This window comes from Flavobacterium suaedae, assembly GCF_014642915.1.
GTDB classification, from domain to species: domain Bacteria; phylum Bacteroidota; class Bacteroidia; order Flavobacteriales; family Flavobacteriaceae; genus Flavobacterium; species Flavobacterium suaedae.
The window spans coordinates 228,116-343,458 of the sequence record NZ_BMJE01000003.1 but is presented as its reverse complement, the minus strand read 5'-3'; the positions used below and the strand labels follow the sequence as shown (position 1 = coordinate 343,458).

The 115,343-nt window shown below is 35.4% G+C and carries 115 protein-coding genes and 2 tRNA genes (2 of these 117 running past the window's edge); 54 read left to right on the top strand and 63 right to left on the bottom strand.

Annotated elements, in window-relative coordinates; genetic code table 11:
• The 13 genes from IEW45_RS07500 to udk form a co-directional block, all read right to left on the bottom strand.
• Nucleotides 1-43: the start of an HmuY family protein gene (locus IEW45_RS07500; RefSeq protein ID WP_188620612.1), read on the bottom strand. 1,229 nt of this gene lie to the left of the window's left edge; the window shows 43 of its 1,272 coding nt (coding positions 1-43); the start codon lies at nucleotides 41-43; its stop codon lies beyond the left edge, outside the window.
• A 147-nt stretch (nucleotides 44-190) separates the two neighbouring features.
• On the bottom strand, nucleotides 191-1,072 hold the full coding sequence (locus tag IEW45_RS07495; protein ID WP_188620611.1) for an SDR family oxidoreductase: 882 nt from the start codon (nucleotides 1,070-1,072) through the stop codon (nucleotides 191-193).
• Nucleotides 1,073-1,148: 76 nt separating this feature from the next.
• Entirely contained in the window at nucleotides 1,149-1,670 is a 522-nt protein-coding gene (locus IEW45_RS07490) for a DUF421 domain-containing protein (protein WP_188620610.1), read from the bottom strand.
• A gap of 114 nt (nucleotides 1,671-1,784) precedes the next feature.
• Nucleotides 1,785-1,861, bottom strand: a tRNA-Pro gene (locus IEW45_RS07485).
• A gap of 81 nt (nucleotides 1,862-1,942) precedes the next feature.
• Nucleotides 1,943-2,446 (bottom strand): cupin domain-containing protein, encoded by a 504-nt coding sequence (locus IEW45_RS07480; protein WP_188620609.1) that lies wholly within the window; start codon nucleotides 2,444-2,446, stop codon nucleotides 1,943-1,945.
• Nucleotides 2,447-2,478: 32 nt separating this feature from the next.
• Nucleotides 2,479-2,937 carry a GyrI-like domain-containing protein gene (locus IEW45_RS07475; protein WP_188620608.1) on the bottom strand — a complete coding sequence of 153 codons (459 nt, stop codon included), beginning with the start codon at nucleotides 2,935-2,937 and terminating at the stop codon, nucleotides 2,479-2,481.
• Between the two features lie 83 nt (nucleotides 2,938-3,020).
• Nucleotides 3,021-3,131, bottom strand: coding sequence for a 30S ribosomal protein THX (locus tag IEW45_RS07470; protein ID WP_188620607.1), 111 nt, complete (start codon nucleotides 3,129-3,131; stop codon nucleotides 3,021-3,023).
• Nucleotides 3,132-3,206: 75 nt separating this feature from the next.
• A complete protein-coding gene (locus tag IEW45_RS07465) occupies nucleotides 3,207-3,836 on the bottom strand; it encodes a carbonic anhydrase (RefSeq protein ID WP_188620606.1) in 630 nt (209 codons plus the stop codon).
• A 123-nt stretch (nucleotides 3,837-3,959) separates the two neighbouring features.
• The gene (locus IEW45_RS07460) at nucleotides 3,960-4,598 is read right to left on the bottom strand and encodes a M949_RS01915 family surface polysaccharide biosynthesis protein (protein WP_229665919.1); all 639 of its coding nucleotides are present in this window, start codon (nucleotides 4,596-4,598) and stop codon (nucleotides 3,960-3,962) included.
• On the bottom strand, nucleotides 4,588-6,726 hold the full coding sequence (gene scpA / locus IEW45_RS07455; protein WP_188620605.1) for a methylmalonyl-CoA mutase: 2,139 nt from the start codon (nucleotides 6,724-6,726) through the stop codon (nucleotides 4,588-4,590). The genes IEW45_RS07460 and scpA overlap by 11 nt, the downstream gene beginning before the upstream one ends.
• Before the next feature lie 17 nt (nucleotides 6,727-6,743).
• Nucleotides 6,744-8,120 (bottom strand): methylmalonyl-CoA mutase subunit beta, encoded by a 1,377-nt coding sequence (locus tag IEW45_RS07450; RefSeq protein ID WP_188620604.1) that lies wholly within the window; start codon nucleotides 8,118-8,120, stop codon nucleotides 6,744-6,746.
• Nucleotides 8,121-8,130: 10 nt separating this feature from the next.
• Nucleotides 8,131-8,484 carry an FtsB family cell division protein gene (locus IEW45_RS07445; protein WP_188620603.1) on the bottom strand — a complete coding sequence of 118 codons (354 nt, stop codon included), beginning with the start codon at nucleotides 8,482-8,484 and terminating at the stop codon, nucleotides 8,131-8,133.
• 91 nt (nucleotides 8,485-8,575) lie between these two features.
• Entirely contained in the window at nucleotides 8,576-9,184 is a 609-nt protein-coding gene (gene udk / locus IEW45_RS07440) for a uridine kinase (RefSeq protein WP_188620602.1), read from the bottom strand.
• Nucleotides 9,185-9,511: 327 nt separating this feature from the next.
• Between udk and IEW45_RS07435 the strand changes: the two genes are divergently transcribed.
• Nucleotides 9,512-13,852, top strand: coding sequence for an Ig-like domain-containing protein (locus IEW45_RS07435; RefSeq protein ID WP_188620601.1), 4,341 nt, complete (start codon nucleotides 9,512-9,514; stop codon nucleotides 13,850-13,852).
• A gap of 80 nt (nucleotides 13,853-13,932) precedes the next feature.
• On the opposite strand, the gene IEW45_RS07430 is transcribed toward IEW45_RS07435, so the two are convergent.
• Entirely contained in the window at nucleotides 13,933-15,519 is a 1,587-nt protein-coding gene (locus IEW45_RS07430; protein WP_188620600.1) for a peptide chain release factor 3, read from the bottom strand.
• Nucleotides 15,520-15,707: 188 nt separating this feature from the next.
• On the opposite strand from IEW45_RS07430, the gene IEW45_RS07425 reads away from it, so the two are divergent.
• The 8 genes from IEW45_RS07425 (at nucleotide 15,708) to IEW45_RS07390 (ending at nucleotide 27,154) form a co-directional block, all read left to right on the top strand.
• Nucleotides 15,708-16,640 (top strand): PorP/SprF family type IX secretion system membrane protein, encoded by a 933-nt coding sequence (locus IEW45_RS07425; protein WP_188620599.1) that lies wholly within the window; start codon nucleotides 15,708-15,710, stop codon nucleotides 16,638-16,640.
• An 11-nt stretch (nucleotides 16,641-16,651) separates the two neighbouring features.
• Nucleotides 16,652-18,607, top strand: a complete 1,956-nt coding sequence (locus tag IEW45_RS07420) for an OmpA family protein (protein WP_188620598.1) — start codon at nucleotides 16,652-16,654, stop codon at nucleotides 18,605-18,607.
• A 177-nt stretch (nucleotides 18,608-18,784) separates the two neighbouring features.
• On the top strand, nucleotides 18,785-20,761 hold the full coding sequence (locus IEW45_RS07415; protein ID WP_188620597.1) for a peptidylprolyl isomerase: 1,977 nt from the start codon (nucleotides 18,785-18,787) through the stop codon (nucleotides 20,759-20,761).
• A complete protein-coding gene (locus IEW45_RS07410; protein ID WP_188620596.1) occupies nucleotides 20,761-21,618 on the top strand; it encodes a hypothetical protein in 858 nt (285 codons plus the stop codon). Before IEW45_RS07415 ends, IEW45_RS07410 begins: the two co-directional genes overlap by 1 nt.
• Nucleotides 21,602-23,011: a peptidylprolyl isomerase gene (locus IEW45_RS07405; protein ID WP_229665918.1), complete on the top strand. Its 1,410-nt coding sequence runs from the start codon at nucleotides 21,602-21,604 to the stop codon at nucleotides 23,009-23,011. The genes IEW45_RS07410 and IEW45_RS07405 overlap by 17 nt, the downstream gene beginning before the upstream one ends.
• Nucleotides 23,012-23,114: 103 nt before the next feature.
• Entirely contained in the window at nucleotides 23,115-24,068 is a 954-nt protein-coding gene (locus tag IEW45_RS07400) for an AAA family ATPase (protein WP_188620595.1), read from the top strand.
• 142 nt (nucleotides 24,069-24,210) lie between these two features.
• Entirely contained in the window at nucleotides 24,211-24,591 is a 381-nt protein-coding gene (locus IEW45_RS07395; RefSeq protein WP_188620594.1) for a hypothetical protein, read from the top strand.
• Nucleotides 24,592-24,877: 286 nt separating this feature from the next.
• The gene (locus IEW45_RS07390) at nucleotides 24,878-27,154 is read left to right on the top strand and encodes an aconitate hydratase (RefSeq protein WP_188620593.1); all 2,277 of its coding nucleotides are present in this window, start codon (nucleotides 24,878-24,880) and stop codon (nucleotides 27,152-27,154) included.
• Between the two features lie 171 nt (nucleotides 27,155-27,325).
• On the opposite strand, the gene IEW45_RS07385 is transcribed toward IEW45_RS07390, so the two are convergent.
• The 4 genes from IEW45_RS07385 to IEW45_RS07370 form a co-directional block, all read right to left on the bottom strand.
• On the bottom strand, nucleotides 27,326-27,472 hold the full coding sequence (locus IEW45_RS07385) for a hypothetical protein (RefSeq protein ID WP_188620592.1): 147 nt from the start codon (nucleotides 27,470-27,472) through the stop codon (nucleotides 27,326-27,328).
• A gap of 7 nt (nucleotides 27,473-27,479) precedes the next feature.
• Entirely contained in the window at nucleotides 27,480-27,851 is a 372-nt protein-coding gene (locus IEW45_RS07380) for a hypothetical protein (RefSeq protein ID WP_188620591.1), read from the bottom strand.
• A 110-nt stretch (nucleotides 27,852-27,961) separates the two neighbouring features.
• Nucleotides 27,962-28,321, bottom strand: a complete 360-nt coding sequence (locus IEW45_RS07375; RefSeq protein ID WP_229665917.1) for a cyclic-phosphate processing receiver domain-containing protein — start codon at nucleotides 28,319-28,321, stop codon at nucleotides 27,962-27,964.
• Nucleotides 28,322-28,494: 173 nt separating this feature from the next.
• Nucleotides 28,495-29,943 carry a glyceraldehyde-3-phosphate dehydrogenase gene (locus IEW45_RS07370; protein WP_188620590.1) on the bottom strand — a complete coding sequence of 483 codons (1,449 nt, stop codon included), beginning with the start codon at nucleotides 29,941-29,943 and terminating at the stop codon, nucleotides 28,495-28,497.
• Nucleotides 29,944-30,169: 226 nt separating this feature from the next.
• Between IEW45_RS07370 and IEW45_RS07365 the strand changes: the two genes are divergently transcribed.
• Entirely contained in the window at nucleotides 30,170-30,994 is an 825-nt protein-coding gene (locus tag IEW45_RS07365) for a T9SS type A sorting domain-containing protein (protein WP_188620589.1), read from the top strand.
• 124 nt (nucleotides 30,995-31,118) lie between these two features.
• Nucleotides 31,119-33,839 carry a T9SS type A sorting domain-containing protein gene (locus IEW45_RS07360; RefSeq protein WP_188620588.1) on the top strand — a complete coding sequence of 907 codons (2,721 nt, stop codon included), beginning with the start codon at nucleotides 31,119-31,121 and terminating at the stop codon, nucleotides 33,837-33,839.
• A gap of 67 nt (nucleotides 33,840-33,906) precedes the next feature.
• Here the strand turns inward: IEW45_RS07360 and IEW45_RS07355 are convergent, their stop codons facing one another.
• Together IEW45_RS07355 and IEW45_RS07350 are read right to left on the bottom strand one after the other, a co-directional pair.
• Nucleotides 33,907-34,296, bottom strand: coding sequence for a hypothetical protein (locus IEW45_RS07355; protein WP_188620587.1), 390 nt, complete (start codon nucleotides 34,294-34,296; stop codon nucleotides 33,907-33,909).
• Nucleotides 34,297-34,455: 159 nt separating this feature from the next.
• Entirely contained in the window at nucleotides 34,456-35,850 is a 1,395-nt protein-coding gene (locus IEW45_RS07350) for a S1C family serine protease (RefSeq protein ID WP_188620586.1), read from the bottom strand.
• Between the two features lie 121 nt (nucleotides 35,851-35,971).
• Between IEW45_RS07350 and dapF the strand changes: the two genes are divergently transcribed.
• The 4 genes from dapF (at nucleotide 35,972) to IEW45_RS07330 (ending at nucleotide 39,244) form a co-directional block, all read left to right on the top strand.
• Nucleotides 35,972-36,757 (top strand): diaminopimelate epimerase, encoded by a 786-nt coding sequence (dapF, locus tag IEW45_RS07345; RefSeq protein ID WP_188620585.1) that lies wholly within the window; start codon nucleotides 35,972-35,974, stop codon nucleotides 36,755-36,757.
• A complete protein-coding gene (locus IEW45_RS07340) occupies nucleotides 36,751-37,281 on the top strand; it encodes a GNAT family N-acetyltransferase (RefSeq protein ID WP_188620584.1) in 531 nt (176 codons plus the stop codon). Before dapF ends, IEW45_RS07340 begins: the two co-directional genes overlap by 7 nt.
• Nucleotides 37,282-37,294: 13 nt before the next feature.
• A complete protein-coding gene (mltG, locus tag IEW45_RS07335) occupies nucleotides 37,295-38,332 on the top strand; it encodes an endolytic transglycosylase MltG (RefSeq protein ID WP_188620583.1) in 1,038 nt (345 codons plus the stop codon).
• Nucleotides 38,333-38,599: 267 nt separating this feature from the next.
• The gene (locus IEW45_RS07330; protein ID WP_188620582.1) at nucleotides 38,600-39,244 is read left to right on the top strand and encodes a peptidoglycan-binding protein LysM; all 645 of its coding nucleotides are present in this window, start codon (nucleotides 38,600-38,602) and stop codon (nucleotides 39,242-39,244) included.
• 50 nt (nucleotides 39,245-39,294) lie between these two features.
• Here the strand turns inward: IEW45_RS07330 and IEW45_RS07325 are convergent, their stop codons facing one another.
• Nucleotides 39,295-39,696 (bottom strand): hypothetical protein, encoded by a 402-nt coding sequence (locus tag IEW45_RS07325; protein WP_188620581.1) that lies wholly within the window; start codon nucleotides 39,694-39,696, stop codon nucleotides 39,295-39,297.
• A 587-nt stretch (nucleotides 39,697-40,283) separates the two neighbouring features.
• Between IEW45_RS07325 and IEW45_RS07320 the strand changes: the two genes are divergently transcribed.
• Nucleotides 40,284-44,594 (top strand): T9SS type B sorting domain-containing protein, encoded by a 4,311-nt coding sequence (locus IEW45_RS07320; protein WP_188620580.1) that lies wholly within the window; start codon nucleotides 40,284-40,286, stop codon nucleotides 44,592-44,594.
• 59 nt (nucleotides 44,595-44,653) lie between these two features.
• Here IEW45_RS07320 and IEW45_RS07315 read toward each other — a convergent pair whose 3' ends face one another.
• Together IEW45_RS07315 and trxB are read right to left on the bottom strand one after the other, a co-directional pair.
• Nucleotides 44,654-45,994, bottom strand: a complete 1,341-nt coding sequence (locus IEW45_RS07315) for an APC family permease (protein ID WP_188620579.1) — start codon at nucleotides 45,992-45,994, stop codon at nucleotides 44,654-44,656.
• 175 nt (nucleotides 45,995-46,169) lie between these two features.
• Nucleotides 46,170-47,123 carry a thioredoxin-disulfide reductase gene (gene trxB, locus IEW45_RS07310; protein ID WP_188620578.1) on the bottom strand — a complete coding sequence of 318 codons (954 nt, stop codon included), beginning with the start codon at nucleotides 47,121-47,123 and terminating at the stop codon, nucleotides 46,170-46,172.
• Between the two features lie 177 nt (nucleotides 47,124-47,300).
• Between trxB and IEW45_RS07305 the strand changes: the two genes are divergently transcribed.
• Together IEW45_RS07305 and IEW45_RS07300 are read left to right on the top strand one after the other, a co-directional pair.
• A tRNA-Pro gene (locus IEW45_RS07305) sits at nucleotides 47,301-47,375 on the top strand.
• Between the two features lie 91 nt (nucleotides 47,376-47,466).
• Nucleotides 47,467-48,213: a DUF434 domain-containing protein gene (locus IEW45_RS07300; RefSeq protein ID WP_188620577.1), complete on the top strand. Its 747-nt coding sequence runs from the start codon at nucleotides 47,467-47,469 to the stop codon at nucleotides 48,211-48,213.
• 22 nt (nucleotides 48,214-48,235) lie between these two features.
• Here IEW45_RS07300 and IEW45_RS07295 read toward each other — a convergent pair whose 3' ends face one another.
• From IEW45_RS07295 to IEW45_RS07270, 6 genes are all read right to left on the bottom strand, one after another.
• Nucleotides 48,236-49,069, bottom strand: a complete 834-nt coding sequence (locus tag IEW45_RS07295; protein WP_229665916.1) for a GIN domain-containing protein — start codon at nucleotides 49,067-49,069, stop codon at nucleotides 48,236-48,238.
• Between the two features lie 82 nt (nucleotides 49,070-49,151).
• The gene (locus IEW45_RS07290; RefSeq protein ID WP_188620576.1) at nucleotides 49,152-49,883 is read right to left on the bottom strand and encodes a head GIN domain-containing protein; all 732 of its coding nucleotides are present in this window, start codon (nucleotides 49,881-49,883) and stop codon (nucleotides 49,152-49,154) included.
• A 16-nt stretch (nucleotides 49,884-49,899) separates the two neighbouring features.
• The gene (locus IEW45_RS07285; RefSeq protein WP_188620575.1) at nucleotides 49,900-51,618 is read right to left on the bottom strand and encodes a PspC domain-containing protein; all 1,719 of its coding nucleotides are present in this window, start codon (nucleotides 51,616-51,618) and stop codon (nucleotides 49,900-49,902) included.
• Nucleotides 51,618-51,953, bottom strand: coding sequence for a PadR family transcriptional regulator (locus IEW45_RS07280; protein WP_188620574.1), 336 nt, complete (start codon nucleotides 51,951-51,953; stop codon nucleotides 51,618-51,620). The genes IEW45_RS07285 and IEW45_RS07280 overlap by 1 nt, the downstream gene beginning before the upstream one ends.
• Before the next feature lie 69 nt (nucleotides 51,954-52,022).
• Nucleotides 52,023-52,769: a GIN domain-containing protein gene (locus IEW45_RS07275; RefSeq protein WP_188620573.1), complete on the bottom strand. Its 747-nt coding sequence runs from the start codon at nucleotides 52,767-52,769 to the stop codon at nucleotides 52,023-52,025.
• A 63-nt stretch (nucleotides 52,770-52,832) separates the two neighbouring features.
• A complete protein-coding gene (locus IEW45_RS07270; protein ID WP_188620572.1) occupies nucleotides 52,833-53,282 on the bottom strand; it encodes a DUF4870 domain-containing protein in 450 nt (149 codons plus the stop codon).
• 158 nt (nucleotides 53,283-53,440) lie between these two features.
• Between IEW45_RS07270 and IEW45_RS07265 the strand changes: the two genes are divergently transcribed.
• The 10 genes from IEW45_RS07265 to IEW45_RS07220 all read left to right on the top strand — a co-directional run bounded on the left by IEW45_RS07265 (nucleotide 53,441) and on the right by IEW45_RS07220 (nucleotide 62,343).
• Complete coding sequence (locus IEW45_RS07265) at nucleotides 53,441-53,893, top strand: DUF4442 domain-containing protein (protein WP_188620571.1); 453 nt, start codon at nucleotides 53,441-53,443, stop codon at nucleotides 53,891-53,893.
• Nucleotides 53,894-53,983: 90 nt separating this feature from the next.
• A complete protein-coding gene (locus IEW45_RS07260) occupies nucleotides 53,984-54,889 on the top strand; it encodes a TIGR01777 family oxidoreductase (RefSeq protein ID WP_188620570.1) in 906 nt (301 codons plus the stop codon).
• A gap of 223 nt (nucleotides 54,890-55,112) precedes the next feature.
• Nucleotides 55,113-55,697 (top strand): nucleotide exchange factor GrpE, encoded by a 585-nt coding sequence (locus tag IEW45_RS07255; RefSeq protein ID WP_373283172.1) that lies wholly within the window; start codon nucleotides 55,113-55,115, stop codon nucleotides 55,695-55,697.
• A 61-nt stretch (nucleotides 55,698-55,758) separates the two neighbouring features.
• Entirely contained in the window at nucleotides 55,759-56,889 is a 1,131-nt protein-coding gene (dnaJ, locus tag IEW45_RS07250) for a molecular chaperone DnaJ (protein WP_188620568.1), read from the top strand.
• Between the two features lie 179 nt (nucleotides 56,890-57,068).
• Nucleotides 57,069-57,998: an ABC transporter ATP-binding protein gene (locus tag IEW45_RS07245; protein WP_188620567.1), complete on the top strand. Its 930-nt coding sequence runs from the start codon at nucleotides 57,069-57,071 to the stop codon at nucleotides 57,996-57,998.
• 4 nt (nucleotides 57,999-58,002) lie between these two features.
• The gene (locus IEW45_RS07240; protein ID WP_188620566.1) at nucleotides 58,003-59,289 is read left to right on the top strand and encodes an ABC transporter permease; all 1,287 of its coding nucleotides are present in this window, start codon (nucleotides 58,003-58,005) and stop codon (nucleotides 59,287-59,289) included.
• A gap of 110 nt (nucleotides 59,290-59,399) precedes the next feature.
• On the top strand, nucleotides 59,400-60,563 hold the full coding sequence (locus IEW45_RS07235; RefSeq protein ID WP_188620565.1) for a sigma-54-dependent transcriptional regulator: 1,164 nt from the start codon (nucleotides 59,400-59,402) through the stop codon (nucleotides 60,561-60,563).
• 11 nt (nucleotides 60,564-60,574) lie between these two features.
• Nucleotides 60,575-61,204: a DEAD/DEAH box helicase gene (locus IEW45_RS07230; RefSeq protein WP_188620564.1), complete on the top strand. Its 630-nt coding sequence runs from the start codon at nucleotides 60,575-60,577 to the stop codon at nucleotides 61,202-61,204.
• 11 nt (nucleotides 61,205-61,215) lie between these two features.
• Nucleotides 61,216-61,422, top strand: coding sequence for a putative signal transducing protein (locus tag IEW45_RS07225; protein WP_188620563.1), 207 nt, complete (start codon nucleotides 61,216-61,218; stop codon nucleotides 61,420-61,422).
• Between the two features lie 111 nt (nucleotides 61,423-61,533).
• Nucleotides 61,534-62,343: an alpha/beta hydrolase gene (locus IEW45_RS07220; RefSeq protein ID WP_188620562.1), complete on the top strand. Its 810-nt coding sequence runs from the start codon at nucleotides 61,534-61,536 to the stop codon at nucleotides 62,341-62,343.
• 2 nt (nucleotides 62,344-62,345) lie between these two features.
• On the opposite strand, the gene IEW45_RS07215 is transcribed toward IEW45_RS07220, so the two are convergent.
• From IEW45_RS07215 to IEW45_RS07185, 7 genes are all read right to left on the bottom strand, one after another.
• On the bottom strand, nucleotides 62,346-62,537 hold the full coding sequence (locus IEW45_RS07215; RefSeq protein WP_188620561.1) for a hypothetical protein: 192 nt from the start codon (nucleotides 62,535-62,537) through the stop codon (nucleotides 62,346-62,348).
• Nucleotides 62,534-62,725, bottom strand: a complete 192-nt coding sequence (locus IEW45_RS07210) for a hypothetical protein (protein WP_188620560.1) — start codon at nucleotides 62,723-62,725, stop codon at nucleotides 62,534-62,536. The genes IEW45_RS07215 and IEW45_RS07210 overlap by 4 nt, the downstream gene beginning before the upstream one ends.
• A 152-nt stretch (nucleotides 62,726-62,877) precedes the next feature.
• Entirely contained in the window at nucleotides 62,878-63,198 is a 321-nt protein-coding gene (locus IEW45_RS07205) for a hypothetical protein (protein WP_188620559.1), read from the bottom strand.
• 36 nt (nucleotides 63,199-63,234) lie between these two features.
• Nucleotides 63,235-66,111 (bottom strand): YfbK domain-containing protein, encoded by a 2,877-nt coding sequence (locus IEW45_RS07200; RefSeq protein WP_229665915.1) that lies wholly within the window; start codon nucleotides 66,109-66,111, stop codon nucleotides 63,235-63,237.
• Nucleotides 66,101-66,613, bottom strand: coding sequence for an RNA polymerase sigma factor (locus IEW45_RS07195; protein WP_188620766.1), 513 nt, complete (start codon nucleotides 66,611-66,613; stop codon nucleotides 66,101-66,103). Before IEW45_RS07195 ends, IEW45_RS07200 begins: the two co-directional genes overlap by 11 nt.
• 150 nt (nucleotides 66,614-66,763) lie before the next feature.
• Nucleotides 66,764-67,132, bottom strand: coding sequence for a response regulator (locus IEW45_RS07190; RefSeq protein ID WP_188620558.1), 369 nt, complete (start codon nucleotides 67,130-67,132; stop codon nucleotides 66,764-66,766).
• A gap of 112 nt (nucleotides 67,133-67,244) precedes the next feature.
• Nucleotides 67,245-67,775, bottom strand: a complete 531-nt coding sequence (locus IEW45_RS07185; protein ID WP_188620557.1) for a hypothetical protein — start codon at nucleotides 67,773-67,775, stop codon at nucleotides 67,245-67,247.
• Between the two features lie 201 nt (nucleotides 67,776-67,976).
• Here IEW45_RS07185 and IEW45_RS07180 point away from each other — a divergent pair, with 201 nt between their 5' ends.
• On the top strand, nucleotides 67,977-69,350 hold the full coding sequence (locus IEW45_RS07180) for an MATE family efflux transporter (protein ID WP_188620556.1): 1,374 nt from the start codon (nucleotides 67,977-67,979) through the stop codon (nucleotides 69,348-69,350).
• A gap of 24 nt (nucleotides 69,351-69,374) precedes the next feature.
• Nucleotides 69,375-69,605: a DUF8828 family protein gene (locus tag IEW45_RS07175; protein ID WP_188620555.1), complete on the top strand. Its 231-nt coding sequence runs from the start codon at nucleotides 69,375-69,377 to the stop codon at nucleotides 69,603-69,605.
• A gap of 22 nt (nucleotides 69,606-69,627) precedes the next feature.
• Here the strand turns inward: IEW45_RS07175 and meaB are convergent, their stop codons facing one another.
• Nucleotides 69,628-70,725 carry a methylmalonyl Co-A mutase-associated GTPase MeaB gene (gene meaB / locus IEW45_RS07170; protein ID WP_188620554.1) on the bottom strand — a complete coding sequence of 366 codons (1,098 nt, stop codon included), beginning with the start codon at nucleotides 70,723-70,725 and terminating at the stop codon, nucleotides 69,628-69,630.
• 82 nt (nucleotides 70,726-70,807) lie between these two features.
• Entirely contained in the window at nucleotides 70,808-71,215 is a 408-nt protein-coding gene (locus tag IEW45_RS07165; protein WP_188620553.1) for an Rrf2 family transcriptional regulator, read from the bottom strand.
• A gap of 121 nt (nucleotides 71,216-71,336) precedes the next feature.
• Here IEW45_RS07165 and IEW45_RS07160 point away from each other — a divergent pair, with 121 nt between their 5' ends.
• The 4 genes from IEW45_RS07160 to IEW45_RS07145 all read left to right on the top strand — a co-directional run bounded on the left by IEW45_RS07160 (nucleotide 71,337) and on the right by IEW45_RS07145 (nucleotide 74,849).
• The gene (locus IEW45_RS07160) at nucleotides 71,337-72,245 is read left to right on the top strand and encodes an AEC family transporter (protein ID WP_188620552.1); all 909 of its coding nucleotides are present in this window, start codon (nucleotides 71,337-71,339) and stop codon (nucleotides 72,243-72,245) included.
• A 172-nt stretch (nucleotides 72,246-72,417) separates the two neighbouring features.
• Entirely contained in the window at nucleotides 72,418-72,948 is a 531-nt protein-coding gene (locus IEW45_RS07155; protein WP_188620551.1) for a YceI family protein, read from the top strand.
• 1 nt (nucleotide 72,949) lies between these two features.
• Complete coding sequence (locus IEW45_RS07150; RefSeq protein WP_188620550.1) at nucleotides 72,950-73,378, top strand: DoxX family protein; 429 nt, start codon at nucleotides 72,950-72,952, stop codon at nucleotides 73,376-73,378.
• 58 nt (nucleotides 73,379-73,436) lie between these two features.
• The gene (locus IEW45_RS07145; protein WP_188620765.1) at nucleotides 73,437-74,849 is read left to right on the top strand and encodes an FAD-binding oxidoreductase; all 1,413 of its coding nucleotides are present in this window, start codon (nucleotides 73,437-73,439) and stop codon (nucleotides 74,847-74,849) included.
• Here the strand turns inward: IEW45_RS07145 and IEW45_RS07140 are convergent.
• The 7 genes from IEW45_RS07140 to IEW45_RS07110 form a co-directional block, all read right to left on the bottom strand.
• Entirely contained in the window at nucleotides 74,846-76,084 is a 1,239-nt protein-coding gene (locus IEW45_RS07140; RefSeq protein ID WP_188620549.1) for a cation:proton antiporter, read from the bottom strand. The two genes, IEW45_RS07145 and IEW45_RS07140, sit on opposite strands and share 4 nt — an antisense overlap.
• Before the next feature lie 58 nt (nucleotides 76,085-76,142).
• Nucleotides 76,143-76,727, bottom strand: a complete 585-nt coding sequence (locus IEW45_RS07135) for a hypothetical protein (protein WP_188620548.1) — start codon at nucleotides 76,725-76,727, stop codon at nucleotides 76,143-76,145.
• Nucleotides 76,728-76,821: 94 nt separating this feature from the next.
• Nucleotides 76,822-80,184 (bottom strand): preprotein translocase subunit SecA, encoded by a 3,363-nt coding sequence (gene secA / locus IEW45_RS07130; protein ID WP_188620547.1) that lies wholly within the window; start codon nucleotides 80,182-80,184, stop codon nucleotides 76,822-76,824.
• Between the two features lie 100 nt (nucleotides 80,185-80,284).
• Nucleotides 80,285-80,506 carry a DUF2795 domain-containing protein gene (locus IEW45_RS07125; protein ID WP_002986941.1) on the bottom strand — a complete coding sequence of 74 codons (222 nt, stop codon included), beginning with the start codon at nucleotides 80,504-80,506 and terminating at the stop codon, nucleotides 80,285-80,287.
• 143 nt (nucleotides 80,507-80,649) lie between these two features.
• Nucleotides 80,650-81,222, bottom strand: a complete 573-nt coding sequence (locus IEW45_RS07120) for a cob(I)yrinic acid a,c-diamide adenosyltransferase (RefSeq protein ID WP_188620546.1) — start codon at nucleotides 81,220-81,222, stop codon at nucleotides 80,650-80,652.
• A gap of 77 nt (nucleotides 81,223-81,299) precedes the next feature.
• Nucleotides 81,300-82,007 carry an ABC transporter ATP-binding protein gene (locus IEW45_RS07115; protein ID WP_188620545.1) on the bottom strand — a complete coding sequence of 236 codons (708 nt, stop codon included), beginning with the start codon at nucleotides 82,005-82,007 and terminating at the stop codon, nucleotides 81,300-81,302.
• A gap of 159 nt (nucleotides 82,008-82,166) precedes the next feature.
• Nucleotides 82,167-82,439, bottom strand: coding sequence for a hypothetical protein (locus IEW45_RS07110; protein ID WP_188620544.1), 273 nt, complete (start codon nucleotides 82,437-82,439; stop codon nucleotides 82,167-82,169).
• Nucleotides 82,440-82,786: 347 nt separating this feature from the next.
• Here IEW45_RS07110 and IEW45_RS07105 point away from each other — a divergent pair, with 347 nt between their 5' ends.
• Together IEW45_RS07105 and IEW45_RS07100 are read left to right on the top strand one after the other, a co-directional pair.
• Nucleotides 82,787-83,446, top strand: coding sequence for a hypothetical protein (locus IEW45_RS07105; RefSeq protein WP_188620543.1), 660 nt, complete (start codon nucleotides 82,787-82,789; stop codon nucleotides 83,444-83,446).
• A gap of 170 nt (nucleotides 83,447-83,616) precedes the next feature.
• Complete coding sequence (locus IEW45_RS07100; protein WP_188620542.1) at nucleotides 83,617-83,871, top strand: DUF7218 family protein; 255 nt, start codon at nucleotides 83,617-83,619, stop codon at nucleotides 83,869-83,871.
• Between the two features lie 13 nt (nucleotides 83,872-83,884).
• Here IEW45_RS07100 and IEW45_RS14830 read toward each other — a convergent pair whose 3' ends face one another.
• Together IEW45_RS14830 and IEW45_RS07090 are read right to left on the bottom strand one after the other, a co-directional pair.
• On the bottom strand, nucleotides 83,885-84,514 hold the full coding sequence (locus tag IEW45_RS14830; protein WP_229665913.1) for a hypothetical protein: 630 nt from the start codon (nucleotides 84,512-84,514) through the stop codon (nucleotides 83,885-83,887).
• 13 nt (nucleotides 84,515-84,527) lie between these two features.
• On the bottom strand, nucleotides 84,528-86,396 hold the full coding sequence (locus IEW45_RS07090; RefSeq protein ID WP_188620541.1) for an ABC-F family ATP-binding cassette domain-containing protein: 1,869 nt from the start codon (nucleotides 86,394-86,396) through the stop codon (nucleotides 84,528-84,530).
• Nucleotides 86,397-86,579: 183 nt separating this feature from the next.
• On the opposite strand from IEW45_RS07090, the gene IEW45_RS07085 reads away from it, so the two are divergent.
• The 12 genes from IEW45_RS07085 to IEW45_RS07030 all read left to right on the top strand — a co-directional run bounded on the left by IEW45_RS07085 (nucleotide 86,580) and on the right by IEW45_RS07030 (nucleotide 95,844).
• Nucleotides 86,580-87,017, top strand: a complete 438-nt coding sequence (locus IEW45_RS07085; RefSeq protein WP_188620540.1) for an Hsp20/alpha crystallin family protein — start codon at nucleotides 86,580-86,582, stop codon at nucleotides 87,015-87,017.
• Between the two features lie 92 nt (nucleotides 87,018-87,109).
• Nucleotides 87,110-88,264: a glycosyltransferase family 2 protein gene (locus tag IEW45_RS07080; protein WP_188620539.1), complete on the top strand. Its 1,155-nt coding sequence runs from the start codon at nucleotides 87,110-87,112 to the stop codon at nucleotides 88,262-88,264.
• Between the two features lie 107 nt (nucleotides 88,265-88,371).
• Nucleotides 88,372-89,682: a dihydrolipoamide acetyltransferase family protein gene (locus tag IEW45_RS07075; protein WP_188620538.1), complete on the top strand. Its 1,311-nt coding sequence runs from the start codon at nucleotides 88,372-88,374 to the stop codon at nucleotides 89,680-89,682.
• A 149-nt stretch (nucleotides 89,683-89,831) separates the two neighbouring features.
• Nucleotides 89,832-90,608 (top strand): 3'-5' exonuclease, encoded by a 777-nt coding sequence (locus IEW45_RS07070; RefSeq protein ID WP_188620537.1) that lies wholly within the window; start codon nucleotides 89,832-89,834, stop codon nucleotides 90,606-90,608.
• A gap of 15 nt (nucleotides 90,609-90,623) precedes the next feature.
• Nucleotides 90,624-91,235 (top strand): fumarylacetoacetate hydrolase family protein, encoded by a 612-nt coding sequence (locus IEW45_RS07065; RefSeq protein ID WP_188620536.1) that lies wholly within the window; start codon nucleotides 90,624-90,626, stop codon nucleotides 91,233-91,235.
• Nucleotides 91,235-91,579, top strand: a complete 345-nt coding sequence (locus tag IEW45_RS07060) for an Hpt domain-containing protein (RefSeq protein ID WP_188620535.1) — start codon at nucleotides 91,235-91,237, stop codon at nucleotides 91,577-91,579. Before IEW45_RS07065 ends, IEW45_RS07060 begins: the two co-directional genes overlap by 1 nt.
• Before the next feature lie 3 nt (nucleotides 91,580-91,582).
• A complete protein-coding gene (locus IEW45_RS07055) occupies nucleotides 91,583-92,830 on the top strand; it encodes a competence/damage-inducible protein A (RefSeq protein WP_188620534.1) in 1,248 nt (415 codons plus the stop codon).
• A 79-nt stretch (nucleotides 92,831-92,909) separates the two neighbouring features.
• Complete coding sequence (gene rpmB, locus IEW45_RS07050; RefSeq protein WP_188620533.1) at nucleotides 92,910-93,146, top strand: 50S ribosomal protein L28; 237 nt, start codon at nucleotides 92,910-92,912, stop codon at nucleotides 93,144-93,146.
• Nucleotides 93,147-93,176: 30 nt separating this feature from the next.
• Nucleotides 93,177-93,359 (top strand): 50S ribosomal protein L33, encoded by a 183-nt coding sequence (rpmG, locus tag IEW45_RS07045; protein ID WP_188620532.1) that lies wholly within the window; start codon nucleotides 93,177-93,179, stop codon nucleotides 93,357-93,359.
• A gap of 12 nt (nucleotides 93,360-93,371) precedes the next feature.
• Entirely contained in the window at nucleotides 93,372-93,524 is a 153-nt protein-coding gene (locus tag IEW45_RS07040; protein ID WP_188620531.1) for a DUF4295 domain-containing protein, read from the top strand.
• A gap of 96 nt (nucleotides 93,525-93,620) precedes the next feature.
• Nucleotides 93,621-94,574 (top strand): signal recognition particle-docking protein FtsY, encoded by a 954-nt coding sequence (ftsY, locus tag IEW45_RS07035; protein ID WP_188620530.1) that lies wholly within the window; start codon nucleotides 93,621-93,623, stop codon nucleotides 94,572-94,574.
• 34 nt (nucleotides 94,575-94,608) lie between these two features.
• Entirely contained in the window at nucleotides 94,609-95,844 is a 1,236-nt protein-coding gene (locus IEW45_RS07030) for a hypothetical protein (protein ID WP_188620529.1), read from the top strand.
• Between the two features lie 40 nt (nucleotides 95,845-95,884).
• Here IEW45_RS07030 and IEW45_RS07025 read toward each other — a convergent pair whose 3' ends face one another.
• Complete coding sequence (locus IEW45_RS07025; RefSeq protein WP_188620528.1) at nucleotides 95,885-96,961, bottom strand: serine hydrolase domain-containing protein; 1,077 nt, start codon at nucleotides 96,959-96,961, stop codon at nucleotides 95,885-95,887.
• A 173-nt stretch (nucleotides 96,962-97,134) separates the two neighbouring features.
• Nucleotides 97,135-98,205: a serine hydrolase domain-containing protein gene (locus IEW45_RS07020; RefSeq protein WP_188620527.1), complete on the bottom strand. Its 1,071-nt coding sequence runs from the start codon at nucleotides 98,203-98,205 to the stop codon at nucleotides 97,135-97,137.
• A gap of 118 nt (nucleotides 98,206-98,323) precedes the next feature.
• Here IEW45_RS07020 and IEW45_RS07015 point away from each other — a divergent pair, with 118 nt between their 5' ends.
• Nucleotides 98,324-98,740, top strand: a complete 417-nt coding sequence (locus IEW45_RS07015) for a lipocalin family protein (RefSeq protein ID WP_188620526.1) — start codon at nucleotides 98,324-98,326, stop codon at nucleotides 98,738-98,740.
• On the top strand, nucleotides 98,740-99,036 hold the full coding sequence (locus IEW45_RS07010; protein ID WP_188620525.1) for a DciA family protein: 297 nt from the start codon (nucleotides 98,740-98,742) through the stop codon (nucleotides 99,034-99,036). The genes IEW45_RS07015 and IEW45_RS07010 overlap by 1 nt, the downstream gene beginning before the upstream one ends.
• Before the next feature lie 69 nt (nucleotides 99,037-99,105).
• Here the strand turns inward: IEW45_RS07010 and IEW45_RS07005 are convergent, their stop codons facing one another.
• The 6 genes from IEW45_RS07005 to IEW45_RS06980 form a co-directional block, all read right to left on the bottom strand.
• On the bottom strand, nucleotides 99,106-99,525 hold the full coding sequence (locus tag IEW45_RS07005) for a nucleoside-diphosphate kinase (protein WP_188620524.1): 420 nt from the start codon (nucleotides 99,523-99,525) through the stop codon (nucleotides 99,106-99,108).
• A gap of 71 nt (nucleotides 99,526-99,596) precedes the next feature.
• Nucleotides 99,597-101,186, bottom strand: coding sequence for a bacillithiol biosynthesis cysteine-adding enzyme BshC (gene bshC, locus IEW45_RS07000; RefSeq protein WP_188620523.1), 1,590 nt, complete (start codon nucleotides 101,184-101,186; stop codon nucleotides 99,597-99,599).
• 69 nt (nucleotides 101,187-101,255) lie between these two features.
• Nucleotides 101,256-102,104 (bottom strand): alpha/beta fold hydrolase, encoded by an 849-nt coding sequence (locus tag IEW45_RS06995; protein ID WP_188620522.1) that lies wholly within the window; start codon nucleotides 102,102-102,104, stop codon nucleotides 101,256-101,258.
• A 43-nt stretch (nucleotides 102,105-102,147) separates the two neighbouring features.
• Nucleotides 102,148-102,927, bottom strand: a complete 780-nt coding sequence (locus IEW45_RS06990) for a zinc ribbon domain-containing protein (RefSeq protein ID WP_188620521.1) — start codon at nucleotides 102,925-102,927, stop codon at nucleotides 102,148-102,150.
• Between the two features lie 2 nt (nucleotides 102,928-102,929).
• Entirely contained in the window at nucleotides 102,930-104,024 is a 1,095-nt protein-coding gene (locus tag IEW45_RS06985) for a Nif3-like dinuclear metal center hexameric protein (RefSeq protein ID WP_188620520.1), read from the bottom strand.
• A gap of 85 nt (nucleotides 104,025-104,109) precedes the next feature.
• Nucleotides 104,110-104,319 (bottom strand): hypothetical protein, encoded by a 210-nt coding sequence (locus tag IEW45_RS06980; RefSeq protein WP_188620519.1) that lies wholly within the window; start codon nucleotides 104,317-104,319, stop codon nucleotides 104,110-104,112.
• A 136-nt stretch (nucleotides 104,320-104,455) separates the two neighbouring features.
• On the opposite strand from IEW45_RS06980, the gene lpxK reads away from it, so the two are divergent.
• Both lpxK and IEW45_RS06970 read left to right on the top strand, forming a co-directional pair.
• On the top strand, nucleotides 104,456-105,496 hold the full coding sequence (lpxK, locus tag IEW45_RS06975; protein WP_188620518.1) for a tetraacyldisaccharide 4'-kinase: 1,041 nt from the start codon (nucleotides 104,456-104,458) through the stop codon (nucleotides 105,494-105,496).
• Nucleotides 105,453-106,265, top strand: coding sequence for a purine-nucleoside phosphorylase (locus IEW45_RS06970; RefSeq protein ID WP_188620517.1), 813 nt, complete (start codon nucleotides 105,453-105,455; stop codon nucleotides 106,263-106,265). The genes lpxK and IEW45_RS06970 overlap by 44 nt, the downstream gene beginning before the upstream one ends.
• An 8-nt stretch (nucleotides 106,266-106,273) precedes the next feature.
• Here IEW45_RS06970 and gap read toward each other — a convergent pair whose 3' ends face one another.
• The 3 genes from gap to IEW45_RS06955 all read right to left on the bottom strand — a co-directional run bounded on the left by gap (nucleotide 106,274) and on the right by IEW45_RS06955 (nucleotide 109,227).
• On the bottom strand, nucleotides 106,274-107,272 hold the full coding sequence (gap, locus tag IEW45_RS06965) for a type I glyceraldehyde-3-phosphate dehydrogenase (RefSeq protein WP_188620516.1): 999 nt from the start codon (nucleotides 107,270-107,272) through the stop codon (nucleotides 106,274-106,276).
• An 84-nt stretch (nucleotides 107,273-107,356) separates the two neighbouring features.
• A complete protein-coding gene (gene lipA, locus IEW45_RS06960; protein ID WP_188620515.1) occupies nucleotides 107,357-108,247 on the bottom strand; it encodes a lipoyl synthase in 891 nt (296 codons plus the stop codon).
• A 119-nt stretch (nucleotides 108,248-108,366) separates the two neighbouring features.
• Nucleotides 108,367-109,227, bottom strand: a complete 861-nt coding sequence (locus IEW45_RS06955) for an energy transducer TonB (RefSeq protein ID WP_188620514.1) — start codon at nucleotides 109,225-109,227, stop codon at nucleotides 108,367-108,369.
• 145 nt (nucleotides 109,228-109,372) lie between these two features.
• Here IEW45_RS06955 and bla point away from each other — a divergent pair, with 145 nt between their 5' ends.
• Nucleotides 109,373-110,095 carry a BlaB/IND/MUS family subclass B1 metallo-beta-lactamase gene (gene bla, locus IEW45_RS06950; protein WP_188620513.1) on the top strand — a complete coding sequence of 241 codons (723 nt, stop codon included), beginning with the start codon at nucleotides 109,373-109,375 and terminating at the stop codon, nucleotides 110,093-110,095.
• Here bla and IEW45_RS06945 read toward each other — a convergent pair.
• From IEW45_RS06945 to recF, 5 genes are all read right to left on the bottom strand, one after another.
• Complete coding sequence (locus IEW45_RS06945; RefSeq protein ID WP_188620512.1) at nucleotides 110,092-110,667, bottom strand: RNA polymerase sigma factor; 576 nt, start codon at nucleotides 110,665-110,667, stop codon at nucleotides 110,092-110,094. The genes bla and IEW45_RS06945 overlap by 4 nt on opposite strands.
• On the bottom strand, nucleotides 110,643-111,764 hold the full coding sequence (locus IEW45_RS06940; RefSeq protein WP_188620511.1) for a glycosyltransferase: 1,122 nt from the start codon (nucleotides 111,762-111,764) through the stop codon (nucleotides 110,643-110,645). Before IEW45_RS06940 ends, IEW45_RS06945 begins: the two co-directional genes overlap by 25 nt.
• 72 nt (nucleotides 111,765-111,836) lie before the next feature.
• On the bottom strand, nucleotides 111,837-112,850 hold the full coding sequence (gene murB, locus IEW45_RS06935) for a UDP-N-acetylmuramate dehydrogenase (protein ID WP_188620510.1): 1,014 nt from the start codon (nucleotides 112,848-112,850) through the stop codon (nucleotides 111,837-111,839).
• 24 nt (nucleotides 112,851-112,874) lie between these two features.
• Nucleotides 112,875-113,546, bottom strand: coding sequence for a DUF2461 domain-containing protein (locus tag IEW45_RS06930; RefSeq protein WP_188620509.1), 672 nt, complete (start codon nucleotides 113,544-113,546; stop codon nucleotides 112,875-112,877).
• A 74-nt stretch (nucleotides 113,547-113,620) separates the two neighbouring features.
• The gene (gene recF, locus IEW45_RS06925; protein ID WP_188620508.1) at nucleotides 113,621-114,700 is read right to left on the bottom strand and encodes a DNA replication/repair protein RecF; all 1,080 of its coding nucleotides are present in this window, start codon (nucleotides 114,698-114,700) and stop codon (nucleotides 113,621-113,623) included.
• Between the two features lie 143 nt (nucleotides 114,701-114,843).
• Between recF and IEW45_RS06920 the strand changes: the two genes are divergently transcribed.
• Nucleotides 114,844-115,343, top strand: partial view of a tetratricopeptide repeat protein gene (locus IEW45_RS06920; RefSeq protein ID WP_188620507.1) — the 5' portion only. Its footprint extends 277 nt past the window's final position; only the first 500 of its 777 coding nucleotides appear in the window; its start codon is at nucleotides 114,844-114,846; the stop codon falls past the right edge of the window.

The following is a 115,343-nucleotide window of genomic DNA, read 5'->3' as shown; positions in this document are numbered from 1 at the left end:
TACTTACAAAAAGTGATGCTAAAAGAAGTAGTCTTTTCTTCATGACAAATCGTTTATTTAGATTTATTTAAAATAGTTTTTGTTTGGCAAATATACTATTTTATTTATATCAAGTCTAAATAAACTAAAAAAGTTGACAAGAAATTTTCCTGTCAACTTTACTATTTTGATTTACAATTATGTAATTACTTTATTTTCCTTTTTTAGCTTTTATCATTGCTTCCAGCATGTCCCACATTTCTTCAGGTATAGCTTCCAGTAAATTAAACTGTCCTGCACCTTTAAGCCATTCGCCGCCATCTATAGTTATTACTTCACCATTTACGTAAGCAGAAAAATCAGAAACTAAGTAGGCAGCCAGATTCGCCAGCTCCTGATGATCGCCTACACGTTTAAGCGGTACTTTTTTAGCAAGATCAAATTTATCTTTTAAGTCGCCAGGTAATAGCCTGTCCCATGCTCCTTTAGTAGGGAAAGGTCCCGGCGCGATGGCGTTAGTACGTATACCATATTTAGCCCACTCTACAGCAAGGCTTCGTGTCATGGCTAAAACTCCCGCTTTTGCAGTGGCACTTGGTACAACATAAGCAGAACCAGTCCAGGCATAGGTAGTAACTATGTTAAGAATATTTGTATTTTCTTGTTTTGTGTCTATCCAATGTTTACCAAAAGCAAGGGTACAGTTTTTAGAACCCTTTAGTACAATATCTATAATAGTATCAAACGCATTAGCAGAAAGCCTTTCGGTAGGCGATATAAAGTTTCCTGCTGCGTTGTTTAGCAATACATCTGCTCTGCCGTAGTTTTCTAAAACAGCCTTTAGCATGTTTTCTACTTCATCATAATTACGAACATCACACTGTACAGGTAAGCAATTTCCGCCGGTTTCTTCTTCCAGTTCTTTAGCTGTGTCTTTAAGTTTTTCAAGGTTACGGGACGTAATGGCTACTTTTGCCCCCAGCTCCATAAAATATTTTGTCATTGATTTACCCAAGCCGCTACCGCCACCTGTAATTACAATAACTTTATCTGCCAACGCATCATCGCGTAACATTTTCTGTGTATAATTCATTTTAGTCTTTATAATAATTATTCAACAACTTCTGTTTAATTCAAAAATAGGTAAGAACCCTTTCAAATATAGCGAATTAATGGTAATGTCTTACATTTTCAAGCGCATCGGTATGATTACTTTCTATTTTTGGAATTACAGTTATTTCTCCGGCAGTTTCTAATATTATCACATCTATCGTATCTAAACTGCTAATGCCATGCTGTCTTGCTGCAACATAAATTTCTTCAATAGTTACCCTTTCTTTTTTTAAGACTTCATTTAATAGCTCCCCTTTGTATAAAAGCAGCGTAGGACGACTGGTTATTAACTTTTTTACTGACTTGTTTCTTACCGAAAGCCATGTAATGCTATACTGAAGGAAAACGAGAAGGAAGAATACAAGTATGCCATCTATCAACGCTACACTTTTATTGAGTGTAACCGTTGCAAATGCCGAACCCAATGCAATGGTTATAATAAAATCAAAAGCATTCATTTTAGAAAGTGTCCGCTTACCCGATACACGAAGCATTACTATAAGTGTAATGTATGCCATTACAGTAATAATAAGTGTTCGTGCTATGCTCTCCCAGTTATCAAAGAATATCTTATTCATAAGGTAGGTAGTTTAGTTTAAATATTTTTGAAGATAACCAGACGATATGAAAAATGACAGAAGTTTAATATAGTATTATAATTATAAAAGCTCCTGTAATTACAGAAGCTTTTATGGTCGGGAAGACTGGATTCGAACCAGCGACCCCTAGCACCCCATGCTAGTACGCTACCGGACTGCGCTACATCCCGATTTGTTTCTTTAAATAAAGTGCAAATATATTTTTTTGATAAAAAATGGGCAAATAAAAAATCTATAAGTGATGAGTTTTTTTAACTATGGGTCAATTCGGAAATTATTGATGCATGTTGCGGAAAATTGGATGCTAATTCAGATTTGGTTGGCAAAACAAAATCACTAAAATCAAATCCGGGGGAGACAGTGCACCCAACCAGGGAATAATCATTTTCGTTTATAACTTTTGCTGCAAACCAAGAGTTACCCGGTACTACTAATTGTGGTACTTCACCTTTCGAAAAATTACGTCCGATAATATGCTTAGAATATTCTCCAGTTTCTGAAATAATATGCAAGTGAATTGGAGAGCCATCGTAAAAATGCCATATTTCATCTTGTTTTATTTTATGAAACGCAGAAAAAGTATCGGACGTCAGCAGGAAGTAAATACAGGTTGAATAGTTTCTTTTACCATTATATGATTCATGCAGGCTTTCTTTACTTATTGTGCCTTCACTTCTGTATGTTTCTTTAAAATAGCCACCTTCAGGATGTGGCTTTAAACCTAATTCTTGAATTATTTGTTCTTTCTGATTCATTATCCTTTTTCTGATAGTAATGCCAATTATTTTTAGATGCTAATAAAAATATCTACTTCTGCATTTTCCCAATCTCTGCTACGTTCGTCATACACTTCAAAGTCCGCTTTATAAGCTCGCTTAATATCAGCTTCCCATATTTTTCCCCACATTGTACCTATACATTCGGGCATTTTACCTTTTGCTGTAAACATTTTAAAATCTCCGGGTGGTATTACTACGCTTTCCATATCTTCCGGTACAGGAGAGCCGGGTTCAACCCTGCATCCTATAAAATAAGAGTACGGTTTTGTATGGTCGCCTTCATAATCAAAGTAAACAGCATAAACTTTATCTTCTATTCGTTGTGGTATTTTAGTGAAATAACCGCCTTTTTCAAATTTTTCCCATAAACCTCCGCAATCTTTCATTGCCTGATTGTTTTCGTTAGTAGTTTTTTCAGGTAATGCAATACCTGTAAGGTATATTGTTTCTGTGTGTTTCTTTTCCATGATTAAAAATTGTAGTTAGATTATAAAGTTAAAAAAAGGCAGCCATTTTTAAAAGTAGCTGCCTTATAGTGTAATAAAAAAAATTAATTTTCAGAGGAGTTTGAACTGTTTTCATTCGAACGTTTTTGGCGTCTTACTCCATAAGTACCACGCCAAATTTTTCCTCTTTTTGTTTTTTTATCTCCTTTTCCCATAAAAAGTTAGAATTTGTATGTTACTAGTATTTCAAAGTTACAAAAACTAAATGGGAAAGCATGAGAGCTTCATTATTAGTGTTTTATGCGGTATATATTTACTATATCTTCCGTTATTTTTTCAAAATCGATATTCAGATCAATTAATTTACCCGTATGAAGGTCAAAAATCCAACCATGTACCGTTATACCGCGCTCGGCAGCAGCTTTTTGTACCTCGGCAGTTTTAATAACATTTATACATTGTTCCTGTACATTAAGCTCTACTAAACGGTCATAGCGTTTTGTTTCATCTTCAATGGCATCAAGTTCCTCACGGTGTATGCGGTATACATCACGAACGTTACGTAACCATGGGTTTAGTATACCCATATCGGTATGTTGCATAGCAGCTTTAATACCTCCGCAGTTGGTGTGCCCGCATACTACAACATGTTTTACCTTTAAGTGTTGTACGGCATAGTTAATTACTGACATAGTGTTAAGGTCAGTATTAGCAACCATGTTGGCTATATTTCTGTGTACAAAAATATCACCGGGACCTGCACCCATAACTTCTTCGGCAGTTACACGACTGTCTGAACAGCCTATATATAATATTTCAGGAGATTGTCCTGCTGCTAATTCATCAAAATATTTTGGGTCTTTCTCTAGTTGATTTGCAATCCAGTCCTTATTGTTTTCAAATACTTTTTTAATATCCATACCTAATAAAATTTAAATAAAATTAATGAAGATATTTTTAAGTGGCTAAAAATAATTCAACAGGCTCAGAAAAAAATTATGTTTTTTTAAGTTTTGATTAATGGCTAATTACCTGTAATGAGTTTATTCCCAATTCATAATTACATGTTTGTCCCAAAGCCTGTTAGCGTATTCTCTAAAAATTAAAGGAGCATTTTTAAATGCACTGTCAAAATTAAATTCACCTCCATAAGTAGTGTCTGGATTTTCAGACAATATAACTTTCCTTTCTCCGCGCATAGCATATTTTACACCATTTTCATACATTATTACTTTCATAGTTGAGGGAGATATGTCGCCGGTACAGACTAATTGGTACGTGAGCCATACTTCTGCTTTACCATTAATGTTTAAATCAGTTATTGCAAATGAATTTGGGATAAAATTGCATATTAAATCAAGTGGGCACTCTTTCTCAAAATCATACATTCTCCAGTCCAGTACCCATTTCCCAGTCCTTATTAAAGAATATTGATAAGCATAAAGTTCTGCACTTTGATAGTCTTCATCTTTTTTTGAGGGTACTCCGCCCGTTTCTGAGAGGATAACTATATGATCACCATTATCATCAGTATATAATACTGCTTTTTGTAATTTGCCATTATATTCAATAGAAGAGTCAACTTTTTCCTCTTCTAATAAGCTTATCTCTGTTTGGCAAAAAACTAAACAGGGTATCAACAGAAAGATATAGATATAACCCTTCATTGTATTACTCTTCAAATCCACTTATTAATATTTCCAGTATTTTGATAGCGGCATCACTAATTTTAGTGCCCGGGCCAAAAACAGCCACAGCGCCACAATCAAATAGATATTGGTAGTCCTGCGAAGGGATAACACCGCCTACAATAACCATAATATCTTCACGACCGTATTTTTTAAGCTCTTCAATAACCTGAGGTACTAATGTTTTATGTCCTGCAGCCAATGATGATACTCCGAGAATATGAACATCATTTTCAACAGCTTGTTTCGCAGCTTCTGCCGGCGTTTGGAATAGCGGGCCTATATCCACATCAAAACCAACATCAGCATAACCGGTAGCGACTACTTTTGCGCCACGGTCGTGCCCGTCTTGCCCCATTTTGGCAATCATAATTCTTGGGCGGCGTCCTTCCAGTTTCGCAAATTCATCAGCCAGTTGTTTTGCTTTTTCAAAACTTTCGTCGTTTTTTATTTCTTTGCTATACACGCCGCTAAATGATTTTATTTGTGCTTTATATCGTCCGTAAACAGTTTCAAGCGCATCGCTTATTTCTCCCAGTGTAGCCCTTTGGCGTGCAGCATCAACTGCAAGTGCTAACAAGTTACCTTCACCTGTTTTAGCCGATTCGGTAAGTTTATCCAAGCACTCTTTTACTTTAGCTGTATCCCTGCTTGCTTTTATACTTTCCAGCCGTTCTATTTGCTGTTTACGTACTTTTTGGTTGTCTACATCCAGTATATGTAAAGGGTCTTCTTTTTCAAGGCGGTATTTGTTAACCCCAACAATTACATCCTGCCCACTGTCTATACGTGCCTGTTTTCTGGCGGCCGCTTCTTCAATTCGCAGTTTTGGTATTCCTGCCTCAATTGCTTTCGTCATTCCGCCAAGCTCTTCTACTTCTTCAATAAGTTTCCAGGCTTTTTCGGCAATTTCATTAGTCAGGCTTTCTACATAATAACTACCCGCCCAAGGGTCAACCGTTCGTGTTATTTTGGTTTCTTCCTGTAAATATATCTGTGTATTACGTGCTATACGTGCCGAGAAATCAGTTGGTAACGCAATGGCTTCGTCTAAAGCATTAGTGTGTAGTGATTGCGTTCCTCCAAATGCTGCTGCTGCCGCTTCTATACAGGTACGGGCTACATTATTAAACGGGTCTTGCTCGGTTAAGCTCCAGCCACTGGTTTGGCAGTGGGTACGTAACGCTAATGATTTTTGGTTTTGCGGGTTGAACTGTTTCAACAGTTTAGCCCATAACATACGCCCCGCACGCATTTTGGCTATTTCCATAAAATGGTTCATACCAATGGCCCAGAAAAATGACAGGCGGGGAGCGAATTTATCAACATCCATACCTGCTGCAAGCCCTGTGCGGATATATTCCAATCCATCAGACAGGGTATAAGCTAACTCAATATCAGCAGTTGCGCCGGCTTCCTGCATGTGATAACCTGAAATACTAATAGAGTTAAAACGAGGCATGTTTTTACTAGTATATTCAAATATATCAGCAATTATTTTCATTGATGGGGTAGGAGGGTATATGTACGTGTTCCTAACCATAAATTCTTTCAGTATATCGTTTTGTATAGTTCCTGAAAGTTGTTCCGGTTTTACCCCCTGTTCCTCAGCTGCAACAATATAAAATGCCATGATGGGCAGTACTGCGCCATTCATTGTCATGGAAACGGACATTTCTCCCAATGGTATTTGGTCAAAAAGTACCTTCATATCCTCTACACTGTCTATGGCAACCCCTGCTTTACCTACATCACCCACTACACGTTCGTGGTCACTGTCATACCCCCTGTGTGTGGCAAGGTCAAAAGCTACTGAAAGCCCTTTTTGTCCTGCTGCCAGGTTACGGCGGTAAAAGGCGTTGCTTTCCTCGGCAGTAGAAAAACCTGCATACTGCCTTATCGTCCACGGGCGGCGCACATACATGGTGCTGTACGGACCACGAAGGTTTGGTGCGAAGCCTGCTGCAAAGCCTAAGTGTTCAAGGTTTTTAATGTCTTCTTGTGTATATTCTTTTTTAACTTTAATCCCCTCAGCTGTTTTATAAGTGCTTTGTTCTTTGCTTTCAGCTTTGGGGTTTGTTATATCATCAAGTTTAATATGTTGAAGGTCTTTTCTTTTCATAATAGTACGGTGATTTTTTAGCAACAAGTGGTGTCTTCGCCATTAAGCCTTTCTCTTTCCATTTGTTCTGCCAATCGCTTTTCTATAATTGGTTTAATGAGTGTTTTTCGTGGTTCTGTTTTTACAAAAGGGTACAGCTCCAGTTCGCAGCTCATTTTATCATCTGTGTTAGGGTATTTGTTAGTACCTAACAACACTTCTTTTCCTTCGTTGAATAGTTCCTGCTCTTTAGCGGCACTTTCTTCTATTTTGCGCTGTATTGTTCCGTCTTTTAACTGATGTAAAAAACCTCCTGACGCTTCTATATCTTTAAATAAAGTAAGTGCTTTATCGCTAAGCTGCTTAGTAAGTTCTTCTATGTAGTACGAACCGTCGGCAGGGTTATCTACTTTATCAAAATAACTTTCGTGTTTTAAGACTAATAATTGGTTACGGGCTATTCGGTCGCCAAACTCGTTGCTTTTGTGGTATATGGCATCATAAGCCATGTTTATAACTGCATCGGCTCCGCCCAATATAGCACTCATACATTCTGTAGTAGTACGAAGCATGTTTACGTTATAATCATATAATGTTTTGTTTCTTTTTGTTGGGGTAGCTATAATGTGGCATTCAGGGTTGTGCCCGTATTCTTCGGCTATTACTCTGTATAGTTTTCTAATGGCTCTTAGTTTAGCTATTTCAAAAAAGTAGTTAGCACCTACTGCTACCTGCAATGTTATTGGTTTGCTTATGGTAGGTGCAGTATTGAAATATTCGTTAACGTGTGCTAATGTGTAGGCTATTTGCTGTACAATATTTGCTCCGGCATTTTGATATAAACTACTGTTTACACTAAGTATGCTGATGTTAGTACACGATAAGCTTAAAGTACTTACAGCATCTAAGTCTTTTTCCATGTTATGGAACCAATTACCATCATCGGCAAGCTGACCGATAGGGTCCAGCAGGACGTATATAGTAGTATGGTTGTTTTTTGCAAAAGTGTCAATACGTTTTACGAAATCGATTTCAAGGAAACCTAAATTTAGGTAAACAGGTATGTTGTTTGAAACAATACCGTTTAGTAAAATTTCTACGTCAGTATCAGGCTTATCTATAATAAACGTGATGCTTTCTGCACCTCTGTTTAGTGTATCGTTAGCTCTGGTTATAGATTTTTGTACATCTTGTACATATATTTCCTGACATATATTGAAATGTGAAGCTGTTGTTCCTGCGGGCGCGGCAGCCTCATATTCGTCGTAATGATATAACGGTTTTACTTTAATACCTTCCGGACTTTCCCAAATTAGCGTTTCGTTATAATCAGCACCTTTAAGGTCAACTTGTATTTGCTGTTTCCACTGTTTAGATGATACCGGTTCGAAATCGTTAAAAAGATTATCGCTCATGAATATTTTTTTATAATGATTCATTTGATGCTTCTTTGTCAGATGCATCTTCCTCAAACTCTATTATGTATATATCTTCATTTTGGCGCTTCATGTAATATTTTTCGCGCGCATATTTTTCAGTCTGATCAGGGTTTTGTAAATGCCTGATGCTTGTACTGTCTTTTTTTATTTCCTGTATGTAATATGCTTTGTTAGCTTCCAGTTCTTCAATTTCCTTATCCAGAACAGGATGCTCAAAATACAGGGAGTAATTATCTATAAAAACCATCCATATAGCAAAAAAAATGGTAACCAATACATATCTGTTCCCAATGAACTTGAGGAAAGGATATTTTTCGGTTAGTTTATGGAATAGTTTCATAGTATAGCTAATGTAATAATAAACAGTTACAATTTACTGCTTTTTATTAATAAATACATAGTTTAAATAAACTGTAACAGGGTTGGCAATATTAAGAAATACGTTGATTGATAACTGCCCTTACCACATCAATAGCTACAGTATTATACCTGTCATTAGGTATAATAATATCAGCATGTGCTTTAGTAGGCTCTATAAACTGCTCATGCATAGGTTTAAGGGTTGTTTGGTATCGGTTTAAAACCTCTTCCATATCACGTCCTCTTTCTGCAATATCCCTTTTTAATCTTCTTATCAGTCTTTCGTCAGAGTCAGCATGTACATATACTTTTATGTCAAACATTTCTCTAAGTTTGGCATCAGCAAGTATAAGTATACCTTCTACAATCATAACCTTACAAGGGTGGGTTATAACGGTATCTTCTGTTCTGTTGTGTGTAATAAAAGAGTATACAGGCTGCTCTATTACCTTGCCCTGCCTTAAATCTTGTAAATGTTCCGCTAAAAGTTCAAAATCAATAGCTCTCGGGTGGTCGAAGTTTATTTTAGACCTGTCTTCAAAACTAAGATTAGAGTTGTCTTTGTAATACGAGTCCTGCGAAATTATACCTACCTCATTAGCAGGTAACTCGTTCATTATTTGGTGTACAACTGTAGTTTTACCGCTTCCGGTACCACCGGCAATTCCTATAATAAGCATCTGATAAATTAGGTATAAGATTATTTTTTTGCAAAAATAACAATAATGAGCGGTGAATGACTATAAAGCACGATTTTATACCAAAGATTTAATATTACAGCTATAGTTGTATTTATATAACCTATGTTTTAAGATAAAGATTATGAATATGCTATTGTATTAAAAAAATAGAGGCTGTTGATTATATTGAAAATACTCTATAATTCACTAGTTAACAATACCTTAATGTTATCTTTAACTATGTAAAACACTATACTATTACTAACAGCTTAATTTTGTTGGCATTCATTTTTTTATGCCAAATTTAAAAATCTTTAAATCAAAGCTATGGTAAAAAATTTACAAAGTTCACTACAAGGCATTTTAACCCTTGCCTTAATTATGTTAACTGCTATTTCGTATAGCCAAACGGCTCCTGTTGCCAGCGCAGCAACAGATGTAGTGCCTAATGGTTTTACGGCAAACTGGGCACCGGTTACGGGAGCTACAGGATATTATTTAGATATTAGTGAATCAGATACTTTTGGTACTGGTTTAGTTTCTGACAACCTTTTCATATCAGAGTATGGAGAAGGTAGTGGCGGAAGCAAAAAGTACATTGAAATTTATAATGGTACAGGTGCTCCTGTAGATTTAAGTAACTATCAATTATGGAGAGTTTCTAATGGAGGTACTTGGACAGAGGATACACATGAGTTTTCATCTATAATTATACCTGACGGGGGAACTTATGTTGTGGCGAATAATGCTTCAGATAATCCTGTTGCAGATGATTATGATACAGGTTTTATGAGTCATAACGGAGATGACGCTGTAGGCTTAGCATGGAATGGAGGAAATGGTAATACCTTTAACTTAATTGATGCAATAGGTACAGACGGACCGGATCCGGGTTCTGCTTTTGCTGTGGCAGGAGTTAGTGACGCAACTAAAGACCACATTATAATAAGAAAATCTTCTGTTCTTAATCCAACTACTGACTGGGCTGCTTCGGCAGGAACAAATGCAACAGATTCAGAATGGATAGTTTCTTCTTTTACTTATAACAGTACAGCACAAACCACTGATTTAGGTTCGCATACTTTTGATTACGGTTTTACGCCTTCTTTTGTGGAAGGTTATGACAGTTTTGATGTAGGCAATGCTACTTTTTATACAGTAACAGGTCTTGAGGAAGGAACTACATACTACTACCGTGTTAGAGCATATACAGATACTGATGTATCGGATAACTCAAATACTATAACTGTAACTACTGATGTATGTGGTACTGTAGCACAACCTACAGTTAGCCCGCTATCACTTTGCGGAACTCCAACAGTTGCAGACCTTACAGTTGACTCGGGAGAAAATATACAGTGGTATGCTGCCGAAACAGGAGGTGAAGCTCTAGCTACTGATGTAGTAGTTACTACAGGAGTTTACTATGCTTCTCAAACAGTATTTAGTTGCGAGAGTGACAGAGTTGCTGTTCCTGTAATTTTAAGCCCGTTACCTGCGGCACCTGCTGCAACTTCACAGTCTTTTTGCGGAGATACAACAGTAGAAGATTTAGAAGTAACAGGCGCAGCATATTCTCAAATAATTTTTACAGATAATTTTACAGATTTATCTAACTGGAACGTAATTGATGTAGCAGGAGATGATTTTTGGGAAATAAGTAGTACAGGTGACCCTGCCAATGCTCCTTATGCCGGGATAAACGGTTTTCAGGAAGTTAATGAGGACTGGTTGGTTTCTAACCCAATAGCAATTTCTGCCGAAGCAACAGATGCTACAATAAGCTTTATTAACGCTTCAAATTACGATGGTCCTGACTTAGAAGTATTCTATACAAATAACTATACAGGAGATGTTACAACAACAAGTTGGGAAACACTATCTCCTACACTAAGTTCAGGAGGTTGGAACTGGGCTGCATCTGGTGATTTAGATGTTTCCGGTGCAATAGGTTCAAACCTTGTTATCGCTTTTAAATATACTTCAGCTACAGGTATCGGTAATGCTAAAGCATGGCAGATTGATGATGTAGAGGTAACAGTAAATGCACCAAACCTGATATGGTATGATGCTGATGAAAACATACTGGCTGCTACTGATGCTTTAAGTACAGGAACGTACTATGTTTCTCAAATAAACGATAATGGTTGTGAAAGTGAAAAAACAACTGTAGAGGTAACGGTAAACCCAATACCTGATGTGCCAACAGTAACTACATTGTCTTTTTGTGGTGCAACAACGGTAACAGAACTTGATGCAACAGTAGAAGGTACAACATTATGGTATGCAGATGATACTACAACTACAGTACTTGCTTCTGATGCTGATATAACAACAGGAACATATTATGTATCTCAAATTGCTGAAGGTTGCGAAAGTGAAAGAACAGCGGTTGACGTAACAGTAAACCCAATACCTGAAGCACCAACAGCAGATGCAATGGCATTTTGTGGTTCAGCTTTAGTTTCAGATTTAGAGGTGACATCAGGAGAGAACTTAAACTGGTATGATGCAGAAACAAGCGGTGATGCTTTAGCAATGGATGCTGAGGTAATGACAGCAACATACTATGTTTCACAAACTTCAACCGAAGGTTGCGAAAGTGCAAGAACAGCAGTTGAAGTAGCTGTAAACCCAATACCGGGTGCACCAACAGTTACAGAAACTGTACAAACATTTTGTGGTGAAGCTACATTAGCAGATATTGCTACAGATGGCGAAAATGTTACTTGGTATGATGCTCCTGCAGCGGGTAATGCAATGGAGTCTGACATGGCACTTACTGCGGGGACTACAATATATTATGCTTCTCAAACTGTAAATGATTGTGAAAGTACAGAAAGAACTGCTGTAGCAGTAGTACTAAATATAACAGCAGCACCGGAAGTTGAAAACCTTACGTTTTGTGGTTTAACTACAGTAGCTGACTTAACAGTAACATCAGGAACAAACTTAAACTGGTATAATGTAACAACTGAAGGCGAAGCTCTTGCATCAGATGCTGAGGTTACTACAGGAACTTACTACGTTTCACAAACAGTAAATGAGTGTGAGAGTGAAAGAGCAATGGTAGAAGTAGTTGTAAATGATATACCTGATGCTCCAACTGCTGATGCACAATTATTCTGTGGTTTAACTACTGTTTCAGATTTAGTAGTAACATCAGGAGAAAACATACAGTGGTATGCTACTGAAAACGGTGGTACCGTATTATCAGTAAATGAAATAGTTTCTACAGGAACGTACTACGCATCACAAATGGTTAACGATTGTGAGAGCGAAAGAACGGCTGTTTCAATAACAGTGAACCCAATACCAAATGCACCTGGTGCAACACCTTTAGAATTTTGTGGTACAGCTACTGCTGCTGATTTAACGGCTACAGTAGAAGGAGCTGCAATATGGTATGCAGATGAAACTACAGATGTAACACTTCCTGTTGATACTGAATTGGTAACAGGATCATACTACGTATCACAAATAGTAGATGGTTGTGAAAGTGAAAGAACAATGGTTGCGGTTACAGTTTATGATATTCCTGAAGCACCAACAGCAGATGCAATGACATTCTGTGGTTCGGCTGTAGTTTCAGATTTAATGGCAACAGGAGACAATGTACAGTGGTATGCTGCTGAAACAGGAGGTGATGCTTTAGCAATGGATGCAGAGGTTACTACAGGTACTTATTATGTATCGCAAACTGTAAATATATGTGAAAGTGAAAGAACGGCTGTTGCAATAACAGTAAATGCAATACCGGATGCACCAACAGCAGATGTAATGGCATTTTGTGGTTCGGCTGTGGTTTCAAACTTAATGGCAACAGGAGACAATGTACAGTGGTATGCTGCTGAAACAGGAGGTGATGCTCTTGCAATGGATGCTGAAGTTATGACAGGTACTTATTATGCATCACAAACAGTAAATGGGTGTGAAAGTGCAAGAACGGCTGTTGCAATAACAGTAAATGCAATACCTGATGCTCCAACTGCTGATGCAATGGCATTTTGTGGTTCGGCTATGGTTTCAGATTTAATGGCAACAGGAGACAATGTACAGTGGTATGCTGCTGAAACAGGCGGTGATGCTTTAGCAACGGATGCTGAAGTTATGACAGGTACTTATTATGTATCACAAACAGTAAACGGATGTGAGAGTGCAAGAACATCAGTTGATGTAACTGTAACTGTTGTTGCAATGCCTGTAGGTGAAGCTACTCATGAGTTTGAAGTAGGTTCAGGAGAAACTATTGCAGACCTTGATGTTACAGGTAATGATATAGTATGGTATAGCAATGCTGAACTTACTACAATGATAGAAACTACTACAGTATTAGTTGACGGTACTACTTATTATGCAGTAGCCACTGATGGAGTTTGTACAAGTGAAGCACTTGCAGTAACAGCAGAAGAAATACTTGCTAACGGAGGGTTTAAAGCAGTTAAGTTTACTTACCACCCTAACCCTGTTGATAATGTATTGAATGTTGAGTGTAGTAACACTATACAGTCAGTAGCAGTATATAATTTATTAGGTCAGTCAGTTTTAACAACAAATGCTGATGCTAATACTGTAAAAGTTGATATGTCATCGCTTTCAGCAGGAACTTATATAGTGAGAGCTACAAGCGGTAACAAAGTTGAAACGTTTAAAGTTGTGAAAAACTAAAAAGTTTAATCAATATAGAATGTAAAAAGCCCCGACTAATTAGTCGGGGCTTTTTTATTTTACTACTATAAAATGTTGTATTAGAATTCAGAAGTGAAGTGTAACTTCACGCTAGGATATTTTTGCTGAGCCATTTGTATAGAAAATTCAGAGTCAGCTAAAAACACCAGTTGCCCTTGTTTGTCTTTAGCTAAAAACTTCTGTTTAATTCTTTTAAATTCAGCAAATTCTTCATTTTTAGGGTCTTCCGGTTTTATCCAGCACGCTTTATAAGCAGGGAAGTTTTCATAGGAACATTTTGCACCATATTCATGCTCCAATCGGTATTGAATTACCTCATATTGCAGTGCTCCTACCGTACCTATTACTTTACGGTTGTTTAGCTCTAGTGTAAATAACTGTGCAACCCCCTCATCCATTAACTGGTCAATACCTTTTTCCAGTTGCTTTGATTTCATTGGGTCAGCATTGTTAATATACCTAAAGTGTTCAGGTGAGAAGTTAGGTATGCCCTTAAAGCTCATATCTTCCCCTTCGGTAAGGGTGTCACCAATTTTAAAGTTACCGGTATCATGTAAACCTACAATATCTCCGGGATAGGAAATATCCACAATTTCTTTCTTTTCAGCAAAGAAAGCATTTGGACTGGAGAATTTCAGTTTCTTTTTATTTCTTACGTGCAAGTAAGGTTTGTTTCTTTCAAAAACTCCTGATACAATTTTTACGAAAGCAATTCTGTCTCGGTGTTTTGGATCCATATTGGCATGGATTTTAAACACAAAGCCCGAAAATTTATCCTCTTCTGGTTCTACCGTTCTGGTATCAGAATCTTTTGGTCTTGGCGGAGGAGCAATGTCAATAAAACAATCCAGCAGTTCCCTAACACCAAAGTTGTTTAATGCTGAACCGAAGAATACGGGTTGTTGTTTACCCGCAAGATATTGCTCTCTGTCAAACGGAGGATATACCTCACTTATCAATTCCAGTTCCTCACGTAACTTTTCGGCAGGTGCTGCACCTACTATTTCATCAAGTTGAGGGTTGTTTAAATCATCAAAAGCAATAGTTTCCTCAATGTTTTTACGACTGTCACCACTAAAAAGGTTAATGTTTTTCTCCCAAATATTATAAATCCCCTGGAAGTCATACCCCATACCAATAGGATAACTTAATGGGGTAACAGTAAGTCCAAGCTTTTGTTCCACTTCGTCCATAAGATCAAAAGCATCTTTACCCTCACGGTCAAGTTTGTTAATGAAAACCAGCATTGGTATATTTCGCATACGGCAAACTTCTACCAACTTTTCAGTTTGTTCCTCAACCCCTTTTGCAACGTCAATTACAACAATAACGCTGTCTACAGCAGTCAATGTTCTAAAAGTATCCTCGGCAAAATCCTTGTGACCGGGAGTATCAAGTATATTTATTTTTTTATCTCTGTAGTTAAATGCCAGTACAGATGTAGCAACAGATATACCTCTTTGGCGCTCAATTTCCATAAAGTCACTGGTAGCACCTTTTTTAATTTTGTTGCTTTTTACAGCTCCGGCTTCCTGTATAGCTCCACCAAAAAGCAGTAATTTTTCAGTAAGGGTAGTTTTACCCGCATCGGGGTGTGATATTATTCCGAACGTACGTCTTTTTCCAATTTCTTCCGTAAAACCCATTGTGTATATATTCCAGATTACATTTAAAAATCGTGCAAAAATAACTTTTATATCTGGTTTTAAGGTATAAAATAGTGAGTAACTGATTAAAAATCCGTAATCTGAACTATGGAATATTACTGAAAATGTTACTTTTACAAAAGTAGCTTGATTGATGAAGCGGGTGTGAAAAACAATATGGAAGAAAAATGAATATCTTTTTTACTCTTATAAGAAGATACCAATTACTGCTGCTGTTGGTTTTTATAACACAACAGGCAGTAGCACAACAGGAGCCTCAGTATACACAATATATGTATAATACACTTACTGTTAATCCTGCTTATACAGGCTCAACAGGCGGGCTGGATGTGTTATTGCAACACCGTTCGCAATGGGTAGGTGTTGACGGTGCGCCAAGAACGCAGGCTTTTACCGTTCATTCTCCTTGGGGAGATAATGTAGGGGTAGGGCTTAGTGCTGTAAATGACAGAATTGGTCCTGCGGATGAATTATATTTAGACGGAAATTTTTCCTATACACTACGTTTAGGTATGGATAGTAATTTGGCTTTTGGGCTAAAAGGTGGTGCCAGGATATTAAATATTGACTGGTCGCGAGGACGTTATTATGATGAAGGAGACCCTTTGTTAAATAGTAATATTAATAACAAGGCATCGGTAACTATAGGTTCAGGAGTATATTATTATACAGATAGATGGTATGCGGGAGTATCAGTCCCTAATTTTATACGCGATAATTATTATGATGATGTACAGGAAAGTGTGGTTTCGGACAGGCTTCACTATTATATTATAGGGGGGTATGTTTTTGACCTTTCTGAAAATATAAAGTTTAAACCTGCTGTTTTGGGTAAAGTAGTTTCGGGAGCACCCATAACCGTTGATGGCTCAGCAAATTTTCTGTTTTACGAACGATTTACTTTTGGGGCAGCCTACCGTTATGATGACTCCCTTAGCGCATTGGCAGGCTTTCAGATAACCGATAAATTATTTGTGGGCTATTCTTTTGATTATTCAACTACTGAGTTGAATAAATATAACGATGGCTCGCATGAAGTTGTACTGCGTTTTCAACTACTGCCTAAAGCAACACGAATTAAATCGCCCCGTTTCTTTTAAGCAAAATTATTATGAGGAAAGCATTATTTTTTATCAGCCTGTTTTTTTGTGTGACTACGTGTTTCGGGCAGTTTACATTAAAAAAAGCGGAGAGGCTTTTTGATGAAATGGCATATACTGATGCGGTAGTAGCCTATGAAAAATATTTAAAATCAGGACACAAACCCAAAAAGAAAATAAAACTACATATTGCGGATAGTTACTACTACATTAATAACTATGCAAAAGCGCAAAGCTGGTATGAAAGGGTTGGTGTAAGTAAACTAAAAAACACTCAATTTAATAATTACGTACAGGCATTAAAAGCACAGGGAGCGTATGAGAAAGCTAATGAGGTGCTGTTAACCTATTTAAAATCAAAAGGGAATTCTTCAGGTTTGCTAAAACGTTTTGAAGAACAACGCGATTATTTAGATAGTATAAATGCTTTAGAACCCCGATATACTATAAAAAACCTTGATATTAACACCGATAAATCAGACTTTGGTACTGCATTTTATGGTGATGAAATAATTTATTCTTCAGCAAAGAATACGGTATATAGAGAGAAGGAACTATATAAATGGAATAAACAGCCTTTTCTTGATTTGTATGTAGCTGCTCAAAACATAGAAAGTGATACTATTTTAAAGGATGAATCACAGTTTTTACCCAAGCAACAAAACCGCTACCATACTGCGGGGCTGGTTTTTACTGATGATTTACAAACTGTTTATTATAGTACTAATACTGTAAAAGGAAAGTTTCATTTAGAAAATGATGATGCCGGTACAAATAACATCCGTATTATGAGGGCTGATATTGCAGATGAAAAATATGAAGCTGTACAAGTGTTACCTTTTAATGACATTGAATATTCTGTAGGGCATCCTGCTTTAACCCCAGACGGTAAATGGTTGTTATTTATTAGTGATATGCCGGGAGGCTACGGCGCAACGGATATTTACAGGGTAGAGGTGCTTAGTAAAGGGAAGTATGGGAAACCTATAAATTTAGGACCAACTATAAACACCGAAGGAAAAGAAATGTTTCCTTTTATAAGTGATGATAAGCTCTATTTTGCATCTGATGGTTATTTTGGAATGGGAGGACTGGATGTTTATGAGAGTAAATTTACTACCAATTTTGATTTTGAAGCCCCGAAAAACTTAGGCAGTCCTGTAAACAGTAATTTTGATGATTTTGCTTACATAGTTAGTGATGATGGCAGTTATGGCTACTTTTCATCTAACCGAACAGGAGGCAAGGGAGATGACGATATATATTATTTTGCTAAAAAAGATATTGAGAATGAGTTTGAATGTGAGCATATTCTTACCGGTATTGTAACTGATGCAGTCAGCGGTAAACCAATTGAGGGCGTTACTATAAAAGTGGGTGATGGATATGGAGAAGTAGTAGGTACAGGGGATGTTACTACAGATACGGAGGGAAGATATGTATTAGAAGAAGTGCCGTGTAACTTCTATATTATGGCAGGAGCATTTAAAAAAGGGTACAGTACAGATACAGAGGATATAACTACACCCGGTGCGCCATCGGGGGAAGTAAAAATAGATTTCCAATTGGATAAGTACAGCAACCTTGTTGTTAAGGAGGGTAAGGTTGAAAAAATTAAAATAAATCCTATTTACTTTGACTTCGACAAGCATACTATTAATAACAAAGCAAAGTTGGAGTTGGATAAAGTAGTATATGTACTTAAAAAATTCCCTGATATTCGCATAAAAATAGAATCGCATACTGATTCGAGAGGGAGTGATGCTTACAATGAAGTTTTATCGCAAAGAAGAGCTACTTCTACCTACAATTATATAATAAGTAAAGGTATAGCTGCTTCCCGTATAGAAAGCGTAAAAGGCTATGGCGAAAAACGACTGAGAAACCATTGCAGCAACGGTGTGCCCTGTAACAAAGAAGAGCACCTTTATAACAGGCGTTCTGATTTTATAATTGTAAATAAGTAACTTTTTTATAATACAGTTTACTGCCTGTATTTTATTTTAATGTTTTTAGCCTTTAAACTGTTGTTATATATCAACGAATTATTACTTTTGTTCGTTGCAAAAAGTAGGTGTTTTATATACTATTAAATAAAAGCCTGCGTTTATTAACCGTGTTTAAGCGCTATAAATTTTAATACAATGAAATTAAAAAAGGTTCTTTTAACCCTGTCGTTATTTATTTCGGCTTTATCTTTTGCTCAACAAGTTGAAAAAGAAGTATTATTTACAATAGACGATACACCTTATTATACAGATGAATTTGAAAGGGTTTACAAGAAAAACCTAAATCTTGTAAAAGATGATTCTCAAAAAGACCTTAATAATTATTTAGACCTTTTTGTCGGGTATAAGTTAAAAGTGAAAAAAGCTAATGAGCTTGGTTTACAAAACGACAAAAAGTATCAAAACGAGTTGAGAGCATACCGCGCTCAGCTTTCTAAAACATACCTTACAGATACTAAAGTTACCGAGGAACTTTTAGAAGAGGCTTACGAGCGTTCTAAAAAAGAGGTGAAAGCATCGCACATACTTTTTATGGTAGATGAAAATGCTACTCCGGCTGATACGCTTACAGTTTATAACAAAGCAATGGATGTACGCAAAAAAGCACTTGCAGGACAAGACTTCGGTAAACTGGCAAAAGAATATTCAGAAGACCCATCAGCCCAAGATAATATGGGGGATTTAGGTTATTTTTCTGTTTTCAGAATGGTTTACCCTTTTGAAACAGGAGCTTATAACACTCCTAAAGGACAAATATCTATGCCTGTTCGTACTCGTTTTGGTTACCACCTTATAAAGGTAAATGATGTTAGAGATAACAGGGGCGAGGTTACTGCTGCACACATTATGATATTAAAATCTAAAAATGCAAGCAAAGAGGAGCAGGCTAAAGCACAACAGACTATTGAAGAGATATACCAAAAATTACAGCAGGGAGAAGATTTTGAAAGTTTAGCGAAACAATTCTCTGAAGACAAGTCAACTGCTGCGGTAGGTGGTAAATTAACTAAATTCAGCTCAGGAGAGTTAAGCTCTGTTGAGTTTGAAGACCAGATTTTTGCTTTAAATACTCCGGGAGAATACTCAGAACCTTTCCAGACAAAATACGGCTGGCATATTGTTAGACTTATAGAAAAGCACAAGACAAAACCGTATGTTGACTTAAAAGAAGAGTTTGAAAATAAAATTAAGCGTGATGAGCGTTCTAAGCTGATTATAGCTTCTATGAATGAAAAGCTGAGAAAGAAATATCCAATAGATAAAAATGAGGCTGTTTACAAAAAAGTACAAAAGGCTGTAAATAATAATGTTTACGAAAATACTTGGGTGTTACCTGAAAATATGGAAGATTACAATGAAACACTTTTCACTATTAATAATGAAAAGAAAGTTTCAGCAGAGTCATTCCTACAGTATGTTCAGTCGCACCAAAGAAGTCCGCTTTCAGTAAAACCTGTCAGCAAATATACCGATGCTCTTTTAGAGAATTATATAGATGAAAAACTAAATATATACTATAAAGATAACCTTGAAAGAGAATTTCCTGAATTTGGTATAGTAATGGAAGAGTATAGAGATGGTTTGTTACTTTTTGAGCTTATGGAGCGCGAAATATGGGAAAAGGCTAAAAATGACTCTATAGGTCTTGAGCAGTATTATACAAACCATGTTGACAAATACCAGTGGAATGACAGAGTAGAAGCAGATATTTACTCTTCTACTGATAAAAATATTATTAAGCAAACCAGAAAGTTTCTTAAAAAGGGGAAAGATGCAGCTTACATAAAAGAGCAGCTAAACAAAGAAGATAAGATAAACGTAATAGAAAAAGAGGGAACTTTTGAGATAGAGAGTGACCATATACTACCGGAACTTAAAAAATATAAAGAAGGAGTATCAAAAATAGTTAACGACGATAAGTACTACTACGTTGTAAATATTAAAAAAGTACTTCCTTCGGGTGCAAAAACGCTTGAAGAAGCAAGAGGTCGCGTTATTAACGACTATCAGCAATACTTAGAAAGTAACTGGGTAGATGAGTTGAAGAAAGAGTTTACTGTAAAAGTAAACCAGGATGTGTTTAAAAAAGTTAAGAAACAACTACAGCAGTAATGCTAAAAAGAGTTATACTGTTATTTACAGCCCTTAATTTGGCTTCCTGTAATTATTTTAAAGAGGAAGAAAAACCGCATGAAGATGCCGTAGCCAGGGTTAATGACAATTATCTTTATCCTGAAGATTTAAAAGGAATAGTGCCGGAAGGCACATCTAAGCAGGATAGTGCGGCCATTATAAAAAGTTTTATTGACCGATGGGCTTCAAAAAAATTGCTTTATAGTGCAGCAGAGTTAAACCTTAGTGAAGAAAAACAAAACGAGTATAACGAACTAATAAGACAATACAAAACAGACCTTTTTACAAAAGCTTATATTGAAGAACTTGTAAAAAGAAGTGTTGATACAGCAATTACTGAAGAAGAAGTTGCTAAATATTATCAGGACTTTAAAAGCAACTTTAAAACTACAGGTACGTTAGTAAGGCTAAGATATATAAAGCTGGATAGCGACCACCCTAAGTTTAAAAAGATAAAAGACAAATTTGTAAAAGGAGATAAAAAAGATTTAAAATCATTAAACGATATAGCGATACAATTTAAAAGTTATGCGTTTAATGATACTACTTGGGTAGATATGAATCAGGTATACACTAAGTTGCCTTTTATAACGCCTGATAACAGAGATAAATATATAAGCGAAGGAATATCATATCAGTACCCTGATTCTACTGATGTATATTTGGTAAAAGTAAACAGTGTACTCAATAAAAATGAAATATCTCCGTATGAGTACATAAAGCCAACATTGGAACAGCTTATAATAAATAACAGGAAACTGGAGTTAATAAAGAAGTTTGAGAAAGATATAACAGATGATGCGATTAAAAACAATAAATATGAAATTTATAAATAGGTTTGCCTTAGTTGTTGCAATGGTATGCATGGTATTGCCGTTACATGCTCAGGAAATTATAAAAGAAACTCAGGCAGATACTGTTAAACCTGCACGTGTAAATCCTAATAAACGTGTAAAAATTGATGGCGTAATAGCTGTAGTGGGAGATTTTGTAGTACTAGATTCTGATATAGACCTTATGTATCGTGAATTACAAGCACAAAATATCCCGGTAAAAGATGTTAAGCGTTGTGAGCTTTTAGGTAAGCTAATGGAGGATAAACTATATGCACACCAGGCAATACAGGATAGTATTATAGTAGCGGATGCAGAGGTAAACGAAACCATGGATAAGCAGATAGACTACTTTGTAGAGCAGTTAGGATCTGAAGATAAAATGGTGGAGTACTTTAAAAAGAAAGATATTGAAACCTTTAGGGCTGAGCTTTTTGATATGATAAAAAATCAGAAGCTGACAGAGCAAATGCAGAAGAAAATTATTGATGAGGTAGAAATTACTCCTGAAGAAGTAAGAATATTTTTCTCTCAGTTTGAAGGTGAAGATGTCCCTATTTTCGGGGCTGAAATGGAAGTGGCACAAATAGTTATTAAGCCGGAAGTTTCGGAAGAAGCGAAACAGGAAGTAATAAGGAGACTTAAAGAAATAAAGCAAGATGTATTAAACGGTTCAAGTTTTTACAGTAAAGCAGTTTTATATTCTGAAGACCCTGGTTCTCGCTCTAACGGAGGGTATTACAAAATGACAAGAAAGACGCCTTTTGTAAAGGAATTTAAAGATGTAGCTTTCAGTCTTGATGAAGGAGAGATATCAGAGCCTGTTGAAACAGAGTTTGGTTATCACCTTATATATGTTGAAAAAATAAGAGGTCAGGTTATTGAAGTGAGGCATATATTAATGAAGCCTAAAGTAAGTAATGAGGCTTTAATTGCAGCAAAAGAAAAAATTGAAAAAATACGACAAAGAATACTTGCCGGTGAGATAGATTTTGCTGAAGCAGCACGTTCAGAATCTGATGAAAAAGAGACAAGAAACAGTGGAGGTTTGTTAATGAACCCTCGTACACTTGAAACACGTTTTGAGTTAACTAAACTTCCGCCGGAAGTATATAGTGAAGTGTCTGACCTTAAAGAAGGTGAGATAACACAGCCAATACTTAGTGATGATAGAGCTACAGGGCAAAGTTATAAAATATACACTGTAATGAATCGTTATGATGAGCACAAAGCTGATTACGCACTTGATTATACCAAAATTAAAGAACTTGCTTTAAAAGAAAAGCAACGTAAAATTATTGGCGAGTGGAGTAACGAAAAAATTAAAGAGACTTATATTAAAGTTAGTCCTGATTATCAAGGTTGTGATTTTGCTAATGACTGGGTTAAAAACTAATTAGCATTACACAATTAAAATAGTTAGGTAAACAACAAAAATATTTTTAAGTTTGAAGCTAAGGAATTTTCCTTAGCTTTATTGTTTAAACAAATTAACACCTATGTCAGACGTAGCAGCTATTGAGCAATTAGTGCAAAAACAAAAAGACCTGAAAAAAGAAATTGCCAAAATTATTGTAGGGCAGGATGAGGTTATAAACCAAATAGTATTAAGTATATTTTCAGGAGGGCACGCATTGCTGGTAGGTGTACCGGGACTTGCAAAAACCTTAATGGTAAATACAATATCTAAAGCATTAGGGTTAGATTTTAAACGTATACAATTTACACCCGATTTAATGCCGTCAGATATATTAGGGAGTGAAATATTAGATGAAAACAGACAGTTTAAATTTATAAAAGGTCCTGTTTTTTCAAATATCATCCTTGCAGATGAAATAAACCGTACTCCGCCTAAAACACAGGCAGCTTTACTGGAGGCAATGCAGGAAAAAGCAGTTACCACAGCAGGAAAACAATACAAACTGTCACAACCCTACTTTGTTTTAGCAACACAAAACCCAATAGAGCAGGAGGGAACCTACCCATTACCGGAAGCACAGCTAGACAGGTTTATGTTTGCTATTAAGTTAGAGTATCCAACTTTTGAAGAAGAAGTGCAGGTAGTTAAAAGCACAACAAGCGACTCCAGTGCTGTTGTTAATCCACTTTTTGATGCACAACAAATTATAGACTTTCAACACTTAATAAGAAGAATACCAGTTGCTGATAATGTTATTGAATATGCTGTAAAACTGGTAGGTAAAACAAGACCGGGCAGTGCAATGGCAGATGATTATGTAAATACATATCTTGATTGGGGAGCAGGACCAAGAGCCTCTCAAAACCTTATTTTAGCAGCAAAAGCAAATGCAGCTCTTAATGGTAAATATTCACCGGATATAGAAGATGTACAAGCTGTTGCCACAGGAATACTTCGTCACCGTATTATAAAGAACTACAAAGCAGATGCAGAAGGAATAACAGAAGAAATTATAATTAAAAAATTATTTTAATTCGCTTTAAATTAACTATTTTCTTAAGAATTCGGACTTTTGTTTTGTTGAATATGTAATTTTTAATGGATAATATTTCATTATATGAAATATTATCGTGATTTTTACGTTATAAAAACATCAAGCAATTTATGTCTATTCTATGAAACACTTAAGGAATCTACCTGAGCTGTTTTTTGTAGGTGTTTTATCGGTTAAATTATTTAAAAACCTTTTCCAAACAGGAGGAGTTGATTACATAGCCTTATTAATAATTTGGTTATTACTTTTACAGTTTGTGTATAAAAGCAGATGGCTTGGTATAGTATACGGAAATCTGCTTGCCGCATTTAGTATATATAGCATAGGAGCACTATTTTATAGTTATCCTTTTGCAGATATTACAGGCGGAAAAGAAGTTTTATACATGGCTGCAAATCTGCTTTTATACGGGTTAAGCGTTTTTATGTCCGGGAAAATGCTCTATAATTATTATACAGCTGAAGAAAATTGTGCTGAAAACGAATTTACAATTTCGTTTTAAGTAGGAAAAAACTGGAAAAACAAAAAGCGGGTACTAAATATTTAGTACCCGCTTTTTGTAGGAGTAAGACTTATTGTTTCGAAATCTTCAATATAAAGTCAATTTTTTAAGAATATCTAAAAAAAACACTCAAAACCATAAAATGATTATATTATTTTCATCATAATAGAATGTTTATAAATAATAATTCCTGTAAATTAAAGAAAGGCTAAAAATTTTTTAGTTGATTTAAGAATTAGTAATTTTACACCACTTTTTTTACAAACGAAAATTAATATAACTTACTATGGCTTTTGATATTGATATGATCAAAAAAGTGTATGCTAACATGGCCGAGCGTGTAGACAAAGCACGTGAACTTGTTGGTCGTCCGCTTACACTTTCTGAAAAGATTTTATATTCACATCTTTGGGACGGGACGCCTTCACAGGCTTTTACACGTGGTAAAGACTATGTTGATTTTGCTCCCGACAGAGTTGCTTGTCAGGATGCAACAGCACAAATGGCATTATTACAGTTTATGCATGCAGGTAAGCCAAAAGTGGCAGTGCCTACAACAGTACACTGTGATCACCTTATACAGGCCAAAGTAGGAGCAGATAAAGATCTTAAACGTGCTAAAGAGCAGAGTAATGAGGTTTTTGATTTCCTTTCTTCTGTTTCCAATAAATATGGCATCGGTTTCTGGAAACCGGGAGCAGGTATCATCCACCAGGTAGTATTAGAAAACTATGCATTCCCGGGAGGTATGATGATTGGTACTGACTCTCACACTGTAAACGCAGGTGGTCTTGGTATGTTAGCTATTGGTGTTGGTGGTGCTGATGCTGTAGACGTGATGAGCGGTATGGCATGGGAGCTTAAATTCCCTAAACTAATAGGTGTAAAATTAACAGGTAAACTTTCCGGCTGGACAGCTCCTAAAGACGTTATACTAAAAGTAGCAGGTATACTAACCGTAAAAGGTGGTACAGGTGCTATTGTAGAATATTTTGGCGAAGGTGCCGAAGCTATGTCTTGTACCGGTAAAGGTACAATTTGTAACATGGGTGCTGAGGTAGGTGCTACTACTTCAACATTTGGGTATGATGATTCTATGGATCGTTACCTGCGTGCTACAAACAGAGCAGATGTTGCTGATGAAGCAGCTAAAATGGCTGACTACTTAACAGCAGATAAAGAAGTATATGCAAACCCTGAAACATATTTTGATCAGGTAATTGAAATAAACCTTTCTGAACTTGAACCACACTTAAACGGTCCTTTCACTCCGGATTTAGCTACGCCTATATCTAAAATGAGAGAAGAGGCCGAGAAAAATGATTGGCCTTTAAATATACAAGTTGGTCTTATCGGTTCTTGTACTAACTCTTCATACGAAGATATTTCACGTTCAGTATCTATCGCTAAACAAGCAGATGAGAAAAAACTTAAGCCAAAAGCTAAGTTTACTATTACTCCGGGTTCTGAGCAAGTACGTTATACTATAGAGCGAGATGGTTTTATTGATACTTTCGATAAAATTGGTGCTACTGTATTTGCTAACGCATGTGGACCATGTATTGGTATGTGGGACAGAGAAGGTTCAGAAAAACAAGAGCGTAACACTATTGTACACTCATTTAACCGTAACTTCTCTAAGCGTGCCGATGGTAACCCTAACACACTTGCTTTTGTAGGTTCTCCTGAATTAGTTACTGCACTTGCTATTGCGGGTGACTTAGGTTTTAACCCTATGACAGATAAACTTATCAATGAGAATGGAGAAGAGGTAATGCTTGACGAGCCTAGCGGATGGGAACTTCCTGAAAAAGGTTTCGCAGTAGAAGATGCAGGCTACCAAGCTCCGGCAAAAGATGGTTCTGATGTTGAAGTAGTTGTTAAGGAAGATAGTGAGCGTTTACAATTACTAGCTCCTTTCCAACCATGGGATGGCGAAAACATTATGGGGGCAAAACTGCTTATTAAAGCATTTGGTAAATGTACTACCGACCATATTTCTATGGCAGGACCTTGGTTACGTTTCCGTGGTCACCTTGATAATATTTCAAACAACATGCTTATAGGTGGTGTTAACGCTTATAACATGGAAACTAATAAAGTTAAAAATCAGCTTACAGGTGAGTATGGCGAAGTACCTGCTGTAGCACGTGAGTATAAAGCTGCGGGTGTACCGTCAATAGTTGTGGGCGACCATAACTACGGTGAAGGTTCAAGCCGTGAGCACGCTGCAATGGAGCCACGTCACCTTGGGGTACGTGTAGTACTTGTAAAATCGTTTGCTCGTATTCACGAAACTAACCTTAAAAAGCAAGGTATGCTTGCGCTTACATTTGCTAATGAGGCTGATTATGACAAAATACAAGAAAATGATACCTTCAACTTTATTGACCTTGAGGAATTTGCTCCGGACAGACAAATTACTATTGAGGTAATACACGATGATGGTTCTAAAGATACTGTACTTGCTAACCATTCGTATAACGATGGGCAGATAGCATGGTTTAAAGCAGGTTCTGCACTAAACCTTATTGCTGCGGCAAGCAGAAAAGAAAATGCTTAATTAAGTTTTTATAGCATATAATAAAAAACGCCCTGACATTGTCAGGGTTTTTTTTATTTTATAATTCTTTTAGTTATTTAGTTTCTTTAAATATGCTATATAATTATTTACTAATATTCAAACCCGTAATCCTCTAATTGCAAATGAAATTCTTTCATCAAGAATAATAAATCATTCCATTATATAGCTGTAGCCTAACCGCATACCGCTACATTCTTCTCTAGTTAATCCTACCTGGTCACCTTCTTTGAAATCAACTCTTGCCTTAATAGCAGATATTAATTCAAAAGTAAAATGTTTATAATCTATATCTTCCATAATTTTATTAGTAATATTTAACCGTTTTTTCTTCATACGATATATTCTCAGCAATAACATAAAATGGAAGGTTGTCATCGTTTAATATTTTATATATATTATTGCCCTGTATAACTTTATATGACATATTTATTTTTTTGGCTTCTGCATTATCTATTAATTGGATTGCATGGTTTTCAGAGAGGCTAATATTCCATTCTGAGTTTAACAGTATTGTGCTCACATTTATAAATTTTATTTCATAACTGTGGTAGTAGATTAAATCTTTACCTGCTACAATTATCAATTCATTATCCTTAAATGAATATATCTTCATTTCTAAGTATAAATCCCTAGAGAGTTTTTGATTTATTTCCTGGATTATATCGATTTTACTCACTTTTATGTGTATTATCAGTTTTAAACAGATAGTAAATTTACAGATAGAAATCTATTTACTGGTCAGATAACCTAATGACTAAAGTTATATATGTTACTATGTATAATATATTATTTTTGGTTATCTACTTTCTTTAAATGTGCTATATAATTATTTAGCAATGATTCTATCTGAATTTTAGCGATAGGGTTGGCAGAGTGAACCTTAAAATTAAGGTTGCTTAAATCCAAGTTACTCTCATAAACCAGCCATTTAGCGCAGTCATACCCTTCTTTTAATAAATTACCTGCTATATCCTCACCTAAATCATTATCAAAACTTATAAAATCAGGTAGTCCTTTTTTCTTTATCACATTAATAAAATCATCATAATTCCTAACAATCACGAAATCATTATTTGATAGATTAGGATACACCATGTCTACATTTCTAATATCGTCTAAGAAAAGTTTGTATTTTTCTTTCTTCATTTTGTTAAACCTTTTTAGTTAAATCTAACATTTCCTAAAAATAGAATTTATTTGGTTATAAGGGTAGTTTTATATCAGATTGCTTCGTCGTGCCTCCTCGCAATGACTGTAAACAAAAAAAATCCGACCTAGCATGAGGTCGGATTTTTTATAAAACTATATGTTGTTATCTACTAATAGTAGGTATAACGTCTTACTTTAGAGATGTATTTTGCTAAGCGAATAACTTGGTGGCTGTAACCATATTCGTTATCGTACCATACATAAAGTACGATGCTTTTACCATCGCCACTAACAAGTGTAGCATGGCTGTCAAAAATTGATGGCGCTGTAGAACCTACAATGTCTGATGATACTAACTCATTGTTAAGCTCATATTTTATTTGCTCTACCAATTCGCCTTCCAGCGCGTACCCTTTTATAATGTTGTTAACCTCTTCGGCAGTAGTTTCTTTTCCTACTTCAAGGTTAAGTACTACAAGCGAACCGTTTGGTACCGGTACACGTATAGCATTTGAAGTAAGTTTACCTGCTAACGATGGTAATGCTTTGCTTACTGCGCTACCTGCACCTGTTTCGGTAATAACCATGTTTAATGCAGCAGCTCTACCACGACGGTATTTTTTGTGCATGTTATCAACAAGGTTTTGGTCGTTAGTGTAAGCATGTATTGTTTCAAGGTGACCTTTTTCTATACCAAGCGTGTCTTCTATTGCTTTTAGTACCGGTGTAATAGCATTGGTAGTACAAGATGCTGCTGAGTATATTTTAACTTCATCAGGGTTGTACTCATTTTGGTTAACACCGTGTACAATATTTGGTATACCTTTACCGGGAGCGGTAAGTAATACTTTATCTACTCCTTTTGATGTTAGGTGACGGCTTAAAGCCTCTTCATCTTTAAATGCACCTGTATTATCTAAAACTAAAGCATTGTTTATACCATATTCAGTATAATCAATTTCTTCTGGTCCTCCGGCAGTAATCATGTGTACGGTTGTACCGTTAATGATTAGAGCATTATTTTCATGGTCTGCAATTACTGAACCTTCAAAATCACCATGAATAGAGTCGTAACGCAGTAATGATGCTCTTTTTTCTAAAAGTGTTGCATCAACTTTATCTCTTGTTACAACTGCTCTCAGTCGAAGTTGGGTTCCTTTACCTACTTTAGACATTAATATTCTTGCCAATAAACGTCCAATTCTACCAAAACCGTAAAGTACTACATCTTTAGGTTCTATTTCCTTGCTTTCTTTAGAGTCGCTTAGCTTGTCTAAAACAAAAGCGGTAGCATCGTTATACTTATCGTCTTCCAGGTGATATTCATAAGTAAGTTTACCTATGTCTATACGAGAAGGTGGTAAATCAAGCGATTGTATTGCTTTAGCTATCTCTACAGAGTCGAATACATTAATAGGTTTGTTTACAAACTCTACAGCATATTCATGCAGGTTAATAACTTCGCTAACGGTTCTGTCTATAAGTTGATTTCTAAACAGTACAAGTTCTATGGCTTTGTCGTACCATAAATCGCTAACAATTTTAATGAATTCTACTCCTGCCCTCCTTCTGTCGGCCTGGAAAGACAGTTCTTTTTCGTATAACGCATTATTGCTCATGAAGATAAAAGATTAAATAGTGTTGTTATAATGCTGCAAAAGTAATTATTTCAAACGTTTTCGTAAAAATAAATTTAACTTTTTTAGCATTAATAAAGTTTGTTTATAAAATAGGTTAAAAGCTTACTAATAACATTTCAAATTATTGTTAAACAATATTTTATTAATAGTTTTTATGTGCTTTTAGTTGTAACTTTAGTAGAATTAAATACCAAAATATAAAATTATGATATTAACTATACAAAGGTTCTGCTTTACAATTACTGTCTTTATACTAATGTGCAGCACTATAGCACATGCACAAATAGACTATTATGAGGATTTCCCTGTGGAAGGTACAGCGTGGACAAATCTTGACTTTCAAATTACTGATATAGCTGTTTGTAATGGCGGATATGCTTTTAGAGCTAATCCTGTTAATGATTTAGGTACTACAGTGCCTGCTGAAACGGTTTCTGAAAGTATAGGTGTTTCTAACGGGGAGCTATTAACCCTAACGTATGATTATAAACTTTTGGTTTATGACCCAGATTTGCCTTATGTTGCTGTAGATGGTAATGACTGGGGCTACTTTTTTATTCAATATGGAGAAACACGAAACGGCCCCTGGAAAACAGTAGATGTTGTAGAACCTGTAAACCATACCGCTTCTGTAAACTGTGCTACAAGGGTAATAGAATTTATGCCTCCTGTAAACAAACCTGTTTATTTGCGAATTGTAGCAGATGCAGGAACTGATTTACAGTCCAGTTATTATTTATACATAGATAATATAAGTGCTTTGCAGGATACTATTACTATAGATCCTTTATTGGAAAAAGATGAAATGCTGGTCTATCCAACTCCTGTTGATGATTACCTTAATATAAACTTTGATGATGCATTTGTTACAGATGTTACTTTATATGACCCTTACGGGCAGGAAGTGGAAGTGCCTTTTCCTTCAGGTACCTTAACACAATTAGATATGTCCGGTTTAGAAAAAGGGCAATATGTTTTACATATTGTAGCCGACAATGAATTAAAAATTATTAGTGTAATGAAGGAGTGATTGATAGATAAATGTAAATTTCAAATAGTTAATATTTAGTTAAAGTTTAGTTATAATAATTGTTTTTATAGATTTAGTTGTTGTAAAAACTTAAATTTACCCATCTAACCAATTAAAAATAATTATGAAAAAAAATTTACACTCATTATTGTGTTGTTTTGTTATTTTCTTTGCCTTTACTACTAAAGGTATTTCACAAATCAATTATTCTGAAAGTTTTGACGATGCTGACCACGGATGGGGTCTTTACCTTTTTGGAGAAACAGATGTTGCTCCCTGTGAAGGAGACGGGGCTTTACGCACTAACATTTATTATTCTGTCGATTACGCTAATATACTCTCACCTTCTTTAGGTACTTCAGCAGGAGAAACATTGACTTTGTCATTTGACTATAAGGTAGTAGAGTATACCAGCGATACCCCAACAGATCCAACTTTAAATGAAAATAACTGGGGGTATATAGGTATTTATTATGCACCTACAGCTGAAGGACCCTTTACTCAAATAGGGCTGATTGATACTGAAAATCACACTGAATCTTCTTCGTGTGCAACATGGACAGTTGACTTTGCACCTACTGCCGGTGAAGAAATTTACATAGGTATAGAGCCTCAATTAGGTGATCTTTCAGGTGATTTCTTTGTGTATCTTGATGAAGTGTCACTTACAGAAGCACCGGAATGTAACGGAACACCTGATGCTTCGGATACTGTATCTTCAACAGATGTGTCATGTAATACTGAAGAAGTAGTTTTATCTCTTTCCACTCTTTATTTGAATGCAGTTGAATATCAATGGCAAACCTCTTCAAACGGGGTTGATTTTACAGATGTTGCAGAAGGAGGAAACACTAACACTTATTCAGTAATACAAGAAGAAGATACATGGTATCAGGCAATTATTACGTGTACAAACGGTGGAGAATCTGTAACAAGTACACCTATTTTAGTTACAAGTACAGGCATGCCGTGCTATTGTGATATTGAATTTGATAGTGTGGAGCCTATAACATCTGTAAATTTTGCTGGTATAGATAATCAGTCTTCAGCAGAGATTGATGGTTCGCCGGGAGTAGAGAACTTTACTGATTTAACCCCTGCAGAAGTTTTAAGAGGAGGCACCTATACCTTAACACTAGAGGGTAATACAGCAGGAGAGTATGAAACACCATTTATGTTATATATAGATTTTAACCAAAATGGAGTTTTTGATGATGAAGGAGAAGCTTTTGAAGCAGGTTCTGTTGAAAATTCAGATGGTGAAGACGGACAACAGGCTGTAACAGAAATACAAATACCCGTAACAGCTATGGAGGGCGTAACACAAATGAGAATATTAAAACTTTTTGATGAATATTCTACAGACCCATGTTCCAGTGACGATGGTATAGGGTACGGGCAGGCAGAAGATTATTTAATAAATATTACTGCATGTACTACAGAGGCACCAACGGCAGCAGCAGAACAAAACTTCTGTTTAGAAGCATCAATTCAAGAATTAGCTGCAGATAGTGAAGAAGGAGATACTATACAATGGTATGAAACAGAAACAGGAGGAGAACCTATTGAAGGTTCTGCAATGCTAACAGATGATACTGTTTATTATGCTTCAATAACACCTGAAGGAGGTTGTGAAAGTGAAGTTCGTACAGCGGTAACTGTTTATATACATACAGTTGAAACCCCTACAGTACAATTGTTACAGCCAACGTGTGCAGAGCCAACAGGTACAATAGAAATTACAGCACCACTGGGAACAGAATATGAATATAGTATTGATGGAGAAAACTTCCAGGTATCTCCCGTATTTGAAGGAGTTACAGCAGGCACATATCAAGTATATGCATCTGTAGATGGTTGTGAATCTGTAGCAGTAGAAGCAAATATAGATGAAGCTCCTGAAGCTCCTGAAGTAGCAACCGTTACTGTAATACAACCTGCCTGTAACAACCCATATGGTTCTATAGAGGTTACAGCACCAGTGGGAGCAGAATATGAATATAGTATTGATGGGGTTAACTATCAAGAATCGGCTATGTTTGCAGATTTACTTCCGGGTACATACGAAGTTACAGTTAATAATGTTGATGGCTGTACAAGTACAACAAGTGGTATAACTATTAATGAAGTTCCTGTTATAGATGCGCCAACTGCTGATGCTAACCAGGATTTCTGTAATAATGCAATGGTGGAAGACCTTGATGCTGATGGAAGTGGCTTAGTATGGTATGATGCCGAAACTGAAGGTAATATGCTAGCGGAAGAAACAGTACTTGTAGATGGTACAACGTATTATGTTGCTGCTACAGATGGTGATTGTGAAAGTACTAGAGTTGCTGTTACAGTTGCTATAAATATAGTTGCTGCACCAACAGGAGAAACTACACAGGAGTTTGAGCAAGTAATTTCTGTATCGGATATAGAGATAACAGCTACAGGAGAAGTAACATGGTATGCTACTGAAGAAGATGCTGTAAATGGTGAAAATGATTTAGATCCATCTACTGTAATAGATGAAAGTGGTACTTATTATGCTACGCAAACTATTGATGATTGCGAAAGTGAGCCGTTTGCAGTTACTGTTAGTATAGTATTAAATGCTGATGGATTTGATAAAACAAACTTTACATATCACCCTAACCCTGTAAAAGATGTTCTTACTCTTTCTTACCAAAATACTATAGATGCTGTACAGGTATATAGCTTACTTGGACAGAAAGTAATAGAACAATCAGGTAACCAAAATGAAGTGAAACTTGATATGTCGCAACTGGCAGCCGGTAACTATATAGTTAAGGTTGTTTCGGGTGCTACCACTACAACAATAAAAGTTGTTAAGGAATAAGTGTTTGTTTTAACACAATAAAAAGGGAGGCATTTGCCTCCCTTTTTTATTTATAAATATTTTGGTTTTATAAGTTTTGCATTTTTCTCTTCTTCTTTGCTGCTTTCCTCATCTTTTTAAACTTTTTAGAAGATACAAACCCCATTACAGGGTATATTACAGCAGCTAAAAGAAATATATGAGGCATAAATTCTTTTTTCTCTAAATGCAGCATATATGAAGTCACTATTAAAGCAGGGGTTTCTATATACCAGCAAACTGTTCGGGCTTGTTTGGGAGTTATTTTTAAAAAACGCCAAAAAAAGTTAATTACTAAAACGGTTAATGCCAATCCTATTATAATAGAACCAGGAAAGTATAATTTTCTTACTATTTCATCAATTCCCTTTATTAGTAGTAATGTAGCAGTTAGAAAATGCAGAAAAGATTCCAGTTTACGTGCAGCTTTTTTTTTCATTTTTATGAAAAACAGGTTTTTCGCCAAATGTAATAAAACTGTTAGGTGACGTATTTACCCCAATGTTACCATAAAGTTGCGGTTATATAAACCAAATAAAAATACCCTCACGCTTTTTATTAATAGCATGAGGGCATTATAAACAGGCAAAAAACTTTTTTATATATAGAACCTAACCAGTTCTCCTTTTTTAGTAAGCATTTCTACTCGTGATTTTTCGTTAGGGCGCTTGTTAGAAAGTATGTCTGATACTGTTTCAATATCCTTAGCCTTCACATTATCAATACTTAAAATTATTCCACCTTTCAGTTCATCATAATAAGGCATAAAACGTTCATCGGTAATATTTTTAATTCTTACACCATAATCCAGCTTTAAGTTTTTCTTTTCAGCTTTGCTTAAGTTTTCAAGGTCAAGACCACTATAGCTGTATATTTCTCTTTTAGATAGTTTTACAGGAAGAGTAAGTTTTTCACCGTTTCGCTCAATACCTACCTGTACCACATCATTAGGTCGTTTCGTAACTATTGAAGCATTAAGGTCAGCAAAACCATAAATAGGCTTATTGTCTATTTCTGTAATAACATCACCCTGCTTAATTCCGGCTTTTTCAGCACCGCTTCCTTCGGTAACACCGTTTACATAAAAGCCCTGTGTTTTGTTTATGCCTAACTCTTCCGAAACATGGCTGTTAAGTTCACCGCCTTGTACACCCAGTACGCCGCGTTGCACATTACCATACTCCATAATATCCTCTATAATTTTACGAGCTATGTTAGACGGTACAGCAAAAGAATACCCAACATAAGAGCCGGTGTTAGATGATATCATGGTATTAATACCAATAAGCTCCCCGAGAGTGTTAACTAATGCACCCCCGCTGTTACCCGGGTTTACAGCAGCATCAGTTTGGATGAATGATTGTAAACCATCTTTACTAAGGTTTCGGGCTTTTGCCGAAACAATACCTGCTGTTACTGTTGAGGTAAGGTTGTAAGGATTACCAACAGCCAGTACCCATTCGCCAACTTTTAAATCGTCAGAGTTTCCAAAAACAGCATAAGGTAACTTTTCATCAGTATCAACCTTTAGTAGTGCGATGTCCATTTTAGAATCTGTTCCTACCAGTTGTGCCTTATATGATTTATTATTGTTAAGTGTTACTTCCAGCTCCGAAGCATTTTGTATTACGTGGTTGTTAGTTACTATATAACCGTCTTCGGTAATAATAACCCCTGAACCTGTACCAACTTGTGCTTGTTGCTGTCCGCCACGGTAGCCATAAAAATACTCCATTAATGGGTTACGTGGTGCAGTAGAATAGGAAACATTTTTAACGTGTACCACGCTATGCACAGCTTGGTCTGCTGCTGTAGTAAAATCTACATCTTCAGCAGTGGCAAGGGCAACATTTTTTGTGTAACTTTCCTGAGAGGGAGCTACTGATATAACAGAGGGATTGTTTGCATCTTCATCAAATACCAGTTTATAAGCTCCAAGCGTAGTAGCACTACTTAAAACAGCTACCATTAATAAGCCTGAAATTTTTTTCATAATTGTAAAACAGTATTTAGTTAATAGTTTGTATTAAAAATTTAAGTTATTTTCAGTTTAAATAACTATAATGTTTGTTCGAACATTATATTTGTACTTTAGCTTAATATCTCTTTATAATATGCATCATAAATTTTATAAATATCAAGGTACCGGTAACGATTTTGTTATGATAGATAATCGTGATAATACCTTTTCCAAAAATGATACCAAACTAATCAATACGCTTTGCGATCGTAAATTTGGTATAGGTGCCGATGGCTTGATATTACTAGAGAACGATGAGAATGCCGATTTTCGTATGATTTATTTTAATGCCGACGGAAATGAAAGCTCTATGTGCGGAAACGGAGGGAGATGTTTAGTTGCTTTTGCAAAACAGTTGGGTATTATACAAAACAAAGCCCGCTTTATAGCAATTGACGGAGAGCATGAAGCTACGATTGATGAAAACGGAATTGTATCATTACACATGAAGGATGTAGATGAGGTAACAATGAAAGATGATTATACTTTTCTTGATACAGGCTCTCCGCACCATGTTACTACGGTAGAAAATATCGCTGATATTGATGTAAAGGCAGCGGGTGCAGCAATCCGTTATAGCGACTTGTACGGTAAAGCAGGTGCTAACATCAACTTTGTGGAACAGCTTGAAACTGACAAGTTTTCAGTTCGTACTTATGAACGCGGGGTGGAAGATGAAACATTATCATGTGGTACAGGCGTTACGGCTGTTGCAATAGCTATGAAGGTAACAGGTAAAACACAATCAAACACTGTTACGTTAGTAACACAGGGAGGAGAACTTAAAGTATCATTTATTCAGAATAGTGATACTAATTTTACCTCAGTATATCTAACAGGTCCGGCAACATTTGTTTTTAAAGGAGAGATAACATGGTAAACCTACAGGGTGAAAATATATATTTACGCGCTTTAGAGCCGGATGATTTAGCATTTCTATACAAAATAGAAAATGATGAAAATATTTGGGAGGTAAGCAATACTATAACGCCTTACAGTCGGTTTTTAATTAGGCAATATCTTGAAAATGCCCATCAGGATATCTTTGAGGCTAAACAGTTACGTTTAGCTATTTGCAAAAAGGACAGTTTTGAAGCAATAGGGTTAATAGACCTTTTTGACTTTGATCCTGTTAACCAGCGTGCAGGTGTCGGTATAATAATAAGTGATGAAGAAAATCGTTCTCAGGGAATAGGAAAGGAGTCTTTAGGCTTATTGATAGAGTATGCTTTTAAAAGATTACAGTTACATCAGCTATATGCCAACATTAGTACCGATAATCAGCCAAGTATAGTCTTGTTTACCGGTTTCGGTTTTAAATGTATAGGTGTAAAGAAAGATTGGATAAAAAAATATAACGGCTTTGCAGATGAAGCCTTATATCAGATAATAAAACAACAATAGAAATAATACAACGGTGAAACTTAGAAGAATTATAGCATTAATAACACTGGTAGTAGTTATTGGTGGTTCAATATATGGGTACAGTATTTATAAAAGCATTTTTTCTGCAAATACTACTTTTTCTCAAAATAAAGTAGCGGTTTATTTACCTACCAATGCCAGTTACGAGCAAGTTCAGGATAGTATACGTCCTTACATTAAGGATATGGAACGTTTTGACATGGTCGCTAATAAAAAAGCATATAGTGATAATGTAAGAGCAGGAAAGTTTGTTTTAACCAAAGGGATGAATAGTAATGAAATTGTTAATGCATTACGTCAGCCTGTGCCTGTAAGAGTGTCGTTTAATAATCAGGAAACCCTTGCCGATGCTGTAGGCAGAATTGCACAGCAGGTAGAGCCTGATAGTTTAGCTTTACTCCAAGCTTTTACCGATAAAGAGTTTTTGCGTGACCATGAGCTTAATAAAGATAATGTGTTAAGTATTTTAGTACCAAATACCTATGAGTTCTTTTGGGATGTTTCTGCTTATAAGCTAACTGAGCGAATGGCTCGTGAATACAGAAAGTTTTGGAATGAAGACCGAAAAGCAAAAGCAGCAGCTTTAGGGCTAACTCCGCTTGAGGTGATTTCTCTTGCAGCGATTGTGCATAAAGAAACAGTAAAAGCTGATGAGCGCCCACGTGTAGCAGGTGTTTACATTAATCGGTTAAATAAAGGCATGAAGCTGGAGGCAGACCCTACTGTTATTTATGCAGTAAAAAGGCAGACAGGTGATTTTAATCAAGTGATTAAAAGAGTGTATTTTAAACATCTTGAAGTTGATTCGCCATACAATACCTATATGTATGAGGGCATACCTCCCGGACCTATTGCAATGCCTGATATTTCGGCAATTGATGCTGTTTTAAATGCTGAAAAACATAATTATATATTCTTTTGTGCAAGTGTTACCAATATAGGTTACCATGAATTTGCAGTTACCGCTTCACAGCATGCTGCTAACAGAAGGAAGTATATCGCTTGGGTAAACAAGAACAATATAAAATAATTATTTTAAGCCTGTTTTTGTTAAAAAAAAACATAAAATCATAAAGGTTTAAATGTTAAATTTTGTCATTTTTCAAGAATAAGAAAAATCTTGTTACCTGCTTATTTTATTATGCTTTACAGCTATTTTTATCCTTATTATTTAAAGTTTCATTTATGTTAAGTGTAAAATAAAAGCTAACTTGCTGTAAATCAGTTTTATTTTTTTTTCGTACTTTTGCGCCCTGAAAATTTCACATGGGTGACAGACGGTGAGAAATTAAATTTTATGATAAAAAAATGGAAGTATTTTTTAGGCTTAGCTCTAATAACTATTGCTCTTTTAAATTCTGGATTTAAAACAAACAAAACTGGAGACTTTGGCAAGTTAAATGATTTCTATTTACAAGAAGGAGAAGTACTTAATTATGAGCTGCCAAAGATTACAGATGGGAAACCTAAAGTAAGAATTCCTTATACCGGTAAAACTTACGTAGGTTTTAAACAAGCCATAGCGGTAAGAGAATCGCAAGGTTTGTACAAATTAATAAACCCTTTTGGGTATATGGGTAAATACCAATTTGGTAAAAGTGCATTACGCGCAGTAGGTATACATGATAACAATGAGTTCTTAAATAATCCTGAGCTACAGGAAAAGGCGTTTAAAGCGTTACTTTCTATAAATAAGTGGGAGCTTAGGAAAGAGATTAAAAAATACGACGGTAAGGTTGTAGGCGGAATTAAAGTTACCGAATCCGGTATATTGGCTGCAGCGCATTTAGCAGGAGCCGGTTCTGTAAAGAAATTTTTAAGGAGTAACGGTCAAAGCGGTTTTCGTGATGGTTTTGGTACTTCGCTAAAAAGCTACATTAAAAAGTTCGGAGGGTATGACACTTCATGTATTGAGGCAAATCGTTTTCCGAAAATAAGTTAAACTTAGAAAATAAGCTAAACTTATATTAATAATTAAATAAAAAGCTCTGCTTATGCAGAGCTTTTTTGTTCTTTTATAGTGGCTATCTTTTTTTCCGTTTCCGAAAGTCTTGCCTCTTGCTTTTCAATTGCTTTAATATCCTTACCTATAATTAAAGGCGAGCGTCTGAGCTTTTTGTACCTTTTTTCAGAAAGGTAAAGAGAGTGGTGTTTTTGCAATTGTTTTAAAAACTCTCCATAGGTTAAACCTTCTACAAAAACTTCATTTTTAGCGTTATTTCTAAGTATATAAGCGCTAAGAGCATCTTGAAAATGTAGTGACTTAATCCTTGCACGACGATATTTTGCAAGAAATCTAACTTTTTGTTTCTTATATGCGTGACCGTTTAAGTAATAGATTAGAATACCGGTCACTAGTAAAGCTGCAATTATAATTTCCGGTATATAGTTCATCCCCAGTTGTGTTTAATAGTAATTAATGTTTTGTTAATTCAGTAAAGTTACTATAAAAATATTGTATTCTCAAACGTATTATTTTTGCGTTTTTAACGTAATTACTTTTAATAAAAAAAATATTATGCTATTATCACGTTATGCTGCCTATTACTTATTTATTATCTAAGAATTAAATAATTACGATTGCAAGAATTTATTTTAATAAATTTTAAGCACCATATCTACAACAAATAACCTGTTAAATTTAATGGCTAAAATTACTTACATTTTTTACCATTAAAAAATAGCTAAAATAATATAACTTTAATTTCTTATACACATAATATTAGCATACATTAAACAGGGAGAAACTTTAATTAACACTAAATTTAATACGTATTTTCTTTCTGACATGGAAAGCTAGTTTTTTTCTTTTTAGCTAAATCAAAATCTGTATAAAATTATTTTAATTTTTTGTTTTAAAAAAACTACTTTTTTTGTTTTTATGTGAGAAATATAACTTAGCGTAGGGTGTTTGTTATCTCAGGTGTTTTTGTTTTGTATAGTTTATTTATTAACATAAATTTATAGAAAATACCTAACTAATGATAAGAAATTTACCTATTCTGTTAATATTACTGTTATCTTCGTCATTTATTTTCGCAGCACCACCTAACGATAATTGCGGAAATGCTACAACACTTACAGTAAACAGTGGCGAAAACTGTACAGCAACATCAACTGCTGTATTTAATAATGCTACTATTTCGCCGGAGGGCAATACCTGCGCAGGGAGCTTAAGCCCTGATATATGGTATCAGTTTACAGCGACTTCTGATTCGCATACTATTGCACTTTCTAACTTTGTAGGTACCAGTCCGCAGCCTGTAGTCATGGCTTTATATGAAGGTAATGATTGCGCTTCTATGACTCAGATATATTGCAGTTATAACAATGTAATACTGGCAACATCGCTTACGGTTGGGGAAACTTATAAATTAAGGCTTTACTTTAACGTAGTTATTAATCCTGTACTTAGCAATACCTTTTCAGTTTGTGTAACTACACCCCCGCCACCAACAGGTAGTAATCAGTCGGACTGTATAATAACCACAGTTAATTATGATTTTGAAAACCCGCCACCACCTGCTAATCCTAATTATCCTATATTTTTAAATCATAATGTAGTGCAGGGCTGGAGAACAACAGCTACTGACCAAATGATGGAGTTTTGGCCGGTTCCTAATTATGAAAATGTACCTGCCTATAGCGGAAATCAGTTTATAGAATTAAATGCTAACCTTGTTTCAGGTGTTTATCAGGATTATGAAACTCCTGAGGTAACGGTCTTTTCTTATGGTTTTGCTCACAGAGGAAGACAGGGTACAGATACCTGTCAACTAATGGCAGGACCTCCGGGAGGACCTTATGAAGTAGTAGATGTTGTATCTACAAGTAATACAGCATGGAGTTACAATACAGGAGAATATGAAGTTCCTGCCGGGCAAACAGTAACAAGGTTTATTTTTCAGTCCGTTTCCAGTGTGGGAGGCGCAAGTGTAGGGAACTATCTTGATGCTATTACTTTTACGGCAAATAATGGTATCCTTTCGCCTAACCCCTACTATATGCAGTGTGGTGAACTGGTAGCAAATATAGAAGCCGCAGGTACAGGTACTTGGGTAGCGCACGGTGATAACCCTTCCGCAACTACTATTGCTGATGCTTCAAGTAATACCACAACAATTTCAGACTTCGGAGAAGAAGGAACATATTATTATGATTGGGTTACACAATATTGTATAAGCACCCTTGAAATTAGTTTTATGGGGGATGAAGTACCTGCACCTGTAGTAAGTGATATTACATACTGTCAGGGGGAAACAGCGCAGGCATTAACAGCAGAAGCATTACCGGGTAATACATTAAACTGGTTTGATGGTGCTCCTCCTGTCCCTGATACCTCAACTTTAGGTACAACTACATATTATGTAAGCCAGATAGCACCTAACTTTTGCGAAAGTGTGCCTGCATCTATAACAGTAACGGTTAGTTTACCGGGAAATGCTGTTACCGATTTTACACTTCCCGTAGCAGTTTGTACTGATGGAGGAACGGTACAGCCTAACCACGTTGCAGACTATACAACAGGAGGAACCTACAGTGCAGAAACAGGACTTACAATTGATGCTGCTACAGGAGAAATAGATCCTGTTACAAGCGCACCGGGAGATTATAACGTTGTGTATAATGTTCCTGCTAATGTGTGTACATCGCAAGGCAGTAGTACTGTACCGATAACAATAAATGCAGTTCCCATAACACCGGATGTTACTTTAATACAGCCTGATTGTGATACTACAACAGGCACAGTAACAATAAACAGCCCGGTAGGAGTAGCGTATACATATAGCCTTGATGGAACAAATTACCAAACAACTGCTCAATTTTCGGGAGTAGTGTCAGGGACTTATACGTTATATGTAATGAATACAGAAGGCTGTGAAACAACTTATGATTCTATCGTAATTGATGATACTTTAGATGTGCCAGCTATACCGGATGTAACTATTGTTCAGCCAGATTGTGATACACCTACTGCTGATATTACGGTAACGGCACCTGTAGGGACAGAGTATATGTACAGTATAAACGGTATAGACTATCAGGTATCGCCTGTATTTAATAATGTAATATCAGGGAGTTATACTATAAGTGTTCAAAATACTGACGGGTGCATTAACACACTGGATATTACAGTAAATCCACAACCGCCTACACCAGTACCACCTACCGCTACAGTTACACAACCTGATTGTAACTTACCGGCAGGTGTGCTAACAGTAAACGCACCAACGGGAGCAGGATTACAATATAGTGTTGATGGTATTAACTATCAGTCAGGAAATGTATTTGAAGGTCTGGCACAAGGCAATTATACTGTAACAGTAATGAATGTATATGGCTGTTCTAATACTTCGACAGGCTCATATACAGTAAATGCTCCTTTCGACCAAGCTCCTGCACCACAACTTTCAGCTTCTCAGCCTGATTGTTTTACAGGAACAGGAACAATATCAGTAAACAGCCCGTTAGGTTCGGGATATAGCTATAGTATTGATGGAGCTGTATTCCAAACCGGGACATTATTTACCGGTCTTAACCCGGCTACATATACAATATTGACTAAAAATCCTGACGGATGTATTTCATCTTCATCAATAACAGTATACCCTGCACCTGATGCGCCTGCTGTTGCAGATGTTACCGTTACACAACCGGGATGTGACAGTGAATATGGAACATTTGTTATAAATAGTCCTGTAGGTTCGGGGCTGCATTATAGCATTGATGGAGTCAATTTCCAGTTGAGTCCTGTTTTTACAGATTTAGTACCTGATACATATACAATAACTGTTCAAAATACAGCAGGGTGTATATCAGTAACAAACCCTATTTCAATCACTCCCGGGTTACCCATACCACCAAGACCTGTTATAACTGCTATACAACCTACTTGTGATGTGCAAACAGGCGGAATTATGATTAATTCACCTTTGGGTACTGATTATACTTATAGTGTAGATGGTGTAAACTACCAGCCTGAAACACTTTTTGAAGGACTTACACCGGGAACAACATATACAGTAACTGTTCAGAATTCGGCAGGTTGTACAAAAACTTCTTTACCCCTTACAATACAAGATGCTCCTGAATTAATAGGAACACCTACAGTTTCTGTAGAGAACCCAGAGTGTGGTGAAACGAGAGGGATGATAACAATAGATGACCCTGTAGGGGATGCATTTACATACAGTATTAATACTATATACTTTCAGCCTAGTCCTGTATTCACTAACGTAATACCCGGAGATTATACCGTAATTATAAGAAATAGTTATGGTTGTACAGAAAGCGTAGATGTAACAGTTGATGCACCACCTGTAGCATCAGATGCGGGCGTTGTTTCAGGACCCGATCAGGTTTGTGAAAATGATATAGTACAGTATGAAAGTACAGTAGCAGACGGGACATGGTCAGTTAATAATGAAAACTTAGGTACTATAGATGAAACAGGTCAGTTAACAGTACTTTCATCGGGTAATTTAATTGTGTATTATACAGTACAAAATCCTGATGAATGCCCTACTACAGAAGAGTTTTCTGTATGGGCAGTAGGAGCACCAAGAGTTGAGTTTGACGATGCTGTTTTATGTATGGATTTAGAAACAGGAGAGTATGGCAGTATTGAACTTAATACGGGCTTCTCTTCTGCAGACTACGCTTTTGTATGGTATAAAGGAGGTACAGAGATAGATGATGAACAACAAGGATATATAACCGTAACAGAACCGGGAGAATATACTGTAGATGTTACCAACTTGGCAACAGGCTGTACAGGTACAGAGGCTGCACAGGTTACTATTTCTTCTCAACCTGAAATTAGAGTTGAGGTAGGAGAGGACTTTAGCTATCTTCAATCTATTTTTATTGAAGTAGTAGGCGGAGCAGGAGATTATGTATATCAATTGAATAATGGAGAGTTCCAGCAAGAGCCTACTTTTACGGGTATTAGAGAAGGAGAATATACCGTAACAGTAAAAGACTTAAATGGTTGTGGTTCTGTAACTACCACAGTGTTTGCTTTAAATTACCCAAGGTATTTTAGTCCTAACGGAGATGGAGAGCACGACTATTGGTACATAAAAGGACTCTCGCAAATGACAGACATCCATATATATATATATGACCGTTACGGAAAAGTTGTAGGATATGTAAACCCTAACACCATAGGCTGGGATGGTACTTTTAACGGAGAAATATTACCGGCAACTGATTATTGGTTTACAGTAGACTACAACTCTTCAGACGGTACCAGAAAAGAGTTTAAGGCTCATTTCTCATTAATACGTTAAATTTCTTCATGGTTAGTTTTCTAAAAAAGGCTCTTTAATTATTAAAGAGCCTTTTTTATTTAATTGGTATCGTCAATTTGTTTTTTATGCTTTTTAGCATAAAAGTATGCTCCTGCTGCCAGTAAAAGGTATAAGGCTATTATAGCAGCCATTTGTTTCCAATTATTAGTAAGTTCGTAGTATAAAATAAGGACACCGCCTACTATTAGCCCTGTAATAGCACTAATAGTTAAAAAAGAAGATGATTTCGTTTCTTTTCTTATTTTAAAATTGGCAAAAGCCATAAGTAGCGATACTAATAAAAAGGTGACACTACCAAATTCAAGAATTAGCTGTAAACCACCTATTAAAATAAGTACGCAGGCCACCGCTGCCATTCCTATAGTGGCATTTTGCGGCACTTTATTTTTTCTTTTAGCCAATAATTTAGGAAAGAAACCATCTTCGGCAATAGCAGCCAACTGACGTGACGAACCAAATACAGTTCCGCTTATGGCACTACTGGTAGCTAATAATGCACCTGCAATAACAATGTTAGAACCTAAAGAGCCTAACACATCGCCGGCGCCTGCTGCCAGAGCAAATTCTTTATTTTCAATAATATCTTTTGTAGGTATGGCAAACAAAGCTCCTATAGCAATTATTACATATATAATAATAGCCAGTGTTATGGCACTATATATAGCTCTGGGTATGTTCTTTTGGGGGTTAGACATTTCGTTTACAGCATTTATTACAAGCTGAAAGCCTTCATAAGCTACAAATGTTATAGAAGCTACAATAAGCACATCCATTACTTTAGCGCTTTCAGCATCCTGAGCCATGTTACTTAAAAAAGTACCAAAACTGGTATCGCCACTGTTTATTAATACCACTGATATTATGGTAAGTATTACCAGTTTGGTATACACCATTATATCTTCCAGTTTCCCCATTCCGTTTACACTCCACAGGTTTATACCCGTAAAAACTCCTATTACAGCTATTGCAATTCCTTTACGTATCCATATATTATCAGCAAAATCGGTACTACTAATAGCGTAAGAAGAAAAAGTATAGGCATATAAAGCTAAAGTACTTATGTACCCAAATATTACAAACCACCCAATTACTGATGCGGAAAATGGCGATTTAGGATAAGTGCGTTTAAAAAAAGCATACGTAGCACCTTCATCTTTATAATATAATCCCAGCTTTACATAGGAGTATGCTGCCATAGCAGCCAGTATACCTCCGGTAATAATGGCAACAGGTGTTATGTTGCCTACCATAGCAACCGAAACACCCAGTATGGTAAATATACCGCCACCAACCATACCTCCCAGTGCTATAGCTATCAGTTCAAGTAATCCTAAGGATTTATTTCTTTTTCTGTGTGAGCTTAGTTTTTGTTGGGACATGGTTTGTAATAATTAGTATTCTACTTACAAAATTAAGATATAATGCCTAGAATAGAAATTATTAGCTAAAGCGCTTGTGCTAAATAAAACATAAAGTTTAGTAACTATGCCAAAAAGAAAAAGCTGCTCCTGAAAACAGAAAGCAGCTTTTACAATCAATTTTATATAAAACTAATTAAGCTTCAAGTGTAGTTAAATAACGTTCAGCGTCAAGGGCAGCCATACAGCCTGAACCTGCTGCGGTAATAGCCTGTCTGTATTCTTTATCCTGAACGTCTCCGCAGGCAAATACTCCCGGCAGGTTAGTTTTAGCAGTTTTACCCATAGTAATAAGGTACCCTGCATCATCCATATCCAGTTGCCCTTTAAAGATATCGGTATTTGGTTTGTGACCGATAGCTATAAATAATCCTGTGATAGCTATATCTGTTTTTTCTTTAGTTTGGTTATTAACCATTCTAAGTCCTTCAACAACTTGGTCACCCAACACTTCGTCAACTTCCGTATTATACATTACTGTAATATTCGGAGTGTTTTCAACACGGTGCTGCATAGCTTTAGATGCTCTCATGTAATCTTTTCTTACCAGCATTGTAACATTTTTACAAATGTTAGCTAAGTAAGTAGCTTCCTCAGCAGCAGTATCTCCTGCACCAACTATTGCTACATCCTGCCCACGATAGAAGAAACCATCACACACAGCACAAGCAGAAACACCACCACCTCTTAGGCGTTGCTCACTAGGTAGCCCTAAATATTTAGCCGTTGCCCCTGTAGCAATAATAACAGTTTTTGCATGTACCTCTGTATTATTATCAATTGTTACTTTGTGCCATCCGCCTTTGTCATGGCTAAACTCTACAGCCGTAGCCATACCAATACGTACTTTTGTACCAAAGCGTTCAGCCTGTTGTTGTAACTGTACCATCATAGTAGGACCGTCAATTCCTTCAGGATAACCGGGGAAGTTATCAACCTCTGTAGTAGTAGTAAGTTGTCCGCCCGGTTCCATACCGGTATACATTACGGGATTCATATCAGCTCTTGCTGCATATATAGCTGCAGTATACCCTGCAGGACCTGAACCTATGATAAGGCATTTTAATTTTTCTATAGTTGTATCAGACATAATTTTATTCGCTAATATTTTTATGATAAATGCAAATGTAAGCGATTAATTAAAAAACACCTACCCTAAATAAATCACTTTTGTTTATCTGTAAATAAAATATCATTATCGCTTGGAGGTAAAAATATAAATGCTATATTTGCACCCTCGTTAATGATAAGAAAATATCATTTCAATCGGGGTGTAGCGTAGCCCGGTTATCGCGCCTGCTTTGGGAGCAGGAGGCCGCAGGTTCGAATCCTGCCACCCCGACAAATAAGCTGAATATAGATAATCTATATTCAGCTTATTTTTTTTGCACTATTTTTATCTTCTCAAATAATAGCAATATTCAATTACATTAATGGAAAGTTCTCCTAACAAAAAAAGAAAGAACAGAGGTAAGAGCTCAGAAGATGAGGGGTTATTTGGTTCATATAAACAGCAGCATAAATTAAAAGAAGCTGTTGTTGATATGTACTATTTGCTGAGTAGGGAGTACCCTATGAAAGCTACGGCGGCACTTGTAGGTAACCGATACCGACTTAAAACCAGGCAAATATCAGCATTGCAAGGAATGTCTTGCGGAGAACATGATTTAAAATTAAGGCAGGAAAAGGAGTTAGGTAGTGATGAGTTGAGTGGTAAAACACTTTATCTTGATGGCTTTAATATTTTAATTCTACTGGAAACAGCGCTTTCTGAAGGCTATATTTTTAAGGGTGTTGATGGTTGTTACCGGGATATTTCTTCAGTACATGGTACTTACAGAAAAGTAAACCAAACAGAAGAAGTATTAAAGTTGGTAGGAGAGGAGCTAAAGGCTTTGGGAGTAGCAAAAGTAGTTTGGGTTTTTGATACGCCTGTTTCTAATAGCGGAAAGTTAAAAGTATTTTGTTACGAACTGGCTGAAAAATACTCGTTTAACTGGGAGGTTATTCTGGATAACGCACCTGATAAATTTTTAGTAGAGGAGGGAGGTATTATAGTTTCTTCTGATGCATGGATTCTTAATAACTGCAAAGCATGGTTTAACTTAGGTAAATATATTATTGAAAGGTTGTATAAAAATGAAAAACCTCCGCATGTAATTATTGCAGAGGTTTCGTAATATTTTATAAACTTAAAGTAGCTTAGTCTTCTTTTTTTAATACTGCATTATCGGCAAAAACACTTATTTCTATTTTAGGCATATCGTGTAATACTGTTTCTGATTTACCGTTAGCTGAAAAGCTTAGTTTTTCGCTTACTTTCACTTGGTTTTTACTGTAGCCCTCTGCAAGCAGTTGCATGTTTTTTACAGTAAATTTTTTAGCGAATAATTCAGCATTATTATCCAAACGTATTTGCGCTGCGGCAGCATCACCCTCTATTGTAGCAGTAGCTCTCTGGTACATGTCTATTTTAACATCAGGTACGGCAAGCAAAGCTTCAAGTTCAGCGTTTTTACTAAGTATAATTTCAGTTTTACTAGCTTCTACATTTATTTCTCCCTCAGCTTTATCGTCCATTTCAAGTTTAAAACTTCTCACTTTTATGTTTAAGAATGATTTTGAGTAGTTAAGATTTTTAATACTGATGCTGTCAAGCTCTAAAGGTTTTAGTGCATTTAGTGTAGTTTCGTGCTTGGCAACAATGTTCTTAAGAGCATCATTATAAGTAATACGCACACTTATTTTTTTAGCACGGGTTATTTTTTTATTTGTTGTTATACGCAGGTTTCCTCCATGAACTTCGGCAGTTATAGATTCATGCAGGTTGTCATCTGCTTCAATTTCAAACTTTTGTTCATTTCCTTTTACCAGGAAAACTTCAATATTGTCTTCAACTTCAATGCTGTTAAATTCATCCAGCTTTCTTTGTGTTACCGCTATAGTTTTAGAACCTTTTATTTTGTCTTTTTTTTGTGCGGTTGCAGTAGTTACCGAAAGTACAGTAAATAATAGTATAAATACGTTTCTCATCATTTTCATATATTCTATACCGGCAAATATAAAAAAACATCAGTACCTACTGATGTTTAAAATTTTATATGTGGTATTATCTTTTTTATAATTCAGATATACTTCCTGATGAAAATTCTTCTTCTTTAATACTCTGAGGTCTGTTTTTATAGAGAATATCAGCAGAGCTGGAAGCTTTCGCATTTAACGACTTTATAGGGTTTACAGTAACACTGCTGCTACTGGACGCGTTTACTGTTACATTTTGAGCAGTAAGTCGGCTAGCGTTAACATCACTTGAACTGGCGGCCTCTATAGTAAGTTGATTTGTACTGCCTTCTATAGTTAAATCAGCACTACTTCCTGTATTACAATTTATACTGTTTGCTTTAACGTTTACTATCATGTCTCCGGAACTACTAACATTAAGCGATAAATTATCTGCTGTAATACTGTTTTTTGTTTCTAACGATGCACTACTTGATGCTGAAAGGCCTTTTATTGTAGGCATGTGCACTGTAATTTCTGCTTTTGTAGCGTAACCCATGTTACCATCAACAAAAATTTTTAACTCATTATTTTCTACTTCTGTTTTAATAAGTTTTTGTAGGTTGTCATCAGCTTCAACACTAACACTCGTATTGCTGCTTTGTACTATTATAGCATCCAGAGAGGTTGAAACAGCTACATGAGTAAAGTTTTGTGAAACTTTTCTTTCTTCAGTAACGACATTCCCACTGCCTTTTTCACCCCCACCTATAAACTTACAGGAAATTGTAAACAGAAATAGTATAATAACCAGTATGATTTTTGTTATTTGCAGAATTACTTTTGTCATAATATTTATTGTTTTTTTAGTTGTTTTTTATATGAAGTTTATTGGAACCTGACTTCAATTCAATATCTAAATCGCCACTTTTTATATTAATTTCCTTTTTTGTAGTGTCTTGCTGTATGATTGCTTCTTCTCCACTTTCATCAATGTATTCCTCATCTTCTTCACTTTCGCATGTTAAACACTCTACGTGATTACGTCCCATTCTGTATACGTTATCACTGTCAAACCAAAGGTCAAAAAAGTAGTTACTGGTGTTGTCATAATATTTTACACTACTATCAGGATAAAAATACATACCTTCAGGTAAGTATAAGTAAAGTTCTACTTTTTGGTTACGATACTTATGTTCTTTAGCAGTGGTAAGATAATTGTCTAAAATTAATGTATTTCCTTCTAAATCAAAATTATAATCAATGTATTTAGAGCGTTCTCTTGCTTCATCCATATTTTTACCCCATGATATTTTTTCAACTTGCAGGTAAGGAGTTGTGCCTTCTGTTCTCATTACGTATAGTCTTACTCTGTTTGAGTAAATTAAATTATTACCACTGGTATCCTGAGTAATTCGTAGCTCTACATTTCTTTTAAAGGATTTAGAGAAGAAGCTGTTGTACCTGAATTTTAGATTAAGTGTATCTGTTGCAGCTATATTTATCTCTTCTTTCATCATAGTTTTACCTTCAGAACTTATTTCATTATGTTCTGCTACTCCTACATATATAATTCCTGAAAGTGCAACAAGCCAGATAGCCAATAAGCTATATTTAGCAAAGTTGCCTATTGATTTCATGTTCTCAGTAAGTATTTTAAGTCCTAAAATGAATAAACCAAAAACAGGTATTGCTACAACTAAAAACATAAATGTTGCAAGTAACCAAAAAGGAAAGTTTATATAATTTAATGCATTGGCATACGGGTTCCATGGAAAGCTTTCGAAAGAGGAGCTGAAAAGTGCAGTAATAAAAGCAACTAAAGTACCTACTAATGAGAAAGCAGCTGCTATAACTATTAAAGCTCCTATTACTTTGGCAAAGCCTTTAAAAATAGCCACGAAGACTTTGCCGAAACCGTTTCCCACTTTTTGAGCGCTTGTTTTTGCATCCTTACCCAGTTTATTATAATCAACACTCTGAATTTTGTTTCCCAGTGTTTCAAACTCCTCACGTACTTTACGTTCTATATTAGAAATGTTTATGGGTTCCCCTGTCATTTCCAGTTTCTCGGCAGTGGTAATTGCTTTGGGTATAAGTAGCCAAAGCAAAACATATATAATAACACTGGTACCAAATGTTATAAATGGCGATACTATAAACAGTATTCTAATCCATAACGGGTCTATCCTGAAATAATGAGCAATACCTGCACACACACCGGCAATTATAGCACTGTCTCCGTCACGATAGAATTTCCTTGTTTTAGGAGCTCTGTATATGTGTGAATATTGTGTACTGCTTTTTTGCTTAGGCTCGTCATCATCTATCATATAGTCTTCAGGCTCACCCATTATTTCAATAATCTGTTCTACTTCAATACTTGTTACTACTTGCTTGTTATTGTCAAGCTTTTCCGAAAGCAGTTCTGCAATTCTACTTTCAATATCGCTCATAATTTCATCCCTTCCGTCAGGAGCAAGAGAGAGCCTTATAGCATCAAAGTATTTATTTAGCTTTAGGTAGGCATTCTCATCTATATGGAAGAAAAGGCCTCCGAGGTTTATGCTTACTGTTTTATTCATTACTTTGTTTTTTGGCTGGTTATTATTTTAACTGCATCGGATAACTCCGTCCAGGTTTCGTTTAGTTCATTTAAAAAATCTTGTCCTTGTTCTGTAAGGCTGTAATATTTTCTTGGTGGTCCCGAGGTAGATTCTTCCCAACGGTAACTGAGTAGCCCGCCATTTTTCAGCCGGGTAAGCAGCGGGTATACAGTACCTTCTACCACCAGTAGCTTAGCGCTTTTTAGTGTGTCCAGTATTTCGGAAGTATAAGCGTCCTTTTCTTTTAATACCGACAGGATGCAAAACTCTAACACACCTTTACGCATTTGTGCCTTTGTGTTCTCAATATTCATAGGCTATAGTTTACTTTCTTTCATTTATCATATCAGTTACATTGGCTATGTTTACTGATTTATATATTATTAATCTCTTTTTATCATACTAACGTTATCACTTGTTTCAACCTTTATAGGTTTGCCGTAATATACTATTGCAGATGATTGATCAGTTTCTCCACTTAATGATTGTTTTACACCTATTCCTACTGATGAAAGGTGTTTTGCACGAATGTCTGCTTTTTCAGTAGTGAATTTTTCGGCATTTAATGTACCTCCGCTACAAAAAACTATACTGTTTTCGGCATGACCTGTTAACTCTACAAATCCTCCTCCGGTAACATCTGTAATTAATTTATCAGTGATAATTCCTCCTTGGAAACCTGCCCCTGAATTTATTTTTAATGTAAGTTTTTCAGTTGCATTTATTTTTCCTTTAAATATAGCACCTGTTTTTAGTATAACAGAGAGTTGTGGTACTGTTATTTGGTTACTAATTTTTATAGTTGCCCCTGTTATGGCTTCTATACTTCTAGTATCATTATCAGTAATATATACTGTTACTTTGTTTTTACCTGCAAATAACTTTTCTTCATCTGTTTTCAGGTAAATGTTTAACTTTCCTTTTCTGTTTTCGGTCACTACATTTTTTAAAATCTCTGTGTTATTTGCTTCTACTTTTACAGATTCTTTTTCTCCATAAGTGTATATTACCTCAATACCTTGTTGTACTTTCAGTTCATTAAAGCCTTTTATATTTCTGTTTTCTGAGTTTTGAGCTACAGCAACTATACTGCTTAGTGCTGTAGCTACTAAAAATAACATTGTTTTCATAATTGTCGTTTTTTGATTGATGATTGAAAATGATTGATTGATGATTGATTTTTTATATGTGTATTATTTAATAAAATTTATAGTTATAGGGTATTTATAGCTTTCTCCGTTACTGTTTTTTACAGCAGCATATAGCACCAGACAAAATTCTAATACTTTTAATACGGTAAAGAGTATAACCGATACAACTACGGTTGCTATAATACCTGTTATTCTCCCGCTGTTAAATTCTTTTACAATCCACTCGCAATTTTCTATAATAAAAGTGTTGTTATGAAATGCAGAATATAAAATTATAGGTATTGCTATAAGTACTATAACCAAGCAGTAAAGCAAAAGACTGAGCTGGAAATTAATGACTTGCTTTCCGTTTTTATCTACAAAACTAGACTCTTTTCTCTTAATACTCCATATTAAAACAGGAAATACAATGTTGCCAAGAGGTATAAAATACTGGCTTAAAACACTAAGCTGTAATAGTATAGAGGTTGTTTTATCGTTATTACTTGTCATGGTATATAACATTAACTATTAATATTCTATGCAAATATATTTTTAAAAACAGGTATTATGCAATACAAAGTACTTAAATTTAACAAAAAATTAACAAATGTATAGGTATGGTTTTATTAAGTATATATCACTATCTTAGCAGTAAAATCAATTGCTTCATGGAATTTACTCCTTCTAAACTCAATACTTTTTTGTTTTTTAAACTGCCCTCTGCATACTGGTGTGGGGTTAGAGTAAAAAATATTTCAGAGAATACCTGTGTTGCATCTGTTAAACATAAATGGTTTAATCAAAACCCTTTTAACTCTATGTATTTTGCCGTACAAGCAATGGCAGCAGAACTTACTACAGGTGCTTTGGTGATGTACCAGATAAAAAAAAGCGGAAAGAAGATTTCTATGCTGGTTGCTAATAATAAATCCAACTTTAGTAAAAAAGCGCGAGGACAAATTACTTTTACCTGTAATGATGGTCATGTACTTAAGGAGGCTATTGAAAAAGCAATAAGTACCGGAGAAGGACAAACGTTTTGGATGAATTCTACAGGAGTAGATGAAAAAGGAGACCAAGTGTCAGAGTTTGAGTTTGAGTGGAGTATCAAAATTAAATAAGGTTTAAAACAAATCACAAACTATAGTTAAACCCTTTTTGTTTAACTTTCAATTAGATATACTAACAGTATATTTGCTAAAAAATTAGGCATGAGAGTATTAATTACCGGAGCGACTGGACTCGTGGGTAGTGAACTGGTGCCGTTGCTTTTAAAAAATGGTATAAGTGTAAATTATCTTACAACTTCGAAAAATAAAATACAAAAAGAACAAAATTACCAAGGCTATTTTTGGAACCCCGAAAAGGGTATTATAGATGAGGGCTGTATTGATGAGGTTATTGCAGTAATACACTTAGCAGGTGCGCCTGTTTCTAAACGGTGGACAACTTCGTATAAACAGGAAATATTAGAAAGCAGGGTACTCTCTACAAACGTTTTATTCAGTTTAATAAAAAACACAGCAAACGATATACAGCATTTTATATCAGCATCGGCTACAGGAATATACCCTGACAGTCTTACCAATGTATATTCTGAAGAAGATGAGGTTGTAGACAATTCATTTCTTGGTAATGTTGTTAAGAAATGGGAAGAAGCCGTAGACCAGTTTCAAAGATTAGATATGAAAGTAACCAAAGTCAGAACAGGGATAGTATTATCCGGTTCCGGCGGTGCACTGGCTGAAATGGCTAAACCTGTAAAAATGGGATTAGGAGCTGCTTTGGGTAGTGGTAAGCAAATACAATCCTGGATTCATATCAGGGATTTAGCATGTATATACTATTATATTCTTCAGCATGGCTTAGAAGGGGTTTATAATGGTGTAGCACCATACCCTGTAAGTAACGATAAAATGATGCAACAAATCGCTAAAATATTAAACAGACCTTACTTTATGCCAAATGTGCCTAAGTTTATGTTACAGTTAATATTGGGGCAAATGCATGAAATATTATTGAGCAGTCAAAATGTCAGCGCAAAAAAAATAATAGGCGAGGGGTATCAGTTTAAATACTTATCACTGGAAAAAGCTATAAAGCATGAGTTACTGTAGCTTATGCATACTATAAAAAATACAGAAAGAGGGCAATTGCCCTCTTTTTTTGTGCCATATTTTTAACAGATATGTTTATATGTTTGGTTAATAGAGCATAAGTAAAATCAAATTTATAAATATATCAGTGTCAATTTGGCATTACTATAATTTTGGCAGTACTTTTGCAATTCGCTTAGCGGTAATTTTGTACTAGTAAATGTTGAAAAAAATATTCAAAAATATGAGCCAGAAGAATTCTGATAATCAGGAAATAAAAGATAAGGAAACTACTATAAAAGATAATGAAGCAGCAGAAGCACAAGAAAATGAAACAGTTAAAGAAAATGCTGAAGCTGTAGAAGAGGCAGAAGAATTAACTCAAGAGGAAAAACTTCAGGAAGAATTAGCGAAAGAAAAAGATAAATTTTTACGCTTGTTTGCTGAGTTTGAAAATTATAAAAGAAGAACATCTAAAGAGCGAATAGAGCTTTTTAAAACGGCCAATCAGGAAGTTTTATTAGCGATGTTACCTGTTATGGATGATTTTGACAGAGCTTTGGCAGAAATAGCTAAAAGTGAGGATAAAGAATTGCATAAAGGTGTGGCATTAATACACAATAAATTTAGAGACACTTTAAACTCAAAAGGTCTTGAGTTGGTAGAGGTAAAGGCAGGAGACGATTTTAATGCAGATTTTGCCGAAGCTATTACGCAGATACCTGCACCTTCTGATGAGCTTAAGGGTAAAATAGTAGATGTAATAGAAAAAGGATATAAACTGGGCGATAAAATAATACGTTTTCCTAAAGTTGTAGTAGGTAACTAGTACAGTTACTTTCATCGATTAATTAGTAAAGGAAAAAGTTTAAGCACAGAAAACAAAAGACATGAAGAAAGATTATTACGAAATATTAGGTCTGGAAAAAGGAGCTACACCCGAGCAAATAAAAAAAGCTTACCGTAAGAAAGCTATTGAATTTCACCCTGACAAAAACCCGGGTGATGCAACTGCGGAAGAAAATTTTAAGCTTGCGGCAGAAGCCTATGAAGTACTGAGTGACCCTGACAAAAAAGCACGTTATGACCAATATGGTCATGCAGCCTTTGAAGGCGGTGGCGGCTTTGGCGGCGGTGGTATGAATATGGATGACATATTCAGCCAGTTCGGAGATATTTTCGGTAGTGCTTTCGGCGGTGGCGGTTTTGGCGGTGGCTTTAGCGGTTTTGGCGGCGGAGGCGGTCAGCGAAGAATGAAAGGTAGTAACCTTCGTATAAAAGTAAAGTTAACTCTTGAAGAGATTACTAACGGAGTAGAAAAGAAAATTAAGGTAAAACGAAAAGTAAAAGCTCCTGGAGTTAGCTATAAAACCTGTACTACTTGTAACGGTAGCGGTCAGGTAATGAAAGTTACCAATACTATACTTGGCAGAATGCAAACAGCTTCTACCTGTCATACTTGTGGCGGTTCAGGACAAATAATTGATAGCGTGCCACCACAGGCAGACGCTCAGGGTATGATATTAACAGATGATGCTGTTTCTATAAAAATACCTGCCGGAGTGGTAGACGGTATGCAACTTAAAGTATCAGGAAAAGGTAACGACGCTCCTGGCGGTAACAGCGTTCCCGGAGACCTTATTGTAGCTATTGAAGAGGTAGAACACAAAACGCTAAAGCGTGAGGGTGAAAACCTGCATTATGATTTATATATAAGCTTCCCTGAAGCTGCTCTTGGGGTTTCTAAAGAAATAGAAACAGTAAGCGGTAAAGTAAGGATAAAGCTTGAAGAAGGTATACAATCCGGAAAGATACTACGATTAAAAGGTAAAGGTATACCAAGTATCGAGGGGTATGGTAAAGGTGACTTATTAGTTCACGTTAATGTGTGGACTCCCAAAACGTTAAGTAAAGAACAACGTCAGTTTTTTGAAGATTCATTAAACGATGATAACTTTGCTCCACATCCTGAAAAATCAGATAAATCTTTTTTTGAAAAAGTTAAGGATATGTTTTCTTAATTTAAGATAAATTTATATATTTGAGTCCACTAGTTAACTAGTGGATTTTTCTTTTTCATAGCAATTTTTCCCATCCTTAATTCGTGTAAGGATGGGTTTTTTTATTTTTAAAATATAAAAAAATCATTTTGTTACCTTCATAAATCATTACTTTTACACATCTCAACTAAGTATTTTAAATGGAATATATATTAGAAGTAAATAACGTTGTTAAGCAGTACGGAGACTACACTGCGCTTAACAATGTTTCTTTAAAAGTACCAAAAGGCAGCATATATGGGCTACTGGGGCCTAATGGTGCAGGTAAAACATCCCTTATTCGTATTATTAACCAAATAACAATGCCGGACAGTGGCGAAATTTTGTTGGATGGTGAAAAATTAAGCCCTGACCATATAGGGCATATAGGTTATATGCCTGAGGAAAGAGGTTTATATAAAAGTATGAAAGTAGGGGAGCAGGCACTTTATTTAGCACAATTAAAAGGACTGTCTAAAACCGAAGCCAAAAAACAACTGGAATACTGGTTTGAAAAGTTAGAGATAAAAGGCTGGTGGAATAAAAAAATACAGGAGCTAAGTAAAGGTATGGCGCAAAAAATACAGTTTGTAGTAACCGTATTACACCAACCCAAACTATTAATTTTTGATGAACCTTTTAGTGGTTTCGATCCTGTAAATGCCAACCTTATAAAAGATGAAATTTTAGAGCTTCGCGATAAAGGAGCTACTATTATATTTTCAACGCACAGAATGGAAAGTGTAGAGGAGTTGTGTGATGATATTGCTTTAATACACAAGTCAAATAAGCTTATTGAAGGTAAAATTAACGATGTTAAGCGCGAGTACAGAACCAATACTTTTGAAGTAGGTATTGTGCCGTTTAATCTGCAAGGTTTTTTAGCCAATATTGCCACAACGGAATATAAGTCGGAAAAAACAGATTTTAAAACACTGGATGATGAGTTGAAACTTTCAATTACTTTACCACAGGCAGGCACTTCATCTCAGCTATTAAAATACCTTATGGAACACGGTAATGTAACCTACTTTGTAGAGAAGATACCAAGTGTGAATGATATATTTATAAAAACAGTAAGCCAAATATAAAAGTATGAGTCTTTCCCTTATTATAAAAAGAGAATTTAACTCCAAAGTGCGTAATAAGTCGTTTATAGTAATGACTTTTTTAAGCCCTTTATTAATAGTAGCCATGGGGGCTTTAGTTGCATACTTGGCAGGAGTAAATAAAGATGTAGTAAATAAAATAGCTATTTATGATACTGCTGATTTATTAAAAGATGATTTTAAAGATAACGCCAATACAAAATATGTAGACCTATCTGCAATGCCTTTGGAAGAAGCTAAAAAAATAGCTTCCGAAGATTATGCAGGGTTAATATACATACCCGTTACTGACAGCATTACACAACTTGCTGATTCTAAAATAGAATATCTGAGTAACGATACTCCCAATTTAGAGTTTGTGTCGACTATAGAGAAAGTTGCTAACGAAAAGATTACTAAGTATAAATTAAAGCAACTGGGGTTTGATTATGATAAAATAGAGGAAGCCAAGACCCGTTCTAAAATTTATTTAAGTAAATTTTCAGGAGAAGAAACCCATAAAGAAGGCAGTATTATAAAAATTATTATTGGAGGGCTGTTCGGTTACCTGATAATGATGTTTGTTATTATTTACGGTAATATGGTAATGCGCAGTGTTATAGAAGAAAAAACAAACCGTATTATAGAAATTATAATATCCTCTGTAAAACCGTTCCAGTTAATGATGGGTAAAATTATAGGCACATCAATGGCCGGGATATTACAGTTTATTATCTGGACGATACTTGGCTTGGGACTTTTCACTATACTTAGCTCTGTATTCAATGTAGAAATGGGAGCAACAGCACAAACTGAAGAAGTAGCACAATCAATGGAAGGCATACAGCTATACATTAGCGAACTGTGGAAGCTACCTTTAATGACCATGTTTATATCGTTTATTATTTACTTTATTGGTGGTTACTTCCTGTATAGTTCATTATATGCAGCTATTGGTGCAGCAGTAGACAGCGAAACCGATTCACAACAATTTTTACTGCCTATAATTATGCCTTTAATGCTTGGGGTATATGTAGGGTTCTTTACCGTAATAAGCGACCCTAACGGTACAGTAGCCACAGTGTTTTCTATGATACCGTTAACCTCGCCAATAGTAATGATGATGCGTATACCTTTCGGTGTTCCGCTATGGGAGGTAATAGTATCTATGGTAATACTTTTTGCTACTTTCTTTGGTGTAGTATGGTTTGCTGCAAAAATATACCGAATAGGTATATTAATGTATGGTAAAAAACCAACATACAAGGAGCTGTTTAAGTGGCTAAAATATTAAAGCCACTACGTTAAAAAGCAGGTTTCTATTTGTTAATTGTTTTTGCACAAAAGGTACAAAGCAATAATTTTAAAGGAACTTAAATTATTATAATCAATTACACTAAAAAGATGTCTAAAATACTGATTATAGAAGACGAAGCTGCGATTCGCCGAGTGTTAGGGAAAATATTGTCCGAAGAAAATGACAGTTATGTTATAGAAGAAGCGGAAGAAGGTTTGCAGGGTCTTGAAAAAATAAAAGATAACGATTACGACTTAGTACTTTGCGATATAAAAATGCCAAAAATGGATGGTGTAGAAGTACTGGAAGCCGTTAAAAAAATAAAACCGGAAACACCATTTGTAATGATATCCGGGCATGGTGATTTGGAAACTGCGGTACAAACCATGCGTATGGGCGCTTTTGATTATATCTCAAAGCCACCCGATTTAAACCGTTTATTAAATACAGTGCGTAATGCGCTGGATAAAAAAGAGTTGGTTACCGAAAACAAAATGCTGAAAAAGAAAGTCAGAAAAAAGTATGAAATGGTAGGAACCAGCGAGCCTATTAATCATATAAAAGATATGATTGATAAAGTAGCACCAACGGATGCCAGAGTGTTAATTACAGGACCAAACGGTACAGGTAAGGAGTTGGTAGCACATTGGTTACATCAAAAAAGTGAACGCTCATCCAGCCCGTTTATAGAGGTCAATTGCGCAGCTATACCATCAGAGTTAATAGAAAGTGAACTGTTCGGGCATGTGAAAGGAGCGTTTACCAGTGCTGTAAAAGACAGAGCCGGTAAGTTTGAAGCAGCAAATAAAGGGACTATCTTTCTTGATGAAATAGGCGATATGAGCCTGCCTGCACAGGCAAAGGTACTACGCGCATTACAAGAAAGCATGATACAACGTGTTGGTGCTGATAAGGATATTAGAATAGATGTTCGAGTAGTAGCAGCGACCAATAAAGACCTTAAAAAAGAAATAGAGGAAGGACGTTTTAGAGAAGACCTTTACCATCGGCTTGCCGTTATATTAATAGAAGTACCTGCACTGAATGACAGGAGGGATGATATACCTGTACTGGTAGAACACTTCACTAAAAAAATAGCAGAAGAGCAGGGAATGACTAAAAAAACATTTTCTGATGAAGCAATAAAACTGTTACAGGAATATGACTGGACAGGTAATATACGTGAGCTTAGAAATGTAGTAGAGCGCCTTTTAATATTAGGAGGTAAAGAGATTTCTAAAGATGACGTAAAACTGTTTGCCAGTAAATAAAAGTATACAAATTGAAATTAAAAAAGATAAATATAAACTTGGCAAAAGCTCTTGAGGAGCAAGAGTTAGCAGAGCCAAGAGCAATACAAAAACAAACGTTTGGTACTATTAAAAGTGGTGCTGATTGTGTAATAGAAGCTCCTAAAAGTGAGGGTAAAACAACTACTATAGTTATAAACGTAATACAACGTTTGGAAAAAGCTTTTCAACAATCGCCAAGAGCATTAATCTTTGTAGAAAGCAAAGAAAAAGTGCAGGAAATGGAAGAGCTGTTTGAAAAATATGGTAACTATACCGATTTACGTGTATACGGAGTTCATGAAAAGGGTGATGTTGATTACGATAAAAATGTTATTTCGGCAGGGATAGATGTTTTAATAGGTACACCGGGCAAACTCAACGATATGTTTGCTACTGCCGGGTTCGATGTTAATCAACTTAAGATGTTTGTTGTTGATGATGCCGAAGCACTTTTAAAATTAAGGCATGATGGTAAAATAGTACGAATATCCGATTCTGTACAAAAATCACAACGAATACTATTTACCGATGTACTTTCTGCTCGTGTAGAATCGTTAGCAGACAGAATAATGACAGAGCCTTTTGTTTTTGAGTTTGCCGATGAAGAAAATGACCAATAAAAAATAAAACTATGAACACAGTAAAAGTATATTCAGGCAATGAAATAATGGCAGCAAGTGTAAAAAACAAGCTGGAAGAAGCAGGTATCAGCATAGTTGTACGCGATAATATTCAGTCGGCTACTTTAGCAGGTTTTGGTTCTTTAGGTCAGGTTGTAAACATTTATGTAAATGAAGAAGATGCCGAAAAGGCAAAAACTATTATAGCGGCTGATTAAAACGACTTTTAAATTTTGATATTCAGATGATAAAGCATATAGAAGATTTTGATTACGGGAATAGAGAAATATGCGCTTGGTATGAAATAAAAAGCACCTAAAAGAGGTAACATGAAATCGTATAAACGCATACTTATTATTCTGGGCTGCATTTTTACAGGATTATATCTTTTAATCATTACAGTTTTATACTTTCAGCAAGAGCGTCTATTATTTCCTGGCTCAAAACTTTCTCAAAGCTATCAATTTGAATATTTAGAAGATTTTGAAGAATTGAATATTCCTGTTGATGATGAAGCTACTATTAACGGTTTGTTATTTAAAGCCGAGAATGCTAAAGGTCTTGTATTCTACCTTCACGGTAATGGAGGCTGTCTTAAAACGTGGGGGGATATTGCAAATACATATACTAATTTAGGTTACGATATTTTTATTCCTGATTACAGAGGTTATGGCAAAAGTACTGGTGATATTGAAAATGAAAATCAGTTTTTTGAGGATATGCGCAAAGTATATACTAAACTGTTAAAACGCTATAATGAAGATGAAGTTATTATAATTGGTTATAGTATAGGTACGGGTGCTGCTACAATGCTTGCGGCTGAAAACAATCCTAAAAAATTAATACTTAAAGCTCCATACTATAGTCTTACTAAAGTAGTTAATAACAAAGTACCTTTTATGCCTGATTTTTTACTTAAATATAAATTCGAAACATATAAATATTTACCTAAAGTTAATGCCCCTGTTTATATGTTTCACGGTACAAATGACAGGATAATTCCATATTCTAATAGTTTAGAGCTAAAAGAAATACCGGATATAAGTGTAAAAATTGAATTAATAACTTTAAAAGATGAAGGACATCAAGTGGGTTATAACAAAGTTTACTTAAATAAGCTTGCTGAAATTTTAAAGTAGTTTTATTTAATTACTTTTTTCTTTTTCTTATCAAACAAATAACCAACAGCTAAGCCTGTTATAATCCATAACGGAATCCCTACTAATAATTTATAGCTTGATAAATCTTCATTATTCATTAAAGGAATAATAATTATAGTAATCAGGTAGAAAGATACACCCCATACTAAACCTGACCTTACCCATTTTTTCATTTTGCTTGTTTTTTAGCAGGCTTTTTAAATATTCGTCCGAAGATAAAGCCACCAATTAACCAGATTACCGCCCCAATAAGTAAACGAGGTACTGTTATTTCTTCTCTGTTTAGCAACGGGAAGATTATATTCATTATCAGGAACATACATAGTCCCCAAAATAATCCGATTTTAATCCAGGTTTTCATTAATTAGCTTGAATATTCACTAATCAAATATAATGATTTTTAAAGGTTTATCAAAAGCATAGCTGTCTGATTAATAAAACAAGAAAGACACAAGCCTTTTTAAAACTTGTGCCTTTAGGCATATAAACAATTTATTTAACTACTATTCAACTCTAATCATCAGTTTTATAAACCTTGCTTTGCAAACGTTTTTTTTGTCTAAGTTTTCTTCGTTCTCGTTTTGTGAGTGCTTTCAGGGTTTTTACAACAATAATTATTCTGTTTGGAGTTCTACAATTTAACAGTGCCAAGGTATCTGCATTTTTCAAAATGTTTATACTAACTATACTGTCAGGTTCAATTCTTTTATATGCTTCAACATTTTTAGGAATACCATCTATAACATATAAAGTGTCTTTAGGAATACTTGAAACTTGCTGACTATAGCTATAACTGTAAAACATTATCAAGCACATTGTCACTATTACTTTCATACATTTTTTTGTTTTATGCCTCTCTCTATTTACTCATTACTCAACTCTGTTTACCAGCCGTATAAATTCAGCTCTGTAACCATCAGGGTCGTTATAAGCACCTTGTTTAGCAAGGTTAATAATATCCTGAGAAGTTTTGTTAGGTATTAGTTCACTGTCTCTCAGTTTTAAACCAAACCAAGCTACAGCAGCAGCAAACTTAAAGTCGCCCGATGTACTGCTTAATGCTGTTGTAATGTTAGGTATTACTTTTACTGTTTCTTTACTTACATTTTCATCCGGTTTTTTGTGGCGTAGTTTAATAGTTGCCAACTCATCACCGTAGTTGTTGGCTAATGTATTTGGCTGACTGTATTTTAATTCAGGGGCAGGGGTAAAGTAATCACTTTCTACACCTGTAGGTATAATTTCATATAGTGCTGTTACAGTATGCCCGCTACCTAGTTCTCCCGCATCAATAGCATCGTTAGCAAAGTCTTCATCTCGTAGTTTACGGTTTTCATAACCAATTAACCTATATGACTGTACGTGTTTCGGATTAAATTCTATCTGTATTTTTACATCTTTAGCAATGGCATACATAGAGCCTTTAAACTCTTTTTGTAAAAAGCGGTCGGCTTCCTGCATATTATCAATGTAGGCATAGTTACCATTACCCTTATCAGCCAGTATTTCCATTTTAGCGTCCTTATAGTTACCCATACCATACCCTAAACAAGTAAGGAAAACACTACTTTTACGTTTTTGTTCTATTAACGTTTGCATATCATCATTAGAGCTAGGACCTACATTAAAATCGCCATCAGTTGCCAGTATAACACGGTTGTTGCCTTTTTTAATAAAGTTTTCCTGTGCTATTTTGTAGGCTAAATTTATCCCCTCGCCGCCGGCAGTACTTCCGCCTGCATCTAAATTATCCAGAGCAGCAATTATTTTGTTTTTTTCCGCTCCGCTTGTAGAAGGTAATACTAAACCTGCTGCACCTGCATATACTACTATTGCAATCCTGTCGTTACTGCGCATTTGTTTTACCAGTATTTTCATAGACTCTTTTAACAATGGTAGCTTGTTCTGTGCATCCATAGAGCCGGAAACATCTATTAAAAATACAAAGTTAGAGGCAGGTAAGTCTTCGGTTGGTATTTCTACTCCTTTTAGTCCTATTTTTAATAGTTTGTGTTTGGTATTCCAAGGTGCATCGCTGTATTCTGTATTGATTGAGAATGGCTTATTATCCGTAGGCTGTGGGTATTGATAGTTAAAAAAGTTCACCATTTCTTCTACCCGAACGGCATCTTTAGGAACAGTTTGCCCATTATTTAAAAAACGTCTGATATTGGTGTATGAAGCATTATCAACATCAATAGAAAAAGTAGAAAGCGGTGTTATGGCAGGGTTTTCAAATTGGTTTTCTTCAAAAGACTCGTATTCTTCTTGATCGACTTGTATTTTAGCATTTAGTCTAGGGTTAGCTTCTTCATTTTTAGTTTCACTAGTTTGTTCATTACTGTTATAACTAGAAGTTTCTTTTCTAAAAGCTTTTATAGTATTAATTATTACTACCCCATTAGTTCCTTTACTGCCATACATAGCTGTTGATGCTCCATTTTTAAGCACTTTACAGTTTGCAATATCATCAAGGCTTAAACTTTTGTAGGTTACTTCGTCTACCGCTACACCATCTATTATATAAAGGGGCTCTTTACCGTTAGGTAGTACGTTTAGTTTATTAAGTTCTATTTTTATTTCTTCTTTACTTTGAGAGTTTATGCTTTTACCTAAGTAATAACCCGCTCCATTTTTAGTAGTAATAACAATTACACCGTTAGCTCCTCTGTTACCATATATGGAAGTTGCTGCAGCATCTTTTAAAATACTGTAGGAAGCTATATCATTTTGGCTGAGACTCCTAAAGCTATCTTCATCAACAGGGACTCCATCTACTACAAATAACGGTTCAGCATTACCATTTATACTACTGGTTCCTCGTAAAATGATTGTACTGTCTGCACCCGGTTCTCCCGAACCCGTTGCAATATTTATTCCTGCTACCTGCCCTTGCAGGTTTTGTAACACACCTGTATTTGCTCTGTCTTCTACTTCTTCAACAGAAACGGTTGTCATAGCTGCTGCTGCACGTTCATCTTGTTTCTCTTCCTCTTTTTTTATAGGATAACGGTTAGCAGTTACCGCACCATATTGATTGGATGCATTTGGGTTTACTGTTGCTGAATTACTATAGTAATTATAATCATTGCCGTTGTTTGTAGTTACAACTTTGTTTTTATTAGTTATACTTTCAGCAGGTATTGTTACCATAGCAGCTGATGAAGTAACAGGTTTTGTAACACGATATTTATCTACAATAACTTCCTCTAATTCGTAGTTATTATTATCAGCTATTGAAGGTTCAGTCGAGGTGTTTTTATCTCCATCTCTATATGTAACTTCTTTTTTAATTCTAAATTCACCATTACCGCTTCTTTTCTCTCGGTCTCTTGTATTCTTAATCTCACGATTAAATACTTTTCCATTAGCTAATGTGTCATATAGATTATCCTTTTTAGATTGATTTATAACTACTTCCTCCTCAGTTATTTCTTCATGCTCAGGATTAAAAGTTTCGTTTACTTTTTGTGTATCAATAACTGTAACATTGTTATCCGGTAGTACATCAGGACTTATAATTGGATCAGGATTATTTCTCATAACCATATTCCCAATGCTGATGAATAACAGGAGTAATGCGGCAGCACCTGTATATTTCCACCATACTACACCGCGACGTTTTTTCTTTTTATCCAGTTTATCCTCTACACGGTTCCATACTGCCTCCATGCGGTCAAAACTTTTTTGCTCTGCCTTTTCGGCGGCGTCCTTAAACTGTTCGTATATTTTATCTTTATTTTCCATTGCTGTTCACGTTTTGATAATAAACACTGTTTACTAATTCTTTGAGTTTTGTTCGGGAGACATTTAATTGTGATTTGGAAGTTCCCTCACTAATGTTCAGCATGGTTGCTATTTCTTTATGCGAATAGCCTTCTATAGCGTATAAATTAAATATGGTTCGGCACCCTTCAGGAAGGTAATTCAGCAACTCCAGTAAATCCTCTTCTTCCAATCCTGAAGAATCTGTTTGCGAAGGTTCTGCCGAATATGCCATATCTTCAATATAAATATTGAAATTTACATTTCGCTTTAATGTTAACAGGCACTGATTTACAGTGATTTTTCGTGCCCAGGCTTCAAAAGCCTTAACTTCTTTCAGTTGATTAATTTTAGTGAAAATAGTGTAAAAGGCATCGGCCATAGCCTCCTCAATTAGTTCTTCACTTTTTAAATACCTTTTGCAGGTGTAATATAGCTTGGTAGCCATATACTCATACACCTCCCGCTGTGCGCCTCGGTGCATTTTCCTGCATGCTGTTATGAGTTTTTCGTCTATCACAATTAAGTCTCTTTGTTTATATAGAGCAGGAAAAACTACAAAAGGTTGGAAAGGGTAGTAAAATTTTTCTCCTGAATAATTTAAACTGTAAGGTACAGCTAAAAATTATAAGTATTATAAAAGATAACTTTCTAATGAAAAGCCGGAGCGGTTAGTATCTAATAAGTCTTTAAACTCTTCTTCCGAAAGGCATACCCCAAGGTGTTCTACTTTTTCATTATCATCTTCATCGCCGTTAAGAAAATAAACAGGTATTGCGGAGGTAGATTTTCTTTTCCGTATTTGTTGTGCTGTTGCCCTGCCGTGTGAAGGTTTAACCGAGTAGTTAATTACAATAGCATCGGGGTTGGTTAGTGCGGTGTTTTTATAGGCGGTATTGCCATCACGCAACTCTGTGCCCACAATTTGGTGGGATGATGCTTTACACATTTCTATAAGCGGAGTGGTATTATCCTTACTCCAGTCAATAACAAATAATTTCATAATTGGCGAGGTGTGGTTATCACAAATTTAAAAAACCTACACCAATAAATTGGCATAGGTTTTAATATAATTGGTTATTGTAATTGTAGGTTTTTGGTTGCTTATCAGTTTTTTAAAGTTTAAAACCGTAAGCTAGCCTTAGTGCTATTTGGTCAGCATTAAAATCATTCATACCCTCATAACGTACACTTATGTCAATGTTTTCAGTAGCATATCCAATACCCGGAGCCCATAAAAATGTAGTTTCGTCATAGTCGTTAGTTACTGCGAACCCTGCACCAACTTCTCCTAGTACATAAAGGCTGTTTTCTAAAACAAATGCCTTAAAACCTCCTTTTACAGGAATGAAACCTAAATCATCAATATAATCTTCTTCACCAAATAAATGAGTATAACCTGTAGTTAGGGTTAATGATGTTTTTTGAGAAAGGTCATATTGTAGCCTTACATCTCCACCCAATGCAAAATTAAAATAGTCGCCGGTAGCAGCACCTGCGTTAAGTCCAAAACCTAAGCGGAACTTTTGGTCATAGTTATTTATTGCTTCGCTAGGTGTTCCTGTAATTTCCTGTGCATTACTTTTAGCAGTACCCATAAAGCATAATGCTCCTAACATTAAGCCTTTAAAAATTAATTTCTTCATAGTTATTGTGTTTTGTTGTAGTAAAATTACTATGTTAAAATGCAGGAAAGTCGCAACGTTTCGTTAATTATTTTACAATGAATTATTAAAATATTTAAGCCTGTAGTTTAGGTTGCTCATTACCATTTGATTATATAATCAACAATCTTGAGTATTCATCTGTTTGTTCTGTGTACATTTGCAAAAAAATTAAAAGTAGCAGTGAAATTAGCCAAATACACAAAAGAGTTCAGGCAAAATATTACGTTAGCATGGCCTGTAATACTGGGTATGCTGGGACATACTATAACAGGTATTATAGATAATATTATGGTAGGTAAGTTGGGTACCGCCGAACTTGCTGCTGCATCGCTTGGTAATAGTATGGTATTTATTGCTATATCGGCAGGTATTGGTTTTTCTACTGCTATAACACCAATTATTGCACAATATGATGCTGAAAAAAACACAGAGAAAGTAAGAAGTGTTTTTCATCATGGGGTATTTTTATGTACTATACTGGGACTGCTATTATTCGGGGTAGTTGTACTGGCAAAGCCTTTAATGCATTTAATGGATCAGCCGGATGAGGTTGTAGTACTTGCTGCACCCTATGTAGACTGGGTAGCTTTCTCACTGTTACCCATGATTATTTTTCAAGGGTATAAGCAATTTGCTGATGGGCTTTCATTTACCAAATATGCTATGTATGCGGTAGTTATATCGAATGTGGTAAATATTTTAATTAACTATTTACTGATATACGGTATATGGTTTTTCCCCGAAATGGGTATTATAGGTGCTGCTTTAGGTACTGTAATATCGCGAATTGTAATGTTGGTTTATATTCATTACATGATGGCTGGGAAGGAGAAGTTTAAACCTTATTTTACTAAGTTTAGTTTTAGTAATATTAAAAAATCAATGCTAAGGCGTATCACAGCACTGGGTGTGCCATCATCCATGCAAATGCTTTTTGAAGTAGCATTATTTACAGCAGCCGTGTGGCTTTCGGGTTCTATAGGTAAGTCCAGCCAGGCAGCTAACCAAATAGCACTTAGTTTAGCCTCTATGACGTTTATGTTTGCTGTGGGACTTAGCGTTACCGCTATGATACGAGTAGGAAACCAAAAAGGGCATAAAGACTACAGAAAGTTACTGCTGGTAGCACGTTCTATTTTCTTACTCTCAGTATTATTAGAAATTGTTTTTGCAGCCTTATTTGTAATTTTCCACAACTACCTGCCAAAGCTGTTTTTAGATATGAATGATGCATCACTAATAGTAGAAAATACAGAAGTAATAACCATAGCAGCAGAATTATTATTGGTAGCTGCGGTTTTCCAAATTTCTGATGGTATACAGGTGGTAGTACTTGGGGCATTACGGGGTTTGCAGGATATGAAGCTGCCTACAGTGTTTACCTTTATAGCTTATTGGGTAATAGGTTTCCCTGTTTCATTTTATTTGGGACTATATACCCCTTTAAAAGCAACTGGAGTGTGGATAGGTTTACTGGCAGGTTTGACAGCCGCCGCATTATTTTTATATATTCGCTTTAATTATTTAACTAAAAAACTGCTGGCAAAAGCATAGCAGCTTTTTAAAACAAAATTTTATATGGATTTACCAAAGTTTTTATTAGGTGATAATACTGATTTCCCTGAAGATATATTTATTATTCATTTAGAATACCCTCAGTTTATAATCAACTTGAAAGATGATGATGTAGAGCTTCTTGAAGAACCAGATGAAGCTGACAGGGAAGATCTTGAGGCTGAAATGGAAAGCCTTATAAAACAAGCTAACGATTTTTACGATCGCGAGATGGAACGCTACGAAAAAGAGTAGTTAAAAGCAGTAATTAAAATAACTAGCGTTCTAAATTTTCAAAATATTTTTTTAAGAGGGTTTGCGCAGCAATAAAAGGCGATAACTCATGATTTTGCACTGCTTCCTGATATTGTTTCAGCAGTGGTGCAATTCCTTCCTGTGAATAGAAACTGTTTTTTAGTTGCTCGTTTATGGTTTCGGTAAGCCAGTAACGATTTTGTTCTGCACGTTTGGCTTCAAAGTAATTATTACTTTTAGCAAGGTTAAAATAATCACTGGTTATTTTCCATACATCGTCTATACCGTCTTTGGTAATAGCACTACAGGTAGTTACTTTAGGTTGCCACCCTGAGTTTTTTGCAGGAAATAAATGCAATGCACGGTTAAACTCTGTTTTGGCAAGTTTAGCTTTTTTAATATTATCGCCATCGGCTTTATTAATTACTATTAAGTCTGCCATTTCCATTATACCGCGCTTAATACCTTGTAGTTCATCACCCGCACCGGCAATTTTCAGTAACAGGAAAAAATCTACCATACTGTGTACTGCGGTTTCGCTTTGCCCCACACCAACGGTTTCAATTATAATAACATCAAACCCGCAAGCTTCACAAAGAATTATAGACTCCCTTGTTTTGCGTGCCACACCGCCCAAAGTATCTCCTGAAGCAGAAGGACGTATATAAGCATTTTCATCTTTAACCAGTTCTTCCATACGGGTTTTATCACCTAAAATACTTCCGTGTGATAATGAACTGCTTGGGTCAACAGCCAGTACAGCTACTTTATGTCCCTTCTCGGTAAGGTGCTTACCAAAAGCTTCAATAAAAGTACTTTTACCAACTCCCGGAACCCCTGTAATACCTATTCTTACTGATTTATTAGCATGAGGTAAACAGTCGGCTATAACCTTATTAGCCTTTTCAAGGTGATTAGCATTTGTACTTTCAATTAAAGTAATGGCACGGCTCAGCATAGTTTTATTGCCTTCCAGTATACCGTTTACTAAATCATCAGCTGTAGGTTGTTTGCGACGAAGTTTAGTAATTTGTGCTATAGAGGCTTTGCTTATACTTTCGGGTTGTTGTACACCATCTTTCTCGTGAAGTGCGCTTGTATGATTGTTTTGGTTTGTCACTATATTGAATTTCTGATATAAGTAAAGTTATGAATTTTGTTTGCAAATTCGGTTTTTAATACCGTTTAGTACAGTGTACAAATTAAAATTCTTGTGTAAACTCCTGTAATGTTATCTTACAGAGTTTATTACTTATATCAGTATTAATATCGCAATACAGCTTGTCGAGGTTATCGTTTATTTTATTACCAACAGGACATTTAGGGTTAGGCTCTTTTTTACAGTACCCAAGTGTTACAGTTTCAAAAGTTATTTTAAAAATATCATCAAGCGATATATGTTCAGGGGCTTTAGCCAGTTTACTGCCACCATATTTGCCTTCACGACTTTCTATAATGTCATGTTTTTTCAGGTTTGCCATTTCTTTACGAACCAGTACAGGGTTAATGTTCATACTGGAAGCCAAAAAGTCTGACGACAAATATTCTTCTGGATATTTGGATAATAACGTTAATATATGGAGCGTGATAGCAAATTTACCTGAAATCATGTTCTGTAATAAATTTGATTACAAATTTAAACGGATTTATTAAACAGCCTTATATTTAAGCATTTTTTCTGCCCTTTTTCGTCATTTACCTTTACATTTGGGCTTAAAATTAAACAAGGTTTTGGACAGTATTATCCTCGTATTCCTTTGTATGCTTGCAGGTGTTGGTTTGCAGCGTGTAAAGGCTTTCCCCGCTAACGCTTACGTGGCACTCAATCAATTTGTTATTTATATTTCGTTGCCGGCACTGGCATTATATTACATTCCTAAAATAACGGTAAGTACTAAACTTTTATTTCCTTTAGGTATAGCGTGGATAGGTTTTTTCCTGTCGTTGCTGTTTTTTATTGTTTTAGGTAAAGTTTTTAAATGGTCTAAAAAACTAACAGGATGTTTAATCTTAACCGCAGGACTCGGTAACACATCATTCGTTGGCTTTCCAATTATTGAAGCTTTGTACGGAAACCAAGGACTGGAAACAGCTATTATAGTAGACCAGCCCGGTACTTTTATGGTTATGGCTACGCTGGGTATAATAGTAGCTACAGCATATTCTAAAGAGAGTACGGGTACAGGTGCTATGCTTAGGAAAATTCTATTATTTCCTCCATTCTTTGCTTTTTTTGCGGGGCTTTGTATGAATATAGCAGGTTATGATTTTATAGGAGATGTTCAGTCTGTCTTATCCCGATTGGGTAGTACGGTAACACCTGTAGCATTGGTAGCGGTAGGAATGCAGCTAAAAATAGAAAGGAAAAGTAAACATTGGCGCTTTTTAACCTTGGGGTTATTTTTTAAACTTATACTTACACCTGCTTTCTTTTATATACTATATAAACTTATTTTAAATCAGGATGGCTTACAAACAGAGGTATCGATTATGGAAGCTGCTATGGCTCCTATGATAACGGCTTCTATATTGGCTGCCACTAACGGGCTTAAACCAAGATTGGCAGGAATGATGATTGGAATAGGCATACCACTATCGTTTATTACACTTGCTTTTTGGTATTGGATACTGAATATGTAATGCAGAATAAATAAATATTTTAGGCTGATACCTGATATCAATAATTATCCTTTATTTTTTCACGTCTATTCTTACCAATTCGATGATTAAGTAAGACTTTGCATTATTTTAACTCCTTTTTGTAGCTTTTTATTTAACTTTATGGTTTTAAACTACCTAAACACATATAATTATGGCCACAAAAAAATGGGTTTTAGACTCGGCACACTCTGAAATACAATTTAAAGTAAAACACTTAGTAATTTCAACAGTAACAGGTTCTTTTTCCGAATTTAGCGGAGAAGCAACTACACCTGATGATACTTTTCAAGGGGGAGAGATAAGCGTTACTATTGGTGCTTCAAGCGCGAATACAAATAACGAAAAAAGAGATGAGCACCTAAAAAGTGAGGAATTTTTTGATGCTGAAAATCATAAATCATTAACTGTAAAAACAAAATCTATTAAACAGATTAATGATGACGAATATACTATACTGGCAGATCTTACCATAAAAGGAGTTACTAAAGAGGTAGCTTTTAAGGGTGAATATGGCGGTATAGCAGTTGATGGTTACGGTAACAGAAAAGTTGGTATTGAAATTACAGGAAAAATAAACAGAACAGACTACGGTCTTAATTGGAATGCTGTTATTGAAGGCGGAGGACTAACAGTTAGTGAAGAAGTAAAGCTTATAGGAAATCTTCAATTTACAGAGCAATAATATGAAGGTATTTAGTACATCCTATAATCAAAACCTGTACGACTTAGCAATATTTTTACTGCGACTAACTGTGGGTTGTTTTATGATAACGCATGGTTTGGGAAAGTTAGATATGCTAATGGAGGGCGGTGTAATTGAGTTTGCAGACCCTTTGGGAGTAGGGGCTAAAGCCTCTTTAACACTTACGGTATTTTCTGAACTGATATGCTCTTTCTTATTAATAATGGGTTTTGCTACACGGCTTGCATGTGTACCGCTAATTATTACTATGCTGATAATTATCTTCAATGTTCATATCAGTGATGATTTCAGCAGAAAAGAACTACCCGGACTATACCTTTCTATATACATACTTTTACTTGTAGTAGGCGGTGGTAGATTTTCAGTAGACCGACTTATAGGAGGCAGAAAAAAGAAAATTAATTATTAAGCATAAATATTTGTAGTATTTTTGAATGAGAGCTTACATAGCTAATGAATTCAAGACTATGAACCATATAATACTACCAAAAGAAATGATTGTTCGACTGGAAGAGATTGTCGGGCAGTCATTTCTTTTTTTTGACGAAGAAACAAGAAAAAACTACGGACATGATGAAACGGAAGATTACAATTTTCCACCATCGGTAGTAGTAAAGCCGGCGAATACTACAGAAATTTCTGAAATAGTAAAACTGGCTAATGAATATAAAGTACCTGTTGTGCCTATTGGGGGGCGCACAGGGTTAAGTGGAGGCGCACTAAGTATTCATGAAGGTATAGGCCTTTCTATAGAACGATTAAACAAAATAGAAGTTGATGAGCAAAACTTACAGGCTATTGTAGAGCCTGCCGTATACACTCAGGTACTTCAGGAAACCGTGCTGGAAAAAGGATTGTTTTACCCACCTGACCCAAGTAGTAGAGGGAGTTGTACTATTGGTGGTAATGTAGCCGAAAATGCAGGTGGTGCAAGAGCCGTGAAGTATGGGGTTACTAAGGACTATGTTTTAAATCTTGAAGTAGTGCTCCCTACAGGTGAAATTATCTGGACAGGAGCTAATACACTTAAAAACTCAACAGGGTACAATCTTACACAACTAATGGTAGGTAGCGAAGGTACGCTTGGTATTATTACTAAAATAGTGATGAAGCTACTGCCTAAAGTTAATAATAACATCTTGATGCTTGTTCCGTTTTTTAAAGCAGAGCAGGCTTGCGAAGCAGTAGCTGCTATATTCAGAGCAGGGATAGTACCCAGTGCTTTGGAGTTTATGGAGAGGGAGGCTATTGACTGGACATTACGTTTTTTAAATGATGATATAAGTATCAACATAAAGGATGAGGTTCAGGCGCATTTACTAATTGAGGTTGATGGTAATTATCCTGATGTACTATTCAGTCAGGCAGAAAAAATAACAGAGGTACTGGAACAGTATGATATTGATGAGGTTTTATTTGCCGATACTGAAGAACAGAAAAATGCTCTATGGAAACTGCGTAGGGCAGTAGGGGAGGCAGTAAAATCAAACTCGGTATATAAGGAAGAAGACACCGTAGTACCACGTTATGCCTTGCCTGAACTTTTAAAAGGTATAAAAGCTATAGGTAGTAAATATGGTTTTCAGTCCGTTTGTTATGGACATGCAGGCGATGGTAACCTGCATGTTAATATTGTAAAGGGTACTATGAGTGATGAACAGTGGAAAAATGAAGTGCCTAAAGGCGTAAGAGAAATATTTGAACTTACAGTAGCCCTAAAAGGGACATTATCAGGGGAGCATGGTATAGGTTATGTACAAAAAAACTATATGGATATTGCCTTTGGCAAAAAACAATTAAGCCTGATGAAAGCTATTAAAGAAGCCTTTGATCCTAATAACATATTAAACCCGGGTAAAGTATTACCGGATATTATTTAACTCTTCAATACCTTGTTAGCTACCCTACCAATGGTAAGCCCCTGCACAATAATAGAAAACACTACTACAAAATAGGTGATAGCTATTATAGTTTTAGTATAAGGGCTGTCGCCTATAGATAAGGCCAGGGCGATAGACACACCACCACGTAAACCACCCCACACCAATATTTTTATAGTACCCGGGCCAAAGCGTTCTTTTAGTTTAATAAACTTGCCCGGTAGCCATATAGAGATAAATCGGGAGGTAAGTACTATTACTATACTGGCAATACCGGGAATCCAGTACGCATTAAGGTCAGGAATCAGTAATAAATCAAGTCCTATAAACAGGAACAATATAGCGTTTAATATTTCGTCATTCAGTTCCCAGAACTTATCCAGATAATCTTTTGTAATGACTGACATATTGGAGGATTTCCGGTTAAAGTTCCCTATAATAAGCCCTGCAAATACCATAGTAAGCGGTCCCGAAACATGTATGGAGTGCGCTATAAGGTAACCGCCCATCACTACCGCAAGTGTTATAAGTACCGATACTTTGTAGTCATCTATTTTTCGCATAGCTTTAGATGCGGTTATACCCAGTATAACACCTAAAACAAAACCGCCCCCTGCTTCCTTTATAAACAGCCATATTATATTAAAAATGTTCAGACTGGCTTCTTCATTTTCCGCAAGCTGTAATATTACTGCAAATACCACTACTGCCATACCATCGTTAAAAAGCGATTCGCCGGCTATTTTAGTTTCTAATGATTTGCGCACTTTGCTCTGTTTAAGTATACTAAGTACCGCTACAGGGTCGGTAGGCGATATTAATGCTCCGAATAAAAGGCAGTATATATAGGGTATTTCCAGCCCCGGCATAGGGATAAAATATACTATGGTACCTACCACCAATGTGGATATAATGACACTTATAGTAGAAAAAGTCATTATGGGCGTACGCTGTTCATTAAGGTCACGCAGGTTAATGTGTATAGCGCCCGCAAACAACATAAAGTTAAGCATGGCCCCCATAAGCACCTCGGTAAAATCAAAACTATGTAGTAATGATGATATTTTACTCTCTATATCAGGAATAGAACTGCCAAAGCTAACCAGTATTATAGAGGCTGCCATAGCAATTATCATAACGCCTATTGTGGAGGGCAGTTTTAAAAAACGGACATTTAAATAAGCGAAGAATGCCGCTATAACAATCATTACTGATAGTGAGTAGTACAATTCCATAGAAGTAGAAAAAGAGAGTGATAAATTAAAAAAATAGTTTTCTTAGGCAGTAGGGTTTTTAAAAACCTACTTCTTCTCTTACTTTATCGTTAAACAACATACCAATAAATTTTTCACTTCCTTCGTCTCCTAAATTAATGAAATACCAATCATAATCAGTATGACTATCTGATATAGCTAACATTTGAGCTTTCTGTTTTATAGTAAAAGAGTTTTCATCATCATTAAATACTACGTTTTCAGTTTCCATTGCAGCTTTAATTTGCTCTTTTATCATTTCACCTTGCTCGCTAGGTATATCTTGGGTAAAAATCATTTTCATACCAAGGTTGTGGTCTATAAGGCAATAGTAAGCATCGTCTATTTTCTTAATAGCACCATAACTGAAATCAGGCTTAATATCCAGCATTTGTATTTTAACCTCAGGAGAGTTTAATACAGAATTCATTACCTCAATCAAAGTTTCCTTAGGTACAATATCAAAAACTTTAGGATAGGTGTATTCTGCTACGGCTGCATAATCACCACTACTGTTAGTTGTAGCTTTATATACCGCCTGTGCTCTTTCCTCAAGAGATTTTTTGTCTTGTGCAAATGTTAGTGAGGAGATTAAAACAAATGCGAATAGTAAAATATTTTTCATGTTGTTTACTTACAATATTAGGTTGAAAGTCAATATAAAAAATCCTCCATATAAATACTATATGGAGGATGTTAAATATGAAGAATTATAAGTTCTATTCGTTAATTATAACCCATTCTCCCGATGCCAGTAAACTTTCAGCTTTTTTAAACTTCATGGTTTCAGTTTTACCACTCATAACATGCTTTATAGTTACATTTTCGTTACGGCTTATTTTTGGTGCCGTTCTAACTATAGTTTCGGTTACTTGTGGCTTTTGCTGCTGGTTTTGCGAAACTTCGCGTGCCTTAGCTGCCATTTCATCAGTATTTAAAACCTCTTCCTTAGTGGTTTGGTAATTTTCTTTAACTCTTTGAGCTTGTTTAGCCTCCTGAATGTTATTTGTGTTTTGAGAAGGCAACGTACCTTTAAACAGGAATGAAATTACGTCACGGTTAATGTTACCAACTGTTTTCTTAAACAGGTTAAAGGCTTCAAACTTATAGATAAGTAGCGGGTCTTTCTGCTCGTGTACTGCAAGCTGTACAGACTGTTTTAACTCATCCATTTTACGAAGGTGCTTTTTCCAAGCTTCATCAACTATTGCTAAAGTAATGTTCTTTTCAAAATCAGCAATTAGTGATTTACCTTCAGTTTCGTATGCTTTTTCAAGGTTGGTGACAACATTAAGTGTTTTAATACCATCAGTGAACGGTACTACAATACGTTCATACTGCGATTCGTTGTTTTCGTAAACACCTTTAATTACAGGGTAAGCTTCTGCTGCATCACGTTCTGTTTTTTCGTTATACGCATCCATTACCGTTTTGTATACTTTACCGGTAAGTTCTCTCTCTGATAGTTTAGAGAATTCCGCTTCTGTAACAGGGGAGCTTATAGAGAAGTAACGGATTAACTCAAACTCAAAGTTTTTGTAATCGTTAGCTTGCTTGTTTACCTGAGCTATTTCTTCCGCAGTATCATACATCATGTTGGCGATGTCCACTTTTAGGCGGTCACCATGTAATGCGTGTTTTCTGCGTTTGTATATAACTTCACGCTGTGCGTTCATTACATCATCATACTCAAGTAGTCTTTTACGAACACCAAAATTGTTTTCTTCCACTTTTTTCTGTGCACGTTCTATAGACTTGGTCATCATAGAGTGCTGTATAACCTCACCCTCTTTAAGTCCCATTCTGTCCATAACTTTTGCTACTCTTTCAGAACCGAATAAACGCATCAGGTTATCTTCTAGCGATACATAGAACTGAGAACTACCAGGGTCTCCCTGACGTCCTGCACGACCACGAAGCTGTCTGTCTACACGTCTTGAATCGTGACGTTCTGTACCTATAATAGCAAGACCTCCGGCATCTTTAACTTCCTTAGAAAGTTTAATATCCGTACCACGACCTGCCATGTTTGTTGCTATAGTTACTACGCCAGGTTTACCTGCTTCCGCTACAACTTCTGCTTCACGCTTGTGTAGTTTTGCATTCAGTACGTTGTGCTTAACATTTCTCATTTTAAGCATACGGCTTAGTAACTCAGATATTTCAACGGATGTTGTACCAATAAGTACAGGGCGCCCTTGCTGAGAAAGTTTAGTAACATCATCAATTACTGCATTAAACTTCTCACGCATGGTTTTGTATATTAAATCATGCTGGTCGTTACGTGCAATAGGGCGGTTGGTAGGTATTTCTACCACATCCAGTTTGTATATTTCCCAGAACTCTCCTGCTTCGGTTACCGCAGTACCCGTCATACCGGAAAGTTTGTTGTACATTCTAAAATAGTTTTGCAGTGTAATAGTTGCAAAAGTTTGGGTAGCCGCTTCAATCTTAACGTTTTCTTTCGCCTCGATTGCCTGATGTAAACCATCAGAGTAACGACGTCCGTCCATTATACGACCGGTTTGCTCATCTACAATCATTACTTTATTTTCTTCAATAACGTATTCTACGTCTTTTTCAAATAAAGTATAGGCTTTTAGTAACTGTGTAAGGGTGTGTATACGCTCACTTTTTACAGAGAAGTCTCTAAACAGTTCTTCTTTTTGTTCAGCTTCTTCCTCTTTTTCAAGTTTTTTCTTTTCTATATTGGCAATTTCGGTACCAATATCCGGCAGTACAAAGAAGTCTTTATCAGTATCCTGAGAAAGGAATTGTATACCGTTATCTGTTAATTCAACCTGATTATTTTTTTCTTCTATAACAAAGTACAGTGCTTCATCAACCTTGTGCATATCTCGGTTGTTGTCCTGCATGTACTGGTTTTCAGTTTTTTGAAGTATCTGCTTAACACCTTCTTCACTAAGGAATTTTATAAGTGCTTTACTTTTTGGTAAACCTCTGTGAACTCTCAGTAATAAGAAACCACCTTCTTTAGTATTACCTTCTTTTATTAGCTTTTTAGCTTCTGCAAGTACACCGTTAAGAAGTGTTCTTTGCATATTTACAAGGTTGTCTACTTTAGGTTTAAGTTCGTTAAACTCATGGCGATCTCCCTGCGGTACAGGTCCTGATATAATAAGCGGTGTACGGGCATCATCAATTAATACAGAGTCAACCTCATCCACAATAGCATAGTTATGCTTACGCTGTACAAGGTCGTTAGGCGAGTGTGCCATGTTATCCCTTAGGTAATCAAAACCAAATTCGTTATTAGTACCATAAGTAACATCAGCAGCATACGCTTTACGTCTTGCGTCAGAGTTTGGCTGGTGATTATCAATACAATCTACAGTAAGACCGTGGAATTCAAATAATGGCGCTTTCCATGTACTATCACGTTTTGCAAGATAGTCGTTAACCGTTACAAGGTGTACACCATTTCCTGTAAGTGCATTTAAGTATATTGGTAATGTCGCCACAAGGGTTTTACCTTCACCGGTTTGCATCTCGGCAATTTTACCTTCGTGTAGTACCACACCACCTATTAACTGAACATCATAGTGAATCATGTCCCAGGTAATTTCTTTACCTGCTGCATCCCACGAGTTTGCCCATACAGCATTATCGCCATCAAGCTCTACATACGCCTTAGTAGCAGAAAACTCTCTGTCTTTAGGGGTAGCTGTAACTGTTATATGGGTATTTTCTTTAAAACGTCTTGCTGTTTCTTTTACTACTGCAAACGCTTCCGGAAGAATATCCATTAATACTTTTTCAGATATATCGTATGCTTCTTTTTCAAGTGCATCTATAGAGGCATAAATATCCTCTCTTTGGTCTATATCTTCTGTTTTTTCTATCTCTTCAAGGTATGATGCAATTTTCGCATCTTTTTCTGCTCTGGCTTCCTTAATCTTTTCTTTAAAAGATATAGTTTTAGCCCTAAGCTCATCATGCGAAAGACTTGTTAAAGCTTCTTCAAATGAATGAATCTTTTTGATAATAGGCTGTATTGCCTTAATATCTTTTTCAGACTTATCACCTACAAAAGCTTTAATAATGTTATTTATTAAACTCATTATTATATATGCTTATGTTATAATTAATTTATTATCAACAAATTTAACCAAAAAAAAAGCCTCACAAAAGAGACTTTTCAATTGAAATTTTTATTTTCTGCTAATATTCATCCTCATTCCAGAGATAATCTTCGTCAGTAGGGTAGTCCGGCCATATTTCTTCCATGGACTCGTATATTTCCCCTTCATCTTCGATGGACTGAAGATTTTCTACAACCTCTAATGGTGCTCCTGTCCTGATGGCATAATCAATTAGCTCATCCTTTGTAGCCGGCCATGGCGCATCACTAAGGTATGATGCCAGTTCTAATGTCCAATACATCTTTTTAACGATTTAATTTTATGCAAAAATAAATTTTATACTGAAAATGTCAAGTAAAAATTTGCTTAATTTATTTAAAAAAAGTAAGAACGTTTTAGGCGGGCTAAAATTTATTATAGATAACTCTTGCTATCCCTTGTATATTAAGGCTTTTCAGGAATCCATTTAACTTCATCCGCGTTTAAATCGTAGGACAACTTCCGTGCCAGTACAAAAAGATAGTCAGAAAGTCGGTTTAAGTATGTCAAAACCATACTGTCAACAGGTTCAATCTCGTTTAAATGTACTGCTAAACGCTCTGCACGGCGACAAACACAACGTGTTATATGACAGTATGACACTGTAGTATGCCCGCCCGGAAGCACAAAATGAGTCATAGGTGGGAGGGCTTCCTCCATGTTATCAATTTCATTTTCAAGAAGCTCAATATCTTTTTTAGATATTTTTGCAATGTTTAAACGTTCTTTTCCGTTTTTTAAAACTTCTTTTTCCGGAGGAGTTGCCAATATGGCACCTAAAGTAAAAAGTCTGTCCTGCACGCGCTCTAAAACTTTTTTATAAAGTGGGTTCATTTCCTGATCTCGAATTAAACCTATATGTGAGTTTAGTTCGTCAACAGTTCCGTAGCTTTCTATACGTATATGATGTTTAGGTACACGTGTTCCGCCAAAGAGAGCGGTTGTTCCTTTATCTCCGGTTTTAGTATATACTTTCATTATTATTATGGATTTCTAAGAAGGGTGGTTTTTGTAATGAGTGTGATGTGTTGTAATAAACAATCCTTTTATTTCTGTTATAGTTGCTGTACAGGTTTAGGGTTTACATTATCACTTTCTATAATACCATCTCTCAGTCGTATTATTCTGTGTGCGTGTTCTGCAATATCTTCTTCGTGTGTAACCAGTATAACAGTATTTCCGTTTGCATGAATTTCATCAAATAAATTCATAATCTCTACAGATGTTTTACTGTCAAGGTTACCGGTAGGTTCATCAGCAAGTATTATAGAAGGGTGGTTAACCAGTGCTCTTGCAACAGCTACCCTTTGGCGTTGCCCTCCCGAAAGCTGGTTGGGTTTATGGTCCATGCGGTCAGCCAGTCCTACTTGTGTAAGTACTTCGGTAGCACGTTCATTACGTTCAGATTTGTTGTAACCTGCGTATACCATTGGTAATGCAACATTATCAAGCGCTGTGGTACGCGGTAGCAGGTTAAAAGTCTGGAATACAAAGCCTATTTCTTTGTTACGTATTTCAGCAAGCTCATCATCGCTCATTTGGCTTGCGTCTTTACCATTTAATATATAAGAGCCCGATGTAGGTGTGTCCAAGCAACCTAATAAATTCATTAAGGTACTTTTACCGGAACCCGAAGGTCCCATTAAAGCAACATACTCTCCTTTATTTATTTTTAGGTCTATGCCCTTTAGTACTTTAACTACTTCGCTTCCTAAAGGGAAATCTCGGGTTATACCTTTTATATCAATTATAGGTTTTGCCATAGCTGAGTTTTAAGCCTTAAAAGTAGTGATTTTTTTCTGAGAGTAAAATCTATGAATGTTGATTTACGAATAAGTATTGTATGGAATTAAAAAGAGGTGCTTAAATCAGCACCTCTTTTTAAAATAACATTTTGTATAATATTGAGGGTATTATAAATACTATTGGTTATCGTTATTAACTAAACCGTTTTGGTTGTTGTTTTCCGTTTCAGTTACTTCTCGGTCTACATTTTCCTGGTCTTCTCTTCTGGCTTCCTGTATTCCTGTTGTAGCAACAGCTTCTCTTTCTTCTTCTGCTTCAGTTGCTTTTTCACTTTTACTGTCATGTCTTATCACGTTATATACTTTAGGGTCCGGTTGCTTAGGATAGCTTTGTGCGGTTGCTAAAGTTATAGTAAGTAATGTGCTAAGGGTAAATACTATCTTTTTCATAATCTGTTTTTTTAGGTTCATTATCAAAGTTACATTACTGATTATCGCATTTGTATTAATGGTTTATTAATTAACTACGGTTTAAGACAATAGGTTAAAGAATGTGAAAGAATAGTTCTATTCTATTTAATTATAATAGTAAAATGGTATTATTTATTTCCTTAAATAATTGTAGTAGGAAAAGACGCTGTAAAAAAGCTAGCCCTGTTAACGTATTCTTAATTAAACTTAATTTATTGTTATAACTGCTAAAGTATTCCTAATAAATAAACTAAAACTTTGAAATATGATTAATACGGATTTACCTTTACACCATAGTTAATCAGAAAAAATAAAACAAAAGAACCATGAAAAGATTTAATTTAATGCTAGGTGCTGCTCTTATAGCAGCAGGATTTACATCTTGTAAGAATGATGCTGAAATGGCTGCACAGGATAGTGTAGACGGATATGAGGCATACGTAGACTCTATACAAGGGTTAGACGACGAAGAAAGAGTAGCGAATTGGGAAACTATCGATTCAGAGTACAACAACAGGCTTTCTGAAGCTGAATCTGGATTAGAAAGTGTAAAAGATAGAGCTGCTGCTGAAGAGAAAATTAATGATACAAAAGAAAAGTACAACGAGGTAAAGAACAAAACAATGGAAGAAGCTAATGACGCTAAAGAAGCTTCTTTGTATAATGGATTGTTTGGACATGAGCCTCAAGGTGGAAACATGGACTTTACTTGGGTAAACAAAGATAATATACTAGGTGTTTACAAACAGTTTGTAGAAACTTTTGAAGCTAACAAGGATAGTTACTCTCGTGACCAACTTGATATGATAAAAGCTTGGTATGAAGCACTTGATGCAAGAAAAAACACTGTAGAAGAGCAAGGTTTAACAACTGAAGACAATATGGAGATTGCTAAACTTAAAACTAGTTTTGCTACTAAGTTTGCATGGGAAAGAATGACAGCTAAAGGAGAAGAGAACGAAGAAGCTAAGGAAGCTGCAGAATAATAGCGAATAGATAAAGGTTAATTATTATTCGTATTAAAGGGGTTGCGTATTGCAACCTCTTTTTTTGTTTTTTAACTGATGGTTAACGGTTTAAACCTTTCATAATAGTTACTTTTAAGTAAGAAAAAATAAATAAGAAAAAGGAAGTATAACTAAAAAATTGTAAAATTATGCCAGGTAGAAAAGATCCAGGACCAAGCGTTAAAAATAAAGAACAATATGAAGCTTTAAGAGATAGAGGTTACAGTAAAGAGAAATCAGCACGTATTGCCAATACGGAGGATTCCGGTACAAAAGGTGGTCATGCTGAAAAGTATGAAGACCGAACCAAAGAAGAGTTATATGAGCAAGCTAAAAAGGTAGGTATAGACGGACGCTCTAAAATGAGTAAATCAGAGTTAATACATGCTTTGCGTAATAACTAGTGTATAAAGGCTATTAGATAAGTCCCCATAAATTGCGGACTCCTAATAGTGCGTTAGTAAACCAGTTGGTAAACGGGCGAACAATAAAGTGTTGTTTTGCCTGTTCTTTTCTGAAAAACACAAGCCCTAAGTAATACGTGTCTATAGTCACTGTTACACTAGGGTTTTCTTTTATAGCTTCCCAGGCTTTTTCGGCAGCTGCTGTAGTATGAATATCGCCTACAATACAAACGGTATTGCTGTTGGCGTTTGGTAGTATTTGTTCCAGTAGTTGTAAAAGTGACTCGGTGTCATTTCCGGATATGTATGCTAAATCAATAGTGCCGGGTATAGGAGCTAATGTTGAGAAAAACCAAGGTTGCGTATTCGCTTTTTCACCTGAGGCTTGTAATATTTTAGTTGCCTCTTCTGCCTTGTTGCCTAATACATATAACTTAGAAGCTTTAATTCCTGAAACTATTTTATGTAAGGTGTTTGCAGCTTCGATACTTATATTTTCTACAGGAAGGTGTTTTTTGCTGCGGTACAGTTTAGGTGTACCGCTATAAAAACATTTAGTAATCAGGTTATATACAAAAGGCGAGTGAATGCCATGTGCATTGCTCGATTTCCAAAGGAATTTTGTGTAACTCAATGGTTTCATATACTTACTTGTATTACGCTTCTTCCATTTTTGCGCTAAGTTCAAACCAGCGTTCTGTTTTTTCGTCTATGCTGTCTAATACCTTTTGTAACTCTTCCGATTTTTCGGTTATCTCAGTATCAGCAAGTTCTCCACTGGCAAATATACCTTCTATTTCCTTTTTCTTTTCTTCAAGATCTTTAATCTCGCGCTCCAGTTTTTGATATTCCTTTTGCTCATTAAAGGTTAAGCCTTTTTTTACATTATCTTTTTTCCACGATTTTTTATCGGTAGTAGTTTTAGTTTCTTCCTTTTCAGGTTCAGTACTATCTTCATAAATGCGGAAATCACTATAGTTACCCGGAAAATCTTCAATAACACCTTCGCCTCTGAAAACAAACAGGTGATCTACAATTTTATCCATAAAATACCTGTCGTGTGATACTACAATAAGGCATCCCGGGTAATCTAAAAGGAAACTCTCTAAAACATTAAGGGTTACAATATCTAAATCGTTGGTAGGCTCATCCAGTATTAAAAAGTTAGGATTTTGTATTAATACGGTACACAGGTAAAGACGTTTTAATTCGCCACCACTTAGTTTTTCTACAAAATCATACTGTTTTTTACGGTCGAACAGGAAACGCTCCAGTAATTGCGCTGCTGATATAGTTCGCCCTTTGGTTAATGGTATGTATTCACCAAACTCTTTAATTATATCAATAACTTTTTGTTCCGGTTTTGGGTTAATACCATTTTGAGTATAGTACCCTATTTTAACCGTTTCGCCTATAACTACTTTTCCGTTATCAGGAGCAATGCTTTGTGTTAGTATATTTAGGAAGGTCGATTTTCCCGTTCCATTTTTACCAATAATACCAATACGTTCGCCCTTTTTAAAATTGTAGCTAAAGTTTTTAAGTATGGTTTTCTCTTTAAAATCTTTGGAGAGGTTGTGTAGCTCTACTATTTTGCTACCCATACGCTCCATGTTTATTTCCAGTTCTACCTGGTGCTCTTTACGTCGGCTATTGGCCTTTTCTTTAATTACATAAAAATCATCCTGACGTGATTTTGATTTTGTGGTTCTTGCCTTGGGTTGACGGCGCATCCAAGCCAGTTCTTTTACAAATAAGTTTTTGGCTTTGTCTATACTTGCATTTTCAGCAGCAATGCGTTCTTCTTTTTTATCAAGATAGTAGGAGTAGTTCCCTTTGTACTGGTATAACTGCCCGTTATCCATTTCTATTATTTCATTACACACCCTTTCTAAAAAGTAGCGGTCGTGTGTAACCATAAATAGTGTGATGTTTTCTTTAGCAAAATAACTTTCCAGCCATTCAATCATTTCGAGGTCTAGGTGGTTGGTAGGTTCATCCAGTATTAATAAATCGGGTTTATTAATAAGTATTATGGCTAATGCTAAACGCTTTTTTTGCCCACCCGAAAGACTTTTCACCTTTAGTTTAAGGTCTTCCAGTTTTAGCTTAAAAAGTATTTGCTTGTATTGTGTTTCAAAATCCCACGCATTGTGAATATCCATTTGCTCAAATGCTTTTTGATATTCTTCTGTGTTTTCAGGATTTTCAAGTGCTTTCTCGTAACGTTCTATTACTTTCAGTATATCATTATCCGATGCAAATATGCTTTCCTCAACACTTAGCTCGGGGTTAAGGTTAGGCTCTTGCGGTAGGAAAGCCATTTTTATATCCTTTCGCATAACCACTTGCCCGGTATCGGGTGTGTCCTCTCCTGTAATAATTTTAAGGATGCTGGTTTTACCCGTTCCGTTTTTAGCTATAAAAGCTACTTTTTGGTCTTTATTAATACCGAATGATATATCACTGAAAAGTGTGCGTTCTCCAAATGATTTGGATATGTTTTCTACTGAAAGGTAATTCACGTTATTGGCTTTTGTGCAAAAATAGACTATTTAAAGTATTTGCAGCTAAAATTAATAAAAATGTCATTTTGTCATTAAATAATGACAAAAAGTCTTGTTCATGGCTTTGGTACAAGAGTTGACTATTATAAAGCGTAAAACAAAAAGATTTCTAATTAAGTAGAACAAAAAATAGTTAAGATTATGAGTTTAGTAAAACGTAACAACAGTAATGCAAATGGTTTATTTCCTTCATTTATGGATGAAATTTTTAAAGACTGGTCAGGAGGTACACAGTTAATGCACAAAATGACTCCGCCGGTAAATATTAAGGAGACAGAAAACGGTTTTACAGTAGAGTTGATGGCTCCGGGAATGAAAAAAGAAAATTTTAATATTGAAGTTGAGAATGATTTGCTTAGTATTTCGGCAGAAGTAAAAACTGAAAATACGGAGAAGGAAGAAGGTAAGTTTACAAGACGTGAGTTTGGTTACTCCTCTTTTAAACGTGCATTTACACTTCCTGAAACAGTAAACGATGAAAATATAACGGCTTCTTATGATAATGGTATTCTTACAATAGGGTTACCTAAAAAAGAGGAAGCGTTACCAAAAGCGAAAAGGTTAATTGATATTTCATAATAATTGTGTTAGTTGGTTAAAAAACGTCCTGCATTTTGCAGGGCGTTTTTTTATTTAAAAAAATCAGGAGGCAATTCTCTATATTTGTAGTCATGCAGCTATCTGTTATTATTCTTAATTATAATGTACGCTATTTTTTAGAACAATGTATTCTTAGCGTGCAGCAAGCTCTTGAAAATATAGAGGGGGAAATTATCGTGGTAGATAATAACTCGTCTGATGAGAGTTGTGCTATGGTGACTCAAAATTTTCCTGATGTAAAACTTATTGCTAATAAGGAAAACCCCGGTTTTCCTAAAGGGAATAACATAGGGGTAGCTAAAGCTAAAGGTAAATATTTGTGTATTCTTAACCCTGATACAGTAGTTGCAGAAGATACCTTTATAAAGGTTCTGGCATTTGCTGAACAGCATAATAACATGGGTATTACAGGGGTGAAGATGATTGACGGCATGGGGAAGTTTCTCCCTGAAAGCAAACGTGGATTGCCTACGCCTTGGGTTTCGGCGACTAAAATAATAGGGTTGTATAAATTGTTGCCTAAATCTAAACTGTTTAATAAGTATTATGCACAGCATATAGCGGTTGATGAAACTGCAAAAACCGATATTCTTACGGGTGCATTTATGTTTGTAGAGCGAGAGCTGTATAATAAGGTAGGTGGCTTTGATGAAAGCTATTTTATGTATGGTGAGGATATCGATTTATCGTATACGGTGTTAAAAGCAGGTAAGGATAATTATTATTACCCTGATACGGCAATTATACATTATAAAGGCGAAAGTACTGTTAGAAATAAGGAGTACATGAAACGCTTTAATGACGCTATGCAGGACTTTTATAAAAAGCATTTCAAGAAATCTCTGTTTTTTGATTTGTTTATGAAAGCAGGTGCTACACTTTTTGTTTCAGCCAAAAAAAATAAAAAGGTTCAGGAAATAGAAACGCAGGAATATTTTTTATTTTCAGAAGATGAAGGGTTAAGAGAGTTACTTGAGGGTAAACTGGAAAAAAAAGTTATACGCTTAAGTAGCTATAAAGAGACAATGCTGCTGCCTTTAAAAAAGGCACAATTTAAAACCATAGAAGTTGTATTTGATAACGAAATGTTGACTTTTGGGGAAATTATTGCTATAATGCAAAGACATAGTAATGACGGGTATACCTATAAAATAAAGCCCAAAGGTTGTAACTATATTTTGGGGAGTAACGATAGTAATTCCAGAGGGAACATTTTACAGTGGTAATAAATTATAGTTAAGACGTTTTTAAAATTATAAAGAGATAAGTAATAAGTCGATTTTTTTATTAATTTCGCAATCATAAACATTAATATTAGCTTTAGGTTAACGATATGGCAAAATTTGAACTGAAATTACCCAAAATGGGTGAGAGTGTTGCAGAGGCAACAATAACAAACTGGTTAAAAAATGTGGGAGATCCCATTGACGCAGATGAAGCAGTTTTAGAAATCGCCACAGATAAAGTAGATTCAGAAGTTCCTTCAGAAGTTTCAGGAGTTTTATCGGAAATATTATTTCAGGTAGACGATGTAGTTCAGGTAGGGCAAACAATTGCTTATATCGAAACTGAAGGGGATGTTCCTGCTCAGGCACAATCATCAGAAGAACCTGCTAAAGAAGCTAATGTTGAAGCTGTAGCACAAACTGTAGAAACAGCAAAAGATGCAGCATCAGCACCTGTTGACTTCTCAGATTCAGATAAATTTTTCTCGCCATTAGTTAAAAATATAGCTAAGGAAGAAGGTGTTTCACTTGCAGAGCTTGAAGCTATAAGCGGTACAGGTAAAGATGGCAGAGTGACTAAAAACGATATACTGGATTATATCAAAAACAGGTCAAGTCAGCCTGCTACGACTCCTCAGGCAGCTAAACCGGCAGCACCTGCACCTGCATCAAAACCTGCTGCTAAAGCAGCACCGGTTTCAGTTAACGGTCAGGATGAGATTATAGAAATGGACCGTATGCGTAAAATGATTTCGCATCACATGGTTCAGTCGGTACAAACATCAGCACACGTACAGTCGTTTATAGAAGTTGATGTTACCAATATAGTAAACTGGAGAAATAAGGTTAAGAAAGAGTTTGAACAGAGAGAAGGAGAAAAGTTAACCTTTACACCAATATTTATGGAAGCTGTAGCGCGTGCGCTAAAAGACTTCCCTATGATGAATATATCGGTTGATGGTGATTATATCATCAAAAAGAAAAATGTTAATCTTGGTATGGCAGCAGCTTTACCAAACGGAAACCTTATTGTTCCTGTAATTAAAAATGCTGACCAGTTAAACCTTGTAGGTATGGCAAAAGCGGTTAATGATTTAGCTAACCGTGCAAGAATAGGTAAACTTAAACCGGACGATACTCAGGGAGGTACTTATACGGTAACCAACGTGGGTACTTTTGGCAGCGTGTTTGGTACACCAATAATCAATCAGCCACAGGTAGGTATCTTAGCATTAGGTGCTATTAGAAAAGTACCTGCTGTTATTGAGACACCGCAGGGTGACTTTATAGGGATACGCCAAAAAATGTTCTTATCGCACAGTTATGACCACAGGGTTGTAGATGGTGCGCTTGGAGGGCAGTTTGTAAAACGTGTAGCAGAGTACCTTGAAGGTTTTGATGCTAACAGAGGGGTATAATTTGCAAGCGATACGCTAATAATATTTATATATAACAGGCAGTCCGTAACGGGCTGCCTGCTTTTTTAATACACATCCAACAAATAAATTAGTATAACTTCTTTATTTTAAATTTTACTAAAGTTATATTTGTAATAACGAGAAACATTATGGAGTTAAAATTAAACAGACCTATTTGCTTTTTTGATTTAGAAACTACGGGTACTGATATAAGCAAAGACAGAATTGTAGAAATATCAATACTAAAAGTTTATCCTAACGGAAATAAAGAAAGTAAAACATGGTTGGTAAACCCTGAAATCCCCATACCGCCATCAACAACTGCTTTTCATGGTATAACAGATGAAAAAGTAGCCAATGAGCCAACTTTTAAAGAACTTTCAAGTCAGGTGTACAATATGATTAAAGATTCTGATTTGGCAGGCTATAATTCTGATAGATTCGATATTCCGCTTTTAGCAGAAGAAATGTTACGTGCCGGGGTAGACTTCGAAATGAAAAACAGAGTTGCGGTTGACGTTCAGACAATTTTCCATAAAAAAGAAGAGAGAACACTTAGTGCTGCTTATAAATTTTATTGCGGGCAAACGTTGGAAAATGCACACAGCGCAGAAGCAGATACTAATGCAACTTACGAAATACTAAAATCGCAATTAGACAGGTATGAAGACTTGACTAATGATATAAAAGCATTATCAGAATATACTAAGCGTAAAGCGTCAGTAGATTTTGCCGGTTTTATAGCTTTAAATAAAGATGGAGACGAAGTTTTTGCTTTTGGTAAATTTAAAGGGGTTAAAGTAGAGAAGGTACTGGAAGATGAACCTGGTTATTACGGATGGATGCAAAATGCAGATTTTCCGCTATATACCAAAAAAGTACTTACAGCAATAAAACTAAGAAAACTGAATAATAAATTAACGTAATTAACAGGCGCTATTATGAAGATTATTTGTGTAGGAAGAAACTATACGGATCATATAGAGGAGTTGGCTAATGAAAAGCCGGAAAGCCCTGTGCTTTTTATGAAACCCGATACGGCAATAGTGCTTAAAAAATTTCCTTTTTTTATACCTGATTTTAGTAATGAGGTACATCATGAAGTTGAGGTACTAGTTAAAATAAACAAAGTAGGTAAACACATAGATGCTAAGTTTGCTCATAAGTATTATGACTCTATTGGCTTAGGTATTGATTTTACTGCTCGTGATTTACAGGCAGCATTAAAAGAAAAAGGTTTACCTTGGGAAAAAGCAAAAGCCTTTGACGGTTCTGCTGTGATAGGGGAGTTTGTAGATAAGACGGAGTTTGAATCGTTAAACGATATAAACTTTAAACTCACTAAAAACAATGAAGTTGTTCAGGAAGGTAATACAAAGCAAATGCTTTGGAAGATTGATGAATTAATAGCCTATGTGTCGCAGTTTTTTACATTACGTATAGGTGATATTATTTTTACAGGTACACCAAAAGGGGTAGGAAAAGTAAACCCGGAAGATGTACTGGAAGGATTTATAGAAGACAAAAAACTATTTAGAATACAAGTAAAGTAATGGCTCTATATTATAATCTATCTAAGGTTTACGAAGTTTCTGATAACGACGTAGATTTTGCTAAACAAATAGCAATACTTTTTACAGAAGAAGTTCCTGTTGAAATTACCAATATAAAAGAGGGGCTTAAAGAAAAAGACCATAAAAAGGTGTATTATGCTGCACATAAAATAAAACCCACACTTGATCTTTTGGGTATGGATATAGCTTATAACGATGTTTTGGCTATTGAAGAATGGACAAGAGCAGAAGGTAAAAAGAGAGAGATTAAAGATATAGTAAAGAGTCTTAAAGAAAATGTAGACCTTACATTAAAAGAACTTAAAAAAGATTTTGATCTTTAATATATGAAAGCAGCCATAGTTACTATTGGTGATGAAATACTTATTGGACAAATAGTTGATACCAATTCAAGTTACATTGCTAAAGCTTTAGATAAAATAGGTATAGGGGTTTATGAGATGCTTTCTATTAGTGATGACAGAGAGCATATTCTAGAAACGCTAAAAGTATTACAAAATAAAGTTGATTTAGTAATTGTTACGGGTGGTTTAGGACCAACTAAAGATGATATCACTAAAAAAACATTCTGTGATTATTTTGAAGATGAGTTAGTTTTAAATAATGACGTCTTAATGCATGTAGAAGGCTTAATACAAAGTGTTTTAAAACGTAAAGCCTCTCAAATGAACCAAGATCAGGCATTAGTACCTTCAAAATGTACGGTACTACATAACCCTGTTGGTACAGCTCCGGGAATGTGGATGGAAAAAGAAAACACCGTTTTTGTGTCTTTGCCGGGTGTGCCCTATGAAATGAAAGGACTTATAGAAAAAGAAGTTATACCAAGAGTTGTAGCTAAGTATAAACGTCCTTTTATAGTGCATAAAACAATTCTTACATACGGAGAAGGAGAGAGTGTAGTAGCTGAACGTATAGAGGAGTGGGAGGATAATTTACCGGAGTTTATAAAATTGGCTTACTTGCCAAGTCCGGGACGCGTTAGGTTACGTCTTTCAGCAAGGGGTGCAGATAAAGATGTTTTATATACCGCTATTGCCGAAGAAACTGAAAAGCTGAAAAAAATAATAGGCGATATTATAGTAGGCTATGAAGAAGATGAAACGCTTGAGGTTGTAGTAGGTAAACTTTTAAAAGAACAAGGTAAAACCATAGCAGTTGCCGAAAGTTGTACAGGAGGTAAATTGGCACATGCTTTTACATTAGCAATGGGAGCTTCCAGTTATTTTAAAGCAGGGGTAGTAACCTATTCTGTAGAGAGTAAGGTAGCTATATTGGGAATAGAAAAATCATTTATAGAAAAACATGATGTTGTAAGTGCTGAAGTGGCAGAAGCAATGGCACAAAAAACAAAAGCACTTTTTGGTACTGATTATGCCTTGGCTACTACTGGAAATGCAGGGCCTACTAAAGAAGAGGGGGCTGCCGAAGTTGGTACTGTTTTTATAGGTTTTGCAACCCCAAACGGAGTGTATAGTGAAGAGTTTAATTTAGGACAACCACGCGATAAAGTTATAGACAGGGCAGTAAATAAAGCATTAGAAAAAATTTATAAGGAAATTTTTAAAAACTAACTCATTATGTTTGTGTAATATATTTCTTTTTTGTTTCTTTGCACCCTGATTTTGAATAACGATATAAAAGCGTAATATAATGTCAAGAGTTTGTGACCTTACAGGTAAAAAAGCAATGGTAGGAAACAATGTTTCCCACGCTATGAATAAAACTAAGCGAAAGTTTAATGTAAACTTAATGAAGAAGCGTTTTTATCTTCCTGAAGAAGACAGGTGGGTAACTCTTAGGGTAGCCGCTTCTACTATCAAAACTATTAATAAAAAAGGTATTACTGCAGTGTTAAAAGACGCTCAGGCTAAGGGGCTTATAAAATAATTCCTGTACCAATAATAATATATATTTAAGATGGCAAAGAAAGGTAATAGAATCCAGGTTATTTTAGAGTGTACTGAGCACAAAGATTCTGGCAAGCCGGGAACTTCAAGGTACATCACTACTAAGAACAAGAAAAACACACCGGACAGATTAGAGATAAAAAAATTCAATCCTATATTAAAAAGGATGACTGTCCATAAAGAAATCAAATAATATTTATACGTCATGGCAAAGAAAACCGTAGCAACGTTACAAACATCTTCAAAAAGATTAACGAAAGCAATAAAAATGGTAAAGTCGCCAAAAACAGGTGCTTACACATTTGTGGAAGGGGTTATGACTCCGGAAGAAGTGAATGATTTTCTTAGTAAAAAATAAGAAATCTAACAATATATAGAAAAGCTACTTTCTTTAGGGAAAGTAGCTTTTTTATTTTCTATATTTACCGCTGGAAAAAACTGATTATTTTTAAGTATGAATTTCTTCAAAAAAATATTTTCCTCAGAAAAAAAAGAAACTTTAGACAAAGGTCTTGAGAAAAGTAAAACCTCTTTTTTTTCAAAGCTATCTAAGGCAGTAGCAGGAAAATCTAAAGTTGATGATGAGGTTTTAGATAACCTGGAGGAGGTTTTAGTAACGTCTGATGTAGGTGTAAATACTACACTTAAAGTTATTGAACGTATTGAGGATCGTGTTGCTCGTGATAAATACTTGGGTACGGATGAACTTAATAAAATATTAAGGGAAGAAATAGCTGCTCTACTTTCTGAAACCAATAGTGGAGAAGCAACTGAATTTGAAATTCCTGCAGACAAAAAGCCTTATGTACTTATGGTTGTTGGTGTAAATGGTGTAGGTAAAACTACTACTATTGGGAAACTGGCATACCAGTTTAAGAAAGCTGGTAAAAAAGTAGTTTTAGGAGCAGCAGATACATTTAGAGCAGCAGCTATAGATCAGCTTCAGGTTTGGGCAGATCGGGTAGATGTTCCTATTGTAAGACAAAATATGGGTAGTGACCCGGCTTCTGTAGCTTTTGATACTTTACAATCAGCAGTAAGCCAAGATGCTGATGTGGTAATAATTGATACAGCGGGAAGACTTCATAATAAAGTAAACCTTATGAACGAACTTTCTAAAGTGAAAAGAGTAATGCAAAAAGTGATAGGAGATGCTCCTCATGATGTATTACTTGTTTTAGATGGTTCTACAGGTCAAAACGCATTTGAGCAGGCAAAACAATTTACAGCAGCTACAGAGGTTACTTCTCTTGCTGTAACTAAACTTGACGGTACTGCAAAAGGCGGGGTTGTAATTGGTATATCAGACCAGTTTAAAATTCCGGTTAAATACATTGGTGTAGGTGAAGGCATTGAAGACCTGCAAGTATTTAATAAATATGAGTTTGTAGACTCTTTCTTCAAATAAGTTTTAAAGACAATAAAAACAACAAATCAATACAATGAGAATTTTTACTTTTATAGCGGTTTTTATCACCGCTATGTCATCTTTTGCCCAAGAACAGCAAGCAGGTTATTATATTACTGAAAATGGTAATCGTGTAGAAGGCTATTTTAAAACAACTGATTTTACTAATTTTTCTTTACTTGAATTTAAAGAAAAAAATGAAAACTCTTTTTCTAAACTTAATAAAGGTGATGTTTCTGAATATGGTGTAGGAGTGGAGTATAGATTTGTAAAAAAGACCTTTAAACTTGATAATTCAAAGCTTCTTAATAAGAGAAGGTTAACTTCTGACTATGAGCCTGAATGGGAAACTGTAACAGATTTTTTAAATATGCTTGTAGAAGGTAAAGCAGAGTTATATACTTACAGTACTACTAAAGGAGGTGAATATTTTTTATATGCTATCCCTACAGAAGATATAGAACTTCAGCAATTTATATATAAAGATTATATGCGTTCGCATACTAAAATAGCACAAAATACAACATACATACAACAAATAGTAGATGATTTAATGTGTGAAAATGGTACTGTTATTAATTATAGGGCAGTTGATTATGATAAAGATGATTTAATAAATGTGTTTGAACATTACAACTTATGTAACAATGTTGAGTCGATTACATATACTAATAATACAGGTAAGGGCTATGAAATGAAGTTTTCGGTATTTGCAGGAATTTATAATACAAGCTATGCGGTAACTGATACCAGACCGGAATCGGAAACTAAGAATTTTATATCTCCCGGAGTAGGTGCAGAAGTAGCATTAGTTTTTCCGTCAGAAAAATGGGAAGTATTTATGCGTGCAGAGTTTGAAAGTATTTCTTCTGAAACTACAGGAAAGTATGTAAGATCATATAATACTGAAGTTGGAGATTATAAAATTAAGGCCACGATTCTTAATTTCTATCCGGGTGTTAGGTATAACTTTAAATCTGAAAAGAGGTATAAACTATTTGCAGATGTAGCAGCAGGGTTAAATATACCGATAAGTGGTGATATTAAGTTTACAAGAAGTATACTTATTGATTCAGGGGTATACGGTTCAGAAACATACGAATATAACCTTAATGCTGCTACCAGTGCTAATATAGGTATAGGGTATACTTATAATAAAAAGTATAGTGTTGTTTTAAGATATGAAACCGGAAAAAACCTGGGAGGGACAAGTAACAATTACAAAGTAAAACTTTCTCGTATAGGGCTTAATTTTATGTACACTTTCTAAAGCAATAATTGAAAGACAATATTAAATAAATACGCTGATATTAGTTTATCAGCGTATTTATTTTTGCCCATAACTCATTATCAAAATTTGTAGAAGGCGCATTTATATCTTCAATTGTTTCTTCGTCTGGTGTTTCTCCCATACGTATAACGACTATTTTTCTTGAAGGTACTATATAGAGTTTTTGATTTCCTTCTCCCATAGCCATATACATATCACTGGGTGCAGAAGCTATCATACTTCCTGTAAACTCTTCATCATTTAAGGGTAAGTAGTAATTTTCTTTACCATTTAACCACCAGGCATATCCGTATGACTTATTTATTTCCTGAGATGAAGAAGTGCAACTGGTAAAGTAATCAGAGTCAATTATTTGTTGGCTTTTCCACTTACCTTTATTTAAGGCTAACAATCCATATCTGGCAATACTTCTGGCATCACTCCAATAGGTTTTTAGGTTATTCATTTCCCGCCATTCACCTTCCATACCTATGGGGTATTGTAATTCATCGTTAAAATATTGTATCCAGTTTTCCCCTGTGGCTTCCTGTACTATATCCTGAAGTTTATTATCTACGGGATGAAACGCCCATCTGGTTCCTGCATCGCAGTGATATTGCAACCCTGTAGCAGAAATATTATTACCGTAATCTTCATTCAGCCCCGAGGTCATAGTAAGTAAGTGCTTACATGTAATCATATCTTCTTTTTCAGGCGGAGCACTTGTCCAGGAAGTTCCTAAATAATCAGATACTTTATTATTAACATTAACATAGCCATTTTGTTCGGCTATGCCTGTTATAGCAGCGGTTAAAGTTTTATCAGCGCTGCCCCAATACCATTTTTTATATCGGCTGTGACCATTAAAATAGTTTTCCATTACTATTTTACCATCTGCCAGAATAATAAAAGCTCTGGTCTTTTCAGTGTTTAAAAAGTCAAGTAACGGGGCAATACCGTCTTCATTCCATCCTATTTCCTGTACAGTTGTTTTTTTCCAGTAATCTGAATTGTTTTCGGGGAAATACATAGTTGTATTAGTAGTAACTATATCAGAGTCATCAGTATTACATGAAAATAACAAAAGCGCAGGTAGTATCAGTAATAATTTTTTCATAACAGCTTTTTCATATTATTATGAGGTAAAATTATTAAATACTAACGCTAACTTCTTGAAATTGTTAAAATTGTAACAGTTATAATTTACTTAAAGTGACTATTTAAATATTAAAATATTTAAGAAATGAAGCGTTATAACTACTATAATTTATATTGTTGTCTATAGAAATTTTAATTTATCATTGCGTTTATTTTTATCCATAACTCATTATCAAAACCTGATAATGCAAAATTTTCTTCGTCGGCTGCTTCACCCATTCTGATGATTACCATTTTTCTGGATGGAATGACATAAATTTTCTGGTCGTTTTTTCCCAATGCCATATACATATCTTCAGGTGCGGATGGTATAACACTACCTTGAAACTCATATTGTGATTGGGGTAAATGATAATTAGCCTTACCGTTTACCCACCATAAATAGCCATAACCATTGTTTATACTTTGTGAAGTTGTTGTAGCATCATTACAGTAATTAGCATTAATTATTTGCTGTTCTTTCCATTTACCATTGTTAAGTGCCAACAAGCTAAAACGAGCCATACTTCGCGTAGTACTCCAGTAAACATTAAGGTTTCCAATAGGTATCCATGAACCAGTCATACCAATAGGGCTTTTCAATTTAGCATTAAAGTAATCATCCCAGCTTAACCCTGTGCTTTGGGCTACTACACCTTGCATTTTAAGAAAAACGCCATGATATGCCCATCTGGTTCCTGCATCGGCGATATACTGTAAATTTTCGGGAGAAATATCATCGCCTAAAGTGTCATCAAGCCCCGATGTCATGGTAAGTAAATTACGGCAAGTAATTAAGTTTTCTTTTTCGAGAGGTGCACTTGTCCAACCTGTGCCAATGTAATCAGATACTTTATTGTTGATGTTAATGTAACCTTCCTGCTCTGCAATACCTGTTACAGCAGTAGTAAGTGTTTTTCCTGCACTTGCCCAGTACCACGGTGTGTTAGCTGTATGATTATTAAAATATTCTTCTATTACAATTCTGCCGTTTACTAAAACCATAAACGATTTTGTGTTTTTTGTTTCAAGGTAGTCTAAAAGTTCATTTTTAGCAATTTCACTCCAACCCAGTTCGCTCATAGCTTTTGTTTCCCAAATACTAGTATTATTGTCAGGGAAATACATTGCTTCTATTGGTGTATCGTCAGTAGTATTATCATCAGCGTCAGAACTGCATGATAATAATAGAAAACCACTAAACAGTAATAAAATATTTTTCATGATTGTTTTATCTGTTTGACAATAAATATATTAAATAGTTTAATTGGTATTCTGTATTAATAACATTTTAAAGCATTTAATTTTAAGTAACTTTGTTTTTGTTAAATACAGGATAAGAATGAAAAAATATATAGTACTGCTGGTAGCAATTATGGCTGTTTCGTGTGGTAAAACAGTAAATGAAGAAGATTTAACACACTTAAATGGCTACTGGAGTATTGAAAAAGCTGTAATGCCTGATGAGTCGGTTAAGGAATATAAGGTAAACCCGACGATTGATTACTTTGAAATTAAAGATAAAAAAGGTTTCAGGAAAAAAGTAATGCCTCAGGTTGACGGAACGTATAGAACAAACGATTTATCAGAAAATATAAGTATTCTTACAGAAGATGGTAAAATATACATTAGTTATATTACGGAGTATGCCAAATGGAAAGAACAAATATTAGAATTGGATAGCGAACACCTTGTATTGAAAAACGAACAGGATATAGAATATTATTATACAAAACCGGAACCTTTTACACTAAAATAATGGCTAAACGATTAAGTGAAGAATCGTCTATAAGTGATGTTTTAAAACAGTTTATAGATGAAAACAAATTACAGGGCGGTATAGATAAAATAGATGTGCGTGATGCATGGAAAAACCTTATGGGTAATGGTGTAAATAATTACACTCAGGAAATTATGCTTAAAAATGATACCTTGTATGTGCAGCTTACATCGTCTGTATTGCGGGAGGAGCTGAGTTACGGTAAGGAAAAAATAATAAAAATGATTAATGAAGAGCTGGGTAGGGAAGTAGTAAAAAATGTAGTACTCAGGTAAAGTATAAAAAAATAAAAAGGTCGCTTAAGTAAGCGACCTTTTTTATATAGCTAAGATTTTTGTTCTTTATTAAAACTGCTCTCTTCCTGCAAAGTGGAAAGCACTTTCTATAGCAGCATTCTCATCACTGTCAGAACCGTGAACAGCATTTTCACCTATAGAAGTAGCATATTTTTTACGAATAGTACCTTCAGCAGCTTCTGCCGGGTTAGTAGCACCTATTAAAGTTCTGAAGTCTTCAATAGCATTATCTTTTTCAAGAATAGCAGCTACTATAGGGCCTCTGCTCATAAAAGTTACTAATTCATCATAAAAAGGACGCTCTTTGTGTACTGCATAAAATTCTTTAGCATCAGCTACAGTAAGTTGAGTTAATTTTAATGATACAATTTTAAAACCAGCGTCGGTTATCATTGCTAAAATGTTACCGATATGCCCGTTTTCAACAGCATCCGGTTTAATCATAGTGAAAGTCCTGTTTGTTGCCATAATATTTTTCAATTTGCTGCAAAAATAGAACTTTTAGTGTAATAACTTTAAAAAAACAGGAATGTTTTATGTTATAAAACTATTATGCTGAATTCGTGTTCCAAAGGTTTAAGTTTTGCAAACAGTAACTCCAGTAATTTTCCGTTATAGTCAAGGTAAAATTCAGAGAAGTTTGCTTGCCTTTCCTGTAGTCCTTGGTTGGGGAAAAGTTCGTTTTGTATCTCAGTAATTCGGGATAGTTTATCCGAATGTACCTTCTTTTCTGCTTTTTTAAGGCGTTTCTCTAAATTCTCAAGACCTTTTAGCTGTTTCTTTTCCTGTGCTTCTACAGCACCTTTAAAAGAGGCATCTGTTTGCTGAGCAATTGCAGCTAAGTCAGCGAATTGTTTTTTCAAAAAAGCTTTTTGTTCGGTGAAGTCCAGTTCTTGTGTTGACAGTTCTTTTACTTTTCTATTGATTAAATTTTGCTGTTTGCTAAAAGCATCCTGCCAGGTAAGATCAAGATTATCTAATTTATCAGCTTGCTTTTGTGTAGCCAGTAAAACAGAATTACGTACTAAAAGTATTGGGAAGGTAACCTCTGAAGCCTTAAAGAAAGATTTTAATTCCAGCCAGTAGGCTATTTCACCACCGCCTCCTATATAGCATAGGTTTGGCAGTATCACTTCCTGATATAAAGGACGCATAATAACGTTAGGACTGAATTTTTCAGGGCTTGTGTTTAACACATCAATAATCTCCTGGTGAGAAAATTCAATTTCAGTATTGTTTACATAATACTTCCTGTCTTGGTATATAATTCTTTCTCTTAAATCATCTTCTATGTAAAACAAGTTAATCTCTCTTGGGTTAACCTGTATGTTGTATTCTTTTAATAGTTCGGTAGTTTCGGCTACTTTTTCATGCGAGGTTTGTTTTTCCAACTCTTCTTGTACATAAGGTATAAATGGCTTTTTTAATTCCCTGCTATCTCCATCAATAATAACTAAGCCTTTATCGCCAAATAATTCGTTAGCTAAATAACGTGTAGCCTCTGCCAGATTATCATGCTGTAAGTATGCTTTTTCAAATAGTTCTTTTAGGTATTCTGCATTTTTGCCAATACCCAATTCATTAGCAAGTACTTTTAAAACATCATCCAGTCCTGAATTATTTAACCTGCCTACAGGACCTGCACTTTCCCTATTCCACTTTATTTTTTTGTTTTTAAAATTAAAGAAACTGATTTCTTCAAAATCGTGGTCTTCAGTAGCCATCCAGTATACAGGTACAAAGTTGAAATCAGGGTAAGTCTCCTTCAGTTCTTTACAAAGGTTTATAGTTGATACTATTTTATATAAAAAGTATAACGGTCCTGTAAATAAATTAAGCTGATGCCCTGTAGTTACTGTAAAGGTATTTTTGCTTTCTAAAAGTGCAATATTATCAGAAGTTAAGGCAGAAGCAGTAACGTTTTTATACTGTTTCTTTAATTCTTTTGTTAGTATTGCTCTGTTTTGAGAAAGGTAGTTTTTCTGCTTTTCTTCTATTTGAAGCTTAAAGTTTTCTATTGAAGGAAAATGATTGTATAGTGGTTTTAAATTTTCTTCTTGATTAAGATAATCAATAATCAGTTGTGTAAAATATCCTGATTGCTGATAGGTTATACAGTCTGAAGGCATGTTTGTAGTTGTTTTACTGTAAAATTACACAAAATATAATGAGTTTAAGCAAGGGCGTAGCACTATAAGCTAGGCATGACTTAAAAACTGACATATTTTTTCATATAGTTTACTATCGTGCATGCTGTGCCCTAATCCTTTTGTAATAATAAACTCGGCAGAAGTCCATGCTTCAGCAATTTTTCTTCCTTCTTTAAAACTCACAACTTCATCATCTCTGTCATGAGATAGAAGTCCCGGAATTTCTATTTGTTTAGCAAATATTTTTCCCGAAAACTCATCTGTTTTAATCTTAAAATGTTCAAAGAAATGCTTTTTAAGCATTTTTATTACCGAATTATTAAGGCTTAACATACCTGCATAGTTAGCCAGTATGGTATTAAGGTCGCTGGGGGCACCCAATACTACCAGTTTTTTAATAATATCCTGAGGATAATGTGCCATATAATATAAAGCGGTAGCTCCGCCAATAGAGTGACCTATCATATAAGCAGGCTGTAAACTGTGCACTATAATATTAACGAATTCGGCATAACGAGGTATATCAAAAACTTCTCCTGATGACAGCCCGTGTGCAGGTGCATCAAGCGCTATAATAGTATAATCTTGTTTTTTAAGGTAGGGTATTAACAGTTCCCAGCGAGAAGCATTACTTTCCCAGCCATGTATAAGCAGTACTTTTTTTTCTTTGCCCGGTTGCCAAGTATACATTTGGAAAACAAAATGCTCATGTGTTATCATTTCGGCTTCTGCTTCCTGTAGTATTTCAGGGAGCTGGTCTTTAACTAAGCGACCATCTCGTGGAGTGCTGAAAAATTTATAGGCAAGTGTACTCGCTTTTTTGGGAGCCACATAGCCAAGTATATTAATATACAGCCCTATACTTTTTACAAGTATATAAGTAAGAACTTTTTGCATATGGGGTAAAAAAATACCCCCGTATTAGCGGGGGTATTATGTATTATAATTTAGCAAGTAATTGCTCCATTTTTTCTCTTTCTTCTTCAGCCAGAGAGCTGTCAACTAATATTCTTCCACTGTGCTCATCAGTAATTATTTTTTTACGTGATGCAATTTCCATCTGTGTTTGTGGCGGAATAGTAAAGTAAGAACCTGCAGAAGCACCTCTTTCTATAGAAACTACAGCAAGACCGTTTCTTACACTTCCTCTTATTCTTTTGTATGCTTTAATAAGTCTTTCTTCAATTTGAGCTTCATACTCAGCAGACTTTTCCATTAAGAACGTTTCTTCTTTCTCAGTTTCAGACATGATGTCTTTAAGCTCAGATTTTTTGTGCTGAAGGTGTGTTTTTTTGTCTTCCAGTTTTGTTTCTGATTGAGCAATAACTTCTTTTTTATGCTCTATAGAAGCACGCATTTCTTTAATATGCTTTTCTGCTAATTGAATTTCAAGTTCCTGGAATTCAATTTCTTTAGATAGCGAGTTGAACTCACGATTATTACGCACATTTTTTTGTTGCTCGCTATATTTCTTTATAGCTGCCTTATGGTCATCAATAGCGTTTTTCTTCTCCTTGATTTGGAACTCGATGGACTCAAGGTCGTTTTTCAGTTTGTCAAGTCTTGTAGTAAGTCCTGCAACTTCATCTTCAAGATCCTCTACTTCCAACGGAAGTTCACCTCTTACATTTCTTATCTCGTCTATTCTTGAATCAATTAACTGTAAGTCATAAAGTGCTCTTAATTTCTCTTCAACACTTATCTCCTTGGTATTGGCCATATTTATAAGTACTTAACTGGATTTGTATTTTCTTCCGATAAAATGATTGCAAAATTAGCGATTTTTTTTGTAAGATACTCAACTATATAATTTTTTGTGTACCGCTCACTTTCAAAATGCCCAATATCAGCCAGTAGTATCTTGTTTTCAGCTTCAAAAAAGTTATGATATTTTAAATCAGCAGTAATATAAGCATCAGCTCCTGCACCAATAGCATTCTTAATAGCAAAACTACCCGAGCCACCCAGTACAGCTACTTTTTTTATTTTGTTGCCTGTATATTCGCTATGGCGTATGCCACCTGCCTGCATTTTTTCTTTTACCATAAGCAGGAAATCTTTTTCATTCATTGGAGTTTCAAATTCCCCAATCATTCCTAAACCTATGTTTTGGTGTTGGTTTTCCAGCTTATATATTTCATAAGCTACCTCTTCATAAACATGGTTGTTGAATAAAGCCCTAAGTATTTGGCTTTGCAGGTGTTTTTCAAAAGTAACCTCTATTTTTATTTCCTGTCCTTCTACAAATTCTCCTTGCTCGCCAATAACAGGGTTGCTTTCATTTGTACCTTGATAGGTGCCGATTCCCTGAGAGTTAAAGCTGCAATTTTCATAATTGCCTATATTGCCGGCACCGGCATCAAACAGCGCATTGCGTAGTTTTTCTACATTTTCGGGAATAGTAAATGTTACCAGTTTATGTATAAAGTTACTTTTTGGGACTAATACTTTAGTATTGGTAAGCCCTAAAGCATCACAGAAAATTTTATTTACCCCGTGCTTATGGTTATCAAGTGCAGTGTGAACCGCATAAATTGCAATGTCGTTTTTAATAGCTTTTATAACAGCACGCTCTACATAATTTTTGCCTGTTATTTTCTTTATACCCGAAAATAAAATAGGATGAAAGCATACTACTAAATTGCAGTTCTTTTCAATAGCTTCATCAATAACACTTTCCAGTGCATCGTGGCATACCAGTATACCTGTAGCCTCGGTATTTTTATCGCCAACTAATAGCCCTACATTATCAAAATCTTCTGCATAGGCAGTAGGAACCATTTGCTCCAGTATAGTGAGTATATCTTTAATTTTCATTTGTGCTGTTTTTCAAAATCAAATATACCTATATAGAGAACTTTTACCAAAAACAATAAAGCCCTATTGAGTAAATATTTTAAACCTACTCACAAAAAGTGCTTACATATTCATTAAAACCTTGTTGTGTATCAACTCCGTTAACATAGGCATTCCCATTATCACCTTCACAAACTTCCGAAGCCTCTTCAAAATCGCATTGTACACAATTACTTTTTACGCTGTCGTCATCAGATGAGCATGCAGCAAAAGTTATTCCTGCTAAAACGGTTATAGATAAAATAAGTTTTTTCATTCTTGTAGTTAGTTATGTTATTATTAATTTTCAAAAATCAATAATTATAAGATGCAACTCTCTTTATGAAATGTTAAATTGTACTTTTTGGTATTTTTAGCAATAAATAGGAGTTAAATAATTTATCTTCGTGTTCATGAAATTTTTAAGAAAATTATTGTTTCCTTTTGCTCTTATTTATGGAGGAGTAGTATACTTAAGGAACTTTCTGTATGATGTATCTTTTCTAAAATCATATTCATTTGATTTACCTGTTATAGTAGTAGGAAATCTTAGTGTGGGAGGTACAGGCAAATCACCGCAAACAGAATATTTAATACGTTTATTGGCAAGTGAGTATAAAGTAGCTACCCTTAGCAGAGGGTATAAGCGTAAAACAAAAGGTTTTGTACTGGCAGATGAAAATGCCGATGCTTATACTTTGGGAGATGAGCCTTTTCAGTTTCATACTAAGTTTCCTGAAATTACTGTAGCTGTAGATGCCGACCGTAAAAACGGAATTGAAAACCTATTAGCACAGCCGGAACCGCCCGAAGTAATATTAATGGATGATGCTTACCAGCACCGCCGGGTTAAAGGAGGTTTTTATATTTTGCTTACAGCTTTTAATGATATATATGCCGACGATTTTATTTTACCTGTGGGTAATTTGCGAGAAGGAAAACCGGGAGCTAAGCGTGCCGATGTAATTATTGTTACAAAATGCCCAAGTGATTTAACTGAACCTGAGCAGGAGTTTATTATAAACAGATTAAAGCCGGAAGAAAATCAAAAAATTTATTTTAGCTTTATAGAGTATGATGAGGCAGCAATATCTAAAACCAGTAGTATTGCTGTAAATGAGTTAAAAGAAAAAGATAAAATATTACTGGCAGGAATAGCAAAGCCTGAGCCTTTTTTTAACTATCTTAAAAAAGAAGGTGATAATTGCTTGCGTTACCCTGATCATCATTACTTTTCTGAAAAGGAAATTGAAGAATTAAAGAAACTTTCTAAAGATAAAATTATTGTTACTACCGAAAAGGACTATATGCGTTTAAAAGGTAAACTGCCAGACGACAGGTTGTTTTACCTACCCATAAAAAGTTCTTTTATAAATGGAGGTGACGATTTTAATAAAACCATTTTATACTATGTGGGACAAAGTACAGCAGACGGTAGAATATATAAAGACTAAAACACAATTTACACCTGAATATGGGGTAGTGCTGGGTTCAGGGCTAGGTGGTTTTGCGGATGATATTACAGTAGAACACTCCTTGCCTTATAGTGAAATCCCGAATTTTCCAGTCTCTACTGTAGAGGGGCATAAAGGAGCACTACTTTTCGGTACTATTGGTACTAAAAAAGTAGTAGCCATGCAGGGACGCTTTCATTTTTATGAAGGCTATGATATGAAACAGGTTACTTTCCCTATTCGTGTAATGAAATATTTAGGCGTAGAAAAACTTATAGTTTCTAATGCGTCCGGAGGTGTAAACCCAAATTATATAGTAGGGGATATAGTACTTATAAGTGACCATATTAATATGATGCCGGAGCATCCGCTTAGAGGTAAAAACGACGAGCGTTTTGGTCCCAGATTTGTTAATATGAGCCAGCCGTACAGTAAAGCGATGATTGCAAAAGCGAAAACTTTGGCTGAAAATTCTAATATAGAAGTTAAAGATGGTGTATACCTTTCTTTACAAGGTCCTACTTTTGAAACCCTTGCCGAGTACCGCATGGTAAAAGCTTTGGGAGGCGATTGTGTAGGGATGTCAACAGTACCTGAGGTAATAGTAGCGCGCCACATGGATATGGAATGTTTCGGGGTATCTGTAATTACCGATATAGGGAATGAGGATAATATAGATGAGGTAAACCATGAAGAAGTTTTACAGGCGGCACAAAAAGCAGAGCCAAAAGTGCGTAACCTGATAAAACAACTTATTGAAAATTATTAAAGTGTAGCTTATTTACTAATATAGGATATAAGGTCTATTAATCGGGATGAATAGCCTATTTCGTTATCATACCAGCCTACAACCTTCACCATTTTATCGATAACCGAAGTTAATTGCGCATCAAAAAGGCAAGAATTTGTATTACCCAATATATCAACTGATACTATTGGGTCTTCGGTATAGGAAAGTATACCTTTTAGTTCATTTTCCGCAGCATGTTTAAAAGCAGCATTAATTTCTTCAATAGAAGCTTCACGCTTTACATAGCAGGTAATATCAGTTAACGAGCCATCCGGTACAGGTACGCGTATGCCACCACCACCAATTTTTCCGTCAAATTCAGGGAAAATTTTGGTTAGTGCTTTAGCAGCACCTGTTGTAGTAGGTACTATAGACTGTGATGCTCCGCGTGCTCTGCGTAAATCTTTATGCGGTTGGTCGTGTAAGCTTTGGTCGGTAGTGTAGGAGTGTACCGTAGTAATATAGGCTTGATTAATACCACAAAGATCATTAATAATCTTCATCATTGGGGCAGCATTGTTGGTAGTACAACTGGCATTCGAAATTATTTTTTCAGTGCCGTCAAGTATATGTTCGTTTACCCCTAAAACAACTGTTTTAATTTTATCCTCTTCCGGTGGAGCAGATAGTATTACTTTTTTAGCTCCTGCATCTAAATGCTGAGATGCTGAGTCATACGTTTTAAATTTCCCTGTTGACTCTACTACTATATCAACATTAAAATTATTCCATTTTATATCAGCTATATTTCGCTGTCTTGTAAAAGCGTATTCTTTACCGTTTACAACAATACTGTTTTCAGTATGTGATACTTCGTAAGGCAGTACACCATGTATACTGTCATACTTTATAAGGTGTGCCATTGTGCGGGTATCAGCAATATCATTAATAACGGCTACTTCTATATTTGGGTGATTGATTAACAGCCTAAACAGGTTTCGACCTATACGACCGAAACCATTTATACCGATTTTAATTTTTTCCATTGTATGAAAGGGGGTATTGTACCTTTCTTTACACTTTATAACAGTGGTAAGAAAAGCAAATTCCTAATTTTAATTAGTAAGATGTTATAGTATGTGTTTTTGAGCTTTATAAGAAGAACGTACCAAAGCACCGCTTTCTACATGGCGGAACCCAAGGTCTAGCCCAATTTCTTCATATTTTTTAAACTGATCTGGAGTAATAAACTCTTTTACAGGAAGGTGTTTTTTACTGGGCTGTAAATATTGCCCTATAGTTAAAACATCAAGACCTACTTCACGAAGGTCGTGCATGGTTTGTATAACCTCTTCTTCCTTTTCACCTAAGCCAAGCATTATCCCTGATTTAGTTCGGTTTATGCCACTGGCTTTAAGATAGCGTAAAACTTCAAGGCTACGCTCGTATTTTGCTTGTATACGTACTTCGCGTGTAAGCCTTTTTACGGTTTCCATGTTATGAGAAACAACTTCCGGCGCTACATCAACAATACGGTCTATATTTCGTTCTATTCCCTGAAAGTCAGGAATAAGTGTTTCAAGCGTAGTATTAGGATTCATTCTGCGTACTGCCTTAACGGTTTCTGCCCAAATAATAGAGCCACCGTCTTTTAAATCATCACGGTCTACACTGGTTAATACAGCATGCTTTATACTCATTAGCTTAATAGAGCGGGCTACTTTTTCAGGTTCATCCCAATCTACCGTTTCAGGGCGTCCTGTTTTTACACCGCAAAAACCACATGAACGAGTACAAACGTTACCTAAAATCATAAAGGTAGCAGTACCTTCTCCCCAGCATTCGCCCATGTTGGGGCAACTACCCGAAGTACATATAGTGTGCAGGTTATATTTATCTACAAGTCCTCGTAATTCAGTATATTTTTTACCTGTTGGCAGCTTTACCCTTAACCATTTAGGCTTTTGCGTAAGCCTTCCTTTTTCTGCTACTGGTTTTTCTGTATCTAATATTGTTTGCATAACAAAAACTTTAGTAGGCAAAGATAAGGTTTATTTATGGATTAGCATGGTACTTAACCTTTAGCTTAAAACCAAAAGAAGCTCCCAAAAGGGAGCTTCTTTATATTGTTTACTGTTTATTAATGTATGTTTATTGTTATAGGTAATTTATAGGCAGTCCTTACATACTTACCGTTTACCATACCCGGGCTCCATTTTGTTTTAATGGATTTTAATACTCGTATGGCTTCTTTACCTGCTCCGTATCCCGGATTTCTTAATACCTGAATGTTAGACATTGTTCCGTCTTTTTCAACAATAAAGCTAACATATACACGTATTGTTTTTTCTTCTCCAATTTCAGGAACTCTGTATCGGTTACCTACTTGATTGTAAAACTTGTCAAGCCCACCCGGAAACTCAGGTGCTACGTCAACAAAAACGGCATCTACAGTTCCTTCTCCATCACCTTCTCCGGTTCCTGTGCCCTCCTTTTCTCCGTCAGAAGATGTAGTTCCTATAGCAAAGTCACCACTGCCGTCGCCATCACTTGTTGTTTGTCCTGCTTTAGTAGTTAAAAGCGTTTCCATATCAGGTAAATCAACAGGTTCAGGGTCAGTTGCTGCCACAAAAGGTTTGTTTCTTACAGTAGGTTCCGGTTCTACAGCGGCAGGAGCGGGAGTAGCTTTTTGTGGATCTGGTTCTGGTTGCTGTTTAAGTTCAGGTTCCTTATGTATTACAGCAGGAGTTTCTATATCTGTTTTTATTTCAGTAGGCGTTATTACCACTACTGTTTCATCTGCAAGTTCCTCCTGTGGGTTAAAATGATTTACAATGGCAGGTATGCTTACTAAGGCTAAAATTAGCCCGATACCTGTTAGAAGGGCGATAATAGTTATTTTGGAACTTTCCTGGCGTAATTTATAAGCGCCGTATTCTTTATTACGACCTTCAAAAACCAAGTCAATCCATTCTTGTTCAAAAACGTTTACTTTAGACATACTATTACAGTTTTGGTTTGTTATTACTAATATGCTACTAAAACGTTTTCGTATTTATATTTATTATAAATAAAATCATAAAGTTTTATTAGTTTACAGAAATTGCATTTTATGTAAAGTCTTACTTTTGTAGAAAATTGTATACATGAAAAAGCTATTCTGCCTTATAGTATTGTTAACGGTAAGTGTGTATGCTCAACACTCAGGCTTAAAAATAAAACACCTTTCGGGTGATGTGTATGCTTATACTACCCATAAATTATTTTCAGGGAATCCTTTTCCTTCAAATAGTGTATATATAGTAACAGAGGAAGGAGTGGTGCTTATTGATACTCCTTGGGATGAAGCGCAATTTCAGCCTTTGCTGGATACTATTAAAAAAAGGCATAATAAAGATGTTGTACTTTGTATTGCGACACATTATCACGATGACAGAACAGCAGGTTTGGAGTATTTTAAAAATAAAGGGGTAGCTACATATTCATCAAAACAAACGTATGATTTATGTGCAGAATATAATGAGAAACAGGCAGCACATTATTTTACAAAAGATACACTGTTTACTGTGGGTGGTTATACCATTAAAACATTTTACCCCGGAGAAGGGCATACTAAAGATAACATAGTGATATGGTTACCAAAAGACAAAATATTGTATGGCGGTTGCTTGGTAAAAAGTGTTGAAAGTTCCGGCTTGGGTAATGTGGCAGATGCGAACCTTGAAGCATGGGATGAAACTATAAAAAAGTTACTTGAAAATTATCCTGATATAGCTTTTGTTGTGCCCGGGCATTTTAAATGGTCTAAAAATACAGAGGCTTTACACCATACTTTAAAGTTGCTCGAAAAGAATGAAAACGGTGATTAGCAGCCTTGTTTTTTATTTTTAATAATTTCAGAAAGGAGTTTTTTAGCGCGCAGTAGCTTTACTTTAATATTGTTTAAAGGTTCTTGTAATTGGTCAGCTATTTCCTGATAGCTTAATTCCTGAAAGTAACGTAATTGTATTACTTCCTGATACTGCGGTTTCATTTTTTTAATGCATTCCAGTAATCGGGAAAGATTTTGTTCCTGTATTAATTCATCTTCTGCAGAAAGGGAGTCATCAGCAATATTATACGCCTGTTTTTCCTCTTTTTCATTAATAGCTACAAAAAGTGATGATTTCTTTTTGCGGAGCATATCAATATGTGCATTTTTGGCAATGCTTATCAGCCAGGTATTAAATGCATAATCAGGGTTGTAGGTAGTTATTCTGTCAAAAGCTTTTGCAAAAGTCTCTATAACAATGTCTTCTGCATCTGTTTCATTTTGAGTACGTTTCAGCATAAAGCCGTATACTTCATTCCAGTAAAGGTCGAGTAGGGAAGTAAAGGCAACCTGGTCGCCTTTTTGTGCCTTTTCAACAATAGCGTTTATAATTTCGGGCTTGATTTCCAATTTACCGGCTTTGAGAATATATTGGTAACGAAAACATTAATCTTTGTGAAGGTAACAATTATTTCAATAACAGGAAACCAATACATCGTATCTTTTTCTTTAAGTTTTGCGGCGCTATAGCCCAGTGTTAGCCAACTGCACAGGTAGCGTAATGCTATTACAGGCACTAAAAACATCCAGTTAAACTGAAATGCTAATAGTATAATTGCTAACACAAAAAACAGTACCTGACTTATATTGAAAATTTTCAGGTGTAACTTATCTGAAAACTTAAAGTGAGAAGCGGTTACTGCCTGCCTGCGTTTTTGGCTAAACCATTCTTTAAATGATTTTTTAGCTTCGCAATATGTAAAGCTATCAGGAGTGTAGCATGTTTTTATATTACGGGCGTTTGCAGCCTCATTAATAAATAAAGCATCTTCTCCCAACCTGATGTCGATATGGCTGATAAAACCGTTTACTTTAAAAAACTCTTCTTTTTTGTATGCCATATTCCTGCCTTCTCCGGTGTAAGGTCTGCCCAATTTAGCCCATGCAAAATATTGTGTAGCCATAATTAAAGCATCAAAACGGATAATTTTATTAAGGAAGTTGCCTTTAATTTTATTGTACGCCCCATACCCTAATACAATAGTTTTGTTTTGGGTAAATTGCGAAGCCATGTTTGTTATCCAATGCCTGGGTGAAGGAACACAATCTGCATCGGTAAAAAGTAAATACTCTTTGGTAGCTGCTTTAATGCCTAGTGTTAGTGCATATTTTTTATTTGCCCAAAATGCTTCATTATTCTCTACTTTAACCAGTTTTATGTTTGGGTATTGTCTTTCAAAGGCTTCAAATACTTCAAGGGTTTCATCAGCAGAAGAATCATCTATAAGTACAATTTCAAAGTCAGGATATTCTTGTTCTGCCAGTAAAGGAACAAGTTGTTTTACGTTCTCCGCTTCGTTTTTGGCACATACTATTACAGATACGGGAACTCTTTTTGATTTTACTTTTTGCGAAGGGGCAAAAGAAAACTTACCGAAAATAATCAGATAGTATACTAGCTGGACTAAGGTAACACCTGCAAAAACGTAAAAAAGAATGCTTAACATGATACGTATTTGTTTCGCACAAATTTAAAAAAACAAACCAGTTAGAAACGCTTTTTCTTATTTTGAATTACATTAAATGATATTTACCTCATTTTCAATATGTATACCGAAGTTATTAAACACGGTTTCCTGTATTTTATGCGATAAATTTAAAATTTCCTGACCTGTAGCATTGCCATAGTTTACCAAAACCAGCGCTTGTTTGCTGTGTACACCTGCATCGCCAAAGCGCTTGCCTTTAAAACCGCTTTGTTCTATAAGCCAGCCGGCAGGTACTTTAACCTCTGTTTCCGATACTACATAGTAAGGCATCAGCGGATGTTTGGACTGAATTTTATCAAATATTGTTTTGGGTACAATAGGGTTTTTAAAGAAACTGCCACTGTTGCCCAGTTCTTTAGGGTCGGGTAGTTTACTTTGCCTTATGGCAATAACGGCATTGCTCACATCTTTAATTGTAGCTACTATAATGCCGTTGTCGATTAATTTTTCGGTAATATCGCCGTAAGCCGTATTTATTTTATGGTCTGTTTTGGTTAACTTAAATGTAACCGATGTTATAATGTATTTACCTTTAAGTTTACCCTTAAAAATACTTTCACGGTAGGCAAATTCGCAATCATCTTTTGTGAAAGTATCTGTTTCCAGTGTTTCAATATTCAGTGCGTTGCAGGAAACAAAAGTGTCTTTTATTTCTGTTCCGTATGCCCCTATGTTTTGGATGGGCGTAGTGCCTACATTACCGGGTATTAGCGAAAGGTTTTCCAGCCCTCCGTAATTATTATTAATGCAATGCAGTACAAACTCATGCCAGTTTTCGCCTGCCATAGCTTGTATGTTTACATGTGTATCGCTTTCACTTATTACTGATATACCCTTAATATTAATATGTAAAACCAGTGCATCAATATCTTTTGTTAGCAGCATATTACTACCTCCGCCTAAAATAAACAGCTTTTTACCTTTATTTTCTTGCAGTACTTGCTTTAATTCGTTTACTGATTGCACGGCAACAAATTCTTTAGCATAAGCCTCTATGCCAAAAGTGTTATAGTCTTTCAGGGAGTAATTAGTATGTAGTTTCATTATAAAGTGATTCGGGTAAGGTAATTATTCTGTAGTTAGCGCACGGTTTATGTAATCTACCAATGGTTTTAGTAACAATAACTGTTTTGATTTTTCCTCTACAAAGTTATCTTTTTTAAGCTCTTCATCAGAGAATTTATGAGTAGCAGTAAATTTTTTCAGTTTTAAATATTTAATAGCAGGATGGTCTTTATCGTAATCTTTAGGTGATGTTTTTAAAGTATTGTTTTCATCCCTGTCCAGCTCACCATATAATTTTTTAAATTCTTTATCCGCCAGTATTTCTTCTAAATCATCGTAAAAGCCGTCAATTTCACGGCGTATTTTTTTAATATCTTCACTATCGGGGTGGTGCCTTCCGCCTGCTATAAAACAGTTTCCTTTTTCAATGTGTAAATAGTAACCTGCCATATTGGTCTTTTTACCATCTTTACACAACCAGATACCTAAATTGGTTTTATAGGGCGATTTGTCTTTGCTAAAACGAATGTCCCGGTTAATACGGAAAGAACAGTCTTTAAACTCTAATCCGTTTAGAGAGCTGTCGCCTTTACTCATCTCTGCAATCATATCGTTTACCAAACTTTTGTAGGCTTCTTTAAACTTCCCGTATTCTTCCTGATGGTCTTGAAACCATTCACGATTATTATTATGTTTTAATTTTTCCAGAAAGTCTAAAATAATTGGTGGTACCATAGTTACTGATTTTTTAGTAAAAATAAACTAATTACAAGAGTAAATCAAAAGATAGAAGGACGAACTTATAACCCTTATAAGTTGAATATAGTATAGCTTTGGTGTGTTGCTTTCACAATAGCTTCAGTACGTTCAGGGTGAGTGTCTGAAATAAAAATTTGTCCGAAAGTTTCATCATTTATCATTTCTACTATTTTAGCTACACGGGTTTCGTCCAGTTTGTCGAAAATATCATCAAAAAGCAGTATCGGTAATACATTGCTTTGCATCTTTATAAATTCAAACTGAGCCAGCTTTAAAGCTATTAAAAAAGACTTTTGCTGTCCTTGTGAACCAAATTTTTTAATAGGGTGATTGTCAATTTCAAAGGAAAGATCATCTTTATGAATACCTACACTGGTATATTGTAAAACCTTATCCTTATTAATGTTTTCTCTCAGTAAATCCTCCAGACTTTTATCGTGTAATTGACTTTGGTAAGTTAGCCCTACATTCTCTGCTGAGCCTGTAATATTATGATGATGTTTATTAAATATAGGTATAAACTGGTCTAAAAATTCTTGACGCTTTTCAAAAATGAGTAAGCCTAAGCTGCTTAACTGCTCATTGTATATTGATAGCGTATCGTTATCAAAAGTATGGTTAAGCGCAAAATATTTTAATAATGCGTTACGCTGCGATAGTACTTTTTGGTAATTAATAAGCTCCTGTAAATAAACAGGGTTGAGTAATGATATTACACTGTCTATAAACTTACGGCGGGTTTCGCTACCCTCCAGTATTAAGTCACTATCCGAAGGGGAGATGATAACCAACGGTATAAAGCCTATGTGTTCAGAGAATTTATCATATTGTTTTCCATTCCGTTTCAGTGCTTTTTTCTGCCCTCTCTTCAGGCTGCACACTATATTTTCATTTCTGCCCTCTTTTTCAAAAGTACCGTCTATCACAAAAAAATCTTCTCCGTGTTGTATATTTTGTGCCGCTATAGGATTAAAGTAGCTTTTTCCGTATGCTAAATGGTAAACAGCATCCAGTACATTTGTTTTACCTACTCCGTTTTTGCCTACAAAACAGTTTATTTTATTATCAAATGTATAATGTGCTTCGGTAATGTTCTTGTAGTTGAGAAGTGATAATTCTTTTAAATACATTTAAAACGAGGTCTGATTGTGTGAACTTTGTGTATTTTAGGGCTAAATTTTAAAGTAGCTGCAAATTATCGAAAAATATCGACAAAAAGATATTTTAAATTTCAATAAAAATTTTATTTTTGCCACTCATTAAATTATAGGAAATGGCAACATATAATAAAAGAGGGTATAAAGCTCCTAAGCCTGAAAAGGCAGAAGAAACAGAACCGGTAGAAGAAACTTTTGATGGTAAAAGTACCACAGAGGAAGTATTTGACTCGCTGGATCAGGGAGCCTCAAAGACCGAAGAGTGGGTTGAGAAAAACCAAAAACCTATTCTTATTGTAGTAGCTATAATAGCTATAGTTACTATAGGTTACTTATTATATAACAAATTTGTAGTTGAACCTAAGGAGGAAGAAGCAGCAAACGAAATGTTCCAGGCAGAGCAGTATTTTACTGATGCTGTAGACGGACAAACTGCTAATGACTCTCTTTTCAACCTTGCCCTTGAAGGCGGAGAAGGTAAATTAGGTTTCTTAGGTATTATAGAAAACTACTCAGGAACTGATGCTGCTAACCTTGCACACTACTTTGCAGGTATGTCTTACCTTAACACAGGTAAGTATAAAGAAGCTGTAGAGCATTTAGACAAGTTTACAAC

Coding starts and splice junctions, on each gene's coding strand:
- IEW45_RS07495 (WP_188620611.1), bottom strand. CDS start 1,072: ATGAATTATACACAGAAAATGTTACGCGATGATGCGTTGGCAGATAAA.
- IEW45_RS07490 (WP_188620610.1), bottom strand. CDS start 1,670: ATGAATAAGATATTCTTTGATAACTGGGAGAGCATAGCACGAACACTT.
- IEW45_RS07480 (WP_188620609.1), bottom strand. CDS start 2,446: ATGAATCAGAAAGAACAAATAATTCAAGAATTAGGTTTAAAGCCACAT.
- IEW45_RS07475 (WP_188620608.1), bottom strand. CDS start 2,937: ATGGAAAAGAAACACACAGAAACAATATACCTTACAGGTATTGCATTA.
- IEW45_RS07470 (WP_188620607.1), bottom strand. CDS start 3,131: ATGGGAAAAGGAGATAAAAAAACAAAAAGAGGAAAAATTTGGCGTGGT.
- IEW45_RS07465 (WP_188620606.1), bottom strand. CDS start 3,836: ATGGATATTAAAAAAGTATTTGAAAACAATAAGGACTGGATTGCAAAT.
- scpA (WP_188620605.1), bottom strand. CDS start 6,726: ATGAAAAGAAAAGACCTTCAACATATTAAACTTGATGATATAACAAAC.
- IEW45_RS07450 (WP_188620604.1), bottom strand. CDS start 8,120: ATGAGCGATAATCTTTTTAACGATTTCGAACCGGTATCATCTAAACAG.
- IEW45_RS07445 (WP_188620603.1), bottom strand. CDS start 8,484: ATGAAACTATTCCATAAACTAACCGAAAAATATCCTTTCCTCAAGTTC.
- udk (WP_188620602.1), bottom strand. CDS start 9,184: ATGCTTATTATAGGAATTGCCGGTGGTACCGGAAGCGGTAAAACTACA.
- IEW45_RS07435 (WP_188620601.1), top strand. CDS start 9,512: ATGGTAAAAAATTTACAAAGTTCACTACAAGGCATTTTAACCCTTGCC.
- IEW45_RS07430 (WP_188620600.1), bottom strand. CDS start 15,519: ATGGGTTTTACGGAAGAAATTGGAAAAAGACGTACGTTCGGAATAATA.
- IEW45_RS07425 (WP_188620599.1), top strand. CDS start 15,708: ATGAATATCTTTTTTACTCTTATAAGAAGATACCAATTACTGCTGCTG.
- IEW45_RS07420 (WP_188620598.1), top strand. CDS start 16,652: ATGAGGAAAGCATTATTTTTTATCAGCCTGTTTTTTTGTGTGACTACG.
- IEW45_RS07415 (WP_188620597.1), top strand. CDS start 18,785: ATGAAATTAAAAAAGGTTCTTTTAACCCTGTCGTTATTTATTTCGGCT.
- IEW45_RS07410 (WP_188620596.1), top strand. CDS start 20,761: ATGCTAAAAAGAGTTATACTGTTATTTACAGCCCTTAATTTGGCTTCC.
- IEW45_RS07405 (WP_229665918.1), top strand. CDS start 21,602: ATGAAATTTATAAATAGGTTTGCCTTAGTTGTTGCAATGGTATGCATG.
- IEW45_RS07400 (WP_188620595.1), top strand. CDS start 23,115: ATGTCAGACGTAGCAGCTATTGAGCAATTAGTGCAAAAACAAAAAGAC.
- IEW45_RS07395 (WP_188620594.1), top strand. CDS start 24,211: ATGAAACACTTAAGGAATCTACCTGAGCTGTTTTTTGTAGGTGTTTTA.
- IEW45_RS07390 (WP_188620593.1), top strand. CDS start 24,878: ATGGCTTTTGATATTGATATGATCAAAAAAGTGTATGCTAACATGGCC.
- IEW45_RS07385 (WP_188620592.1), bottom strand. CDS start 27,472: ATGGAAGATATAGATTATAAACATTTTACTTTTGAATTAATATCTGCT.
- IEW45_RS07375 (WP_229665917.1), bottom strand. CDS start 28,321: ATGAAGAAAGAAAAATACAAACTTTTCTTAGACGATATTAGAAATGTA.
- IEW45_RS07370 (WP_188620590.1), bottom strand. CDS start 29,943: ATGAGCAATAATGCGTTATACGAAAAAGAACTGTCTTTCCAGGCCGAC.
- IEW45_RS07365 (WP_188620589.1), top strand. CDS start 30,170: ATGATATTAACTATACAAAGGTTCTGCTTTACAATTACTGTCTTTATA.
- IEW45_RS07360 (WP_188620588.1), top strand. CDS start 31,119: ATGAAAAAAAATTTACACTCATTATTGTGTTGTTTTGTTATTTTCTTT.
- IEW45_RS07355 (WP_188620587.1), bottom strand. CDS start 34,296: ATGAAAAAAAAAGCTGCACGTAAACTGGAATCTTTTCTGCATTTTCTA.
- IEW45_RS07350 (WP_188620586.1), bottom strand. CDS start 35,850: ATGAAAAAAATTTCAGGCTTATTAATGGTAGCTGTTTTAAGTAGTGCT.
- dapF (WP_188620585.1), top strand. CDS start 35,972: ATGCATCATAAATTTTATAAATATCAAGGTACCGGTAACGATTTTGTT.
- IEW45_RS07340 (WP_188620584.1), top strand. CDS start 36,751: ATGGTAAACCTACAGGGTGAAAATATATATTTACGCGCTTTAGAGCCG.
- IEW45_RS07330 (WP_188620582.1), top strand. CDS start 38,600: ATGATAAAAAAATGGAAGTATTTTTTAGGCTTAGCTCTAATAACTATT.
- IEW45_RS07325 (WP_188620581.1), bottom strand. CDS start 39,696: ATGAACTATATACCGGAAATTATAATTGCAGCTTTACTAGTGACCGGT.
- IEW45_RS07320 (WP_188620580.1), top strand. CDS start 40,284: ATGATAAGAAATTTACCTATTCTGTTAATATTACTGTTATCTTCGTCA.
- IEW45_RS07315 (WP_188620579.1), bottom strand. CDS start 45,994: ATGTCCCAACAAAAACTAAGCTCACACAGAAAAAGAAATAAATCCTTA.
- trxB (WP_188620578.1), bottom strand. CDS start 47,123: ATGTCTGATACAACTATAGAAAAATTAAAATGCCTTATCATAGGTTCA.
- IEW45_RS07300 (WP_188620577.1), top strand. CDS start 47,467: ATGGAAAGTTCTCCTAACAAAAAAAGAAAGAACAGAGGTAAGAGCTCA.
- IEW45_RS07295 (WP_229665916.1), bottom strand. CDS start 49,069: ATGATGAGAAACGTATTTATACTATTATTTACTGTACTTTCGGTAACT.
- IEW45_RS07290 (WP_188620576.1), bottom strand. CDS start 49,883: ATGACAAAAGTAATTCTGCAAATAACAAAAATCATACTGGTTATTATA.
- IEW45_RS07285 (WP_188620575.1), bottom strand. CDS start 51,618: ATGAATAAAACAGTAAGCATAAACCTCGGAGGCCTTTTCTTCCATATA.
- IEW45_RS07280 (WP_188620574.1), bottom strand. CDS start 51,953: ATGAATATTGAGAACACAAAGGCACAAATGCGTAAAGGTGTGTTAGAG.
- IEW45_RS07275 (WP_188620573.1), bottom strand. CDS start 52,769: ATGAAAACAATGTTATTTTTAGTAGCTACAGCACTAAGCAGTATAGTT.
- IEW45_RS07270 (WP_188620572.1), bottom strand. CDS start 53,282: ATGACAAGTAATAACGATAAAACAACCTCTATACTATTACAGCTTAGT.
- IEW45_RS07265 (WP_188620571.1), top strand. CDS start 53,441: ATGGAATTTACTCCTTCTAAACTCAATACTTTTTTGTTTTTTAAACTG.
- IEW45_RS07260 (WP_188620570.1), top strand. CDS start 53,984: ATGAGAGTATTAATTACCGGAGCGACTGGACTCGTGGGTAGTGAACTG.
- IEW45_RS07255 (WP_373283172.1), top strand. CDS start 55,113: ATGAGCCAGAAGAATTCTGATAATCAGGAAATAAAAGATAAGGAAACT.
- dnaJ (WP_188620568.1), top strand. CDS start 55,759: ATGAAGAAAGATTATTACGAAATATTAGGTCTGGAAAAAGGAGCTACA.
- IEW45_RS07245 (WP_188620567.1), top strand. CDS start 57,069: ATGGAATATATATTAGAAGTAAATAACGTTGTTAAGCAGTACGGAGAC.
- IEW45_RS07240 (WP_188620566.1), top strand. CDS start 58,003: ATGAGTCTTTCCCTTATTATAAAAAGAGAATTTAACTCCAAAGTGCGT.
- IEW45_RS07235 (WP_188620565.1), top strand. CDS start 59,400: ATGTCTAAAATACTGATTATAGAAGACGAAGCTGCGATTCGCCGAGTG.
- IEW45_RS07225 (WP_188620563.1), top strand. CDS start 61,216: ATGAACACAGTAAAAGTATATTCAGGCAATGAAATAATGGCAGCAAGT.
- IEW45_RS07220 (WP_188620562.1), top strand. CDS start 61,534: ATGAAATCGTATAAACGCATACTTATTATTCTGGGCTGCATTTTTACA.
- IEW45_RS07215 (WP_188620561.1), bottom strand. CDS start 62,537: ATGAAAAAATGGGTAAGGTCAGGTTTAGTATGGGGTGTATCTTTCTAC.
- IEW45_RS07210 (WP_188620560.1), bottom strand. CDS start 62,725: ATGAAAACCTGGATTAAAATCGGATTATTTTGGGGACTATGTATGTTC.
- IEW45_RS07205 (WP_188620559.1), bottom strand. CDS start 63,198: ATGAAAGTAATAGTGACAATGTGCTTGATAATGTTTTACAGTTATAGC.
- IEW45_RS07200 (WP_229665915.1), bottom strand. CDS start 66,111: ATGGAAAATAAAGATAAAATATACGAACAGTTTAAGGACGCCGCCGAA.
- IEW45_RS07195 (WP_188620766.1), bottom strand. CDS start 66,613: ATGCACCGAGGCGCACAGCGGGAGGTGTATGAGTATATGGCTACCAAG.
- IEW45_RS07190 (WP_188620558.1), bottom strand. CDS start 67,132: ATGAAATTATTTGTTATTGACTGGAGTAAGGATAATACCACTCCGCTT.
- IEW45_RS07185 (WP_188620557.1), bottom strand. CDS start 67,775: ATGAAGAAATTAATTTTTAAAGGCTTAATGTTAGGAGCATTATGCTTT.
- IEW45_RS07175 (WP_188620555.1), top strand. CDS start 69,375: ATGGATTTACCAAAGTTTTTATTAGGTGATAATACTGATTTCCCTGAA.
- IEW45_RS07165 (WP_188620553.1), bottom strand. CDS start 71,215: ATGATTTCAGGTAAATTTGCTATCACGCTCCATATATTAACGTTATTA.
- IEW45_RS07155 (WP_188620551.1), top strand. CDS start 72,418: ATGGCCACAAAAAAATGGGTTTTAGACTCGGCACACTCTGAAATACAA.
- IEW45_RS07150 (WP_188620550.1), top strand. CDS start 72,950: ATGAAGGTATTTAGTACATCCTATAATCAAAACCTGTACGACTTAGCA.
- IEW45_RS07145 (WP_188620765.1), top strand. CDS start 73,437: ATGAACCATATAATACTACCAAAAGAAATGATTGTTCGACTGGAAGAG.
- IEW45_RS07140 (WP_188620549.1), bottom strand. CDS start 76,084: ATGGAATTGTACTACTCACTATCAGTAATGATTGTTATAGCGGCATTC.
- IEW45_RS07135 (WP_188620548.1), bottom strand. CDS start 76,727: ATGAAAAATATTTTACTATTCGCATTTGTTTTAATCTCCTCACTAACA.
- secA (WP_188620547.1), bottom strand. CDS start 80,184: ATGAGTTTAATAAATAACATTATTAAAGCTTTTGTAGGTGATAAGTCT.
- IEW45_RS07125 (WP_002986941.1), bottom strand. CDS start 80,506: ATGTATTGGACATTAGAACTGGCATCATACCTTAGTGATGCGCCATGG.
- IEW45_RS07120 (WP_188620546.1), bottom strand. CDS start 81,222: ATGAAAGTATATACTAAAACCGGAGATAAAGGAACAACCGCTCTCTTT.
- IEW45_RS07115 (WP_188620545.1), bottom strand. CDS start 82,007: ATGGCAAAACCTATAATTGATATAAAAGGTATAACCCGAGATTTCCCT.
- IEW45_RS07110 (WP_188620544.1), bottom strand. CDS start 82,439: ATGAAAAAGATAGTATTTACCCTTAGCACATTACTTACTATAACTTTA.
- IEW45_RS07105 (WP_188620543.1), top strand. CDS start 82,787: ATGAAAAGATTTAATTTAATGCTAGGTGCTGCTCTTATAGCAGCAGGA.
- IEW45_RS07100 (WP_188620542.1), top strand. CDS start 83,617: ATGCCAGGTAGAAAAGATCCAGGACCAAGCGTTAAAAATAAAGAACAA.
- IEW45_RS14830 (WP_229665913.1), bottom strand. CDS start 84,514: ATGAAACCATTGAGTTACACAAAATTCCTTTGGAAATCGAGCAATGCA.
- IEW45_RS07085 (WP_188620540.1), top strand. CDS start 86,580: ATGAGTTTAGTAAAACGTAACAACAGTAATGCAAATGGTTTATTTCCT.
- IEW45_RS07080 (WP_188620539.1), top strand. CDS start 87,110: ATGCAGCTATCTGTTATTATTCTTAATTATAATGTACGCTATTTTTTA.
- IEW45_RS07075 (WP_188620538.1), top strand. CDS start 88,372: ATGGCAAAATTTGAACTGAAATTACCCAAAATGGGTGAGAGTGTTGCA.
- IEW45_RS07070 (WP_188620537.1), top strand. CDS start 89,832: ATGGAGTTAAAATTAAACAGACCTATTTGCTTTTTTGATTTAGAAACT.
- IEW45_RS07065 (WP_188620536.1), top strand. CDS start 90,624: ATGAAGATTATTTGTGTAGGAAGAAACTATACGGATCATATAGAGGAG.
- IEW45_RS07060 (WP_188620535.1), top strand. CDS start 91,235: ATGGCTCTATATTATAATCTATCTAAGGTTTACGAAGTTTCTGATAAC.
- IEW45_RS07055 (WP_188620534.1), top strand. CDS start 91,583: ATGAAAGCAGCCATAGTTACTATTGGTGATGAAATACTTATTGGACAA.
- rpmB (WP_188620533.1), top strand. CDS start 92,910: ATGTCAAGAGTTTGTGACCTTACAGGTAAAAAAGCAATGGTAGGAAAC.
- rpmG (WP_188620532.1), top strand. CDS start 93,177: ATGGCAAAGAAAGGTAATAGAATCCAGGTTATTTTAGAGTGTACTGAG.
- IEW45_RS07040 (WP_188620531.1), top strand. CDS start 93,372: ATGGCAAAGAAAACCGTAGCAACGTTACAAACATCTTCAAAAAGATTA.
- ftsY (WP_188620530.1), top strand. CDS start 93,621: ATGAATTTCTTCAAAAAAATATTTTCCTCAGAAAAAAAAGAAACTTTA.
- IEW45_RS07030 (WP_188620529.1), top strand. CDS start 94,609: ATGAGAATTTTTACTTTTATAGCGGTTTTTATCACCGCTATGTCATCT.
- IEW45_RS07025 (WP_188620528.1), bottom strand. CDS start 96,961: ATGAAAAAATTATTACTGATACTACCTGCGCTTTTGTTATTTTCATGT.
- IEW45_RS07020 (WP_188620527.1), bottom strand. CDS start 98,205: ATGAAAAATATTTTATTACTGTTTAGTGGTTTTCTATTATTATCATGC.
- IEW45_RS07015 (WP_188620526.1), top strand. CDS start 98,324: ATGAAAAAATATATAGTACTGCTGGTAGCAATTATGGCTGTTTCGTGT.
- IEW45_RS07010 (WP_188620525.1), top strand. CDS start 98,740: ATGGCTAAACGATTAAGTGAAGAATCGTCTATAAGTGATGTTTTAAAA.
- IEW45_RS07005 (WP_188620524.1), bottom strand. CDS start 99,525: ATGGCAACAAACAGGACTTTCACTATGATTAAACCGGATGCTGTTGAA.
- bshC (WP_188620523.1), bottom strand. CDS start 101,186: ATGCCTTCAGACTGTATAACCTATCAGCAATCAGGATATTTTACACAA.
- IEW45_RS06995 (WP_188620522.1), bottom strand. CDS start 102,104: ATGCAAAAAGTTCTTACTTATATACTTGTAAAAAGTATAGGGCTGTAT.
- IEW45_RS06990 (WP_188620521.1), bottom strand. CDS start 102,927: ATGGCCAATACCAAGGAGATAAGTGTTGAAGAGAAATTAAGAGCACTT.
- IEW45_RS06985 (WP_188620520.1), bottom strand. CDS start 104,024: ATGAAAATTAAAGATATACTCACTATACTGGAGCAAATGGTTCCTACT.
- IEW45_RS06980 (WP_188620519.1), bottom strand. CDS start 104,319: ATGAAAAAACTTATTTTATCTATAACCGTTTTAGCAGGAATAACTTTT.
- lpxK (WP_188620518.1), top strand. CDS start 104,456: ATGAAATTTTTAAGAAAATTATTGTTTCCTTTTGCTCTTATTTATGGA.
- IEW45_RS06970 (WP_188620517.1), top strand. CDS start 105,453: ATGTGGGACAAAGTACAGCAGACGGTAGAATATATAAAGACTAAAACA.
- gap (WP_188620516.1), bottom strand. CDS start 107,272: ATGGAAAAAATTAAAATCGGTATAAATGGTTTCGGTCGTATAGGTCGA.
- lipA (WP_188620515.1), bottom strand. CDS start 108,247: ATGCAAACAATATTAGATACAGAAAAACCAGTAGCAGAAAAAGGAAGG.
- IEW45_RS06955 (WP_188620514.1), bottom strand. CDS start 109,227: ATGTCTAAAGTAAACGTTTTTGAACAAGAATGGATTGACTTGGTTTTT.
- bla (WP_188620513.1), top strand. CDS start 109,373: ATGAAAAAGCTATTCTGCCTTATAGTATTGTTAACGGTAAGTGTGTAT.
- IEW45_RS06940 (WP_188620511.1), bottom strand. CDS start 111,764: ATGTTAAGCATTCTTTTTTACGTTTTTGCAGGTGTTACCTTAGTCCAG.
- murB (WP_188620510.1), bottom strand. CDS start 112,850: ATGAAACTACATACTAATTACTCCCTGAAAGACTATAACACTTTTGGC.
- IEW45_RS06930 (WP_188620509.1), bottom strand. CDS start 113,546: ATGGTACCACCAATTATTTTAGACTTTCTGGAAAAATTAAAACATAAT.
- recF (WP_188620508.1), bottom strand. CDS start 114,700: ATGTATTTAAAAGAATTATCACTTCTCAACTACAAGAACATTACCGAA.